Source organism: Planctomyces sp. SH-PL14 (genome assembly GCF_001610835.1).
Lineage (GTDB): Bacteria > Planctomycetota > Planctomycetia > Planctomycetales > Planctomycetaceae > Planctomyces_A.
Map to the genome: position 1 here is coordinate 5,337,110 of NZ_CP011270.1, position 115,343 is coordinate 5,452,452.

The window sequence follows — 115,343 nt, forward strand, 5'->3', positions numbered from 1 at the left end:
ATGATGCTGCGGCCTTCCATGCGGGGGGGCGATTCCACCTTCGCCACGTCCGCCAGCTTCTCGATCATGCTCTTGAGCACTTCGCGGCCCAGGTCGTGGTGCGCGTTCTCGCGGCCACGGAACTGAATCGTCAGCTTGACCTTGTCCTTCTCGGCCAGGAACTCCCGCGCGTGCTTCACCTTGAAGTCGATGTCGTGCTCACCGATCTTCGGACGCAGGCGGATCTCCTTGATCTGCACCTGATGCGTCTTGGTGTTCTTGGCCGACTTCTTCTTCTGTTCGTACTTGAACTTGCCGTAGTCCAGGATCCGGCAGACGGGAGGCCGCTCCGTCGGGGCGACTTCCACGAGATCCAGCCCAGCGTCATAAGCCATTCGCAAAGCATCTACCGTGGGAATCACTCCGACCATGTCGTTGCTCTGATTCACCACGCGCACCGGCGTGATCCGGATCTGTTCATTGATCCGATGTGACGTTTCGATAGCCTGTTCTCCCTCTGTCTGGAAATGGAATTGTCGATACGTCCCCCGCCACACCCGTCCGGTGAGGTGTGCGGTTGACGCAACATGACACTCTCACGGCTTTTATCGTCTTTTTTGAGAAACGTCAACAATTTCTCAGGGACATCGCTCCTGACCCCGGTTTCGGCCGGGACTTCGTCCGGGCTTCCGTTGAACGGAGGAAGCCTGAACGACCCCGTCCGACGAGGCCAAGTTCGCCGCGGAACCGATCAATTCTTCGTGGCCTCCAGCGATTGTCCAGCCCCCTGAATTCCTGAACTTCGTCTCGGGCGGAGTGTCTCGCCTGAGCGGCGTCGACTATGTTCCCGAGACGGCGGCCGGCACTTTCTGCCGATGCTCGCATGTTGCTATCCCGTTTCCCCGTCTCCCTTTACCTCCCTCGCCATCCCCATGAGCCAGCGCACCGCGACGATCCAGCGCAAGACCGCCGAGACCGAGATTTCGCTCAGCCTGACGCTCGACGGGACGGGACAGGTCGACGTCCAGACCGGCGTCGGGTTCTTCGACCACATGCTGACGCTGCTCGGGAAGCATGGCCTCTTCGACCTGACGATTCGGGCGAAAGGCGATCTCGAGGTCGATGCGCACCACACTGTCGAGGACACCGGGATCTGTCTCGGGAAGGCGCTTCTCCAGGCGGTCGGGGACAAGAAGGGGATCAACCGTTACGGCAGCATGACCCTGCCGATGGAGGACACGCTCGTGACGTCGGCGGTCGACCTGAGCGGGCGGTTCTGGTTCATCGACAAGTTCGAGTTCCCGTCGGAGAAGATCGGGGAGTTCGACACGCAGCTTGTGGAGGTCTTCTGGCAGGCGGTGGCGGCGAACGCCCTGATGAACCTGCACGTCGTGCTGCACCATGGCCGCAACAGCCACCACATTTCGGAGGCGATCTTCAAGGCGACTGCTCGGGCTTTGCGGCAGGCGATCACGATCGACCCGCGGCAGACGGGGGTGCCGTCGTCGAAGGGCGTGCTCTGAGGCCGAGAGGGGGAAGAGGAGAGGGGCCACAGATGGACACAGATCAACACAGATAAGGGCAGGAGGGGGCGTCAGGAGCTGTACGCCCTCTGCCTCTGGGTTACTGAGCCGAAGACTCGGGGTCCAGGGGGTACCCCTGGTGGGGAGTGCAGAGGGGCAACGCCCCTTTGCCCGCCGGAGGCTGTCTCGTCGAGAGATGTCTGAAGGAGATCGTGTCCAAACGCGGACACCCTGCCGGATGCCCCCACATCAATCCGCGGGGATTGCAGGGCGAGTGGTGAGTCCGCAATGCCGCTGCCACAAAGCGGTCGTCCGTTGTGTCCCATGGGTCCTCAACGAAAATGCCTCCGGCGGCAAGGGGGCGAGGCCCCCTTGACCCCGGCTGCCGTGGCACGTTGGGTTTGAGCTATGGACGCTGCGCCGGCAAGTGCGGTTTGAGTCAGATCGGTGTCGCCCGGTAGAGCACATGCCGACAGAGTCGGTCGCCAGGCGCGATCGACGGATGGTCAAAGTCGTCCCGCGGGTCGTGCCGCATCCCGATCCGCTCCATGACGCGGCGTGAACGGAGATTGCACATCGCCGTCATCGAGACGACTTCCGGCAGTCGAAGCGGACCGAAGGCGTGGCTCAGGACCGCCCGGGCTCCCTCGGTGGCGAAGCCCTGTCCCCAGCACTCGGCGGCCAGTCGCCAGCCGATCTCGACGCATGGCGTGAAGTGAGCGGTGAACCGCGGAATCGCCAGCCCGATAAAGCCGGCGAAGGGGGTGATCCCCGACACCTCGACGGCCCACAGGCCGAAGCCGTGATCTGCGAAGTGCTGCTGAATGCGGCCCACCATCGCGTCGCTCTCCTCTCGGGAGAGCGGCTTCGGGAAGAACTCCATCACCCGGGGATCGGCGTTCAGGGCGGCAAAGGGCGCGAGATCCTCCGGACGCCACCGCCGCAGCATCAACCGCGGCGTCGTGATCTCGACGTCCGGTGCCGCCCATCCCCTCTCGGATCTGTGTCCATCTGTGTTCATCTGTGGCTAACTCTCTTCCGAAACGCCTCGCCGCGTCACCGTCCCCCAGCTCAGGCCGAACCGGGCGAGATATTTTCGTAGGCGGTCTGCGTCGTTGGGCATGGCTTTCTGTTTCCGCGAGACGGCGAACAGCGTTCGTCCCGCCTCGGAGAGCGAGGAGCACTGGCGGCAGACGCCGATGACCGCGGCAAGCTGGGCCCGGTCGAAGAGGTCGAGGGTCTCGATCTGGTCCGCGGTCAGGACCTCGTCCAGGCAGCCAGCATTCGTGTCGTCGTCCTGGCCTCCCCAGGCGGTTTGAAGCCGGCCAATCTCGTCGTCGACTTCCCGGATTGTCACCCGCCCCTGCTCGGCGAGCGTCGCCATGCGGGTCACGCAGGCGTTGAGGTCGCGAAAGTTGGCGGACCAAAGGGCCGCGGGGGACTCGGCGAAGGCGAGGAACCGGCGGCGGGCCTCCTTGTTGATCGTCACCTTCCGGCCGGTCGCCGAGGCGAAGCGTTCCAGCTCGTAGTCCAGGTTCGGCTCGATGTCTTCGCGGCGGTCCCGCAGGCCGGGGAGGCAAAAGGTCCAGAGGTTGATCCGGGCCAGGAGGTCTTCGCGAAAGGTCCGCTCGCGGACGCAGGCCCGCAGGTCGCGGTTGGTGCCGGCGATGAGCTGGAAGTTGCTGGCGACCTCGGTGTCGGAGCCGACGGGAAGAAACCGCTTCTCCTCGATCGCCCGCAGGAGCATCGCCTGCTCGTCGAGGCCAAGCTCGCCGATCTCGTCCAGAAACAGCAGCCCCTCGTTGGCGGACTGCAGCAAGCCGCGGCGGGCTCCAGCGGAACCGGTGAAGGCCCCCTTGGCGTGTCCGAAGAGGGCCGACATCGCCTGATCGCCCCGGAGTGTGGCGCAGTTCACCTCGACCATCTCGCCGCGGAGTTGCTCGCGCTGCCGCTTGAGCTCGTAGATCCGCCGCGCGAGCTGGGACTTGCCGGCCCCGGTGGGCCCGGTGATGAGGAGCGGGGCGGTGCTCGCGATCGCCACGACCTCGATCTGTTCGATCAGGGCGTTGAACCGCGCATTGCGGGTCTCGATCCCCGACTTGAGGAACGACCGGGCCTCTCGCCGCTCCTGCGAGAACCGTTTCGCGAGGGCGTCGTACTTCGAGAGGTCGAGGTCGATGATCCGGTATCGCCCGCCGCCGATCTGGTTTCGGGGCGGGGGGGAGGTCTGGACGAGCCGGGCCGGGATGTGGCGGGACTCGGCGAGGAGGAACAGGCAGATCTGTTCGACGTGGGTCCCGGTCGTGATGTGGACGAGGTAGTTCTCGTCCTCGACCCGGAACGGGTAGCGGCGGGCGAACTCGTGGAGGCGGCCGAAGACTTCGTCGAAGTCCCACGGGTCGGAGAGCGAGAGCTCGTGGACCTGGACTTTGGTTTCCGGGGCGACGACCGCGATGTCGCCGGCGACGAGGTCGGCCAGCTCCCGGTCGCGGGGGTCGTAGAGGAGCTCGAAGCGGTCGACGAGCAGTTCTTCGTGCTGGCAGAGGCTGACGCTCGGCCGCCAGCGGTGCCAGCGGTCTTCGCCGCGGCCGGAGTCGAGGTTGGTGCCCAGGATTCCGAGGAGGACGTTCCGCATCGGGTGTGTTCGCTGGAGGGTGGTCGAACCGCATACCTGCCGGCACGACGTTGTTTGCTCAAACCCAACGTGCCACGGCCACTGGGGTCAAGGGGGCCTCGCCCCCTTGCCGCCGGAGGCACTTCCATGAGGAACCGTGGGGCACAACGGACTTCCGCTTTGTGGAACCGGCGTTGAGGACTCACCGCTCCCTTTGCACTCCCCGCGGGTTGGTGAGGGGGCATCCGGCACGGCGTCCGCGCTTGGACACGCCCTCCTTCAGACATCTCTCGACGAGACAAGCCTCCGGCGGGCAAGAGGCATTCTGCCCCCTGCACCCCCTGACCAGGGTGCCCCTGGACCCGGTTGGCCAGGCTTGGGGTGAACACCAATCGGCGAATGGAACCATTCCGTGTCGGCCGAGACTTAGGATAACACGTGCGATACGGAAAGATAAACAGGATATCAAAAGATTATTTCCGTTGGCATGGTGAACCGCCGGCCGTATCACCCGCCTGTGCCTCTAATCATGAATTGAAAAGGAGTTACAGAAATCCACCCGTTAGGATTCATCGAATGGCACGCGACGAGCTTTCTCCTGATCCCATCAAACCACAAGCAGTTGTTGTGAGGAGAACCCGATGGCCAGCAAGTCCCTGTTCCAGTCGATTCGCGGAAAACTGCTCCCCAAGACAGACGCCGTCAACGAGACGGGAGCGGCCGCCTACGCCCTCGAGCCGACCCAGGCTCTCGCCCACTTTGCCGCGACCGGCTGCCTGAACGCGACGTTCTACGCCGGAGCCGAAGCACAGCTCGATCAGGTCCTGAAGCTCTGCGAAAAAGTCCCGCCGGAATTCATCGCCCGCGTGGCCCTCTTCGCCCGGAACCGCGGCTACATGAAGGACATGCCGGCCCTGCTGTGCGCCGTCCTCTCCGTGAAGTCGCCCGGCCTCCTGGCGGAGATCTTCGATCGCGTGATCGACTCCCCCAAGATGCTCCGGAACTTCGTCCAGATCATGCGGTCAGGAGCCGTCGGCCGGAAGAGCCTTGGAACGCTCCCCAAGCGGCTCGTTCTTCAATGGCTGGAGAACCGCTCGGACGAGCAACTGTTCACCGGCTCGGTCGGCAACGATCCGTCGCTGGCGGACGTGATCAAGATGGTCCACCCCAAGCCGGCGTCCCCCTCGCGGGCGGCGCTGTACGGATACCTCCTGGGCAAGGACCACGACGCCGAGGCGTTGCCGGACCTCATCCGCGAGTACGAGAAATTCCGGCGGAACACGAACCCCGGCAAGGTGCCGGTGCCGAATGTGCCGTTCCAACTCCTGACCAGCCTCCCCCTCGTGGAGAAGGACTGGAAGGAGATCGCCCGGAACGGCTCGTGGCAGATGACCCGGATGAACCTGAACACGTTTCAGCGACACCGTGTCTTCGCGGATGACGACCTTGTGAAGCTCATCGCCAACCGCCTGCGGAACGAGCGGCTGATCAAGGAGGCGAAGGTTTTCCCCTATCAGCTCATGGCCGCCCACCGGAACATCTGGAGTGAGATCCCCTGGGCGATCAGCGAGGCGCTGCAGGACGCAATGGAGATCGCGATCAGCAACGTGCCGCACCTCCCCGGCAAGGTGTATGTGTTCCCGGACATCTCGGGTTCGATGCACTCGCCGGTGACCGGTCAGCGGGGGAACGGCGGCGGAACGTCGAAGGTCCGGTGCGTGGACGTCGCGGCCCTCGTGGCGGCGGCGATCCTGCGGCGGAACCCCACGGCGGAAGTCATTCCGTTCGAGTCCGACGTCGTGACCTGCAAGCTCAACCCGCGGGACTCGGTGATGACGAACGCCGAGCGGCTGTCGTCGCTCCCCTGCGGGGGAACGAACTGCAGCGCTCCGCTGCGGCACCTCAACGCCCGCAAGGCGAAGGGGGACCTGCTCGTCTACGTTTCGGACAACGAGTCTTGGCTGGACTCGCCGCACTACGGCCGGTTCGGCGGCGGCGCGACCGAGACGGTCCGGGAATGGCAGCAGTTCCAGTCCCGCAGCCCCGGAGCGAAGATGATCTGCATCGACATCCAGCCCTACGCGACCGTGCAGGCCCCCGACCGAACGGCCGGGGACATCACGAACGTAGCGGGCTTCAGTGACCAGGTCTTCCAGCTCATCGCGGACATCGCGACGACCGGACCCGACCGGGAGCACTGGACCCGCCAGATCGAGCAGATGAAGTTGTGAGGGAGTCGTCAGTGATCAGTTTTCAGTTGTCAGTCCGGAGGACTCCCTCTGGCTGACGACTGAGAACTGAAAACTGACAACTCCACCGAATCCACGCCGAATGCCAGTGGGACTACATAACCGTAGTGTTGCGGGTTCGAATCCCGTCACGCTTCGCAAGAGGCGTGTAGCTCAATCCGGTTAGAGCATACGACCCTTGTCTCACGATTCCTTGTCGGTGCGGTTTTCGATCATCGACCACAGACCAACCCACAGAGGCGGGCAACGCGGTTCGAATGCTGTTGGGACTACATTTTCTCAATGTGCGCGTCTCAGCAAACCCCTCGTCGAACCGCGTCTCCGTCCGCACGTGCCATTGAACATCGATCCACATCCGTGAATGCCGTTGGGAGTACATGGTTCCGCCGGTTCAACTCCGGTAACCGCGCAAGCGGCTTCTCTCAGCACCTCTTGTCACGGATGTTTTGAACACGGTTTCCTTTCGAGTCCCTTTCCCCGGAGCGAACATCCCTCGTCACGAATGCAGATGGAACTACATGGTTAAGGACCCGGAAGTCGTGGGTTCGAGTCCCACCGGCTCCACTCTCGTGAGCTGTCGATCGACAGCTCTTCAGGGGCCGTAGCTCAGTGGCCAGAGCGCCGTAAACGTTTCGTCGATCCTCGTCGTGACTGAGGATGTTCGCTCCCGCGAGATAGACTGTCAGCCCAAGCACCTTCGACCCCCAAGCCCCATCCGGAAGGAAAATCCCTCATCACGAATGCGGACGGAACTACATGGTCTCCAAAACCCGAGGTCGTGGGTTCGAATCCCACCGGCTCCACTTTCGAGTTCTCACTCGGAGCCGTAGCTCAGCCTGGTAGAGCGCGAAAACGTTTCGTCAATTCTTGTCGTGATGACGGATCTTCATTCCTCTGATCAAACCCTTCTCAATCATGCTTCCTGAAACCATTGTCCCCACGGGGGACGCAACAGCTCTCCTTCCCACGGGGACGAAAGTTCCGCCCATCACGGTCATCGGCACCGAGGCGATCCGCGGGACCTTTGACGAAAAATGCCTCCAGCAGGCGATCAACTCCCGGCTTGCTCCGGGGGTCACGGATCTGGTCCTCAATCCCGATGCCCACTGCGGCTACGGGGCGCCGGTCGGGTGCGTGCTGGTCTCGCCTTCGCACGTCTATCCGGGGCCGGTCGGTGTCGACATCAAGTGCTCGATGAGCCTCCTGCAGCTCGACCTGCCGGCCGATCAGATCATCGACCGGCCGACCCGGCGGGCGATCATCAACGCCATCTGCGAGCGAACGCCGACCGGCGCCGGACGCGGACAGCGGCACGCCAAGAAGTCCCGCTTCGTCGATGAAACGCTCGGCCGCCAGGCGGTGATCGAAGGAGCCTCGGAGTCGGTCTGCACCCAGCTCGGGATTCCGCCCGAGTGGGCGACCCGCTGCGAGGACTCGTTCCACGTCGGACATGACGGCACGGCGGACGCGCTCGGCCAGCGACTCCAGGGACATCTCGACGGCGGGTTCTTCCGGAACTTCGCCGACAAGATCAACCAGCTCGGCTCGTACGGCGGCGGCAACCACTTCGGCGAGTGCGAAGTGGTCCAGATCGCCGACAACGACCGGGCGCGGACGGCGGCCGAGGTCTTCGGCCTGCGGGACGGGAAGGTCGCGTTCCTGTCGCACTGCGGTTCGCGGGGGATCGGACATAACCTTGCCAGCGGGCAGTTCAAGTCGCTCCAGGCCAAGTTCGAGAACTGGAGCATCCCGCTTCCCGGCGAGGACCGGGAGCTCGTCTACGCCCCGCTCGGCACCCCCGAGGCGGACGCGTACCTGGACGACATGGCCCTCGGGGCGAACTTCGCCACGATCAATCACCTCCTGATCAACGCCCTCGTGCTCGAGGCGTTTCAGGAAGTGATCCCCGGCGTGACGGGGGAGCTGGTGTACTTCATCAGCCACAACATCGCCCGGCAGGAGATCGTCGGGAACCGGCTGTCGTGGGTGCACCGGAAGGGCTCGACGCGGGCCTTCCCGGGCGGCCATCCGGCGCTGAAGGGGACGCTCTACGAGTCGACCGGGCATCCGATCCTGCTGCCCGGGAACCCGCAGGCGGGATCGTGTGTCATGGTGGCGGACGACGGGGCGGCGCTGAGCTGCTACAGCGTGAACCACGGAGCCGGACGGGTCCTGGGGCGCAAGCGGGCGATCCGCGAACTGGACCAGCGAAGCATCGACCAGTCGTTCGACGAGCAGGACATCCTGACGAACTGCCGGACCTATCCAAAGGATGAGGCCCCGGCGGCTTACAAGGATTTCAACGAGGTCCTGCGGTCGGTGAACCAGGCGGGCCTCGCGACCGAAGTCGCGCGGCTCAAGGCCCGGTTCGTCATCAAGGATGGCGACCAGGCGGACGACTGACCGACAGGTTGGGCAGTTGAAGATTAAACACCAAGGCACCAAGGTGGCACCAAGAACACCAAGGATTCTCTTCGGGAAACCTTTGTGGCCTTTGTGCCACCTTGGTGCCTTGGTGTTTAACTTCCTATGGAGGTGATTGATGGGCGCTGAGTTGGTGACGATCGACGGATCCCAGGGGGAAGGGGGCGGGCAGATCCTGCGCTCGACTCTGGCTCTCTCGCTCGTCACGCGGCGGCCCGTCCGGATCGAGAACATCCGCGCCGGTCGGCCCAAGCCCGGTCTGATGCGGCAGCACCTGACCGCGGTGCAGGCGGCGGCGCGGATCGGATCGGCCGAGGTCACCGGCGCGGAGATCGGCTCCAAGGCGCTCACGTTCGTACCGCAGACGGTCACGCCGGGACGCTACACGTTCAGCGTCGGGACGGCGGGGAGCGCGACGCTCGTCCTCCAGACCGTTCTGCCCGCGCTCATGATCGCCGACGGGCCGTCGCAACTGACGCTCGAAGGGGGGACTCACAACCAGTGGGCGCCGACCTTCGAGTTCCTGAAGCACGCCTATCTGCCGATCGTCAGCCGGATGGGGCCGAAGGTGACCGCTGCGCTCGAACGCCACGGCTTTCACCCGGCGGGGGGCGGGCGGTTCCAGGTCGAGATCGAGCCGGTCCCGCGGCTGAAGCCGCTCGATCTTCTCGAACGGGGCGAGCTGAAGAACCGGTCGGCCTCGGCGGTCGTGGCGAACCTTCCCGGGCATATTGGCGACCGCGAGGTGACGACGATCCTGGACCGGCTGAACTGGCCTCCGACGAACAGTCTCGTCGAGGTCGTTCCGGCTCACGGGCCGGGGAACGTCGTCTTTGCGACGCTGGAGTATGAGCACGTCACCGAGGTCTTTACGGGCTTCGGGCGGGTCGGGGCGAGCGCGGAGCATGTCGCGAACGAGGTGGTCCGGGATGTCCGGAACTACCTCCGGAGCGAGACGCCGGTCGGTCATTACCTGGCGGACCAGATCCTGCTGCCGCAGGGGCTCTGTGCGTATCAGTCCCGGCTCGATGGTGAGCCCGGTCGTTCGTCGTTTGCGACGGGACCGCTGACCCGCCACGGCATCACGCACATCGAGATCCTCCGCAAGCTGCTCGATCTGCAGATCACGGTGGAGGACCGTCCCGACCGGGCGCTCCACGTCGTCACGGTCGGTCCGTAGCGCCCCGTCTTCGCGCGCGAGCCTCCGGGGGCCGTGCTGGCCGCGCCCGCGGGACCACCTTGAGGCGGCGGCGTGCACCGGCCTCAGGCGCTACTCTGCCCTTACGGAGCGATGGAGCGCCCAGGTGCACGTCATGCAGCCCAGGAAGGCCAGCAGCAGCCACCAGCCCGGAGGGATGGGCGTTCCCAGGATGAGCAGCCCGGCGAGGGCGAGACCGGCTTGCCCGGCCCAGACCGAGGCGAGGTTCGGCGCCGAACCGTGCGGCTGATCCCGCAGGCGGGCCGCGGAAAGCGGGAGAACGAGCGAGAGCAGGACAACTCCGGCGAGGGTGAAGCTGATCGTCGGGTCCATCGGGCACCTCCACGAGACAACGTTCGAGGCCGTGGCGATTGGGTGTCAACCGGCGGGGACACGAGCCTGCGCTGGAAGCACCGTTCTCTATCAGTCTGACCGGCTCCGCCGCGGACCGTCAAACAGAATCCGGCCGCCCGGCTCCCGCGCTTCGCATTCGTGTCGGTCCTGTTTCAGGAAAACAGCCGCCGTTCGCGCGTGTGCTCGCGGACAGCTTTCGCGAGTTTCCGTCCGGTCATCGACAGCGGGACGTCGTCAATCTCCTGGAGCGTCACCCACCGCAGACCGGAATCGTCGGCGAACGTCGCCGGCTTGGCCGCACTCGCGGCGGTGAAGCAAAGGAGCCGGATCCGATACCGCGTGACGCCGTGGCGGATGTCTGTCAGGTGCGCCCAGTCGCGGCCGGCGAGGCCGACATTCTCCTTCAACCAGTCGCCAAGCGTGCCGATTGCCACCCGGTGCAGGGCGGCGTCCGACGCGGCGCCGCCGGCTTCGAGCGTCACCCGCGGGAAGTCCCACAGGCCGGCCCAGCGCTCCTCCGGGCCGCGGCGGCGGATGAGGACGCGGTCGCCCGACGAGACGACGACGGTCGCATCGATGACGTCGGTGAGTTCGGGCCGTTTGGCCTTCACGGGGATCTCGGCCTGGGTTCCTTCGGCGAAGGCGCGGCAGGAGGTCTTGAGGGGGCAGGCGGGGCAGTCCGGATCGGCGGGGCGGCAGATGGTCGCTCCGAGGTCCATGACGGCGTGGTTGAAGGCGCCGCTCTCATCGCGCGGGAGGATCCGTTCGGCGAAGGTCCAGAGGAGGGTTTGGCCTTCCTTGGAGCGAGGGTCGCCGCGGTAGCCGAGGAGGCGGCTGTAGAGGCGGAGGGTGTTGGCTTCGACGATCGGGGCGCGGGTGTCGTAGGCGAAGGAGGCGATGGCGCCGGCGGTGTAGCGGCCGACACCGGGGAGGGACATCAGGGTTTCGACGTCCTCGGGGAAGGTGCCATTGAAGCGGGTGACGATTTCCTTGGCGGCGCGGTGGAGGTTGCGGGCGCGGCTGTAGTAGCCGAGTCCTTCCCAGAGTCGGAGGACGTCGTCTTCGGGGGCCTGGGCGAGGTCGTGGAGAGTGGGGAGCCGATCGAGGAACCGCGCGAAGTAGGGTTTGACGGCGGCGACGGTGGTTTGCTGGAGCATCGCCTCGCTGATCCAGATGCGGTACGGATCGCGGTTTTCGCGCCAGGGGAGGTCGCGTCCGTGGGTGGCGTACCAGCGGAGGACGGCGGTTCGCAGTCGTCGGAGTCGGGGTGTGTCGAACCAGTCCAGTTCGGTGGGGGGCATGGTGGTCGGCATGATGCTGAAGCAAGGATGTCATTGCCACATCACGCCCCAAAGAACCGGGGTCCAGGGGGCAACCCCTGGTGGGGAGTGCAGAGGGGCAACGCCCCTTTGCCCGCCGGAGGCCTGGCCGTCGAGAGATGTCTGAAGGAGTGCGTGTCCAAGCGCGGACAACGTGCCGGATGCCCCCTCACATCAAGACGCGGGGATTGCAAAGCGAGCGGTGCAGGTTGAGGGAGTCCTCAACGCTGGTCCACAAAAGGGACATCCGTTGTGTCCCAAGGTTCCTCACAGGAGTGCCTCCGGCGGCAAGGGGGTGAGACCCCCTTGACCCCGGTTGCCGTCGCACGTTGGGTTTGAGCTATCGACGCTTTGTCGGCAAGAACGGCTACCGCGGTGGAACCAGCAGCGGCGGCGTTCCCGCACTCGGCACCGGGGACGGAGCGACCGGAATCGGCAACTCCACACCCGATCCATTCGCCGGCGTCGGCTGCGGCTCCGCCGGCGTCGGAACCGGAATCGTCGAACCACCCCGATTGCCCGGCGCCGCAGGCGTCGGCAACGCCGGCACCTGCGGAACCGTCGAAGGCATCGGAGCCGGCGGCAACGGATTGCCGTTGCCCGGCGCAATCCCATTCAACTGCGGCTGCGGCGGCACTGGAACATTCCCCCGCGGCATCACCGGATCCGACAGGTTCCGCGGACCCAGCAGCCCCCCATTGTTGTTCGGAGCCGCCGGAATCGGAGCGGGTGTCGTCGCCGCCGGCACATTCGCCGGAGGATTCAGGAACGCCGTCAGCCCAGGTGTCCCCCCACCAAACTTCGACGCCGCCTCGAGAATCTCCCGGGACCGCGGATCGTTGTCGAGGTGCATCATCACGCCGAGCAGGAAGAGCCGCTTGGCGTCGCGGACGTCATTGTTCGCCCACTGCACCACCGACTCCTTCAGCTGCTCCTTCCCCAGCCGGTTCTCCACACCGAGGACATCGTCGAGCTTCGCCGCCCGCCACGGCAGCCCCGGATCGAGCGCCGCCGCCTCTTCAAAGGTGTTCGCCGCCTCGACCAGCCGCCCCTTCCCGATGAAGGCGATCGCCAGCCGGAAATAGGGATCGGGAATGTCCGGCGCGGCTTCGATCGCCTTCTCATAGGCCTGGGCGGCGTTGGAGTACCGCAACGCCCGCATCTGCTGATCCCCCATATCCTGCAGCCGCAGCGCCCGGAGCTGCGCGTCGGGTGTTGAGGGCTTCACAAGCTGAGGATGCGTCTGGACATTCGGCCGGACGTTCAGTGGATCGCGGCCGATCGTCCGTCCCGCCTGACCGGGATCGGTCATCGCCGGGCTGAACGAGCCCGACGGAGCCGGAGCCCGCTCGATCGTGTTCCCGAACTGCGGATAGACATAAGGAGAGGTGACGCCGTACCCGTACGGAACGCCATAGCCGTACCCGTAGGGGACTCCATACCCGTACCCGCCGTATCCCACCCCTTCCGGGTTGCCGTACTGGTCGATGTAGAGCGGCGGGTAGATCACCGGGCCGCCGTAGGACGGGCCGCTGTAGACCGAGAGCCCCGGACCGTAGAACGAGGAGCTCGCGCCGTAATAGGTCCCGCCGGAGCCGACCGAGAAGCTGAAGCCCGGCCCGTAGCCAAAGCTCCCGCCGTGGTAATGGTTGTGACCGCCAAAGCCGCCGCGTCCGCCGTGGTAGTGATACGGATCGGCCTGTGCGGTCGGACCGGAAAGGGCACCACCGGCCAAGGCCAACGCCAGTGCCACGCGACGCACCGACTTCCAAGCAAAGGACATCATTTCTCTTCACTCCGGGCCCGGCGGCGCGGCGATCGAAAGACCGCCCCACCTTCCTCAATTCCACCCTCGCGGGGGCAGCGAGTCAACTGGGATCAATTTGACTCCGTCGGAAATCCATTGACGTTCGTTGATCGCAGCGGTTTGACCGGGCGCGCGGGCAGGTCTATTCTCGATGTCGGCTTCGGGTCCGGACGTCCCGGTTTCGAGGCCGCCGCCTGGTCCCCCGCCGTTTTTCTACCTGCCTGGGAGCTCCTGCATGCGCCGTCTGACTCAACTGGCCTCCGTGGCCGCCGCTCTGCTGTGCTTCGCCGCCCCCGCCTCCAAGCTTCATGCCGAAGACGTCAAGGTGGGCGACAAGGCCCCGGTCTTCTCCGCCAAGGACGACACGGGCAAGGAATGGAAGTCGGCCGATCACGTCGGCAAGAAGATCGTCGTCGTCTACTTCTACCCGGCCGACTGCACCGGCGGCTGCACCAAGCAGGCGATCGGCTTCACCAAGGACGCCAAGACCCTCGCCGACATGAACGTGGAAGTCGTCGGCGTGAGCGGCGACTCGGTCAGCAACCACCAGCTGTTCAAGAAGAAGGAATCGCTCGGCATCACCCTCCTGGCGGACGAAGACGGCAAAGTGGCGGAGGCCTTCGGCGTCCCGTTCGCTGCTGGTGAGAAGTCGGTCAAGGTGCCGGTCAACGGCAAGGAAGAGACGCTGATCCGCGGCGGCACCGCCCAGCGGTGGACGTTCATCATCGGCAAGGACGGCAAGATCGCCCACAAGAACGACATGGTGAAGGCGGCCGACGACAGCGCGAACGTGATCTCGGTCGTCAAGACGCTGAAGTAGCGGCAGGCGGTCTGCGAGAAGGAATTCCAGGTCGGTCGGTTCCCGGAACCGGCCGACCTTCTTCGTGTTGGGTTTGAGGGTTAAACACCAAGACACCAAGGAAGAAAGCCGCACCACACTAGCCCGAAGCGCAAGCGAGGGAACCCGATTCCGCCCCTCGCTTGCGCTTCGGGCTAGTGTGACGATCTCTTGGTGCCTCCTTTGTGTCTTGGTGTTTCACCCTGTCAGGAACGGAGTGGACAATGGCTTCTCTGCGACAGATGGCGCTGGCCGGTCTCATGGGCTTCGGTCTGGCTTCGCCGGCCTTCGCCGCCGTTGAGCCGGCGGTGCTTCAGGCGGAGGCGGCCCGCGTTCAGGTCGTCAAGGAGATGTGCCCGACCGTCGTCGCCATCTTCGACGCCGGCGCCAAGGGAGGGGGCTCGGGAGTCCTGGTCTCGAACGACGGCTTTGCCGTGACGAACTTCCACGTCGTGGGCGAGCTCGGCGGGTTCATGAAGTGCGGGCTGAACGACGGCAAGGTGTACGACGCCGTCCTCGTCGGGATCGATCCGACCGGCGACGTGGCCCTCATCAAGCTCCTCGGGCGCGACGACTTCCCCGCGGCGAAGATCGGCAACAGCGACGAGCTCCAGCCCGGCGACTGGGCGTGGGTCATCGGCAACCCCTTCCTCCTGGCGACCGACTTCCAGCCGACCGTGACCTACGGGATCGTCAGCGGGACGCACCGCTACCAGTACCCCGCGGGGACGTTCCTCGAATATACGGACTGCATCCAGATCGACGCCTCGATCAACCCCGGCAACTCCGGCGGACCGCTCTTCAACTCCAAGGGGGAACTGGTCGGGATCAACGGCCGCGGGTCGTTCGAGAAGCGGGGGCGGGTCAACGTCGGGGTCGGGTACGCGATCTCGATCAACCAGGTGATGCACTTCATCGACCACCTCAAGAGCGGCCGGGTCGTCGACCACGCCACACTCGGTGCGACCGTCCAGACGAATGCCGAAGGGGACGTGATCATCGCCAACATCCTCGAGCAGTCGGAGGCGTACCGCCGCGGGCTGCGTTCGGGGGATGAGCTCGTGACCTTCGCCGGCCGGCCGATCCGGAGCGTGAACCAGTTCAAGAACATCCTCGGGATCTACCCCAAGGGGTGGCGGCTGCCGATCTCGTACACGCGCGACGGGCAGAAGACCGACACCGTCGTCCGGCTGCGGGCGCTGCACCGCAACGCCGAGCTCAATCCGGCCGGTGAAGAGCCCAAGCCGCCGCAGCCGCCGCAGCCGGATCCGGAGAAGAAGCCGAAGGAGAACCCGCTCGATCCGCATGGCGAGGCGAAGAACCCGCCGCCGGAGAAGTACAAGCACCTCTATGAGGAGAAGGCGGGGTACGCCAACTTCTACTTCAACCGGATCGCCCGCGACCGGCTGATGGCTTCGGTCAAGGGGTGGGGGGAGTACAAAGGGGCGGCGGGTGCGTGGACGTTTGCGGGGAAGCAGAATGGCAAGGTCGACCTGCAGCTCAAGCTGACCGATGCCGCGGTGGGTCTGAAGAGCGGGATGGAGGCGGTCGTGATGCCGCTGAATGTCGATCCGACGGCGGACCCGCCGGGGTCGGGGGGGCTGCTGCTGGCGTTTGCCCATCTGCGGCAGTTGCTGCTCGATCCGGAGGGGTTCACGGAGTTCTATTATCTGGGGAGCGAGCCGTTCGACGGGACGGGGCCGATGGTGGACGTGCTGGTGACGACGCGGGGGCTGACGACGACGCGGTGGTACTTCGCGCGACCGGAGCCGCGGCTGCTCGGCTGGGACACGTCGGTGGAGGAGGATCTCGATGAGTGCGAGATCCGGATTGCCGAGATGGGGACCCTGGCGGCGCGGCAGTTCCCGCGTGCGTTCACGGTGACAAGTGGCGGGAAGCCCTACGCGGAGATCAAGCTGGAATCCGCGGACTGGGGCGGAAAGTGAACAGGGTGCGGGCGGGTCGTTAAACACCAAGGCACCAAGATTTCACCAGGGACACCAAGGACGACAAGTCCTTGCCAGTCCCTCTTTGTGTTCTTTGTGCCTCCTTGGTGTCTTGGTGTTTAACTCCTCATTCCCCAAGGCTCTCCCCGGGCATGCGCTTTATGCGGGCGCGATGCCGTTTCGCACCGCCCGCCTTCAGACTTCAACGAATGTTTCCACAGTACAACAGTTTTTCCAAAAAGCCGTTGCCTCAACGCATCCGTGACGTAGGTTTGCTCACCCTCTCAACCCAAACGCTCCCAGCGGTTCACCCCGGATGTGGTGACCACGAGCGCCCCGCAAGCCGCAGTCCCGGAAGTCTGCGTCCTGCACCGCCGCGGTCCAACTGACAACCACGCCTGTCCCGGGGCGGGAAACCGTCCGTCGAGTTCGCCCGCGCCCTGCGCCTCTCAGCCGGAGACGCCGTGCGCCGCGTGCCGACCGGTTTCCCCCCTGTTTCCTACACACGGTTCTGCGCCCCCGTTCCGCGCTCTCCGTCCGCAACCGCGGCCGGCAGACCGGGACCGGTGCGGAACCCCGACCATTCCGACTCCTGCCGAGGCTTCGATGACGTACAACGGTTCCCTGCTCGTGGTGGATGACGACCGGCATATCTGCGAAGCCATGGCGGACTACCTCCGCAGCCTCGGCCATCGCACCGAAACCGCGATGACCTGCCGCGACGCCATCAGCCGCATCAAGGAATACAACTTCGACGCCGTCGTCTGCGACGTGAACCTCCCGGACGCCGACGGCTTCCAGGTCCTCGAATGGGTCGTGGCCAACAAGCCCGAGACCTCGGTGATCCTGCTCACCGGCTACGGCACCATCGAAAGCGCCGTGGAGTCGATCCGCATCGGAGCCTTCGACTACCTGACGAAGCCCGTCATCGACGACGAACTGAACCTCGCCATCCAGCGGGCCCTCAGCCAGAAGCGGATCGTCGAAGAGAACAAGAAGCTCAAGAAGCAGCTCGACCAGAAGTTCGGGATCTCCAACATCATCGGCCGCGACTACAAGATGGCCAAGATGTTCGACCTGATCGAAAGCGTCGCCGATACCCGGACGACGGTCCTGATCCTCGGTGAAAACGGCACCGGCAAGACCATCACCGCCCGGGCCCTCCACCAGCTCAGCAGCCGCCGCGAGAAGCCCTTCGTGGAAGTTGCCTGCGGAGCCCTCACGGATACCCTCCTCGAGAGCGAATTGTTCGGCCACGTCGCCGGCTCGTTCACCGGGGCCACGCACGACAAGATCGGTAAGTTCCTGCAGGCGGACGGCGGCACGCTGTTCCTCGACGAAATCGGGACCGCCTCGCCGAGCCTCCAGGTGAAGCTCCTCCGCGTCCTCCAGGACCGGGAGTTCGAGGCGGTCGGCGGCAACAAGACCCACAAGGTCGACGTCCGGCTCGTGCTGGCGACGAACGAAAACCTCGAAGAGCGGGTCCGCCGCGGCGAGTTCCGCCAGGACCTGTTCTACCGGATCAACGTCATCTCCGTGACGCAGCCCCCGCTGCGGGAGCGGATCGGCGATATCCCGCTGCTCGTGCAGCACTATGTGCGGCACATCAACGAGCAGACCGGCAAGCAGGTGGAAGGCTTCGACGACCAGTCGATGCAGCTCATGCAGCGGTACCAGTGGCCGGGCAACGTCCGGGAACTGGTGAACGTGGTCGAGCGGGCGATCGTCCTGGCGAAGGACCGCGTCATCACGGCGAATGACCTGCCGGAGTCGTTCCGCCGGGACCTGCAGGAGCCGCGTTACAACGGCCAGCGGATCGGAGCGGGGAACCTCAAGTCGGCCCTCGTGAACCCGGAGCGTCAGATCATCGTCGACGCTCTCGAGGGGAACGGCTGGAACCGTCAGGAGACCGCCCGGATGCTGGGGATCAACCGGACGACGCTCTACAAGAAGATGAAGAAGTTCCAGATCGAATACGAAACCCACGCCCAGCTCACCTGAGCGAAGCGAAAACGGACGTGCATCAGCCTCCGGGGCGAAGGGTTCTCACCCTCGCCCCGGAGGTTTTTTCGTTGAGGAGCGTTCACCGCAACGGGAGGGCGAAGCTCCTGCTGAGCCGCGAAGGTTCCTTCCCGCGTTCCATCGTTCCAGATCGAAGTGCCCTCGGCCGCTGTCACCACCGCCGCGGCTCGGCCGGAGCCTCGCCCTCCCGATCGCCAACCGACGCCACGATCGTTCAACGACGTAGCGCCGCCGCCACGGGCAAACGGCTTGACCGGACCTCCGCATCAAGTGCAGACTGGCGGTGATCCGCAACACAAAGTGGCCGCAGGCAGACGAGGGCGAATCCGATGACGACGATGCAGAAGCACGCGATGGCGCTCGGGTATTTCGCGCTGGCTGTGTTCTGTGTCTCCACCGGCTCGCAGGGCCTGCTGGCCTTTCGAACTCCGCTTCTGTTGGGGGCGGCCCTGTCCCTGGGAGCGGGCTGCGTCTTTCTGGCATCGGCGTGTTACGGGCCGCTCTGTGCCGCGATCGAGTGGCTGACCGGAATGTCCCGGCTCGCCCAGGAACCGCCGGCGAGGCAGAGAGCGAACTCCGCCGAGGGCGCTCGGTAGGGCGTCAGCGGTCGGTCGTCGGGAGCAGCGGTCCGGTATGTTCGGCTTCGCTCAAACGGTCTATCGACTGTCTCTCGTCGGGCTCGTCGTCTGGTCGATGTGGCAATCACTCTGGTGGTGGCTGGAGTCGACCGGGCCGCAGTCGCGGACTCCGCTGGGGATGGCTCACTACTGGACGGCCGAACGAAGGGGCGGTGCCGCGCGTCGGGCCTGTTTCACGGAGACGGGCTGGACAGCCTTTCAACGGTACTGGCGATATCAGATGCTGTTCGCGTGTCTCGTGTTCCTGTTGATGTGCACATGGGACATTCACGTCTGACGAGGTGCGGGCAATGGACTACGTCGTCCGGGTCGAGCAGGCCAGCAGCCTTCCGCTGGCGGTCGTGAAGCGGGTCGCCGGGCCGCGGGACCTCTCGCGGATCGTCCCCGAAGCGTGCGGGATCGTCTGGAACGTCATCAAGTCGCAGCAGGTCCCCGGCGCGGGCCGTCACGTCGCCCTGTATCTCGACGACCAGATCCACCTCGAAATCGGTGTCGAGCTCAAGGCTCCCTTTGCCGGTCACGGCGAGGTGGTCGGCTCCGTCACCCCCGCAGGGACGGTCGCGACGACGACACACTTCGGCCCCTACGGCGGGCTCCACGCGGCCCACGACGCGATCCACCGCTGGTGTGCCGCCCACGGCCACGCGCTCGCCGGTCCCCGCTGGGAGATTTACGGCCACTGGCAGGAGGAGTGGAACAACGATCCGTCGAAGATTCGGACGGACATCTTCTATGTGCTGAAACCGGCCAGCGGCGGTCAATGACCTTTCGGACTTTGCTTGTGACGCCGGACTTTGACAAAGCACTGGACGCCTTTCGGCCCTTTCTTGCTCAGCAGGGATGGCCCGATCGATTGACCTGGGTCTTTCGAGAGGACGTCGCCGCCTTTCGCCGCCGACGTTGGGTCCGGCTCCCGCTGGCCGAGGACAACGAGGACCTGGCGCGAGCCTACTTTCAATACGGTCAGCGGCAGGGCCGAGGAGTCACCCTCGAAGCGTTCTGCGCGGTCGAGGGGATGAGTGCCTGCTTTGTCTGGGTTCCTCAGGACGACCAGGCGGCCTCGTACGCCATGCAGAAACCCCTCGGCCTGAAGTTGCCGGCCTCCTCCGTCGAAGCGGGAGTTGTCCGCTGGGCGGCGCGATGGAAGTGGATCAAATGGTCGACTCGTCTCAGCGGAAACGGGGGGCTGTCTGACCAGCTTCCGTCGCGAGCGGAAGCCCTGGCATGGACCAGCAGCGTGACTGGACTGGCCGCCAGGCGACACGGCAGAGGGCGCTGAGCTTCCGTAGTCCTCTCAGCACGAGGCGAAGGACCACCCCCTTGCCGCCGGAGACGCTTCCGTGAGGAACCGTGGTACGCAACGGGCATCTGCTTTGTGGTACCAACGTTGAGGACGCCCTCAATCCACACCACCTGCTTTGCAATCCCTGTGGGTTGGTGAGGGGGCATCCGGCACGTCGTCCGCGCTTGGACACGTGCTCCTTCAGACATCTCTCGACGGCCAGGCCTCCGGCGGGCAAGGGGGATTCTCCCCCTTGCATCCCCTGACCAGGGTGCCCCTGGACCCGGTTCTTGGGCCTATCTGTGTCCATCTGTGTTCATCTGTGGCCCCCCACTCTCCCTCCTCCGTGTCCTCTGTGCCTCTGTGTTTCATCGCCTCTGCATTTCATCACCTCCGCCGATACCTCACAGCGAACCCGCCTCACCCCACACCGCCGGCGACTGAAACCCCTTCGGCTTCGGTCCGGACTTCGGCGTCACCGCCTCGGCCGCCAGACGGTCGTACGTCTCGCGGAGCTTCCGCACCTGCTCCGGCTGGCTCTCGGCCAGGTTCGTCTTCTCCCCGGGATCCTTCGCAAGATCAAAGAGCTCGACCGTCACCCCCTTCGCGGCGGGTTTGGCCGGCGCGGGAGTGTCCCCCTCTTCGCTATCGGCGATGTCGCCGCCGATCACCAGCTTCCAGTCCCCCACCCGGATCGCCCCGCGGTTCGGAGCAGCGTTGACGACGATCTCGGTCCGCGTCGACTTCGCCCCGCTCGTCAGCACCGGAAGGACGTCCCGGCCGTCGACGGGAAGCGGCTGCGCTTCGGACGCGCCGGCGACCTTCAGCAGCGTCGGGTACCAGTCGGAGATATGGATCGGCGTCTGGACCGAACTCCCCGCCGGAATGTGCCCCGGCCACGCCGCAAAAGCGCACACGCGTACGCCCCCTTCGTAGACGGTCGCCTTGCCGGCGCGGAGCGGACCGTTGCTCGTGATCCGCTTCGGCGCGGGGCCGCCGTTGTCGCTTGAGAACAGGACGAGCGTGTTATCGAGGATCCCCGCGGTCTTGAGCGCCGCCGTGATCTCGCCGACGGCGTCGTCCATCGCCGTGACCATCCCGGCGTAGGTCTGCCGCTGGCCTTTGAACTGCGGATACCGCTTCGAGTACTCCTCGGGAACCTGATACGGGGAGTGAACGCCGTTGAACGGGACATAGAGGAACAGCGGCCGGTTCTTGTCCCGCTCCCGGATCAGGCGGGAGGCTTCGCGGCCGATCAGCTCCGTCGAATACCCCTCGTCGCGGTTGACCTGGTCGTTGCGGTGCCAGTCGAAGCCGCCGTCGCGGATGTGGGTGAAGTAGTCGAGCGCCCCGTTGTAGTGGCCGTACTGGTGCTCGAAGCCCCGCCGCGTCGGAAGGTACTCGGGCTGGAAGTGCCCCAGGTGCCACTTTCCGACGATCGCCGTCTCGTAACCCGCCTCACGGAGGGCGAGCGGCAGCATCCGTTCTTCCAGCGGCAGGCCGTAATTGGCCCACGGGCGGACGACGCCGGTCTGGAATCCGTACCGGAACGGGTACCGGCCGGTCATGAGGGCGGCCCGCGTCGGGGAGCAGACCGGCTGGACGTAGAACTGGTCGAGCGTGGCCCCGGAGGCGGCCAGGGCGTCGAGGTTCGGCGTCCGGATCTCGCTCCCCCGCCAGCCGACGTCGTGCGAGCCGAGGTCGTCCGCCAGGATCACGACGATGTGTGGCTTTTTGCCCGGTGTCTCCGCCCCCTCGAGGCCGGAATTCGGCCCGGGATTGAGGAAAAGCATGGCGATCAGCAGGGCCGGAGCCGGGAATCGAGCGAACATCGGTCACCTCACAGGAACGCGGTCGGTCGCGTCATGTCACCGAAACCCCCGCCGGGAATCAAGCAAAAGACGGGTTCCGGCGGCCGCGGCGGGTGCGTTCCTGTTGTCCCCGATCCGGCCCGGAATGGAAGACGCGACTTGACCCGAGCGGACGGACCCTGTGAAATACTGGTACTGGTTCAAACGGCACGACTTGCGCGAGCAGAGCCAGAGCGAGCGTGGGTCGAGGCGGTGCGGGTTATTCCTCTGAGTTTTCACACTGCGGCCGTTGCGTCCGGCGGCGACGGAAGAAGTGTACCGATCCATGGCCGATCCCTATTCCACTGGCGTTCCCTCCTCCAGTCAGACGGAGAACGGACCGGCCCCGGCGACCAAGGAGCGCACGACCGACCCGTTGCTGGGCGCGCACGACAAGACCGTCACCGGTGAGAAGACCATGCCGCCGCCGGCGAACGCGGTGGCCCAGGTCGGGATCGGCAGCCAGCTCGGTCCGTACCAGCTCCTCGAGAAGCTCGGGGAAGGGGGCTCCGGGGCGGTCTACAAGGCGCTCCACACCAAGCTCGGGATGCTGGTGGCCCTCAAGGTCCTGCCGCACCACATGGTCTCCAAGCCGAGCGCCGTGACGCGGTTCGAGCGGGAGATGATGGCGGTCGGCCGGTTGCGGCACCCGCACATCGTCCAGGCCCTCGACGCCGGGGACATCGGCGGGATTCACTACCTCTCGATGGAATACGTCGAAGGGGAGGACCTCCAGAAGCTCGTGGCCCTCAAGGGGCCGATGTCGTGCGTCAACGCCTGCAAGGCGATCCGGCAGGCGGCCCAGGGACTCGCCGCCGCCCACGAGCTGGGGATCATCCACCGCGACATCAAGCCCTCCAACCTCTTCGTCACCAAGGGGGGGCGGATCAAGATTCTCGACATGGGCCTCGCGCTCCTGTCGGAAGACCAGGAGAGCCAGAAGGAGCTGACCTCGGAGGGGCAGTGCTTCGGGACCGCCGACTACATGGCTCCCGAGCAGTGGGAAGACTCCCACAAGTGCGACGCCCGGACCGACCTCTACGCTCTCGGCTGCACGCTGTTCCGTCTGCTGACCGGCCAGCCGCCGTATGGCGGCGAGGAATACCGGACCTTCATCCGCAAGATGCAGGGTCACTGCCGCGACCCGATTCCGGACCTGTGCGCGATGCGTCCCGACGTCCCGTCCGAGCTGGCGGAGATCTTCCGCCGGCTGGTGGCGAAGCGTCCCGAGGAACGTTTCGCGACGGCCGAGGAACTGGTCGACGCCCTCGCGCCGTACGCCAGTCGCTTTGGTCCCGGAGCGGCGGAATCTCCTCCGCGGGGGCCGGGAGCCGACTCCGCCCACGTGCCGGAGGGGAAGGGGACGATCCGTCCCGTCGGCGTCAGCTCGAACTCCGGCTCGCGTCCCGTGGCCGCGCCGACCGCCTCCGCCGCGATCTCGACGCCGGTCCGCCGTCCCCCCACGCGGCCCGACATGCGTCGCCGCCGTCCGGTCCGTTCCGACGCCACCGTCGTCCCGACGTTGCGGCAGCGGGCGATTCCGGCCCGGGCCCGCGCGGCCCGCTCCGCCGGCGCGGCAAAGGTCAAGTTCGCGATCGCGGGAGCTCTCTTTGCCGGGGCGATCGCGGCCGCGGCGGTCCAGGGGTTTGCGGTCCCGTGGGTTCTCGGGGCCGGGCTGCTGATGGTGGCGGTCATCAAGTTCTGGCTGGAGGGGGATATCTCGCTCTACCCGGCCCTGGAGCGGCGGTTTCCCGCGGCCCATCCGGTCGTGGAGGAGGTGTCGTCCGACGATGTCGACACGGACGACCTCGACGCCGCGTGGGACGCCGGGATGGCGGCCCTGCGGGAGGCGGGGGTCGATTTTCATGGGACGTCGGTCTTCCTGGTAACGGGTCTCCGCGACGAGCGCGCGGCGCGGTCGCTCATGTCGGCCGCGGGTCTCGACTTCGCGGTCGCGGCGACTCCCGGCGAAGAGGCGCCGCTGACGTGGTTCGCCACGGAGAAGGCGGTCTACCTGTGCTTCACCGGTCCCTCGCATGTGGGGATGGCGGCCCGCAACGAAGGGAAGGTCGAAGTTGCGCTGATGGGGTCGGGCGGTGTCGGCGGCCCGCGTCCCGGCACGCAGAGCAAGAACACGGGGACCATGTTCGTCCCCGGGCAGGAGGGCGAGGAGGACGGCGCTGGCGATGGCGTGGCCGCGCAGGCCCTGGCCCCCGCTCCCCAGGCGGGGCGTGAGGGGGGAACTCCGGTGAACTACACCCCCCGCGGAACGATGCAGTGGGCCGGGTCGGAGGACGCCATGGAGGCGCTCCTGGCGTCGGCCCCCAAGGTGGCCCGGCGGATGAGTGCCGAGCAGTTGGCGGAGGTCCGGGTCCGGATGGCGCATGTCTGCCGCAAGCTGCGGGCGGAGCGGGTGCCGACGCGGGCGATCAACGGCGTGATCAGCGTGATCCCGTTCGACCTGCTTCCGGCGAACGCCGCGACGGCGGGCGAGGTGGAGCGGTGCGTGGCGGCCGATCTCAAGACGCTCCGGGACGAGCTGGGGGTCCGCTGTGCGGTGACGGCGCTCGTGAGCGGCATGGAGTCGGACGAGGGGTTCCTGGAGCTGACGCGGCGGCTGGGCCGGGAGGCGGTGAAGATTCACCGGTTCGGGAAGGGGAACGATCTGTGGACGTTCCCCGAGCCCGAGCTGATCGAGGCGGTCGTGCAGCACGCCTGCGGCGGGTTTGAGGACTGGGCGTATCACCTGTTTTCGAGTGACGACGGGCTGGAGGACGCGGGGAATCTGGAGTTGTTCGGTCTCTTGTGCCGGACGCGATCCGAGATTCAGGAGCCGCTGGCGACGGTGCTCTGCGGGGGGTATTCGGATCCGGAGGACAGTGAGCCGATGCCGTTTGCGGGGGTGTATTTTGCGGCGACGGGTCCTGCGGAGAGTGAGCAGGGGTTTGTGAGCAGTGTGTTTGAGAAGGTGCAGGAGCAGGAGGGAGAGGTTCGCTGGACGGAGGGGGCTGAGGAGGAGGAGGGACGTTATCGGTCGTGGCGTTCGGCGACGTTTGGTGTGAACTTGTTGTTGATGGCAGCGATCACGGCGCTGGCGTTTTTGTGGTTTTCGAAGCGATAGAGCTGGGAGTCGCGTTGGCTTGAGCACTGTCCTGGGCCGACGGGTGTTGAATTCTGAACCGGGCGCTGCTGGTCGCACCGGGGCCAGTGAGGGAGGCGGAAGGGGTTCAGGCGGAAGGCGGAAGGTAGAGGGGGGCAACGCAGGATCGTTTGTCCCTGATCGGGTCCAGGGGCACCCTGGTCAGGGGGATGCAAGGGGGCAGAATGCCCCTTTGCCCGCCGGAGGCTTTGGCCTGTCTCGCTCTCTCTGAGGGAGCGCGTGTCCAAACGCGGACGACGTGTCGGATGCTCCCACACCAACCCGCTCCATTTGCAAAGCGAGCGGCGCAGGGTGAAGGAGTCCTCCCGGGCTCAAGTCCGCACCGCGGGCTCCCCGGCGCAAAGGGCCGACCTTCCGCATCCGGCCCGCTCGCTCTCAGCGCGGAGCTTCACCGGCACTCCCCTCATTCGGAACCGCGGCCGCCGACTCCTTCGGTGCGACGGCCCCGCGCTGCGGGCATCTCTCGCGGCCCGGTGCCGCGCATGCAACCGGTCGACCGCCCGGTCGTAAACCGGAACGACGCAGCGGACGAACACCCACGCCAGTCCCTGGAAGAGCATCACCAGAAGCGTAAACACCAGCTCGATCAACATCATGAACAGCGAGGCGAAGAGGCCGATCAACTCGACGATCGCATCCACAGCCCCACCCCCGACCGCCGCTCATGTCTTCGCCCTGATCCCGCCGCCGGCAACACCGCGCTAAATCTCCCGCGCCGGCGCCTTCTCCCGGTCCTTCGGCGCCGGGAGGATCGAATCCGCCGGCCGCGTCCGAGGCGCCGGAGTCGGAGCAGGGGCCGGTGCCGGATCCGCCGCGCCCTTCTCCGCTCCCTTATCCCCACCCTTCTCCACCGGCGGCCCCGGAGCCACACCAGGCGCATCACCCGCCGCCGGAATCACCGGCGCAGCCCCCGCCACCGCCGGACGCACGAGGAATGTCTCGTTGTACGACCGGAACTCAATCGCCCGCCCCGGGAAGTCTGCCACGATCCCCTGAATGTGCGACGAGTACGACTTCCCCTGCCAGTCGACCAGCGCCTTCCCCGTCGACTTGTCCAGCACCCGCAGCTTGATGTCCTGAAAATGCAGGTCGTCCCGGTTCACATTCTGCACGGCGACGAACGGCAGCACCGGCAGATCCCCCGTCCGGTCGATCGGCAGGTTGAACCCCGACACATCCTGCTGCCACGCGATCTTCGGCTCCCGCCGGTCGAGCGCCACGCACGCCCCCGAACAGCGGATGTTCGGCCCCGGCAGATAGGTGTTGGTCAGCATCATCTTCTGATCGACGAACAGATAGATCCGCTCCCGGTCCATCAGGCACTGCAGCTGTCCCGTCCGCCGCCGGATCGGATCGAGCGTCGCGAGCACCTCCTTCACGCTCGCCAGCTCCATCACCCGGCCCGTCTGGAGATTCAGCACCGCCGTCCGCCCGTCGGGCTCCACGACGAAGAACTCCCGCTCGGAGACCGGCACCGCCCACGAGTCGTCGGAGAACTCCTGCTTCCACACCTCGTCCACCTTGCCCGTCGCCAGGTCGACATGCGTCGTCTTGGCGATGCGGAACTTCCGGCTGTCGCTCTTGCCCGTGATCTCGCAGTGGATCAGCCCCCCCTCCACCACCTGCCGCGCCTTGTCGAGCGGGCTGCCGGAATCGAACTTCTTGAGGACCCGCCCGCTCCGGACGTCGAGCAGCACGGGCCGGTCGCTCGAAGAGAAGAGGTACAGCCGGTCCCCGTCGAGATACACCATCGAGTCCTGCCGCGTCCCCCGCCGCTCCCACAGCATCGCCCCGCTCTCGGGGTCGAGGGCCTGGATCGAACGGCGGTCGTAAACCACCGCCGCCTGGTCGGAGACCGCCCCCAGCATCCCGGTCGCCACGCTCATTCGCGAGAGCATCCGCGGCTGGGCAAAGGCGGCGATCTTCTGCATCGAGTACGTCTGCACGAACTGCGGCTGCCGGTAGAACGTCCGGGCCGACCCCCGCAGGTCCGGGATATGGGTCCACAGCGGCTTCTTCTCCAGCAGCGAGAAGGCATGGATCACGCCGTTGTGGACCACGTAGGTCATCGGCCCCCGCAGGACGATCGGACTCTCCTGGCTGTACATCTCCAGCGGAGAGCTGCGAAGCGGCGCGGACCACAGCGTGCGGTTGTCGGTCGTCAGGAGCGCGATCCGCTGGTTCTGCAGGCTCACCTGCAGCAGCTTGTCTTCCAGGAACGCCGGCCGCTCGCCGAAGGGAGGGAGCGCCCGCGACTGCTGCTGGTGCTCGCGAAAGACCCGGACGACCTCATAGTCCCCGGTCCAGACCGGCATCGCTACCGACGACGCGACCGGAATCCGCTCGAGCGCCTTCGCCGCCAGATCCCCGGCCGCCCCGTCGGGCAGCGCCGCCTCGGGGAATCGGACCCGCAGCTCCTCCAAGAGCAGCCGCGCATCCGCCGTCCAGCCCAGCCGTTCGTAGAGGCTCGCCAGCTGCCACGTCGCCAGGGCCGCGACCTCGGGCCGCTCGCTCCGCTGCAGCTGCCGCAGGTGAATGCCGGCGCCGGTCGAGTCGTTCGCCTGCTCCAGAAGCCCCGCCAGCCGCAGGTGCGCGGCGTCGGCGTCCGGATGGAATCCAAAGAGCCGCACGACGCGCCGCAGGGCGGGGACATCGGCCGCCCCCTCGAGCTGCCGCCGGACGTCCGCCTCCTTCCGAGGCTCCCCGTCGAGCTTCTCGTACACCTGCGCCAGCCGGTCGGCGAGCCAGACGTCCTGCCGCGTCGTCTGGTTGCCGTCGACGATCATCTCAGTCCCGGCGGTCGCGACGAGCTTCCGATAGGCCTCCCACGCGCCGACGAACTTTCCCTGGGCGCTCGCCCGGTCGGCATGCAGCCGGACCAGGGCGTCGCGGTCGGTCGCGGTCGAGGCAAACTGCTCCAGCTCCCGTGCCGCCTCCTCATGCGCGGTCAGGTCCCCGGAGGCGAGCGTCCACAGCCCCTCCCAGAGGATGTCGCGGCGTTTGCGGACGAGCTCCGGCTCCTGCGTCTCGACCTTCCGGGCGGCGTCGACCGCGTCCTCGGGCCGCTGCAGCCGCAGGTACAGCTCCGCCAGCCGGAGCGCCGCCAGGGGGCTGGTCTTCGCTTCCTTCTCGAACGTCTCGAGCGGCTGGTCGGGCTCCCACGCCACCAGCTCCTGGGCCGTCACCGAGAAGACCCGGCCACCCAGAGCGAACAGGTTCCCGGGCGCGTCGTCTCCGGCGCGGAGCTTCTGCGTCCGCCGGATCTTCCCGGTCTGGCGGTCGAACTCATGCAGCGCCCCCGACCGCATCGGCTGCAGGAAGGCGGTCTCGGTCAGGAGGCCGCGGCCGCTCGGAACGTCGCCGAGTTCGGGCCAGGGGGTCTCCCAGACGGTCGCGCCGCTCGCCACGTTGATCGCCTTCAGCGACAGGACGTCGGTCACGTAGGCCCGGCCATCGGCGGCTCCCGCCAGGACGAGCGAGTTCCCCTTCGGCCGGGGGGGCCACTTCGGCTTCCCGGTCCGGGCGTCGAGAGCGACCAGGACCGGCTGCTGGCTCCCGGTCTCATCGGGGAGCTCCGAAGGCCCGAACAGGACCGTCCCGTCCATCAGGATCGGCGCGCCGGGATACCACCGGGCATGCAGATCGAGCGGCTGGTTGATGAAGTATCCGTTCCGGGTATTGGGCGTGTTGACGGGGGCGCTGTAGCGGTGCGTCCACAGGAAGCGGTGCTGGACCCGGTCGAGCGCCACCAGCCAGCCGGAGGTCGTCGGACAGACGATGATCCCCTCCCCGACGGCGGGCCAGCAGGGCCAGCCGCGGCGGACCATGTCCCGCGAGATCGTCTGCCCCACTCCCGAGATCTGCTGCGACCAGAGCGGCTCGCCGGTCGAGGCCCGCAGGCAATGGAGCGAGACGGCGTCGTTCGCCTCCCCGATGACGAACAGCTCGTCGCCGTCGACGACCGGCGCCCCGAAGAAGTACGTCCCGGCCAGCGGCGGAGCGAAGACATCCTCGATCTTCCGCCCGCCGATCCGCCACATCCGCCGGCCGGTCTGCAGGTCGTACGCCGCCAGCGAGTTCGACTTCCAGTCCCGCCCGAGGGGGTCGACGACGTCTTCCTGCTGCCAGTAGCCGTAGACGTTCTGCGGCATGAGGGCGATGTCTTCGAGGACGAAGAGCCGCCGTCCGTCGCTGCTGAGCGAGCCATGGACCCCGTCGCGATACAGGACCGAGGTGAGCGGGTGCTGCTCAGGGTTCGCCCCGTCGTAGGCGGGGCTGATGAATCCCTGGATCATCGTCCGCCCCTGCGTCCGGCGGAGCGGTTCCCCCGCCAGCAGGCGCTCCGGCGCGACGTCGCTCTCCAGCCGCCACGACGGTGCGCCGGTCTCGGCGTCAAAGACCGCCACGCCGAACAGCGTCCGGACCGCCACCTTCCCCGCGGCCGCCACGGGGAACAGCGCCGGGAGCGTCGCCTTCTTGCTCTCGATCAGGTCCCACACCAGGGTCTGGACCTGCTCCTCGACGGCATACCGCCGCACGAGGCTCTGCCGCCACCGCGAAAAGAGGAGCGGCGCGTCCGCGGCAAACACCGCTCCGTGGGCCGCCTCGCCGTACGGCATCCGGGTGTCGCGGACGACCGTCGCCCCCCGCGCCCCTCCCGGGGTCATTCCGTCGAGCCAGGCCTGCGGAGTCAACGGCTCGGCACCGGCCACGGCGGGAGTCGCGGCAGCGGGTGCGGCGACCTGAAGGAACGGCCGCAGATCGGGAATCCCCTTCAGCAGCGCCTCCGCGGCCAGGCGATCCCCGCCCATCGCCAGCCGCCGCGCCGCGCGGACCTTCCACTCGGGGGTCTCGGTCCCGGGGGCCTTGGCGGCGATCAGCCGCCGCGTCCAGTGGGCCGAGGCGGCGTAGTCCCCCTGGTCCTCCAGAATCGCGGCAATGTCCTCCGCGGCGGTCATCCCGCCGGGAGTCGCGAAGTACCGGCTCGCCACCCGGACCAGCTCGTCGAAGCTCCCGCTCTCCTGCGCCTTGCCGCGCGCGGTCCGCGCCGGACCGTCGAACCGGTTGCGGTAGTTCCGGAGCCCCTCTTCCGGGAGAGCCAGCGTGATTCGCTCGACCTCTCCGAGGAGCGAGACCCACTGCCCCTGCGGCGTCCGGTACAGCCGGTCCTCGTCCACCTCCAGGAGGAACTCGACGACGTCGATGGCGTCGTCCCACCGCTCGCCGCGGATTAGCGTCTGAAGCTGCCCGACCCGCCGGGAGAGTTCGACATCGCTCGCCGCGCGGGCGTCGAGCCGGTCGCGAGACCCGGACGCGGGGGCCTCATCGGGAATCGTCCCGCCCCGCTTGGCGGGGGGCTTGGCCGCGGGAGGCGGCACGTTCGGTCCGCCGAAGATCCCGCGGAGGATGTTCTGCACCGGATTCGGCTTGGCCGGCTTCTCCGGTTTCTCCGGTTTGGGGGCGGCGGGCTTGTCCGCCATGGGAGCGGGTTTGTCGGCCATCGGCGCCGGCTTCTCCGCCATCGGGGCGGGGGGCTTCTCCTTTTCCTGCGCCGCGGCCGGAGACCCCAGTCCTGCCCCCACCCCGAGCCACACCGCCAGACCGATCCCGATCCACCGCGCCGGCGGAGCGGCCTCACCGGGGTGGCCGCAGGTCCAGATCGCATTACGCCAGAACCGGCACGACAACATCAGGCGGCACTCCGTGGTGGAATCGGCGGACCGTCCGGTGGGCGAACGGTCCAGCGGGACCATGCGGCAGTATATCGCGGGGGAGGGGGAAGGCTTAAGGCTGAAGGCGGAAGGGAGAGCGCCGAAGGGGAGGGGAGAGGGTCCACGAGGGAGACGATCTCGAACCGCGCAGGCTGTCTCGCGCCAACGGCGTGAAACAATCCAGCCTGGGGTAGCCGCCCCAGGTTGGCTCTCGACCTTCCGCCTTCCGTCCGAATCCCTTCCGCCTCCCCCCTCCCTCTCCCTATCATCGCTCGCGGGTCCCCATCGCTCCGTCAGCCGCTCAATCTCCCATGCCCAAGGTCACCTTCGTCACCGAGAAGAACGAAAAGAAGGTCGTCGACGTGCCGGTCGGCGCCAACCTCCGGAAGCAGGCCCGTGAGAACGGGATCCCGCTCGCCTGGCGGGTCCAGGTGACGGCGGGCCAGCAGAATGTCAGCCCTCCGGGACTGCTGGAGAAGTTCGCCGGTCTCGTCGATCCGCTGACCTTCAGCGCCCGGATCGGCCACGAAGACGAGATCCGCCTCGCCAGCCTGTGCACCGTCCAGGGAGACTGCACGGTCAAGACCAGCGCCCCGCTCAACCTGGAAGGCGAAGTCTTCTGGCAGTGAAGCGCTCCGGCCCCAGGGAGCCTCCCGCCGGCCTCGCCGCCCGGCCGCTTCAGAACAGCTCCCGGACGATGTTCCCCTGCGAGAGGGGCATCGGCCGGCCGTCGCTCATGGCGTAGTTCGTCGCCAGCGGGTCGTAGCCGAGGGCGGAGAAGACGGTCGCGTGGATGTCGGCCGGCGTGATCGGACGGGCCTTGGGAGCGGCTCCCGTCTTGTCGGACTCGCCGATCACCTGCCCCCCGCGGATTCCCCCTCCGGCAAGGACCATCGTGTAGCAGTGGGGCCAGTGGTCGCGTCCGCCGTCCTTGTTGATGATCGGCGTCCGGCCGAAGTCCCCCATCCAGATCACGAGCGTGCTGTCGAGGAGCCCCCGCTCGGAGAGGTCGTCGAGCAGTGCCGCGTACGCCTGCTCCATCGGCGGGACGAGGCGGTTCTTGAGCTGCTTGAAGTTGTCCTTGTGCGTGTCCCAGGTGATGCTCGGCCCATTGACGGTCGAGACGAACCGCACCCCCGACTCCACGAGCCGCCGGGCCAGGAGGTGCGACTGCCCCCACGAGTGCTTCCCGTAGCGGGCCCGGACGGCGTCCGGCTCCTTCGTGAGATCGAAGGCGTCCGCCTGGGAGCTCGCGGTGACGAGCGAAATCGCCCGCTCGTGCGCCACCGCCAGGTCGCTCGCCAGCGGCGTGTCGACCGGCCGGCTCTTTCGATCGAGCTCCCCCAGGAGCTGCTGCCGCTCGGCGAACCGGGCGGAGGTCATGTTCTCGGGGAGCCCCATGTTGGGGACCTTGAAGTTCCGCTCGTCCGGATCGGCATTGAGCACGAACGGGTCGAACCGCGAGCCGAGGCAGCCGCCGAACTGGCCCGGCGTGAGATAGACGAAGCTGTCGCAGTGCGGCCGCGGCGTGATGACGTACGGCGGGATCGCTCCCGCGTAGCCGTCCCGCTGGGCGAGCCAGCCGACCAGCGTCCCGAAGCTCGGGAAGTCGGCCCGGCTCGGCGTGATGAGGGTGCTGTCCTGCGGATAGGCCCGGCCGACCGTCGACCAGTACATCCCGGAGTTGTGCGCGCTCTGGCCGTGGTGCAGCGACCGGACGATCGCCAGCTTGTCGGCCCGCTTGGCCATCTGCGGGAGGAGCTCGGAGATCTGGATTCCGGGGACGTTCGTGTCGATCGGCCGGAATTCGCCCCGGACGGCGTCGGGGGCCTCGGGCTTCAGGTCCCACAGGTCGGTGTGGCTGGGGGCCCCGCAGTTGAAGATCATGATGACGGACTTGGCCCGTCCCGCGGTCGCGGCCGGCGCCCCCTGTCCGCTCCGCCCCCACAGCGACAGCGTCGCGGCGGCCGAAGCGGTCAGAAGCTCTCTTCGCGATGCGCGTGCCGCGCCACCAGGGGGGCGGGGGCGTTCTCCAGGCATGTCTGGCTCCGAAGGATCTCGGAAAGGAACCCATCACGGCGCATTGATACGTCCCCTTTTACCGCGATTTTCCGTCCTGACGCAAGGGAGTCTTGCCGCGGGCCGAACGTCCGTGCCGGGGTCGGCAGCACGAAGGCCGCGCATCCCCGGCCGGACCTTGATCTTGGTCCGCCGGACGATCACTCTGGAAACAGCAAATGGCGATTTGAGCATCGCCCAGCCCGCCGGACCCCGCTGGCCCCTCCGCTGGACCCCGCCGGCCACTCCGCCGAACCCCGCCGGCCACTCCGCCGAACCCCGCACCTTCGATTCCCGACCGAGAACCTCCATGACCTCCCGCCCTCTCCGTGGTCTCCCGCTCCTCGCGGCCGCCGTCTGCCTGCTTTCGTCGTCCGTTCTTCTCGCCGGCGGCCCGGTGTACCGCGGGACATGGCAGAGCCAGACGACCGGCCACCACGGCCGGCTGCGGATGCGGGTCCTGGAGACGAGCGGATCGACCTACCGGGTCCGCTTCAGCGGGACGTTCCTGGGGGTGGTCCCCTTCGTCTATTCGACCCCGATGACCGTCACCGGCCGGACCGCGGACGGCGGCGTGACCCTCTACGGCCAGTCCAAGCTGCCGATCTTCGGCGACTTCCGCTCGAACGCCTACATGAACGGCAGCCAGTTCACCGCGACCTACACGTCGGCGAAGGACCGCGGCCAGTTCCTGATGCAGCGGCGGTAGCCCGGGCGGTCCTCGCCCGCCGCCCGGTCATTTCTTCTTCTTGGCCCCGACCAGCATGAAGTCGATCGGCTTGTCGGCGGTCGTCACCTCGCCGATCAGTTCGGAGACGTTCGGGTCGCTGTACCGCGGGGGGAGCGACTCGACCGCCCCGACATCGGCCGCCGACTGTCCCATCGGGATGGGGGAACCGTCTTTCTGCGACATCCGGGAGAGGACGACCTTGTACTTGCCGGGGGGGACCCCTTCGTCGGTCCCGTGCCATTTCAAGGTGTACTTGCCCGATTCATCGGTCGATCCGAAGCCCCCGCTTCCGGCCTTCGCCGTTTCGGGGAGGAACGAGACGGCGGCGAACGTGAGAGGCATTCCGTCCAGCGTGATCGTCCCCGAGACGGAGACCCGGTTCGCCGGAGCGGTCGAGCCCCCTCCGCCGCAGCCCGCCAGCGTCGACAGGAGAGCAATGGCGCAGCCGATGCGGATTCGAGAGGAGACGAGAGACATCATGGGAACAGCGCATCCTTGAAGAATCGAAGCGGAATGAAAACGCTCACACCGCGGTGACCCGGTACAGGTCAGCGGCGGCGTGCGGCAGAGGAGTGGCAAGAATCGTGCTATACCCCCGTGGAAGGGGGGAAGAAGGCCCGCTCGATAGCGTTTCAGAACTCACCGACGGGCTGGCCGTCAGCGATCAGGCCCAGCCGCGTTCGGGTCACCAGATCCATGCTGTCCGTGACGAAGCGGACGGCGCCGTCCCCCAGCAGGATCGTCGCCCCCCCGGCGTGAACACTTCCAGCCGCCCCCCAGTTGGCGAGTTTCGGCGGTTGGTTCGTCATCGGTGGAGTCCACGAGCAGCAGAGCCAGAAGTTGATCGGGTTGGTCTGCGAGAAATTGATCCCGTGACCGACCCACTTCGCGTAGCCCCAAGTCCCGGTGACGCCGTTCCGGACATCCAGCGTGGCCTCACACACGGCGACGCTGTTGCTCAGGCCGTCTGCCGCGTCCCGGATTCTCGCGGAGCTGTTGATCCCGAACATGAACTTGCTCGCCGAAGCGATCGAATCGTAAAGCGTGCATGTGTTCGAATAGTTATTCGTGCTGAAGTCGTAGTTGGTCTTGGCTCCGAACAGGCCCGCCGTTCCTCCGTTGACGATGGAGTAGTCGCCGCTGGTTGTGGATCGGTAATACCGATCTCCGAAGTCCGACGGACAAAGGAAGGCCGGGAGAGAGACGGACACGACGGCGTCGTTCGTACCCGCCGCGGTCCCCTGAATCGTGCCGATGCCTGCGGCCCGCTTATGGTCGCTCGCCGGCAAATCGTGATTGTACTTGTTGTACAGTCCCTGCTGGTCGATGTACGGCAGAAGCATCGTCCAGCCGCGGGTGTTGCGGATCGGGTTGGGGGCGAATCCCACTTCGCATTCGCCGGGATTCACGACGGAGAACGGAAAGATCCCATGGGTCTCATGGTAACTGTGGAGAGCGATGCCGATCTGCTTGAGGTTGTTCTGACACTGCGACCGGCGGGCCGCTTCCCGGGCCTGCTGGACGGCCGGAAGTAGAATTGCCACCAGGACCGCGATGATGGCGATGACGACGAGCAGCTCGATGAGTGTGAAACCTCGCGCACGCCGACGCCGAACACATGCTGTGAACATGAAGAGCAGACTCCGCGCTATGAGTTGGGAAGGGACTGATGTGAAGGGATTTTGATTCTTCACACAAATCTGCATCAGTGTCAACCGATGCGTTGCTGCAAATCGAAGCACCTGAGTGGATCGAGTCGCGGCGAACCCCGAACGCCTAGAGGGGATTGCGTCGTCAAGAAGCACGGACGCCTGGGAGATGAAGGGCCACGAGACCGACCGCGGAGTCCCCTTACGGCACCCACAGGATGGCGATCACGACGAGCACGATCGTCCCCACGACCGCCGTCAGGACGCCGCTCATCCGCTTGCGGCGGAGGTAAAAGATCAACACGAAGCCGGTGATCGAGACGAACACCATCAGCAGCGCGGTAACGTCGATGACCCAGGACCAGACCTCGCCGCTGTCGCGCCCCTTGTGGAGGTCGTTCATGACCGCCATCAGCCCCATGACGGTCTGCGTGGCGTTGTAGGTCCCGGCCGCGCGGTCGATGAAGACGTCCGCGGCGTAACCCGGGCCCTTGAAGAGGACCATGCACTCGTAGTCGTCGATCCGGAACTCGCTCACCGCGCCGCGGAGGCCGTGCTCCTTCCGCAGGTGCTCGACGACTTCCAGCTTCGCAACGGTCTCGTTCGCCGGCGCGGCGCCAGTCTCTGATGCTGCCGGATCGCTCTCCGCCCCCTCCGGCGCCGCCTCCATCGGCCGCGGCGCCACCCACGCCGTCGGCAGGCTCCCCTTCAGCTCCGTGACGGTCTGAACGTCCCCGCCGAACCACGTCGGGTGGTTCAGCGTGATCCCCGTTACGGCAAAGAACATCAGGGCCGCAAAGCCGATCAGCGACACATAGATGTGCAGCCACCGCACGGCCGACGCGAAGCGGTTCGAAAGGCTTCGCGGCGGACGGGGCTTGGGCTGGCTCCCCGTGGAGGGGGTTCCGTTCGGACCGACTTCACTTGGCCGCCGGCTTGGACTCACCTGCGGGGGCACCTGCGGCGGGGACAGCTGCTCGATATTCGTAAGCGGCGGACTCGAATTCGACATTGCCTTTAAGCTTCGTAACCGCGATCGGGTCAGCCCCGAGCGTGAGAGGGTGGCGGATGATCTGGTACGTGCCGTGTTCGCGAGCCGCTTCCAGGTACAGGGTGTACTTGCCGGGCTTGAGCGGTTTCCCGGCGTCGTCGGTCCCGTCAAACACCGCCTTGTATTCGCCAGGACCGCGCGTCGCCCCGGAGATGACGCCAATCAGGTCCGTCTGGTCCGCCAGTTTGCGGGTCCGGTCGTTCCGATACCAGCGAATCAGGTCTCGATGCCACCGCGGCCCGGGCTGCTTGTTGTCGAGAAACAGGAGGGCCGTCTTCACCGGGAACTCGTCGGCGTCCTCCAGCCAGACCGCCACATACGGCCGGCGGTACCCCGGCTCGCTCGGCTTGGCGAGCGTGATATTGACGACCAGCGACAGCAGTTTGCCGTCTGCCGCGTTCTCTTCGCTCTTGGCCTCCTTCGCGTCCCCCTTGGCGTCTTCCGCGGCGACGAACTGCGTCGCCCGGGCACCGAGCCGGAACAGCCCCGGCTGCCCGCGATCATTCCAGCCCGACGACTCCTGCCGCGAACCGTCCGCCAGGACAAGCAGGCACTCCGTCTCCGGCAGCGACTCGATCAGCTTCAGGCTCTCGGCCGGAGGGAGAACATTGCAGATCGTCGCCAGGGCGTCGGCTTCGGCGGAGGTGGGAGCGACGACCGTCGCCCCGGCGATCCCTTCGGCCGGTCGGCCTGTTTTGGGATCGAGGATGTGGGAGTACCAGCGGTCGCCCACCTGGAACCCGCGGCGGTAGTTGCCGCTCGTCGCCAGACCGCCGCCGTGGAGATAGACCGCATCGATCGGCTCGGCATTCACCGCGTCGTTGTGCGGATCCGCGACGGAAACGCGTTCGACGATCGACCCCGCGGCCCGCATGTCGCCGCCGATGCAGACGAGGGCTCCTTGGACCGCCTCCTCGTCCATCGCCCGCAGGCAGGCCCGATCGACGATCAGCCCCTTGGCCAGCGCGTCGAAGTTGAGCGGCACGCTGCCGATCTTCCGGGCCCGGCCCTCGGTCGCGTTAAGCTGCCAGTGCGGCTGCGTCAGGGCGACCGTAGTTTCCTTCAGGACCGCGTCCGACGGCGCGGTTCCCGTCGCCGCGGCGGACCGCCACAGACGGGTCAGGCTCTCGGTCGCCGGCTGGAACGCCCCGCCGCTGGCACGGGTCCACCGCTCGCTCGCCTGGAGGACTTCCAGCAGCTCCGGCGAGATCGCGACCGACTCGCCGCCGCCGCTCCGCTGCCAGCGGCTCAGCTCGCTCGCCGGATCGTAGACGCTCAGGATCCCGGAGAGCCGCTCGATCTCCTTCAGGACAACCGCTTCGGCCCGCTCGGCGGCGGCCGACGAATCGGCATCGACACGGACTTCCAGCGACGTCCCCAGGACACGCTCCCGGTGGAACGTGAACGTCTCGGCCGGGGCACTCGAGGTCCAGACCGCGAGGGCGGTCCCCATCACGCCGGCCGCCCGCAGGCTGGCGACTCGCAGGCGGGGGAACGAAAGGATCGACAGACGAAACCGCATGAAAACTCCAGGGGGCGGAGAGAGACGGTAGGAAGGAAGGGGCCGCCGATGCATCGCCCGAGGCAGGGCGATCAATCGCGGGGAGAGGCAAACGGAGGAACTATCGGGGGGCCGTCGCCGGCGGGGAAGCGGGAGCGGTTCCGGTGGTCCCTTCGCGGGGCGGTCCGTTCCCTTCGCGACTGCCGCCGCCACCACGACGCATCGGTCGTTCGGCGGCTCGGGACTGGAAGTACGCTTCGAGCTCGGAGCGATCGAGCTTGCCGTCCTTGTTCGCATCATGCTCTTCGAGAGCCCGGGCCGCCATCCGCTCGGGGCTGCGGTCGCCGCTGCCGTCGGTCGTGAAGGGGCCGGCCGGGGGGGACTCCGTTGCGGCGGAGGCTTCGATCTCTTCCTTCGTGGCAAACCCATCCTTGTTTGCGTCGGCCCGCTCGATCAGCGGCCGGAACCGTTCGCCGACTTCGTCCTTCGTGAGCTGGCCGTCCCCGTTGCGGTCCATCCGCATCAGGCGGGCGACCAGTTCCGAGCCCGCGCTCCGGGTGTTGCCGCGATCCATACCGCCCGCCGGCTCGACGCCGTAGTCGCGGGATTCCGGTGCGGGATCGAGGAGGGCGATGTGGGCAATCCCTTCCTTCTCGGGATCGAGGCCGTAGAACAGGAGCCGGTCCTGGTACTCGACCATCGTCCGGCTTGCGGCATCGAACGGAAGTTTCTCGAAAGCGACCGTCCAGGCGTTCGACTGCGGATCGAAGGCTTCGACGGAGTCGACCTTCTGGAAGTGCCCGTCGACCTTGGCGAACCCGCCCGAGAGATAGAGCTTGCCGCCGGCAACCGCGAGGCTCGGGAAGACGCGGGCGACCTTGGGCGACGTCCCTTTGGCCCATGCCTTGGCTTCGAAGTCATAGACATCGACCGCGTCGACGATCGTCGACTCTTCGCCGAGTCCGCCGACCGCATAGAATTTTCCGTTCAGGACGGCGGCTCCGAACGAACGCCGCCGTGTTGGAATAGCGGCTTCGGTGACAACCTCAGCTGGCGTCTCGGGCGAGCCGGACCACTTCCAGGTCTCGGCGATCAAGCCGCCGCCGTGTCCGGTCACCTGGCTGCCGCCGAAGATCCAGGCCGCCTCTCCCTGGGAGACGACGGAGAACATCGACCGCGGGCCGGGGAGATGGCCGACTTCATCCGTCCACCCCTTGCTCCGCAGGCGATAGCGGAAGATCGTGTCGGCCGACTGGTACTTCTCACCCGGATTCGCAATTCCCCCCAGGACGTAGATCGACTGGTCGATCCGCTCGCCGGCCAGGAACGCCGCTCCGCTCTGGACTGCCGAGGGCAGCGGAGGAAGTTTTTCGACGGCCCGCGTCGCGAGGTCGAAGCGGTAAGCCTCGTCGACGATCGCTTCCTTCGAGAAATCGTGCGGATTGCGGCTGTTGTTCCCGCCAAAGGCGTAGAGCGAGTTGCCGGTCAGGAACGGGATCTGTCCCTGCACAACCTTCCCGGCGAACGGGACCGGCCACTCGGAGAGCTTCGGAACCGCATGCTTGTCCGCCGCCAGGTCGATCGCCTCGACGGTCGGCACGTAGGCGCTGCGGGAGATCCCGGCGACCGCGAACAGGGTCGAGCCCTCGTCCGCCACCAGCCGCAGGAAGCTCCGCGGATAGAGAAGCCGCTCCTCCGGAACCCACTCCGACTTCCCTTCATCGAGCGTATAGAGGATGCCGTCCGAGCCGGTGTAGCACAGCTTCCCGCCGCAGCCGAACGCCGAGAGGGCGAACGCCGCAAACTGCGACTTCCCCTTCACCGCCGGCCCTTCGGTCCATGTGTCGGTCTTGGGATCGTAAGCGTGGACGAGCGACGTGATCTGGTTCGACTGCGTCATCCCGCCGAGGACCCACACCTTGTGATCGTGGGCCGCGACCGCGAGAGCCCGCTTCACAAACGGCGGCTTGGCAATCGGCTTCCATTCCCCCTTATCGCTGGCGAGGTTATAGACCAGCGCGTCCTCGTGCCACGGGGCCTCCATGACGTTCGTCCCCTGCAGGTTCCACCCGCCGACGACGTACACCTTCCCGTCGACGACCGCCGCATCGAGCGACGACCGGGGCTTCGGCAGCGAAGGGAGATTCGTCCAGCTCTTCGTCTCCGGGTCGAACCGAGAGAACTCATCGAGCGAGTGATAGACCGTCGCTTCCCCCTGCCGGTTGTCGAAGCTCAGCCCGCCGACGCGGTAGATCTTCCCCTCCCAGGCCAGGATCGCCGGGCTCTGCGACGAGTTCTGCATGGGAAGCGTTTCCCAGGCGGCGTCGGGCGTCTTGAGGTTGAGCCGGACAAAGTGCGGCGAGAGGCTGTCCTGCGAGTTCCCCGGAATCCGGCCAACGTGGCCGCCGAAGACGTACAGGTGATCCCCCGCGACCGCGGCCCCGAAGCTCGAGATCCCCTCGGGGAGGTTGGGGAACGGCATCGGCCGCTTGAAGTCCCCCGCGGAGAGCGGCATTGCCGTCAGCAGGAGGAACGTCAGGAGAGTCAATCGAAGCAGCATCGGCAGGGCTCGCGGTTCAACAGACAGAGGGCAGGGGATGGAGCTTGTCAGATTCGATTCCGGGAAACTACGCGCAGTCCGAGTGGACTCCCTGGGCTTCCAGGAGCAGGAGTCGCTGCTGGCAGACGATGACCCGCCGGTAGTCGCCGGCATCGCGGTAGACCTGGATCATCCGCTGCAGGCAGTTCGGACAGCGGATCGACTCGATCTGCGGCGAGGCGAGCCGGCACACAATCCGATAGGCGTCGTCCGAGCGGTCGAACCGCAGCAGGTGCGAGACGAGGCCGATCCGGTAACCGACGTTCTCCGGATCGAGCGCGATCGCCCGGCGGGCCAGCGACTCGGTGTACTCGGGGGGAATCCCGCACCGCGCCGCGTAGTAGCCCATGTCGTAGTAGGCCTGGGCCAGACCGCCGTCGAGCTGCATCGCCTTGCGGGCGGCGTGCATCGCCATCGCCGGCTGGCGGATCGCGTCGAGGCCGGTCGCGACCTGCAGCAGGAGCGGCGCGGTCAGACCCGGATCCTGGAGCAGATTCGCCATCAGGTCGCGGGCGAGGTCGGCTTTGCCGATCCGGATGTAGCCGTGCGTCAGGCAGACCCGCGCGGCGGGGGAGAGCGGAACGAGGAGCGAAGCCCGCTCGATGGCCGAGACCGCCACGGCGACCCGGCCGCGGGCGTAATGAATGAGGCCGGCCAGTTCCCATCCGCGGCCGTCTTCGCGATGGGTCCGCAGATGGAGCTTGAGGAGCCGCAGCGCCTCTTCCAGATCGCCCAGTTCGTAGGCCTCGCGGATCACGTCGTGCGCGGTGGACATGCCCTCTCCCGGGAGTGACGGAGCGATCATCGGCCGGCGGTCTCGCGTCCGCGGCAGGCGGAGCGTACGAGACAGGCGGCGTGTGAAAACGTTCCCCGGAGGTCCATCCCTCCTCCGGGGAACACCTGCGAGGGACGGTGGAGTACGACCGCCGCAGGAGGCTCAAGGAATGTTCGTCGGAGGGGAGCTTTGCAGTTCGACCCTCGTATCGCGTGCGGGAGGCTGGCTGTCCGGAAGCGGCCGGAACTGGCTGGCAACTGAGACTCAATCTCAATGAGGTGGGAGTATGCCGGGGGACGAGGGGCATTGCAAGCCTGCGAACGACCCGCCGCCACAGATTTCAGGTGACCTCAAGTTTCCGCGGCGGGGTCACCGAGGAACGTGCTCGCAATCGATCCGAAGCCTTCGAGGGACAGGCAGCCTCTTCGGCCCGAAGGTCCTGATGGGAACCATCGGTCGAATGCGGCCGGGACCCGACCATCAAGCGTGTCCCGAAAGTCGGTGGAGAGCTCCGAACGCAGCAACAAGGGCGCGCGTTCTTCGAGGTGCCGTCATCGGGAGGGCGAGGCTCCGGCCGAGCCGCGGCGGTGGAGCACGTGCCCGATCGCCCCTTCGCCCCAGCTCGAACGGAGCTTTGATGGCGGAAGCGTCCGTCTCAGACTCCGTCAAGACAAAGGGAACACGTTTACGAACCCTCGCGGCTCAGCAGGAGCTTCGCCCTCCCGGTCCCCGGCGTCGGGCTTCCCCGGCCGACTTTCACGCACACCACCATCGCCGCCATGCCTTCGCGTTTCCTTCCCGCTCTCCGCGTCAGACTCGAACAGAACGATCCCGGAACGCACAATCTCCTTGGATGCGGACGCGGGCCGTCCGCTCCGAGGCCACGCCTCCGATTCGCGGCTCCCTCCTCCCGATGAAAGGCGCCCGATGAACGTCCTGCTCTTCAATGCCGGTTCGAGCAGTCTCAAGTGCAGCCTGATGGCGTCCGGGACCGGGGCGGTCCTCGCTCACGCGGTCGCCGACTGGGCCGGCGCGAAGGACGGCGGGCAGCCCCGCTACACCTTCGGCCGGGGTTCGGACGCACCGACCTCACAGAGCGTCGACTGGCACGGCTACGCCGCCGCCGCAGACGCCTTCCTCCGGGACCTCAGGAAGTCGGGGACGCTCGCGGGCCTCCACGAGATCGGAGCCGCCGGCCACCGGATCGTCCACGGCGGCACCTTCCGCGAGGCGGTCCGGATCACGGCGGACGTCCGCCACCAGATCGAGGACCTGATCGACCTCGCCCCGCTCCACAATCCCCCCGGCCTCGAAACGCTCCGCGCCGCCGAAGCGGCGCTCCCCGGCATCCCGCACATCGCGTCGTTCGACACCGCCTTTCACGCCACGCTCCCGCGGCGGGCCTACACGTATGCGGTCCCGGCCGCCTGGGCGCGGGACTGGGGGATCCGGCGGTTCGGGTTCCACGGCCTGAGCCACGCCTACGCCGCGCGGCGGGCGGCCGAAATGCTCCAGCGGCCGGTCGAGAGCCTCAAACTTGTGACGTGCCACCTCGGCCACGGCTGCTCGGCGGCGGCGGTCGACCGCGGCGCGTGCGTCGACACCACGATGGGCTACACGCCGCTCGACGGGCTGATGATGGGAACCCGCAGCGGCTCGGTCGACCCGGGGGTGCTGGTCTACGTCCAGCGGCATCATGGCCTCTCCCCCCAGCAGGTCGAGACCGCGCTCAATCGCGAGTCGGGCCTCCTCGGCGTCAGCGAGCTCTCGTCCGACATGCGGCGGGTCCTCGAAGCGGCCCACGGAGGGAACGAACCGGCCCGCCTCGCACTCGAAATCTACAGCCACCGGATCCGGCAGGCGATCGGGGCCTTCACGGCCACGATGGGCGGGCTCGACGCGATCGTGTTCACGGGAGGGGTCGGGGAGCACTCCGCCGACATCCGCGAATCGGTCTGCGCGAACCTCGCCTGCCTTGGCCTCGCGCTCGATCCCGTCCGAAATGCGAACGGAGGTCCGGACGCCGACCTCTCCGCCCCCGGCTCCCGCGCGCGGACCCTCGTCATCACCGCCCGCGAAGACCTCTCGATGCTCCTGGACATCGAACGGGTCCTCGGGACCCCCTGACCGCGAACCGAACCGACACGTCTTCGGTTTCCTCTCTGTCCTCTGACTCGCCCGGCGGAATGGACGCACCGACACCCGACCCTGCCGCCGCGCCCGACGCACCATCCCCGGCCCCCGCACCGGCGTCGCGGCTGATCGGCCTCGACGTCGCCCGAGCCGTGGCGATCCTCGGGATGATCGTCGTCCACTTCTGTCTCGTCGCCGCCGCCGACCAGACGACGCCCCCCTGGATGGCCGCCATCCTGCGAGCCCTCGACGGCCGGGCGAGCGCGGTGTTCATCCTGCTGGCCGGAATCGGCGTCACGCTCATGACCCGCGGGGCGGTCCATCGCCAGGACATCGCGCGGCGGAATGAGCTGCAGGTCGTGCTGATCCGACGGGGCATCGCGCTGCTCGTCCTGGGACTGCTCAATCTGACGATCTGGTCGGGCGACATCCTCCGGATCTACGGCGTCTCGCTGATCGTAGTCTCGTGCCTCTTCGATCGGTCCAGTCGAGCGCTTCTCATATGGGCCGCGGCGTTCGCGCTCGCCTTCATCGGTCTCTTCGCCGCCTTCGACTTCAGCCAGAACTGGGACTGGGAGACGATGACGTACCAGCGACTCTGGACCCCCTCCGGCCAACTCCGCAACCTGTTCTACGACGGCTTCCGCAGCGTCTTCCCCTGGACCGGCCTGCTGATCTTCGGAATGTGGCTCGGCCGGCTCGACTTGACGCGGCAGGACATCTGCCGCCGACTCCTCCTCCTCGGCGCCGCAACCGCCGCCGCGGCCGAGGGCCTCTCGTGGAGCCTCCTGCGATGGCTCGCTCCTACGGCGGGCCAGTCTCGTTCCGACGTTCCCGAACTCGCCGCCCCATCCCTTCCCGCGGACGAAGCCCGGGCCCTCTTCGGCACCGACTCCATGCCCGCCCTCCCGCTGTTCCTGCTGGCCGCGGGCGGGACCGCGGTCTCGGTCATCGCCCTCGGTTGCCTCGCCACGAACCGCTGGCCGGGACGGGGCTGGAAGCCGCTCGTCGCCACCGGCCAGATGGCGCTCACGTGGTACATGGCCCACATCCTGCTCGGCCTCGGGGGCCTAGTCGCCTTCAATCAGGTCGGAGCCCACTCTCTGCCCGCCGCCGCGGCGCTCGGAGTCGCGTTCTTCGCAATCGCGGTGCTCGTCTCCACCCTCTGGAACCGGATCGCCCGCCGCGGCCCCCTCGAAATCGCCCTGCGCCGGCTGTCCGAGCCCGAATGATCTCAACCTGCCGAAGCCAGCGCGGCGTCGGCTGTCATCACCCACCCGGTCCCAGCCAACCGGGGGAAAAAGGAAGCGGAGAGACAGGGATTCGAACCCTGGGACACCTTGCGGAGTCTCCGGTTTTCAAGACCGGTGCAATCGGCCGCTCTGCCATCTCTCCGAGCGGGGGCCTGCCGCCGTTGCCGGGGAGGCGGAGTGAGTCTAGTCGTTGGCCGGCGGCCCGCAAACGGTCATGGGGGTCATGCGTTGTCCCGCTCGCTCGAACCACGTCGTTGCCGGCACGACTCGTGCTCGCTCGAACCCGTGTGCCACGGCCGCTGGGGTCAAGGGGCCCAAAGACAACACAGGCCCTCTTGCCGCCGGAGGCACTTCCATGAGGAACCGTGGTCAGCAACGGACGTCCCCTTTGTGGGACCGGCGTTGAGGACTCACTGCTCGCTCCGCAATGCCCGCGGGTTGGTGAGGGGGCATCCGGCGCGTTGTCCGCGCCTGGACACGCACTCCTTCAGACATCTCCCGACGGCCAGGCCTCCGGCGGGCAAGAGGGCGTTGCCCCCTTGCATCCCCCACCAGGGGTGCCCCCTGGACCCCGGTTTTCCCTTGGTCGTTGCATCATCAGATTCGCTAGGCGGTCCCCCGGACAGGCGGTACAGTCGATCGCATGGAGCATTTTGCGGCACCATCGCCTCTTCGCGATGTCGAAGAGCACTTCAGCCAGCTCGTGGCGAGCGTCCAGGACTACGCGCTTTTCCTGCTGGATGAACAGGGGCGCATCCGAACCTGGAACGCGGGAGCCGAGCGGTTCAAGGGCTACACCCGGGACGAGATCCTCGGACGACACTTCTCCTGCTTCTACCCCCCCGAACTGGTCGCCAGCGGATGGCCGGACTTCGAACTGCAGCAGGCCCGGGCCCTCGGCCGGTTCGAAGACGAAGCCTGGCGTCTTCGCAAAGACGGCAGCCGCTTCTGGGCCAACGTCGTCATCACGGCCCTCTACGATGAGAACAAGAACGTCCGCGGCTTCCTCAAGATCACCCGCGACCTGACCGAGCGCAAGGCGGCCGAGGAGGCGCTGCGGCTGAGCGAGCAGCGGTTCCGCCTGCTGGTCGAGCGCGTGAAGGACTACGCGATCTTCATGTTGGATCCGGAGGGACGGGTCGTCAGCTGGAACGAAGGGGCGCAACGGATCAAAGGCTACGCCGCCACCGAGATCATCGGACAGCATTTCTCCCGCTTCTACTCGTCGGAGGACCTGGCCCGCGGCAAGCCCGAGTGGGAACTGGCCGAGGCGATCGCGAGAGGGAGCATCGAGGACGAAGGCTGGCGGGTCCGCAAGGACGGCTCCCTGTTCTGGGCGAACGTCGTCATCACGGCGATCTACGGCGCCGACAACGTGCTCGTCGGCTTCGCCAAGGTGACCCGCGACCTGACGGAGAAGAGGAAGACCGAGGCCCTCGAAGTGGCGGACCGCCAGAAGAACGAGTTCCTGGCGATGCTGGCCCACGAGTTGCGGAACCCCCTGGCCCCGATCAGCAACGGCCTGCAGCTCCTCAAGTTCGCGGGGCTCGACCGGCCCACCCTCGAGGCGACGTCCGAGATGATGGAGCGTCAGCTCCTGCACCTCATCCGGCTGGTCGACGACCTGCTGGACGTCTCGCGGATCGTGACCGGCAAGATGCGGTGCCAGCCGGAAGTCGTCGACCTGGCGGATGTCATCGAGCGGGCCGTCGAAGAGACGCAGCCAGCGGTCGACGCCGGCGGGCATGAGCTGCGGCTCTCGCTTCCGGGGCGGCGGATCTTTGTGGCGGCCGATGTGGTCCGCCTGTCGCAGGTGGTCGGCAATCTCATCGGCAACGCCGCCAAGTATAGCGACCAGCCAAGCCAGATCATGCTGACCGTCGAGCGCGATCGCGAAACGGCGGTGATCCGTATCCAGGACCACGGGATCGGGATCGCGGCGGAACTCCTTCCGCGGATCTTCGACATCTTCACACAGGCGGACAATTCGGAGGCCCGGACGCGGGGCGGACTCGGCATCGGGCTGAGCGTGGTGAAGAAGCTGGTGGAGATGCATGGCGGGACCGTGACCGCCCGGAGCCCGGGCCTGGGGCAGGGGAGCGAGTTCACGATCCGGCTGCCGATGGTGTCGGAAGCGGGGGAGGCCATCCGCCCCGCGCAGAAGCCGGCCAAGCGGACGGGCCAGCCGCGGCGGATTCTTGTTGCGGACGACAATGTCGACTCCGCCCGCACCGCCACGGCGCTGCTGAGCGCCTGGGGGCACGAGGTGCGGACGGTCTTCAACGGGACGGAGGTCCTGGAGACGGCGCGGCACTTTGCTCCCGAGATCGTTCTGCTCGACATCGGGCTGCCGGGGATGAGCGGTTACGAGGTGGTCCGGCGGCTTCGCGAGACCCCCCAGGGGGAGGGGATGGTGCTGGTGGCGGTGACCGGGTACGGGCAGGAGTCGGACCGGCAGCGGGCCTTCGACGCCGGGTTCAACTTCCACCTGACGAAGCCGGCGGATCCGGAGAAGCTGCAGTCGATTCTGGTGGGTGGAGTGGTCTGAGCCGCTGGTCTGTGGAACACCATGTCTGCACAGCCCGAAGCCGGGTCCAGGGGGTCCCCCTGGTGGGGAGTGCAGAGGGGCAACGCCCCTTTGCCCGCCGGAGGCCTGGCCGTCGAGAGATGTCTGAAGGAGCGCGTGTCTAAACGCGGACACCGTGCCGGATGCCCCCTCACCAACCCGCGGAGATCCCAGGGCGAGCGGGGAGTCCTCAACGCGGGTCCCACAAAGGGGACATCCGTTGCTGACCACGGTTCCTCGTGGAAGCGCCTCCGGCGGCAAGGGGGCTTGTGTTGTTTTTTGGTCCCTTGCCCCCAGCGGCCGTGGCACATTGGGTTTGAGCTCACGGCATCGTGCCGGCGTGGAAGCGGCTCAAGCAACCAGGCCAATCCGTCTTCGCGCGCCGCCCGAATCGCTGGCTTTCAATCCCGCGACCGGCCAGCATAGGGAGCCTTCCGTCCCACGGATCTCGACACCAATGCTGGGGAACTCTTCCTCGTCCGAACGGGCGTCGCCCTCCCCCTTCGACTCGGACGTCGCGCAGCTCTACGCCGAAACCGCTCTGGAAGGCGAGCCGGAACGCGCTCCCCTCGCGCTCCAGCTCGCCGCCTCGGACGACCATCTCCCCCACCTCACCGGCGAGATCCGCGACCTCCTCCTCACCCGCCTCAAAGAGGTTGCCCTCCTCGTCACCGTCGGGTGGAGCTTCGTTCTCCTCCTGATCCTGTCCGGGTTCGACGGTCTCCTGAATGCCACCCAGCTCGGCTGGAGCACCGTCGGTGTCATCGCCATCGCGGTCGCCATCTTCACCGGCTGCCGCATCACGATGGGGCTTCGCAACGGTTACTCGCTCGTCGTTCTGCGGTCCTTCGAGGCGGTCTATCTGTGGGGGGCCGTCGCCTGTGCAACCTGGCTTCGGATCGCCGCGGTCCGCGCCTCCCTCGCGACGCAGCCGCTCGACCGTTATCAGGTCCTCTACGCCAGCGCGTTCTCCAACCTGATCTGGATGGCGGTTCTGGTGATCTACGGGATCTTCGCCCCCAACACCTGGCGGCGGCTGCTGACGATCACCGGGATTCTCGTCGGGATCGTCCTGGCAACGGAGCTCGCCGTGTGGCACGACGCCCTCTTCGCGGCCCCGGGGCTGTTCCTCTCGAGCATGATCATCACGGCGATGACGCTCTTCCTGGGGGGCGGGGTGGCGGTTTACGGTTCATTCAAGCTCAGCGCGGCCCATCAGGAGGCGGCCCGCATCCGCAAGCAGCTTCGGGATCTGGGGCGGTACCGGCTGGTCCGGCAGCTCGGGACGGGGGCGATGGGGGAGGTTTATCTCGCCGAGCACGTGCTGCTGCGGCGGCCGTGTGCAGTGAAGGTGATTCGGCCGGACCGGGCGGATGGCGAGAAGCTGGTGGCTCGATTCACCCGCGAGGTGCAGGCGACGGCAGCGCTGACGCATCCCAACACCGTCGAGATCTATGACTACGGGCGGGCGAAGGATGGGACGTTCTATTATGCGATGGAGTATCTGCCGGGGCTGAACCTGGACGAGCTGGTGGAGAAGTACGGGCCGCTGCCTCCCGCGCGAGTGGTGTATCTGTTGCGGCAGGTTTGTGGGGCGCTCCATGAGGCGCACCAGGCGGGGCTGATCCATCGGGACATCAAGCCAGCCAACATCCTGGTCTGCAGTCGGGGTGGGGTTCACGACATCGTGAAGCTTCTCGACTTCGGGCTGGTGCGGGCGGTGCAGGCGAATCCCGGTGAAGGGAAGCTGACGCAGGACGGGGCGATTGCGGGGACGCCGGAGTACATGTCGCCGGAGCAGGCTCAGGGGCAGTTGCAGCTGGATGGGCGGAGCGACATTTATAGCGTGGGGGTGGTGGCGTATTTTCTGCTGACGGGTCGGCCGCCGTTTGAGCGGCCGAATGTGTTGCAGATGCTGTTTGCGCACGTGCATGACGCGGTGCCGCCGCTGCAGAACGGCGCGGTGCCGGGTGAGCTGGAGCGGATTGTGATGCGGTGTCTGGCGAAGGGGCGGGAGGAGCGGTTTCAGGGGGTGCGGGAGGTGGAGGGGGCGTTGGCGGGGTTGCGGCAGGCGGGGGAGTGGGATGCGGAGGCGGCCGCGGAGTGGTGGGGGAAGGAGGAGGGGGTGAGGCGGAGGGCTGAAGGCGGAAGGTAGAGAGCGACGTTCGTCGTTCTGCGCGGAGATTGTGCCCGCCGGCGCAGCGTCCATAGCTCAAACCCATTGTGCGACGGCCGCTGGGGGTCAAGGGGCCAAGAAACAACACAGGCCCCCTTGCCGCCGGAGGCGCTTCGATGAGGAACGTTGGGACACCACGGGCGACCGTTTTGTCGTACCAGCGTTGAGGACTCCCCATTTTAGTGGTGTGCAGCGCTGAGTCCGTTTGGGGCGTGGTCCAAGTAACCCCACCCTTGAAAGGGTGGGCTATTTTCGGCCGTCCCTGGCGGGACTTCTTTGCGTACGCTCCGCTCTCATCACGGTAGAACGGGGCTGCGATCGTCCACGCATGGTGTGGTCCGCGGCGGCGGACCGTGCCCCACCGGCAACGCTGCAGGTTCGTAGAAGCGAGTTGGAGCCGGTGCGGAATGCCAGCCCGAAGGGCTATCCGTTCGTCCAGCCAGGGCCAGCGGCCCTGGTGACACCGACCGACAGTAGCGGCGGCCCAACGGGCAAACCGTTCACCTTGAGGCGAGGACAACGGACGATTGGCGAGTCGGAACCGAATGGCCGGCCCTTCAGGCCTCTTCCCGTTCTATGCCACTCATTCCAGGGCCGGTGGCCCTGGCTGGATGAACGGCTGGCCCGTTGGGCCGGAGAGCCCGGGAGGACTCCTTCACCCCGCACGACTTGCTTTGCAAATGCAGCGGGTTGGTGAGGGGGCATCCGACACGGTGTCCGCGTCTGGACACGCCCTCCTTCAGACATCTCTCGACGACCAGGCCTCCGGCGGGCAAGAGGGCTTCGCCCCCTTGCATCCCCCACCAGGGTGCCCCTGGACCCGGTTCTGACTATTTCGTTTCCGGTGCCGCCGGCGCGGATGTCTTCAACCGATTCTGCACCAGATTCGCCCGGTCCTTATGCACCGCCGTGAACTTCGTCCCGTCCGCCGACAACTCCTCCCGACACAACCCGTCATCCCACACCGCCCCCTGAGCCGTCGACTCCTTCGGCGCACCCAGCTTCTTCTCCAGCGCCGCCTTGAACGCACCCGCCTTGTCCGCCGCCACCGTCATCTCAATCCCATACAGGATCCCGTCAATCACCTGCAGCTCCACACTCTCCGGCGCGACCTCCTCCACCGCAAACTTCGCCCGGTCCGCCTCAGCCACCTTCTGCTTCACGATCCCCGCAGCAGGCGGCTCGCCCGCCGGCTCCAGCGCCAGATTGGCGCCGAACGACTGCAGCGTCGAAATCCCCACCTTCAGCTCGTTCAGCTCGAACGGCAGCAGGTCCGGATCGAGCGCGGGCCCCTGCGAAACCGGCTTCGGCGGCGGCGGAGGCGCATTGACGTTGCACCCGGACCAGGCCAGCGACAGAAACAGCACCGCAAGCGATCGAGACATGAGCGGAATCCCGAAAAGCCAGAAGGGAGACAGGAAAAGCGTTCGCGGCAGTGTGCAGGCCAACCCCGCGCGAGTCAAACGGATCCCCGAGAATCGCAGCCCCGGGATTTCTCCCCCCGGATTGGCCACCGACTCCCCCGGAAGGCCGTTCACACCTTGACAAACGTGTCGCTTACCGGGGAACGTGTCTGTGCCCCAGGATGGGACGGCGTCCGGTTCGCCAAAGTTGAGTCTCACGCTCCTGAAGGCCCCGGCGGACACCGCTCATGACCTCGGTTCTCGCAAAGCTCCCCCCGACGATCTTCCCACCCCTCTCCTCGCACGAGGAGCTGATCGCCGCCCTCCAGGACTGCACCGGCGAGCCGCGGCAGACCGTAATGAACAAGCTCCTGGCCGAGCACGAGTGCGGCGGCGTCCACGTCAAACGCGAGGCCGAGGAGTTCGGACTGACCCCCTACGAGTGGTCCGACCGCCTGATCGAGTTCTACCGCACCACCAAGTCGTTCCTGTACGAGTCCGCCGTCTGGAACCGCAGCCCCCTCAAGCAGACGATCCGGGCCTGGATCGGCGGGTTCCTCCAGCGGGAGAAACGCCTCGACGCCCGCATCCTCCTCTACGGCGACGGGATGGGCTTCGACAGCACCTACTGCGCCCTGCTTGGCGGACGGGTCACCTACTTCGAGCCCTCCGAGGAGTGCGCCGCCTTCGCCCGCAAGGTGTTCGAGCAGAACGGCGTCACCGTCACCCACATTCCCGACCTCAAGGGGCTCAAGGACGGAGAGTTCGACGTCGTGGTCTGCCTGGACGTCCTGGAGCACGTCCCCTCGCCGCCGGACATGATCCAGTCCTTCTCCCGCTGGCTGGCCCCGGGCGGGTTCCTGATCACGCACTCCCCGTACTTCTACCTCGAGCCCTACCACCCGACGCACCTCGCCTCGAACCGCCGCTACGCCGGCGACGACGCGATGTTCAAGACGGCGGGGCTTTATCCGTACGACGGCCGGCTGTTCTGGGACCCGATCGTCCTCAAGAAGGGGACCGGTCCGGACCCCGGGCGGCGGACGGGACAGATCGCCATCGGCAAGCCGCTGCTGCAGTCGGGGCGGTACATCTGGCCGGTGCACAGTCAGGCGGCGCGGATCATGTCCGCGAGCGATTCCCGCTGGGCGCGGGAACTGCGGGCGATGGGGGCTTCCTGAGGCGGAACGAACAGGCGGGAACGGAAGAGGAAAACGAAAAACGGCGGGCAAGGGCCGGCCGGTTTTTTGATCCGTCGTCGGCCGCGCGCGCCCGTCGACACCAAGTCCCTATTCGGCTTTAATACGATGGGCCGTCCAATCGGAGCACCTGCCGGAGACTCCCGTCCTGACGCCCTGACCCGAAGGCAGTCCGAGCAACGAACGAATGGCGAAGACCGATAGTCCACTCCCCCTGAGCATTCAGGGAGTCGAAGCGGTGCAGCGGATCGAAAAAACGCTGCCGCTCGGGGTCGTCACGCGTATCGGCCGGATGCCTTCCTCCGGGTGGGCCATTCCCTGGGACCGGTCGATCTCCCGCGAGCACGCCGACCTGACGTGGAACGGCGAGCGGCTCCTGCTGCAGCTCACGGCCAACGCGCAGAACCCGGCCCTCTACCGCGGTCAGCCCGAGCGGACCCTGAACCTGGCGGCCGGGGACTGGTTCCAGATCGGCCAGACGATCTTCCAGCTCGGGATGCCGGGCGGTCGGCCGGGGGGCGAAGCCGCCGGGGAGTCGACGACCACGTCGATCCGGCTCGGCGATTCCCGCGGCTATTCGATGACGGACCTTCGCAAGGTCCAGTTCCAGAACGCCGCCCGCCAGCTCGAGCTGTTGAGCGACCTGCCGGATGCGATCCGGAACTCGAATACCGACGTCGACCTCTGTCACATGCTTTCGCAGATCCTGCTGAAGGCGATCCCGCATGCCGACGCCGTGACGGTCGCGGGCTATGACATGGCGCACCTGTCCGACGAGTACGAGAACATCAAGAAGTTCCCGGACCCGCTCGTCATGCAGACCGAGACGCGGGACCACTTCGAAGGGCGGTTCCTGCCCAGCCGCCGCATGATCTGGCTCGCTCTGCGGGAAGAGCAGAGCGTGATGCACATCGACACCGGCAAGCAGCAGGACGACCGGTTCACGATGAGCGAAGGGCTGGGGTGGTCCTTCTGCTGCCCGGTCCGCGGGGAGGCGACGCGGGGCTGGTGCATGTATGTCTCGGGGCAGGGGCATACGTCGGGGTCGCTCGTGATCTCGGAGGATGACCTGGCTCCGGACCTGCGGTTCACCGAAGTGGTGGCGCAGTTCATGGGTTCGATCCGGCAGGTCCGGTTGCTGCAGCAGCAGAAGACGCAGCTCAGCACGTTCTTCTCACCCAAGGTCGTCGAGAGCTTGGCGGATCCGCGGCGGGCGGCTCAGTTGCTGATGCCGGCGGAGCGGGAGATCTCGGTTCTGTTCTGCGATGTGCGGGGGTTCTCCTATCGCTCGGAGCAGTTGCAGGGGCGGTTGCCGTACCTGCTGACCTGCGTGACCGAGGCGCTGGGGGTGATGGCGTCCGGGATCCTGGGGGCGGACGGGACGATTGCCGACTTCCAGGGGGACGCGGCGCTGGGGTTCTGGGGGTGGCCGGTGCAGCTCAAGGACGGGCCGTTGCCGGCTTGTCGTGCGGCGCTGGCGATTTACAAGCGGTTTGCGTCGGGGACGAGTGAAGTCGGTGGTTTGCTGGAGGGATTTTCGGTGGGGATCGGCGTGGCGCATGGGCGGGCGCTGGCGGGGCAGATCGGGACGCATTCGCAGGCGAAGGTGGGTGTGTTTGGTCCGGTGGTGAATCAGGGGGCGCGGCTGGAGGGGCTGACGAAGTTTTTCGAGGTGCCGATCTGTATTGATGAGACGACGACCGCGTTTGTGCGGGAGGGGTTGCCGCCGGAGGAGGGTCGGTTGCGAGTGTTGGCGCGGCTGCGTCCGAAGGGGATGAAGATCCCGATTACCGTGTCCGCGCTGTTGCCGCCGCAGGCGGAGATGCCGCATGTGACGGCGAATCTGTTGCAGCGGAGCGAGGTGGCGGTTCAGGCGGTGATTGATGGGCGGTGGGATGCGGCGCGGGCGATTTTGAAGGCGTTTCCGGAGGACGATGCACCGTCGCGGAAGTTGATGGAGATGATGGCGGGTCATGGGAACGAGCCGCCGGCGGATTGGGATGGTGCGTTCACGATGGGGACGAAGTGAGAGGCGGAAGGCTGAAGGCTTAAGGCGGAAGGTAGAGAGGACGGCGGTCGTCTCTTTCGCGAACATCGCGCCCGCCGGCACAGCGCTGATAGCTCAAACCCGACGTGCGACGGCCGCTGGGGTCAAGGGGGCCACGCCCCCTTGCCGCCGGAGGCCTCTTCCATGCGGAACCGTGGGACACAACGGATGTCCGCGTGGTGGAACCAGCGTCGAGGACTCCCTCACATCATACCGCTGGCTTTGGAATCCCCGCGTCTCAGGTGAAGGGGCATCCGGCACGGTGTCCGCGCCTGGACACGCACTCCTTCAGACATCTCCCGACGGCCAGGCCTCCGGCGGGCAAAGGGGATTCTCCCCTCTGCACTCCCTGACCAGGGTGCCCCTGGACCCGATTAGGGCCAAATGATCCTGCGTTGCGCCGCTCGACCTTCCGCCTTCAGCCTGAACCCCTTCCGCCTCCCTCACAGGCCCCTCTGCACCCCCCACCAGGGTGCCCCTGGACCCGGATGAGGGGCGACGCTGACGGGGTTCCGTTCGCGTGCTACCCTTTAACGGCGCCGCCAACATGACGCCGCCAACACGGGCCCCGGGCACTCCATGGCACTGTCCATCGACCAGTTCGTCGATCAGCTGACCACCTCCGGCCTCATCCCGGCCGACGAGATCACCCCCTTCCTCGCCGAACACAAACCGGCCGACGCCGAACAGCTCGCCCGCGCCCTCGTCCGCCAGAAACTCCTCACCGCCTTCCAGGCCCAACAGGTCTACTCCCGCAAAGCCAAGGCCCTCGTCCTCGGCAACTACCTCCTCCTGGACAAACTCGGCCAGGGGGGCATGGGCGCCGTCTACAAAGCGATGCACCGCCGGATGCACCGCGTCGTCGCCCTCAAGGTCCTCGCCCCCAACGTCACCAAGTCGGCCGAAGCCCGCAAACGCTTCCAGCGGGAAGTCGAAGCCGCCGCCCGACTCGACCACGCCAACATCGTCACCGCCTTCGACGCCGACGAAGCGAACGGCACCCACTTCCTCGTCATGTCTTACGTCGAGGGGACCGACCTCTCGGCCCGCGTGAAAACCAAAGGCCCCCTGGCCATCGACCAGGCGGTCCAGTGCACCCTCCAGGCGGCCCGCGGACTCGAGTTCGCCCACAAACAAGGGGTCATCCACCGCGACATCAAGCCCGCCAACCTGCTCCTCGATCAGAACGGGACCGTCAAAGTCCTCGACATGGGCCTGGCCCGCATCGAAGACGAAGCCCACCTCCAGACCGACCTCACGTCGACCGGCGCCGTCATGGGGACCGTCGACTACATGGCCCCCGAACAGGCCCTCAGCACCCGCAACGCCGACGCCCGCAGCGACATCTATTCGCTCGGCATGACCCTCTGGTACCTCCTCGTGGGCCGCGTCGTCTACGAAGGGGACTCCATGATGGCCCGCCTCCTCCAGCACCGCGAAGCCCCCATCCCCTCGCTCAAAGGGACCCGCGGCGAAGTCCCCTTCGCCCTCGACGCGATCTTTCAGCGGATGGCCGCCAAGTCCCCCGCCGAGCGCTACCAGTCGATGACCGAAGTCATCGCCGCCCTCGAAGCCTTCCAGCGCGGCGAAGGGACCCCCGCCCCCGCCCCCAGCCTGCTTCCCGCCAAGTCCCAGGACGCGCTCCTCAACGACTTCCTCCAGGCGGTCGGCGGAGGGGACGCCACGATGGTGCCGGCATCGGGCACGCAGCCGTCCCGCTCGGCCCAGGCCGCCACGGCGGACGTTGTGGACGCCGCCGCCGTCACCCGGACCGCCTCCCAGTCGGACGTTTCGACCGACCCCAAGACCCATGTCACGCTCGCCTCCGAGAAGCGGGCCAAAACGAACCGCAGCAAAGCCTCGTCGACGACCGTCCTGGCCCCTGCCGTTTCCTCGCAGGCCAGGTCGGGCACGTCCCCATCCCGCTCCGCTCCGTGGTGGCAGCAGCGCCCGGTCCAGATCGGCGGCGGTGTCGCCGGGGTCGTCCTTCTGCTCGGAATGATCTTCGCCCTCTCGTCCGGTCGCGCTCCGGAAACCACCGACGCGGCGACGTCCCAGGCCGCGGCCGTCGTCCCCGAAGGCCCGACCGGACCGGTCCCGGCCTCCTCGGGCCCGTCCGCCGCGGACGCGAACAGTGAAGCGTGGGTCGCGGCCGCACTCGCTGCACCGCCGGCCCGGCTCTCGGTCGTCCCGGTCTCGACGTCGGCCGTCTCCGGGCTGACGCTCGACGGCCAGAACACCGGCGTCGACTTCTCGACGTGGAAGTACGACCCGACCCGCCCGCTGACCGTCGACTTCGACATCGAGATCGGTCCGCAGCAGGTCGACCGCGACGCCCCTCTCATCGCTCTCCGCTCCCTCAATTCTCAAGGAGAGCTGTCGTACGTCAAACTCGGCCTGACGGCCTTCGGGATCGGGCCGGTGATCATCGTCGCCGAGAAGGTCCAGAACGAGATCGTCTCGACCCCCTTCCCCCTGACCGGGTTCCAGGGCCGGCGGCTCCGGATCTCCGCGGTCTGGAATGGAGGACGCCGCCGGTTGTTCATCGACGGAGCGGAGCAGCGGGTCAGCGGCGTCGACGGCCGCATGCCGGTCTCCGGCGCGCCGACGAACTCCTCCGTCATCGGCGGTTTCCGGGAAAGCGAAGGGGTCCTGCGGAAGTCATTCGTCGGAACGCTCTACGGCGCCCGTCTCTCCCAGACCGACCGCTCCGCCGACATCCTGCCGGCTGGAGACGAGTGGCCGCTCGACGAGCAGACCGAGATCCTCTTCCGCTGCCGCGAAGGCTCCGGCGTCCTCGTCCACGACATCGCCGGAAAGGCCGACGACGGCAAGATCGTCGGCGGAACCTGGGGCATCACGCACGCGCCGACGCCCCATCCCTCCGAATGCTGGCTCGCTTTCGACGGCCGCTCCTCGGTGGAATGGCCCGACCTCCCCGGTGATGCCGGCTCGCCGCGGACGATCGAGTGCTGGGTCTCGGTCCCGTCGAAGACCATCGAGTCATCGTCCACCCGTCCCCACGTCCTGTGGGGAAGCCGGGACTGGCAGCTCCGCCTCGTCCACGGCGCGTGGCAGCCGATGGCCGGCCCTTCGGCCGGCGCGGCGGGAGGAGCCGGGGCGGCCTGCGGCCCGGCGGTCGCGGACCGGCGGGCCCATGTCGCGGTCCAGTGGGACGGCTCGCGGCGGCGGCTGTTCCTCGACGGCGTCCCCGCGACCCAGAAAGACCTTCCCGAGGCCACGGCCACGGAGTTCCCCCGCGGAATCGGCGGACTGCTGTCGGCCCGCGGACTCGTCGGCGGCTTCGAAGGGGAGATCGACGAAGTCCGGATCTCCTCCGTCCCCCGCTACGACGAACCGTTCCATCCCGAGCCGCGGCTCGAGACCGACGACGACACGCTGGCTCTCTATCACTTCGACGAAGGGATCGGGACCATCGCCCGCGACTCCTCCGGCAACGGCCGGGACGCGACGCTTCGCGGGGCCGTTTGGCGCGGACCGGGTGTCGCCGCCGAACGGGCGCGGGAGGTCTTCGCGAAGGCGGGGGCCGGTCTCGACTTCCAGGGAGACGGATACGTAACGACGCCGGTCCGCTTCGACGGCCAGCCCCCCTGGACGTTCGAAGCGTGGGTCGAGCCGACGCGGATCCCCGTCTCCGCGGAGAACGTCCTCCTGGCGGACATCGATCACGGCGGTGCGCTGCTCCAGATCCACGGCGGAGGCCGGGCGTGGTTCTCCGTTCACGACCCGACCGACTATCGGCCGATGAGCGGGGCCGACGTCCTCTGGCCGCGGCGGCTCGTCCACCTGGCGGGGGTCTACGAAGGGACGATGCTGCGGCTGTACGTCAACGGCCAGCCGGTTAACGCCGGGATACCCTTCACGTCGCCGGCCCGCCCCGGTCCCTTCCCGTTCACGATCGGGGCGAACGAGGACGGCGGGCAGGACGGCGTCCACAAGTTCCGGCAGTTCTTCATCGGGCGGATGTTCGAGCTGCGGATCTCCCGCGCGGCGCGGTACACGACCCCCTTCGAGCCGCAGCCGCGGTTCCAGCCGGATGGCGAGACCGTCGCCCTCTACCACTTCGACGAGGGACAGGGGGAGGTCCTGCGGGACGCCTCTCCGAACGGACACAACGGGACGCTCGTTGGGCCGGTCTGGAGCCGCCGGGGCGCCATCCCGCCGCAGACTCCGACCGACGCCCTGTTCTCGCTGGACTCGGCCTGGTCGATGCCGGAGAACCTCGGGCCGGAGGTCAATTCCAACGGACACGAGGGCTGCCCCTGGCTCTCGACCGACGGACTGCGGCTCTACTTCCACTCCCAGCGCGACATGGCGCAGGACTTCGACCTCGTGATGGCGTCCCGCTCCACGACGGACGGGGCCTTCGGCACGCCGGTGAACCTGGGCGCGCAGGTCAACACCTCATCCACCGAAGAGGGGCCGACGCTCACGGCCGATGAGCTGACCCTCATCTTCTTCTCGCGGCGGCCCGGTTCGCGGGATCACGACCTGTGGCAGTCCGAGCGGACCTCCGTGACGAGGCGGTTCGGCGCACCGGTGAACCTGGGTCCGCCCGTCAATTCCGACGGCTCCGACGTCCACCCCGCTCTCAGTCCGGACGGCCTGACGCTCGTCTACTCGACGATGCGACCCGGCGGGCCGGGGGTCGTGGACCTGCACGTCGCGACCCGCCGGTCGAGGAAGGAGCCGTTCGGCTCACCGGAGATCATCTCCCGCTCCAGCTCCAACGCCCCGGAGCAGTGGAGCCGCTTCACGCCGGACGGGAAGGCGGTGATCTTCTCCTCCCCCCGCGACCTCAGCCGGGCGTACGACCTGTGGGTCACGCGCCAGCAGTCCGACGGGAAGTTCGGCTACCCGGTCCCGCTGCCGGCTCCGCTGAACCGGGCGGGGATGGACGGGTCGCTCATCATCTCCGAGGACGGCCGGAACCTGTTTGTGGAGTCCGCGCGGGCCGGCGGTGTCGGAGGGGGCTGGAACCACGACCTCTGGAGTTCCCGCCGGATCTCGCTGGGCGAAGCCCGGGAGGCGGAGTTCCGCGAGGCGATGCGGGTCGCCCGGCACCGGAAGATCGCCCGGCAGGTGCTGGAGACCGGGAGCCGCGTCGTCGTCCACATCGGAGCCGGGAACGGGAGCACGATCAGTTCGGGAGCGGAGCAGCGGGTGCTGACGAAGGTGCAGGAAATTCCGCGGGTGCCATTCACCATTGTGCGGGTCGATGCGATCGCCAATCCGCGGTTCCGGGATGTCGATCTGGAGCCGCTGCGGGCGATTCCCGAGCTGGAGGATCTGGCGCTGGCCCAGAGCGGCGTGACGGACGAGGGGCTGGCGATTGTCGCGGCCTTGCCGCGGTTGTCGTCGCTCAACATCTCCAACATGCCGGTGACGGACGCGTCTCTCGAGCGGCTGAGCGGGCTCAAGTGGCTGCGGACGCTGCAGCTCGACATGACGTCGGTGACGGCGGAGGGATTGGCGAAGCTGAGTGCTGTTCCTTCGCTGGACTATGTCTCGCTGTTTCGCGTGCCGCTCGATCGGAAGGGGCTGGAGGCGGTGGCCCGGCTGCCGCGGCTGCGGGGGTTGCAGATCCCGGGGACGCCGGTGACCGATGCGGATCTGGAGGTGTTGCGGAACCATCCGACGCTGAACATCCTGGGGATTGGCGAGACGAAGATCACGGGGGCGGGACTTTCGATCGTGAAGACGATTCCCAACCTGACGAACCTGTCGCTCTCCCGTCAGAAGATGGGTGAGGCGGAGCTGCGGCAGCTGGGTGAGCTGAAGGGGCTTCGGGACTTGAATCTGGACGGGGTGCCGGTGAGCGATGCGGTGTTGCGGGAGATTGGTGGTTTGACGGAGCTCAGGAGTCTGATTCTGGCGCGGACGGCGGTGACGGATGCGGGGCTGGAGGTGTTGAAGAAGATGCCGCAGTTGAAGCTGGTGATTTTGAATGGGGTGAAGGTGTCGGCGGAGACGGTGCGAGGTTTGAAGGCCGCGTTGCCGGGCTGCATGATTTACTCCGACCTCCCGCAGTAGCCGCCCGGAACCGGGGTCCAGGGGGCATTCCTGGCGGGGAGTGCAGAGGGGCCTGTGAGGGAGGCGGAAGGGGATCAGGCTGAAGGCGGAAGGTAGAGCGGCGCAACTCAGAATCATTTGGCCCTGATCGGGTCCAGGGGCACCCTGGTCAGGGGATGCAAGGGGGAGAATCCCCCTTGCCCGCCGGAGGCCTGGCCTGTCTCGCTCTCTCTGAAAGAGCGAGGGTCCAAGCGCGGACACCGTGCCGTATGCCCCCTCACCAACCCGCGGGGATTCCAAAACGAGCGTGGAGTCCTCAACGCCGATTTCACAAAGCGGACGCCCGTTGCTTACCACGGTTCCTCATAGAAGTGCCTCCGGCGGCAAGGGGGTTGCCCCCTTGACCCCGGCTGCCGTGGCACGTTGGGTTTGAGCTAGCAACGCTATGCCGGCCACGACGGGATTTGAGCAATCGCCGCAGTGGCCCCGTTGCACTACAACCTGCCGCATGGCCACCGACTCAACATCCATCCCCCCCTCGACACCGACCGAAGGGACACTCTCCCGCTTCTTCCAGCTCAGCGAGCGCAACACCTCCGTCCGCACCGAAGTCCTCGGCGGACTGACGACGTTCGCCACCATGGCCTACATCATCGTCGTCAACCCGGCCATCCTCCAGTTCGCCGGACTCCCCGTCGGCCCCAGCACCGTCGCCACCATCCTGACCGCGGCGTTCGGCTCCATCCTGATGGGGCTCTACGCCAACCGCCCCTTCGCCGTCGCGCCGTACATGGGCGAAAACGCCTTCCTCGCCTTCGGCCTCGCCGCCATGGGGATCGGCTGGGAACTGCGACTAGGGACGGTGTTCGTCGCCGGCCTCCTGTTCCTCGCGATTACACTGCTCAAGATCCGCGGCTGGCTCGCCGACTCGATCTCCACCAGCCTCAAACACAGCTTCGCCGTCGGCATCGGGCTCTTCCTCGCCTTCATCGGCCTCTACCAGACCGGCATCGTGACGAGCTTCCTCGAAGGGATGCCCGTCCCCGCCGGCCCGCTCATTCCAAGACCCGACGTCCCGGTGAAGCTCGGCAACCTCCGCGACACGCGGGTGCTGCTTTCGATCCTGGGCTTCGTCATCACCGTCGCACTTCTCGCCTGGCGGGTCCGCGGCGCGATCCTGCTCGGCATCGCGGCCACGGCGACGGTCGGAGCCTTCGCCGGACTTGCCGAGACCCCCGCGGCGATCGTCGCGCTCCCATTCACCGGCGACTACAGCCTGGCGCCGATCGCCTTCCATCTCGACATCGGCGGCGTCTTCAAGGTCGCCTTCCTCCCGGTCCTCCTGACGCTGTTCCTGATGAGCTTTCTCGACACGCTCGGAACGCTCGTCGGCGTCGGGGCGGCGGCCGGGATGCTCGACGAGAAAGGCCGGCTCCCCGAGATGGAGCGGCCGATGCTCGTCGACGCCGTCACCTGCGTCTTCAGCGCCCTCGTCGGCACCTCGACGAGCGGAGCCTACATCGAGTCAGCCGCCGGCGTCCGCGAAGGAGCTCGGACCGGACTCGCGGCGGTCGTCACGGGGCTGCTGTTCCTCGCATCGCTCTTCTTCATCCCGCTCCTCCAGCCGCTGCAGCAGCTCACCTACGCCTACGGGCCGGCGCTGATCGTGATCGGGATCATGATGATGGGAGCGGTCCGCGGCATCGACTTCGAAGACCTGACCGAAGCGGCCCCCGCGTTCGTCACCATGGCGATGATCGTCTTCACCTACAACATCGGGAACGGCCTGACGGCGGGGCTGATTCTCTATCCGGTCCTCAAGCTCCTGGCCGGCCGCTGGCGGGAGCTGCACCCGGGGGCCATCGTTCTGGGTTTGCTCTGCGGCCTGTACTATGTGTTCGGTCAGCCGCACTGAGGGATCTCGAGGCCGGGCAGAGCCCATCGGCTGGACCGCGTGGCCAGGTTCTGAGTCTTTCTCCGGAGACGTCTCATGCGCTCGACGTTGCTGTGGGCCGGTATCGTTGTGTCTCTCCCGATCTGCCTTGGGGGCTGCGAGGCCGGAGCCCAACTCGAGAACCCCGATCAGCCGAAGACCCTCGGCGCTCCGTGGGTCAACAAGATGGACACCGAGTTCGGAAGCTCGATGACGAGCTCGGACGCAGCCGGGAACCGGGTGTTCTCGGTGAAAAGCAGCACCTTCGGCGGGCTGATCGAACACATCGTCTCCGAATACAACACGCCGGTCGCGATCCGCCCGAAGGCGATGTCCGACTGGAACCTGACCACGGAAGTGAAGGGGAAGAACCAGGAGGAAGTCCTCCAGGACGTGGCGGCCAAGTGCAAGCTGACCCTCGACAAGAACGCCGCCGGCCAGCCGCGCCTCACCCGGCCGGGGGACGAAGCGGGCGAGGAGTTCCTCGTGAAGATCGAGGAGGGGGAGCGGGAGATGGAGACCGAAGAGTAGCCGTCGGTGACTTGGGGGCGGGTTGTTAAACACCAAGACACAAAGAAGGCACGAAGAGCACCAAGGTTGCCCCTCGCGAGAACACGTCTTTGTGTCCTTGGTGCCTCCTTGGTGTCTTGGTGTTTAATCTTCTATCCCTGAATCGCACGCGGAGGTTGCGGTAGAGTGGCGGCTGTCTCAGTTCACGACAGCCCCTGGCCCGCAGACCGATGCCCTACAGCCAGTCCCTCGCCGGCCGCACGCGCGATCTTCTGGCTGGCCGCCGCGACATCGAAGAGAAGCGGATGTTCGGCGGGATCGTGTTCCTGCTGAACGGGAACATGCTCGTCGGGATCTGGAAGGACTCGATCATCGCCCGCCTCGGCGCGGAAGAAGCCGAGGCAGCACTCCAGGAGCCGGACGTCGGCCCCTTCGACATCACAGGCAAGCCGATGAAGAACTGGGTCCTGGTCGGACCGGACGGTGTCGACACCGACGAGCAGCTCCGGTCGTGGATCGACCGGGCCGAGCGGTTCGTCTGGACGTTGCCGGCCAAGTAGCGACCGGATCGCGGCCTGGTACCGTCACAGACGCCTTCCGATCTGTGTTTATCTGTGTGCATCTGTGGCCTTTTTTTAGCCACAGATAAACACAGATGCACACAGATCAGAGGAGGACATCACGCCACGCGCTTCTGCGGGGCCGCATCTCCCTTCGGCCGGTAGAGATGCTCGCGGGTCGGCGGCATCGTCGAATGGCCGCGGGAGATGTGCTTCGTTCCGACCGTCTGGAAGATGCACGCCGAGCCGTCGCCCAGAGCGAGGCCGACGCCGGCGAGATACAGCAGCCAGATCCGGTACCGCTCTTCGCCGATGAACTGGATCGCCTCGTCCTTGCGGGCTTCGAGCCGCTGGGCCCAGTGCTTGCAGGTCATGGCGTAGTGGTCCCGCCAGCCTTCGACGTCGTGGACTTCGAAGCCCGCCGCTTCCATCTTCTCGACCATGTGGCCGAGGTGGTCGAGCTCGCCGCCGGGGAAGATGTACTTCGCCAGGATCCGCTTCTCGGGTGAGACCTTGCGGAAGTGCTTCGCGGTCCGCTTGGCCCGGCGGGTGATCCCATGGCACAGGAACATCCCGCGGTCCGGCAGGAGCTTGCCGACGGTGTCCATGTAGAGCTGCATGTTGTCGATGCCGACGTGCTCCACCATCCCGATGCTGGCGATCTTGTCGAACTGCCGGTCGAGGTGGGCGTAGTCGCGGATCTCCGCCGTGACGCGGCCGGTGAGCCCTTCCCGCTGGATCTTCTCCTGCGTGTACTTGAGCTGCTCGTCCGCCAGCGTGATCCCGTGGGCGATGACGCCGTAGTGCCTGGCCGCGTGGCAGATCAGCCCGCCCCAGCCGCAGCCGATGTCGAGGAACCGCTCGCCCGGCTGGAGCCGGAGCTTGCGGCAGATCATGTCGAGCTTGTCCTGCTGAGCCTGCTCGAGGGAGTTGTTCCAGTCGCGGAAGTAGGCGCAGCTGTAGACCATCTCGGGGTCGAGGAACAGCTTGTAGAAGTCGTTGCTGACGTCGTAGTGGAACTGGATGAAGTCGCGGTTGTCTTCCTGCTTGCGGCTGCGGCCGATCTCGTCTCCCTGGAAGCCGTGGCCGAGTTCGGTCGATTCGCCCTTGGCGAAGACGAACGGGAGGATCGACTTGAAGACGAGTCCCTTGCTGACCTTCTTGGTCCGGTCGCGGGAGTTCTTGGTGCGGAGTTTCGTCAGGAACGTGTGGACGTCCGCCCCTTCGAAGTCGATGTGGCGGCGGGCGTAGTGCCGGAGGAGGTTGTCGGCGGTCGGGCGGCGGAGGAGCGAGGCGATGACGCCGGGGCTCTTGAGGACGACGCACAGTTCGGGATCGGCCTGGGCTCCCATCGGGACGACGCTGCCGTCCCACAGCTTGACCGAAATGGCGGCGTTGAGCTTCTCGGCGAGGTGTTGGAGGAGGGTCTTGATGGCGTCGGTCTGACGCTGGCGGGCCGAGGGCATGGGGCGTCCTTGCGTGCCGGAGGTCGGTTCCAGGCGGTATCTATCGTCCGGATCAGCCTTTGAGGTCAAGACGAGTGTCGGCCGGGACGTTGCGAGGTAGTCTTGTCACCGGGTCCAGGGGCACCCTGGTCAGGGGGTGCAGGGGGCAGAATGCCTCTTGCCCGCCGGAGGCCTGGCCGTCGAGAGATGGCTGAAGGAGGGCGTGTCCAAGCGCGGACGACGTGCCGTATGCCCCCTCACCAATCCGCGGGGATTGCAAAGCCAACGGTGTGATGTGAAAGAGTTCTCAAAGTCGGTGCCACAAAGCGGACGTCCGTTGTGTCCCACGGTTCCTCACAGGAGTGCCTCCGGCGGCAAGGGGGCGTGGCCCCCTTGACCCCTGGCTGCCATGGCACGATGGGTCTGAGCAATGGGAACCGTGCCGGCAAGGACGCGGTTCGAGGATCAGGACGAGATCCGGAGCCGGCCGCGGATGTCTTTTTCGACAGCGTGCCGGTCAGCCCGATCGCCAATGCGAATCGAGCAGGCGGTCTCTTCGGTGGTGAGAGGCTCCAGGGCTTCGAGCTGGCAGTCGAGGATCCGGGTGTCGGCATCCGACGGGTCGTCCCCCGCCCGCTGCCGTTCGGCAATCCGGGCCCGGGCGGTCTCCGGAGAGACCTGGAAGTTGAGGAGGACGAAAGGCACGTTGGCGTCCGCCGCGACCTGTCGCATCCGCTCCCGGTCCTTGTGGCGAAGGTACGTGGCGTCGACGATCGTCGGGAAACCGGCCTGGAGGACATCGCGGGCGGCCGCGGGGAGGAGATCCTCGTAAAGCCGTCGGCTGATCTCGGGGCGATACGGGTCGCCGTCGAGCCGCGTCTTTCCGGGCTGCCCCCAGGTTCCGAAGAGCCGCTTCCGTTCGACGTCCGACCGGATCCGGACCGCACCCAGGTCCTCGCACAGGCTCTGCGTCACGAACGACTTCCCCGTCCCCGAGACGCCGTGGGTCACGATCAGCCCGGTCGGCCGCGGGGCGACGGTCGCCTGGGCAAGCGCGAGATACCGGCGGACGTCATCGTGGTGCGACGCCCGTTCCTCCGCGGACTGCTCCCCCTGCGAGAGCCGCAGCGCCGCGACCTTGGCCCGCACGAGGGCCCGGTAGACGAAGTACCACCGCCAGGTCCCGAGACCCGCGTAGTCCCCCGTCCGCTCCAGCCAGCGGTTGAGAACGCGGTAGGCGGCGTCGGGCCGCTTCCGTTCGGCGAGATCCATGACGAGGAACGCAATCTCGCTGAGGACGTCGACCCACCGCAGCGACGCGTTGAACTCCAGGCAGTCGAAGACCTCGATCCGCCCCTCGCGGAAGACCATGTTCCCCAGATGCAGGTCCCCGTGGCACTCGCGGATCCGTCCGTCGCGCTTCCGCTCCTCGAACAGCGGGCGGAGACGAGCGAACTCGGCGTCGCACCACGCCCGCAGCTCGGCGACACAGCCGGCTGCCTCGGGGACACGGTCGAGAGCCGCGAAGTTGGCGTTCACCGGATCGCGGACGGACGCGAGGTCGCCGAAGCGGTCCTCCGCCCTGGCCGCATCCGCCGCCGCGTGAAAGTCCGCCAGCGTGTCGGCGAGCCGGTCAAAGTCCCCCGGCTGAACTTCGCCCCGCTCCAGGGCGGCGGGCATCAGCCGGTCCTGCGAGAACTGTCGCATCTGGACCGCCCACTCGACCGGCTTCCCCGTCCCGTGCAGCGCGGCCCGCTCCGGCGGCCCGTAGACCGGCCGCACACCGAGGTACAGGTCGGCGGCGAGACGGCGATTGAGCCGGACTTCCTCGTCGCAGAACCGCTGCCGGCGCTCGAGCGTCGTGAAGTTCACAAAACCAAAGTCGACCGGCTTCTTGAGCTTGTAGGCGTACTCCCCGGTCAGCAGGACCCACGAGATATGGGTCTGCAGGAGCTCGATCGACTCGACCGGATGATCGTAGGCCTCGGGCCGTTTCAGGCTCTCGATCATCGCTTCCATGAGAGGACGGCTCGCGGGTTGGCGTGGCTTGGGGGACGGGCTCGGATCGGCCCGGGAGATCGTCGCAAACCCCGCGCCTCGAATCGATGCCGGCGGGACTCTGTCTCCCGGACTTAACCGGGGACGAGGACCGCCGCGCCGTCCAGCTTTCCTTCGCGGAGCGCGGCGAGGGCCTCGTTCGCCTGCGAGAGCGGGAAGGTCGTGGTCGTCGACCGGATCGCCGCCCGGCCCGCGAGGTCCAGGAACTCGCGGCCGTCCTGACGGGTCAGGTTCGCCACCGAACGGATGCCCCGCTCCCCCCACAGCCAACGGTACGGGAAGGTGGGGATGTCGCTCATGTGGATCCCGCCGCACACCACAATGCCCCCTTTCCGCACGACCTGGAGCGCCTGCGGCACGAGCGGGCCGACCGGGGCGAAGATCAGGGCCGCGTCGAGCGGTTCTGGAGGGAGAGCATCGGAGCTGCCGGCCCACTTGGCGCCGAGCGAGCGGGCGAACCGCTGCGAGGACTCGTCGCCGCTGCGGGTGAAGGCGTAGACCTCCCGGCCTTCGAAGACGGCGGCCTGCGTGACGAGGTGGGCCGCGCCGCCGAAGCCGTAGATCCCGACCCGCCGCGGGTCGCCCGCCATCCGCAGCGTGCGGTAGCCGATGAGTCCCGCGCACATCAGCGGCGCGGCGGCGGCGGGGTCGAGCGTTTCGGGGAGCGGGAAGCAGTACCGCGCGTCGGCGACCATTTTCTCGGCGTAGCCGCCATCGAGCTGGTAGCCGGTGAAGCGGGCGAAGTCGCAGAGGTTTTCGCGACCCGCGCGGCAGTCGTCGCATTCGCCGCAGGTCCAGCCGAGCCAGGGGACGCCGACCCGCTGGCCGACCGCGAGTTCGCGGACCTCGGTGCCGAGGGCTTCGACGACGCCGACGACTTCATGCCCGGGGATGATCGGGAGTTTGGGATCGGGGAGTTCGCCGTCGACGACATGCAGGTCGGTCCGGCAGACGCCGCAGGCCAGGACGCGGATGAGGACTTGCCGGGGTTCGGGGGTGGGGGCGGGCCGTTCGGTCAGCCGAAGGGGTTGGCCGGTTGCTTCGAGGACCATTGCGCGCATGATCGACGCCTCCGGTTCCTGATGGGCGAAGAATGGTCGAGCGTCCGCACGCCATTGTGCCGAAAGTCGTCCCCGCCGGCACAGCGTTCATTGCTCAAGCCCGACGTGCGACGGCTGCCGGGGTCAAGGGGGCAACCCCTTGCCGCCGGAGGCGCTTCCTTCGCGGAATCGTGGGACACGACGGATGTCCCCTTTGTGGGATCAGCTATGAGGACTCCCTCAATCCAGACCGCTGGGTTTGCGATCCCCGCGGGTTGGTGAGGGGGGCATACGGTACGGTGTCCGCGCTTGGACACGATCTCCTTCAGACATCTCTCGACGGTCAGCCTCCGGCGGGCAGGGGGTGGCCCCTGCACGCCACCAGGGCATCCGCCCTGGACCCGGTTCTTTGGGTGGCGCCTATGGATTCGCGGCCACATCCGCCTTCGCCGTCACACCCTGACTCTTCGCCAGAACATGCAGCAACGACTTGTTATCCAGAAACGGCTCGCCCCCATAATACGCCCAGATCACCTTCCCCTTCGCATCAATCACAAACGTCCCGTGATCCAGCGACTCCGGCTTCTCCGCCGTCTTCGGCGTGAACACCCCGTACTGTCCCGCCACACCATTGTCGGGATCGGACAACAACGGAAAATCAAACGGCCCATACTCCTTGTACTTCTCCGTCGTATGCTCCGGCGTGTCCGAACTGATGGCGACAATCTCCGCCCCCAGCTCGTGGAACAGCTTCAGGTCCTTGTTCAGCGCGAAGAGCTGCGCGACACAGTGGCTGCACCCGTAACCGTAGTAGAAGACCACCACGACCGGCCCCCGCCCCGTCCACTCGGAGAGCGACCGCGTCTGCCCCGTATGATCCTGCAGCGCAAACGTCGGCGCAGGCTGCTCCAGCAGCTTGTGGAACTGCGTCTCGGCCGGCGCGAAGTCCTTCTCCGCCAGAACCGAAGCCAAGTCATCCGTGATCTGCCGCGACTTCACCGCCGTCAGGTACGCCTCCGCGTCATTGGCAATGTGCCCCGTCGGCAGCAGCCCATAGGTCTGGCAAAGCTGCCGGCACCGCTCCAGCAGACTCAACCGCTCATCCGGCCCGGTCGCCTTCACCTGCGGGATGGCGACGTGATAGACGACCAGCCCGAGGTAAAGAACTCCCACGGTCCCCAGGAACCCAAGGAACAGCTTCTGCCCGAAGGACCGGGGGGGCGGGACGGGATTGTCCGCAGGATTGCGGGACGGCGCTGATGAGGACATGTCGACTCCGTTTCGAAGACTTTTATATTAGTCCGCCGCGGCCTGAGTGTCAGACCCGGCGACAGACGTCCGCTTTCCGAGACCGGCGGTGAGGACTCGGGGCTCGCTTTGCAATCACCGCGGGGTGGTGAGGGGGCATACGGCACCGGGTCCGCGTTTGGACACGTGCTCCTTCAGACATCTCTCAACAGTCAGCCTCCGGCGGGCAAAGGGGCGTTGCCCCTCTGCACTCCCCACCAGGGTGCCCCTGGACCCGGTTCTTTGCTGGGCCTACGCGGCGGCCTCTACCGGACGCGACGGCTCCCCAAGTCCCAGCCAGTCCCGAACTCGCGGAATCCGCCGCAAACACACCCGCTCCAATCCTGCCACCAGCAGCAACGACGCACCAAACAACGGCAACAACGCCGCCAACAAACCAATCAACGTCACCAGCCCCAACGACCACCGCGGACTCAGCAACACCTTCGGAGCACCCAACGCCCCGACATCACGCCGACGCCACCACATCACCACCCCGCTCACACTCAACAAAACCAGCCCCACCGCCGCCAGCAGTCCCAGCAGCTGATTCACCCAACCGAACAACTGCCCCTCATGAGCCGCAATCCCCGTCCCGACCACCCGGTCCACCCAGTGCCGGTCTCGGAAATCCTCCCGGCTCACAATCTCACCCGTCCGTCCATTCACCACCAGATTCACCCGCCGTGGCCGGTTGGCAATCATCGATTTCGCGGTCCAGTTCTCCGAACTGCCCGACGGAGGAGCGATCACGACCGGCGGCGGGAGATCCAGCGGCCGCACCGCCGCCGCCACCACATCGAATCCCGCCAGGTCGACCGGTCGCGACGGACCACCCCCGCGCCCGCCGCGCCCTCCTCCGCCTCCATGCCCGCTGTGCTCACCGCCCCCTCCACCGCCGCTACGACCGGCACCCGATCGATCGCCCCCCACGGTCCAGTCCTGCTGAGCGACCGCCGTCCCGGTCCACTCCCGGACCGACTTGAAATAGGTCCCCCAGAACTTCGCCCACGGCAGCCCCGTGAAGAGGAGAAACAGCGCCAGCGTCGAGATCCAGATCCCGGTCACGCTGTGGATGTCCCGCCAGAAGATCGACCGCCCCTTCCGGAGCCGCGGATACAGCACGCCCCCCAGCCCGCGGGCGTTCCGCGGCCACCACAGGTACAGGCCGGTCAGGATCATGATGATCGTCCACGACGCCGCCAGCTCGACGATGTTTGAGCCGCGGTCTCCCATCAGCAGCTCGCCATGCAGGCGGAAGATCTGACGAAGAAACCGGTCCGCCTCCGGAACGGAGTGCAGGACCGCGCGGGTGTCCGGATGAACGTACACCCGCATCGTCTCGCCGCCGTCCCGCACCAGCACCCGCGGAGCCGCCTGGTCCGTGACCGGAAGCTCGTAGCCGGTCGGGGTTGAGCCCGGAAAGGCCGCGACCGCCGCCGCGACCTGCTCGGAGGGAAGGGCGACGGTGCCGCTCCGCTCGACGTGGTCGTACGGGGCTTCGACCCAGGCGTCGATCTGCGGCTTGAACAGATAAATCGCGCCCGTGATCGACAGGAGGATCACGAACGGCGTGCAAAGCAGGCCGGCGTAAAAATGCCACCGCCACACGGCCCGGTAATCGGGCCACGAGGCGCGGGGCGAGGCGTTCGAATCAGTCATGGTCAGTCGAAAGAAAGTGAGGGCAACAAGATCAAAAGGAGTGCGACTCAACGCCGCGGTTCAGAACTCGCCGATCAGCTCCCGCCCGTCGCGGCTGTGGAGCCCGCGATGGACCGTGACGTCGACGTTCTCTCCCACGAACCGCACCCCTCCGTCGCCGAACATCACCTGCGCTCCGCCAGCGTGATAGCTCCGCGGCCCGAAGAAGCCGGTGAAGTGAATCACGATGTCCGGGACACGGCTGTTCGGGGGCTGAAACCCGTTCGTCATGGTGCTGATCGCACCCGAGTGCGCCCAAGAGGTTCCGCGGCCCCGCAGCGCCGCGCTCGATGCGCCTCGCCAACTCGTGAGCGTTGGCCAGATGTTGGCGAGGTTCGGGTTCGAGATCATCCCCGCTCCGTCGACATACGCCCCCCAGGCTCCGCCCCCTGTCAGTCCCTGTGTGGCGTTCAGCGTCGAGGCGACTCCCGTCGAGCCGTTGAGAGTCATCTGGTACGGATAAGGAGGGAGCGTGCCGGCGGTAAGCGTTGTGTCGTTGCCCGCGCTGCGGACGGTTTCGCTCATGAAGACCGTGTTCGACGCGCCGTCCGTGATGTCTCCCATCCGGACGCCGGAGTTCTCATAGCTCAGGCCGTCGGTCCGCCAGCGGAGGTCATAGCTTACGCTCTTGCCGCTGCCGTAACTGACCATGTAGTTCGTCCCGCTGTAGACCGCTCCTCCGGCGCCGACGTTCTGCGTCGGCGCGGGGTCGCTCGGGCAGAGCAGGACCGCCAGCGGGGTGGCGAAGACCGACGCAAACTTCGGGTTCGGGACGAGGCTGTTGAACGGGCCGGTGAACGCGGGCTCGGCGAAGTCGAGCTGGTTCTGGAGGTTGGCCTGCTCCAGATATGGCAGCAGCCGGGCCTGGGCCGAGAAGCCCTGGGTGTTGGGCCGATAGTTCTGGGCATCGACCATCGGGAAGGCGAAGAAGGTGCTCTCATAGTTGTGGAGCGCCAGCCCCATCTGCCGGAGGTGATTGCCGCACTGGGCGCGGCGGGCCGCCTCGCGGGCCTGCTGGACCGCGGGGAGCAGGATCGCGACCAGAACGGCGATGATGGCGATGACGACGAGCAGCTCGATGAGCGTGAAGCCGCGGCGATGGCGAAGCGGAGCGCAGGGACGCGGACGCTCCCGATCCGGGACACGAGGCATGGTGGACCTCCGGAGGCGATGTCGGGCGGAAGAGGGCGCGGCCGACGAGGAGACGGCGGCCGGGCCACGACAACGGTTCGGAACGGAGACCGCAACGGGCGGTGTTCACCGGCGGCGCATGGTGGCACGCTCACGCCGGATCAACGATTCCGGTCTTGTGGAGAGCGAGCCGCCGAGCCGTGTGAGCGTGCGAGCATGTTCCGCGCGGAACACCTTCCGGATGTCCGCTGCCAGAGGTAGGCAGGGCGAGACATCCGCGCAGCGCGAGCCGGTCCGAACTCAGGCGCACAGAACGCGCCGCGGCGGCGGGACCGGAGGAGGGAGCGTTTCTCCCGAGAACGATTCGGAGCAGGGGATCGAAAGAGGAGTCGTGAGAGTCGGCGGGGCGGTCAGGACGTCGGGTACCACCGGGATGCACACCGGCAGGCCCGCGATCGTTCCGTGTTCTCCGCGGCACTTCTGGGCGGCGATGCCCAGCGTCCAGCGGACGCTGGTTCGCTTCTTGTTCGATTGAGCGCGGACATCGTCGGCCGCGGGAGCGGTCTTTCGAACCGCGTCGCTGGTCGCGACGCCGTGCGAGTGCGAACACTCGCCGCCGTCTTTCGCGCAGCACGACTTTCCGTGGCTCTGGCAGCAGCTGGCCGCAGGCTTCTCCGGGGCGGGCTTCGCGGCCGCGATCGCTTCCGCTTCCTTCTTTGCCGCGGCGATGACGAAGGGGGGGAGCTCGATCCGGTTGGCCTGCGCCCAGGCGACCTTCTCGCTGTTCGTGAAGCAGCAGCAGCCTTTCCAGCACTGGTCCGCCGACGCGCAGCCGCAGGGGCGATCCATGCAAGGGAATGGTTGCGAACGGTCTTTGCCGGCAACGGGGGGGGAAGCGATCGGGAGCGGGACGAGCGCAAGGCAAACGCCAGCGAGAACAGCAAGGGCGATGAGCCGTTGCGTCAGGTGCTGGCCGAACTGGCGAATCAGAGACAGCATTTGAACGGGCGGGAAGCCTTATGCAGGACCCTCAACCACCTCGCTCTCCACGAGGCGGATGCTAGCCGTCCCTGGCCCGTAACGCCAACGCACCGGTGTGTTGGCTGCGATTTCCTGGTTTCGGTATTCCGGTGCACCGCCGCGGCGCGGCGTTACCGAATCTGGCGAGGTCGCATTGTGACCAACAGGGGCACAATGTGCACGCCGTTGAACCGGGTCCAGGGCGGATGCCCTGGTGGCGTGCAGGGGACTGTCTTGTTTTTTGGCCTCCCTGCCCGCCGGAGGCCTAGCCGTCGAGAGATGTCTGAAGGAGTGCGTGTCCAGACGCGGACGATGTGCCGTATGCCCCCTCACCAACCAGCGGGGATTGCAAAGCTAGCGGTGTGATGTGAGGGAGTCCTCAACGCTGGTACCACAAAGGGGATTCCCGTTGCTTACCACGGTTCCTCATCGAAGAAGCCTCCGGCGGCAAGGGGCGAGCCCCTTGACCCCGGTTGCCGTCGAACATCGGGCTTGAGCGAACAGCGCTCAGCCGGCAAGGACGCGATTCGAGGCCGCGGGACAAGACAGGACGTCCCGCGCCATGCAGCCCCTCTCGCTCAGTCGCCTCGCCCGTCACTTCTTCTTCGACAGGTCGAGCGTGCAGTCGTTGTCCGCCGGGACCGGGTCGCCGGTCTTGTCGACCGGATACGTGAAGAGGTACTTCCAGACCTCCTCGTGAATGAACTTCCCCTGGGCGTCCTTCACCGCGGCTCCACCGGGCTGCGAGGCGGAGTGAGCGCGGTTGGCGTCCCCCTTCACGTCTGCATCCGTGATGAGACGGCGGGTGCTGTTGTAAGGAGGCTTGGTCTTGTCGACATTCACGACCGGGCCGAACTCCGCGAGGCCGAGGAGTTGCCACGAGCGGCAGTAGTGGTCCGCGGTCCAGCCGCCGTCGAGGACGTGGGTGAAGCCGAAGAAGCGGTTCTTGGGTGTGGCCGAGGGGAGCGTGTACCACTGTTCGAGCTGGTCGCGCGGGCCGGAGAGCATGATGACGCGGTCGACCTTCTGGTGCAGGGCGAAGCGGGCCGCCGTCGTGGAGCCGTGCGAGATGCCGGCCATGATGACGTCGTCCCACCGCAGGTCCTTGCCGTCCGGGGTGAGGAAGTATTCCCAGCGGCCCTCGGGGTTGTTCTTGGCGAGCCAGTTGACGAACTGGATCGAACGTTCGGCCATGCTGTCCGGGCGGGGGATGTCGATGGCGTCGCTGACGTCTTCGCCGGTCGCCGCTTCGAGGCGGATGCGGCCGAGGTACTTGTCGTCCGGCGGGGGTTCCTTGTTGAGCTTGCTGAACCAGCCGTTGGCGTAGTGGACCTGGATGGCGTGGAGGCCGTAGCTCGAGGTCCGTTCGAAGAGGGCTCCGTTGTGGCCCATGAGCCAGATGACGAGTTTGCCGCGGGGTTTGACCTTGGTGTCGACAGAGGCGTGCTGGACGTCCTGGGGCTTGCCGTCCTTTTCGAAGAGGAAGTTGATATCCGGGTGGGCTTTGGCCCGGGAGTCGATTTCGCTGGCCCGCGCGGTGAGGTCGTAGCGCTTCGGCGCGCGGTCGCGGTAGGTGAGTTTAGGGCGGGAGTCGGCCTCTTCCTTCTTCGCCTTGGTCTGGGCGGAGGCGGGTTGGGTGAGGGCCAGGAGGGCGAGGAGCGTGATGGCTCCTTGCGGGAAGAGACCGAGATTCCAGCGACCGCTCACGACGCACTCCCGTTGAATCGACGATGACGTTGAGTGGTCAGGATAGCCGGGTCGCGTCGTTGAGTCAGGCGAACGGTCGTCCTTGCCGGGCCAGCCGATGTCGGGTGCGTCGAGTCTTCGAAACGCACCATGACCGACGTTCGAAGTCCCGTGCGTTTCGCAAAGCCTCAACGCACCCTACGCGACTCACCGGGTCCAGGGGCACCCTGGTGGGGAGTGCAGAGGGGCAACGCCCCTTTGCCCGCCGGAGGCTGTCTCGTCGGAAGATGTCTGAAGGAGGGCGTGTCCAGGCGCGGACACCATATCGTATGCCCCCTCACCAACACGCGGGAGTTGCAAAGCGAGCGGTGAGGTATGAGGGAGTCCTCAACACGGGGACCACAAGGGGGACATCCGTTGTTGACCACGGTTCCTCACCAGAGATCCAGTAGGGCGCGTTGAGTCTTCGAAACGCACCATGACCGACGCGCGAAGTCCGGTGCGTTTCGCAAAGCCTCAACGCACCCTACGAAACTGGACGCTCAATCCACCAAGACCATCCACCGGACAGCCTGAAAGGCTGAACTCCAACAGGGCTCCCTCACCCTTCATCGCTCGCTCTGGAATCCTCGCGGGTTGGTGAGGGGGCATACGGCATGGCGTCCGCGCTTGGACACGCCCTCCTTCAGACATCTCCCGACGGTCAAGCCTCCGGCGGGCAAGAGGCATTCTGCCCCCTGCACCCCCTGACCAGGGTCCCCCTGGACCCGGCTCTAGGTAAACAACTCCGTTCGCACTGTTCCCCCCGGCGCTACCGGCACCGGACGCTCCTGCGCATCCTTGATCTGCGTCTCCGGATCAATCCCCAACGTATGGTAAATCGTCGCCGCCAGATCCTCCGGACTCACCGGCGGACTCAACGCATACGCCGCACTCGCGTCCGACTCGCCGTAAACAAACCCCCGCTTCATCCCCCCACCCGCCAGCACCGCCGGGAACAACGTCGACCAGTGATCCCGACCCCAGTTCGCATTCGCCCGCGGCGTCCGACCCATCTCACCCATCGCGACAACGAGCGTGTCATCCAGCCGCCCCCGCTCCTCCAGATCCAGAATCAACGACGACAACGCCCCGTCGAGCGCCGGCAGCAGATGGTTCTTCACGTCGGTACTCGAAACATGCGAGTCCCACCCGTAGCCGTCCGGCGAGTCGAAGTGCACGGTCACAAACCGTGACCCCGCCTCGACCAGCCGCCGCGCCAGCAGCGTCGATTGCCCGAACAGGTTCCGCCCATACCGATCCCGCACGGCATCCGACTCACGGCGGATATCGAGCGCCTCCCGCGTCTTCGGCGAAGTCACCATCGAAAGCGCCCGCGCCTGAAACCGGTCATAGCTCTGCAGCGTCCGGTTCTCCTCCAGCTGCCGACGGGCTGTGTCAAACTGGTCCAGCAGCGTGGCCCGCTGCTCCAGCCGGGTGAGCGTCATTCCCTTCCCGCCCGACAGCCCCTGAACCTGATAATCCAGCTCATCGTCGGTGCAGTTCCGCCAGTAAGGATTGTCCTTCGGATCCCGCTTCTCGATCCGCGTCGTCAGCGGGTCATGCCGCCGCCCCAGCCACCCCGCATACTCGCCGGGCCGGATAAGCTGCACGGAGTACTCCTGCAGCCGCCCCAGGAAGTTCGGAGCCACGACATACCGCGGCAGGTCCGGCATCGCCTCCGGATGCCGCTGCTGTTCCAGATGATCGACGACCGAGCCCATCGACGGCCAGTCCTTCGGCGTCGCGTTGAACCCCGCCCCGATCGGAATGTGCCACTTCTGGCCCGTCTGCACGTAATGCCCGCCGCCGCTGTGGTCATTGAAGCCGTGGGACATCGTCCGCACCACGCACAGCCGGTCCGTCACCTCCGCGATCCGCGGGAGATGCTCGCAGATCCGCAGCTCGGGCGTCCGGCTCGTGATCGCCCCGAACGGCCCCCGGATCTTGTCCGGCGCGTCCGGCTTCATGTCGAACGTCTCGAGCTGGCTCGGACCGCCGAACAGAAACAGGAAGATCACCGACTTCGCCCGCGGGACGATCACCTGCGGATGCTCTTCCGCCCGCAGCACAGGATTCAGCCCCAGACCCAGGAGCCCCGCTCCCCCGGCCTGGAGCACCGTTCGCCGGCCCACCGCATCGCGCAGCACTCGAAGCATGACGACCTCGTCACGGACCACATCTTCGCGAACGCATCGACTCTCGTTTATACCGATGTTCGAGGGAAGCGTGAACTGCAAAGCGCGCGAATTTTCAAACGGCGGAGGGGGCATTTTCCGGTCAACAACCGCCCGCCCGCTGCGTACTCTTGCGGAATAAGAGGTCGAGCCGGCGCATTGCTCATGACGGGCGTGCCGGTGGGACGGCGAGACAGGTTTTTCCGGCGTGAGCTGACCGAAAATCCATCCGCGCCTTTGTATCGGATGAAAGTTTTCCGGCTAAACTGAAACGTCCATTCCCGACCGCGCTCACGCAGTCGTTGAGGTGTTCATGAAACGTGTCAGCGTGCTCGCCATTCTGGCGGCGCTCATCGTGGCGATGGGCGGAACGTTCTTCTCGGGGTCCGATGCTGCCGCCCAGTCGCGCGGCCGGGCCAAGCCCAAGGTGAAGTCGGCCAAGGATCAGAAGCCCAAGACCGCGCTCCCGACCGATGTCGAGCGGTCCGACGTCGAGATCGCTCCGGTCGATCCCAAGCTCAGGGAATCGGCCGTCCGCTCGGCCGCCAAGATCGACGAGATCATCGACGAGGCCCTCAAGAAGGCCAAGGTCGAGCCGAACCCGCTGACCAGCGACGAGCAGTTCCTCCGTCGCGCCTACCTCGACATCGCCGGCACGATCCCGACGTCCAAGCAGGCGGAGTCGTTCCTCAAGAGCACCAACCCGAACAAGCGGGCCAACCTCGTCGAGTTTCTGCTGAACCGTCCCGCCTACGCCAGCCAGATGTACAACTGGATGGGGGACATGCTGCGGCTCGTCGACAAGGTCGACTTCTTCACCTACATCCGCCCCTATTCGGACTGGGTCAAGGAATCGCTGCGTGAGAACACGCCGTGGAACGACATGGTCCATGACATGCTGACCGCTGAAGGTCAGGTGTGGGACAACCCGGCCGCCGGCTTCTACGTCCGCGACCAGGGGATGCCGCTCGACAACCTGAACAACTCGATCCGCATTTTCCTGGGGACCCGCATCGGCTGCGCCCAGTGCCACGACCACCCGTTCGACCGCTGGACCCAGAAGGAGTTCTACCAGCTGGCGGCGTTCGTGGGGGGGATCCAGTACGGCGTGAACCCGCCGGCGATGAACAAGATCAACAACAAGGAAGTCAACGAGGCGGCCGGCTCGCCGGAGTCGATGGAAGCCCGCCTGGGGCGGTACATCGTCACCGCCAACCGCAAGGGGGTCCTGGAGAATCCCAAGCGGCAGCTGACCTTCCCGAAGGACTACCAGTACAGCGACGCCAAGCCGGGTCAGGTCGCCTCCCCGGCCGTGCTGTGGGGCAAGACGACCGCCTCGGTCGCCCCGGAGAACCGCCGGACGGTTTACGCCGACTGGGTTACCTCGGACGACAATCCCCGCTTTGCGATGACGATGGCCAACCGGCTGTGGGCCAAGGCGATGGGCTACGGCCTGATCGAGCCGATGGACGACATGAAGGACGACACCGTCGCTTCGATCCCGGCCCTGATGGACTTCCTCTCCAACGAGCTCAAGCGGGTCAAGTACGACCTCAAGGAGTTCCAGCGGATCATCTACCTGACGAAGGCCTACCAGCGGCAGGTGTCGTACGACGGCGTCGATCCGACGAAGCCGTACCTGTTCCCCGGCCCGGTGCTGCGGCGGATGACCGCCGAGCAGGTGTGGGACTCGCTCCTGACGCTGTCGATCGCGAATCCGGACAACATCCTCCGTCCCAGCGACAGCGAGTATGTGACGACGATCACGCTCGATCCGAAGACCTCGATCACCGAGATCCTGGACAAGGCCCGGCAGCTTGATGCCGTGACCAAGAAGGAGAACGAAGAGCGGCGGAAGCGGCTCTACAAGGGTGAAGAACTGCTGCGGGCGTCCGAGCTGCCGCAGCCCCTTCCCGAGCGGCATCTCCTCCGGCAGTTTGGCCAGAGCGACCGCGGCCAGATCAACGAGAGCCACACCGACGGGACCGTCCCGCAGCTCCTGACGATGTTCAACGGCTCGGCGACGCACATGATGCTCGAGAAGGGTTCGGTGATCTTCAACGAGGTCATCGCCGAGCCGTCGACCGACAAGCAGATCGACCGCGTCTTCCTGTGCCTCCTCTCCCGCAAGCCGACGAAGGCCGAGAAGGCCGCCGCCGCGGCGGAGATCAGCAAGGCCGGACCGGCCGGGATCGGGAACGTCATCTGGGCGCTCCTGAACACCCGCGAGTTCCTGTTCGTTCCCTGAACACCCGTGAGTTCCCGCTCGTTCCCTGAACGAGACGGTGCCTGAATCCGGAGCGCGGCCTTCACCGGCCGCGTTCCCCATCGAATCGCAGTTCCCCTGACATCATCGAGAGCGCCTCCTCGCCGCTCCCGCTTCGCAATCCAGCCCACGAGTCTCCCATGTCGAACCCATTCCTCCGTCTCGACGAATTGAGCCGCCGGCAGATGGTGCAGGCCCTGGCCAAGTCCTGCCTGGGCGTGACCCTGATGCCGCTGGCCTTCCAGCAGGTGTTTGCCGCCGACGCCAAGAAAGCCCCGCAGAAGCTCTCCGGCGGCAAGCCGGCCAAGCACGTCATCTACCTGTACATGCAGGGGGCGATGTCGCAGCTCGACACCTTCGATCCCAAGCCCGGCACCAAGGTCCAGGGGGAGACGAAGCCGATCGCGACCGCGCTCTCGGGCGTGCAGTTCGCCGAGTACCTGCCGAACCTCGCCAAGCAGGCCAAGAAGCTGGCGGTGATCCGGTCGATGACGACCACGACCGCCGACCACACGCAGGCCCGGTACCTCGCCAACACGAGCTTCAAGCCGATCGCCTCGATCGCCCATCCGGGCTTCGGCTCGTGGGTCCACAAGGAACTCGGCGGTCTGCACAAGGACCTGCCGGTCGCGGTGCAGATCGGCGGCGGGGTCGGTCCCGGTTACCTGGGGGCCAAGTACGCTCCGGTTCCCGTGGGTGACCCGGCGCTCGGCCTGCAGAACACGAAGTCTCCGGCGTACATGACGGACGACACCTTCGATAAGCGGATGCAGCTCTCCGGGGTCTTTGACCAGAACTTCCGCAAGAAGGCGGAGAAGAACCCGAAGGTGACCGGGTACGACGACCTGTACCGGGACGCGATCAGCCTCTTGCGGTCGGAGGACCTGAAGGCGTTCGACATCACGCAGGAGAAGGACGAGCAGAAGAAGGCGTACGGCGACACCAAGTTCGGCAAGGGGTGTCTCCTGGCCCGCCGGCTGGTGCAGAGCGGCGTGCGGTATGTGGAAGTCTCGTTCGGTTCGTGGGACCACCACTACGAGCTGTGGGACAAGATCCCGAACATGGCGGGCGAGCTGGACCGCGTCGCTTCGGCTCTGCTGACGGACCTTGAGCAGCAGGGGCTGCTGAAGGACACCGTGGTTGTGATCGGGACGGAGTTCGGCCGGCAGCCGGACATCAACATCAACACCGGCCGCGACCATCATCCGGCGGTTTACTCGTGCGTGCTGGCGGGTGGTCCGGTGAAGGGTGGGCAGGTGTACGGGAAGAGTGATGAGAAGGCGTTCCGGGTCGATACCGATGGGGTGTCGCCGGAGGACTTCAATGCCACGCTCGCGGTGGCGGTGGGGATTGATCCGGACAAGGAGATCCACTCGCCAGACGGCCGCCCGTTCACGCTGGGCAATCATGGCAAGGCGTTGACGAAGGTGGTTTGAGCGAACGCAGAGTTCCAAAACGAAAGCGGGGCACGACAAATCGTGCCCCGCTTTTTTTATGTTCGAACCGCGTCCTCGCCGGCACGGCTCCGCTACGTCAAACCCATTGTGCGACGGCCGCTGGGGTCAAGGGGGTCTCACCCCCTTGCCGCCGGAGGCACTTCCATGAGGAACCGTGGTCAGCAACGGACGTCCATTTTGTGGAACCGGTGTTGAGGACTCGCCGCTCGTGTCGTAATCCCCGTGGGTTGGTGAGGGGGCATACGGCACGGTGTCCGCGTTTGGACACTCGCTCTTTCAGTGAGATCGAGACGAGACGGGCCTCCGGCGGGCAAAGGGGCGTTGCCCCTCTGCACTCCCCACCAGGGTGCCCCTGGACCCGGCTCTATCGCGCCGAACCCACCGCCACCACTTCCTCCTCCAGCGGCAACCGCAACGCTTCCGTGAACCGATCGAACGAGTTCGCATCACACGTCAGGAAGATAATCTCCGCCACCTCGTGATCCGAAAACTCCTTCCGCAACCCCGCCACATCCGCATCGACCACCGTATGCGGAGCCGACGTCAGCTTGCGGGCAAACGCAAACACCGCCTTCTCCTTCGGCGAGAACGCCCCCTCATCCCCCCCGACCGCAAACAGCCGATCATCCGCCACACCCATCGCATTCAGCCGCGCCCGGGCATGCGCCGCCGCATACCACGCCCGGTCCTCACGAGCACAAACCCACCCGATCAGCGCCTTGAGGTTCGCATCCAGCCGACCATCCCGGGCCAGCGCCTGCCGATGCTTCCACAACCGAAGAGCCGACGGAGCCGAGTACGCGGAAGCCCGCACCCAGTTCGGCGGCAACACGCCCGGTGTATCCGCCGCGATGGCCGCCTGGCCCGCATCCGCCGTGGGGAGCTTCACAGTCGGCGTCCGGCCACGGCAGGCGGCCATCGCAGCTTCAGCTTCGGAACGAGATTCCCACGCCGGCCGCGGGACATAGTCGATCGGAGCCACCTTCGTCTCGACGGAGGTGAACGCCTCCGAAGTCGGCGTGTCGAGCTGGCTCGGCTCATCCCCGCCGAACGACCGGTCCTGCGGAATCCCCGTCGACGCCGTCCAGCGGTTCGTCGAGTTGTTCCCGCAGATCGTCTGCAGCACGTCGACGATCTGCTCGTCGGAGTAGTGCGCCTTGAGCGCCGCCACATCGGCCGGCGTCACCAGGTGCGGCGTCAGCGTCAGCTTGCGGGTGAACGCCATCGCGGCCTGCTCGGCGGCAGGGAACTCGCTCCAGCGGGAATCGAGCGAGGCGATCTGGTCCTCCGTCATCCCCGCCCGGCGGAGCTTCAGCTCCTGATGCCCCAGGCAGTACTGGCAGTCATTTGTCCGCGAGACGATCCAGAAGAGACGCGTCTTGAACCCGAAGTCCGGCGCTGCCGCCATCTGGCCCAGCGAGGACGACCCGCCCCCGCGGTTGTTCCCTGCGCCCGAGCTTCCACCCGTCCCGCGTCCACTGCCGCTTCCGCCCGTCGACGAGCGCGAGGCCAGCCACGATTCGGGAAGGTAGAGCGACCGCAGCCGGCCGTTGTTGACCGAGCGGACCCCGGCCGCAATGTCCTCGGCGCTCAGCGAGGGGAGCGGCAGGCGGGCTTCGCGCTGCTTCAGGCCTTCGATCCGCTTCTTCATTTCCGGCCGGGTCCGCGCGGGAGCGGGCGCGGCGGGGGAGTCATCGGCCCGCAGTCCGGCCGCGGAGCCAAACAGGGCGAGCGAAAGGGCCACCTTGATCGAGAGTCGCATGACGGGTCGCCTGAGAAAGAGAAGGAAAGGATATGGGCGTGGAGAAACCGCCGGGCGGTCACCCCGGGAAAGGTTATTCACGGAAAACGGACACCGCGGGGGAGGTCCCGACGACGTAGGTCACGTCGGTCTTGGTCTCCTTCCCCTTGGGCTTCTTGAGCGTGAGGCGGGTGGGGATATGGAGGTTCGTGCCGTCGCTCCGTTCGTCGGGAAGCACTTCATAGGCCACGAGCTCCGCGCCCCCTTCCCAGTCCTCGTCGCGGGCGATGATCGCCGGCAGCAGGTCCTTGACTGTCTTTCCCGCTTTCCAGGCGTCGAGGAACTCGGTGCAGCTCTTGCGGGCCAGCTCCGGATCGAGCGACAGATTCCGGGCGGAATGTCCGCAGCCGGAACCGGCCAGCACCGCCAGCAGGAGGAAGCCGAAGCCGCGACGCGACACCAGGGAAGGACGGGAACTCACGAACATGGCTCGCTGCGGAAGAAGGGAGATTCAAATCTCGTAACGGACGACTGATTTCTGACGGCTGCCAACTCCCTCAGAACTCGCCGATCCGCTCCTTGCCGTTGCGGGTCCCCAGGGCCCGCCAGATGCTCAGATCGACGCTGTTCCCGGCAAAGCGGACCGAGCCGTCACACAGGAGCAGGTTGACCCCGCCCGTGTGGCGGCTGTTGGCGGTCGTGGCGATCCGGCTGGGCGGGTACATGCAGGAGCGGTCGTTCGGCGTCAGGATGTGGTAGTAGTAGGTCGTCGTGTGGTCCGGAGAGAGCCACGGCGCGCCGCCGTTCGACTTCCCCTGCTTGCTCATGTCCGCCACGTTCACGGCGTGGCACTGGTCGCGGGCCTCGTCCGGCGTATTGGGGTAGGTTCCCGGCTGGAAGGTGTCGCTCTCCGGCGTGCTGACGGTGTTGCTGCCGTCACCCAGCATCCGCTCCGACATGAGGGCCGTGTTGGTCGTCCCGTCGATGATGTCGGCGATGCGGATGAAGCTGTCCTGGTACATCACGCCGTCGGGCATCGGCAGGCCGTAGTTCGTGCTGCCGACGGTCGTTCCCGGCAGGCCGTTCATGACCGTCGTTCCGGTGTTCGTGTAGTAGTTGTTCCGGCCGCCGGCCGCCGCCGGGAGCCCGTCGGTGTCGGAGGGGCAGCGGAACATCTGGATCGTCAGGTCGTACGCGAACTTGTTGTTGGCGTGCGTGGAGACGACGTTGAAGTCGATCCGGTTGTAGACGGCGGTCTGGTCCATGTGGGGCAGGATGCGGGCCTGCCCGGACAGACTGACGTTCGAGTTCTTCGACATGGGGAAGCCCCCCATGGTCTCGTGGTAGTTGTGCAGGGCGATGCCGAGCTGCTTGAGGTTGTTGCGGCACTGATTGGCCCGGGCCGCCTCGCGGGCCTGCTGGACGGCGGGCAGGAGGATGGCGACGAGGACGGCGATGATGGCGATGACGACCAGCAGCTCGATGAGGGTAAAGCCACGGCGTTTCATGACGGCTCCAGACGGCGGAAAGACGGGAGTACGAATCGAATGAAAATGGACGAAGAGGTGTGGCGGAGCGGAACCGGGGAGCGATCCCCGCGAACGGGTGGCAGCGGACGTTTCTGCCGGGCGGGTGGTTCGGAACCGCCCCTCCGCGGGCTCTCTTCCGCCACGAAAGAGACACCGCGCGAAGGGGCGACATTCCCGAAAGCGCAACAGGCAGCGAGGCTCAGAGTCACCGGGGGGAGGAGCGAGAAATCGCGGCGGCGCGGTCCGGCGGAAGCCGCTGGTGGGCGGCTCAATCCGAGGTGGCCGGGGCAGAGCCTTGCGGCGGACCTTCGGACTTCAGCGGGGACGTGCGCAGCGGCCGGCCCGGTTCTCGATGGAGATCGGTGGCCGGACTTCCTCCTGGGAGGCGGAATCAGCCTTGCGGCGGGCGGAGGATGCCGTCGATCAGCGTGACGGCGCGAAGCAGGTGTTCGATTTCACAGCCCAGGCTCGTCGCGGTGGACGGGCTGACCGGGTCGGAGGGAGCGATGATGAGGTCGCCGACGGGCGCCGGCTGGACGGACCGCGGCGCCGGGGTGGGGGCGGGGGCTTCCGAGCAGTGCGGGCCGGAGCACTTCGGCGGAATCGGCGATTGCGGGGCGGCGTCAGGGCCGGCGGGCAGCGTCGATCCGAGCAGCCCGAATTCGGGCTGGAGCATGGCGGCGTGGTCCCAGTTGTGGGGGAGGTTGCCGCAGCGGGCCCAGGCGGAATCGGCCGTCAGGAAACAGAGCATCCCCACCAGGACCGCGAGGGCGGCTGGAATCTTCGACGGGCGAAGTGAGGGGGATTGAAGCATGAAGACCGGCTGAAGTGTTCGTGCAACGTACCCGCGAAGTGAGAGCAATGCAAGAAGTGAGTTTGGGAATGAAGATCGTCCGTGGCATACGGAAATCTAAAGCGCAACCCGTTCACCGGGTCCAGGGGCACCCTGGTGGGGGAGTGCAGAGGGGCGAGGGAGGCGGAAGGGGTTCAGGCTGAAGGCGGAAGGTAGAGCGGCGCGACTCTGGATCGTTTGGCCCTGTTCGGGTCCAGGGGGACCCTGGTCAGGGGATGCAAGGGGGAGAATCCCCCTTGCCCGCCGGAGGCCGTCTCGTCTCGATCTCTCTGAAAGAGCGAGGGTCCAATCGCGGACGACGTGTCGTATGCCCCCTCACCAACCCGCGGCGCCTTCAGGGGCGAGCGGTGATCCTCAACGCCGGTTCCACAAAGCGGACGTCCGTGGCGTCCCACGGTTCCTCATGGAAGCGCCTCCGGCGGCAAGGGGGTGAGACCCCCTTGACCCCGGCTGCCGTTGCACATTGGGTTTGAGCTATCAGCGTCGTGTCGGCAACAACGGCGTTACTTGACCTCGGCCGCCGCACCCGGCGGAAGCGCCACCTGGCTGTGGTGCCGCAAATACGCCACCAGATCCCGAATCTGATCCGCCGTCAACGTCTGCAACTGCCCCTCCGGCATCGGCGACAGATCCGTCGGCCGACTCTCCTCGATGTCGGTCTTGTCGATCGTCACCTTCTCCGTCAGCGTCTGCAGCGTGATCGTCTTCTCCGTCTGCTGCGTAATGACCCCGTTCAGCACCCGGCCGTCGACGAGGACAACAATCGTCATCCGGAAGTCCTTGTTCACCACCGCGCTCGGATCGATCACGTTCTCCAGGATGTAATCGAGGTTGCTCCGGTTCGACCCTGTCAGGTCCGGCCCGATCGTCTGCCCCTCCCCATACAGCTTGTGACACTTGAGGCACGTGTTCCGGAAGACCAGCCGCCCGTTCGAAAGGTCCGCCTTCGCCAGAACCTCATCGGACAACCGCCCCTTCAGCTCCGCCATCAGCGCCCGCTTCTCAGCCGACGAGTCCCGAAGCTGCCCCCACACCTCCGTCGTCCGCGCACTGAGGGCCGAATCCCCCAGGCTGTGAATCTGCCGGACATGGAACGACGTCAGATCCTCCCGCGGAATTTTCCCCTCGGCGATCGCTTCCAGCAGCGGCCGGGCAAAGGCCGCACGGGAAACGAGGATTGACATGATCTGCGGCCGCTCCGGAGCCCGGAACCCGCGGTATGCCTTCACGAGCTGCTCGCCGATCTTGGGATCGTCAAACAGCGCCAGCCCCTTGGCGGCGGAAACATTGATGACCCGCTCGCCGACAAGCTGCTGGCAGATGTCGCGGAGATCCGGTGGACGGCTCTCGATGAGCGTCGCCACCGCCGCCTGCCGCGCGGCCATCGGCGCGGCCTTGTCGAGGGCAATCCGCTTCACCTCATCTAGCGCCCGCCCATCGCCGAACAGCACGTTCAGGTCCCGCGCCATCGCGACGAGCTTTTCGTCCGATGACGTTTCGAGCAGCGGCAGGATCGTCTTCCAGCTCGCCGGCATCTTCGCCTTCCGCCACCCGCGGAGTCCGTCGCTGAGTCCCGTCACGATGTCCCGCCGATAGTCCTCGGACTGCGTGGCAGCGAACGTCAGGAGCTCGCTGAGCGGCGCGGGAGTGCGGTCGATCTCCTCGGCAAGACGGCGGGCGATGAACGTCCGCGTGGTCGGCCACTGGCAGGCCTTCGCCACCGGCACGAGCGCCGCGGGATCGACGTCCGCCACCGGAATCAGTCCGTACCAGACGAGCAGCGGCAGGTCGTGGTCGTCCCGATCCTCCGGATGGGAGACGAGCGCCTGCGCCAGCGGAGCCCGCAGGCCAACCGGCAGCCGCTGGAGAGTCGAAGCGAGCGTCAGCCGCACCAGCCCCGAAGGATCGGTTTGCGCCACCCGCGTCAGGAGCGGGGCGACCGCTTCCGCCGCGTGCGAGATCGTGGCGGTCGCGCCCGGGTCGTAGGGGACCGGCCCCAGCGGCCCGTCGAGCGGGAACGGATCGGTCAGCATCCGGACCGCCTGCGTCCGGATCGCTTCATCGGTGTGAGCGAGACACTCGCCCAGGAACGGAGCGTCGAGCGCCCCGATGTTGAACAGCGTCAGGAACGACCGCATCCGCAGCACGCGGTCCTCGGACCGGGCCACCGTCCGCATCAGCTCCGTGGCGGCGTCGGCCAGCGGCTGTGTCGCCGCCCGCCGCTCCGCCAGGATCAGCCGGGCCTGCCGGACGTACCACTCGTTCGGCGAGCCATGCAGGGCCACGAGATCGGTGTCGCTCAACCGATGAAGGTCAAACGCCGCGGGGGCCTTCGGACTGCCGTAAACGATCTTGTAGATCCGTCCGCTCGTGCGATGGACGCCGTTCCGCTCGTGACACTCGCCCGTATCGCTCCAGTCGATGATGTACACCCCGCCGTCCGGCCCATACGACAGATCGAGCGCCCGGTACCAGGGATCGTCGCTGAGAAGAAAATCCTTCGCATGCCGGCCCACGAATCCGCCGCCGTGCCGCTCCAGCCGCTCGGTGTTCACGCGGCGGCCGTGGAGGTTGATCGTGTACAGGAGACCGCGATGCTCGGCCGGCCAGTTGTCGCCGAGATAAATCATGGCGCCGGAGTGAGCGTGTCCGCCGCCGAGGTCGTTCGCCGCGCCGTCGCGGGAGTTCTGCCATCCCTTGCCGGTGTCGTAGTGAAAGTGATCGGCGTGATGGCTCATCAGGTCATAGACCCGCGGGTTCGGATCGAGCGTCCCGTTCCGCAGGAAGTGCCCGCCGACAACGTTGTAGAACAGGTGCCCGGTGACGGTGTTGGTATAGAAGAGTTCCCCCAGGGCATCCCAGTCGTGCCCCCAGGGATTCGTCGTCCCGGTGCAGAGTGTCTCATACGTCTTGCGGATCGGGTGGTACCGCCACATCCCGCCCCGCAGCGGAACCCGCCGCGCGTCGGGCGTTCCCGGCGGACCGATCTCTCCGGGACACGACCCGCCGCAGCGTCCGTAGAGCCATCCGTCGGGACCGAACCGCAGCCCGTTCGCAAAGTTGTGATAGCTCTCGCTGAAGACGTTGAATCCGTCGAGGACGGTCTGCGGCGGTCCGTCCGGCACGTCATCCCGGTCGGCGTCGGGGATGAACATCAGCCGCGGCGGGCACATGACCCACACGCCGCCGTGGCCGACTTCGACGCTCGTCAGGATCTGGAGGTTGTCGACGAACACCTTCCGCGAGTCGAACCGCCCGTCGCCGTTCGTGTCCTCAAAGATCAGGACCCGGTCCCGCAGCCCCAGGTCAAAGCGGGTCTGGCCGTCGGCATAGGTGTAGTTCTCGGCAATCCACAGCCGCCCCCGCGCGTCCCACGTCATCCCGATCGGGTTCTGAACATCGGGCTCCGCGGCAAACAGCGTCGCCCGGAACCCCTCCGGAAGCCGCAGCCGCTTGACCGCCTCCTCGGGCGGCGTCGCGGCCGCCTTGGCATCGTCGAGCGTGTTGAACGGCTGCGGAAAGTCGTCCGCCGCCGCGGCAGCCGCGCAGGCCGAAACGACGGCGATCATCAGGAGGAGAGCGGGAAAGCGCATGCGTCACTCACACCAGATTGTCAGGGTTCGCCAAGGTGACAGAATTCCGGCGGCGATACCACCGACTGCGATCGTGCCGGACCGCCCGGAGAACCCGTGATGGCATTTCGACAAGCGAAATCGGATTCACACCGCGAACAGAAGACGTGGAACGAGTGGATTGAGAAGAATCGGGCTGCCCTGGTTGCGATGGGACTTCCTCCCGAGGTGATGGTCGACGCCAGCTGCTGGTCTGACTTCCTCGAGAACGGTCACCTGCACTGGCACCCGTCGAGCGGTTTCGACTTTCATCAGCTGACCCATCATCAGCTGGTTCTCCTGCGAGACTTCCTCGAAAAGGACGCCTTGAAAGATCGAGCTCCCACACTGCTCAGGTGGCTGCGTACTCGAAATCTGGGACAGAGCTGACAAGGATGCGACTTCGTCCCGATCTTGCGTCCGATGGTCCCGTACGCATTGAGTCACCTAAATCAGCCCGAGACGCCAATGGATGCGCTGACAAAGGAAATCCTCCTGCGGTCCTTTCAGCATGGTTTTAGTCCCGATTTGACAGCCAGCCTGATCGACGAGTCTCGGGTCAACGAACACATCACCGGAGTACACGACACTACGGAAGCCGAAGCATCTGATCGCATTCGGATGATGATCGAAGGTGGCCTCATAGGCATTGTGACAACGGAACTTGCAGACCGGGTTTGGCGGGAGATCGACGAGTGTGGTGACTCGCTGGAAAGCCTCTCCCGAAGAGTGCCGGGTGTCGGCGGAATAATGCCGACCGGAATGGGGCAGCAGATTCTCAGAGGCTTGGTCCCTCGAAACTGGCATTGCTCCCACGAAACGGATTCCGCGACCGGGTTCCGGTACTACTGGCAACTGGAGTACGCCGATCGGGAGCAGTGCTGTCCATTTAGCGAGGACTTCTTCCAAGCACCGAACGCACGTTATCGCGACTGCGAGACGAGAGGTTGCCGTGTGACGGCCTGCGGCCCTTGGTGGTCAACCTGGTGGTGGCGACATCCCACGGGCTATCTGATTCTGTGCAAGAGCCACCAAGACCATACTTGACGAACCGTCACCCACTTTGCGGCGCTGATTGATTACCTCAATCTGTCATTCAACGCGCCAAGCCGCCACACTGCCGCTTTTGCCCGGGAAATAGCGTCCACGTCGAGTCATGTTCGGTCTCCTCAACATCAACAAACCCCTCCGTCTCACTTCCCGCGACGTCGTCAACCGCGTCTGCAAACGGGTGCATCCGATCAAGGTCGGACATGCCGGGACCCTCGACCCGCTGGCCAGCGGAGTGCTCGTCGTGTGCGTCGGACACGCGACGCGGCTCGTGTCGTACATCCAGGACGAGAGCAAGACCTACATCGGGACCTTCGTCTTTGGGAAACGGAGCGAGACCGAGGACTGTGAAGGGGTTGTGGAGGACGTGCCTGTCGGGCACATCCCGCGCGAGGAGCTGGAGGCGATCCTGCCGCGGTTCACGGGGCGGATTCGTCAGCGGCCGTCGCAGTTCTCCGCGATTCGTGTCGGGGGGCAGCGAGCTTATGAGCGGGCGAGGAAGGGGCAGGTGGTGGAGGTCCCGGAGCGGGATGTGGAGATTCATGCGCTCCGCTGCGTGGAGTACGACTTTCCCACGTTTCGGCTGGAGGTCGAGTGCGGGTCAGGGACCTATATGCGGTCGCTGGGGCGGGATATCGGGCTGGCTCTCGGGACCCATGCGCTGATGGTGGGCCTGGAGCGGACGCGGATCGGGGACTTTCGGATCGACGACGCGCTGTCGATCGAGGATTTGAGTGCGGACGTGATTGCGGCGCATCTCCGCTCGCCGCTGGAGGCTCTGGGGCGGTTTCCGCAGGTGATGCTGAGTTCACACGATGTGGCTCAGTTGCGGATGGGGCGGTGCCTGCGGCATGACTGTCTGCTCTACGCGCCTCCCGGTGAGGTTGTGGGGGTTCATGCGGGCGAAGCGGTGTCGCTGCTGCGGGTCCACAACAACCAGCTCGTGCCGGTCATGGTCTTCTGACGTGACACCGTTCATGCCGGCGCAACGTGGATAGCTCAAACCCAACGTGCGACGGCAGCCGGGGTCAAGGGGGCAACCCCTTGCCGCCGGAGGCGCTTCTGTGAGGAACCGTGGGACACAACGGACGTTCCCTTTGTGGAACCGGCGTTGAGGATCACCGCTCGCCCCTGAAGGCGCCGCGGGTTGGTGAGGGGGCATACAGCACGTTGTCCGCGTTTGGACACGGCGCGCTTCAGACATCTCTCGACGGCCAGGCCTCCGGCGGGCAAAGGGGATTCTCCCCTCTGCACTCCCTGACCAGGGTGCCCCTGGACCCGGTGAGGGCCAATGATCCTGAGTTGCGCCGCTCTACCTTCCGCCTTCAGCCTGAACCCCTTCCGCCTCCCTCACTGCGGCACGGGCGCCGCCTGCGACTTGATCAACGCAATCAAATCCGCAATGTCCTGCGGAGTCACCGTCTTCTCCAAACCCACCGGCATCAACGACACCCCGTTCGCCTTCAACACATCGATTTCAGCGCGAGGAATCGCCTCTTCTTTCCCCTCCGCCATCCGCAACGTCACCGCGTCCGCCGTGTCCGCCGCGATCAACCCGTTCAGCACCCGCCCCGCATCCGTGATCACGGTATACGACTGGTAAATCGCCTGCGCCTCCCGGTTCGGATCCAGAATCGCAATCAGCAGATCTTCAGGCGACTTGTTCACCACCGAAACCAGCTGCGGACCCACATTGGCCCCCTCGTTCCCGACCTTGTGGCACGTCACGCAGTGCTTCGTAAACGCCAGCTTCCCCCGCGCGACATCCCCCGCCAGCTCCAGCGCCGGCCGGTAACTCTCAATCACCTTCTGCCGGTCCTGATTCGGCATCCCGAACACCGCCGCCGCCTGCTTCCGAATCCCCTCATTGGGATGCGACAACAGCGTCTGCCGCGAAGTCGGATCCACCTCACCCGGCGAAATCCCCCCGCCACCCACCGCGGTCAGCAGCGCCGTAATCCGCTCGTTCCGCTTCAGCAGCGTCGTCATCGTCACCGTCCGCAAGTGCGGCCCCATCTGCGGCCAAACCGCCAGCAGCGGCGCGGAGAGGTCCGCGTTGAGCCCCCCCACCGTCGTGATTGCCGCGGCCTGCAGCTCCGGCGGCGTCTGCGGCGACAGCAGCTTTTCAAGCAGCCCCGCAAACCGATCCGCCGGCAGCGTCGCCACGATCGGCATCACAGCCAGCCGTCCCTTCAAGGGAGCAGCCGAGTCGGTCGCCCGCCCCTCGGCAGCCGTCCACGCCGTTTCGATCATCGCCTTCGCCGGAGCCGCAAGCTTCGGCGAACCGATGAGGCCCGCCAGCGACTTGCCCGAGCTCTCCAGCCGCCCGCCCAAGGTCGCGATCATCCCGCTCCGCGCCGGGGAATCGGGGAGCGACGCAATCCGGTTAAGGATTTGCAGCACCCCTTCCTCCGTCGCCGCCGCACGGGCCAGAAGCCGCCGCCGCCACGTAGAATCCTGGTCCCCCTTCGCCAGCAGTTCGTCGAGAAGCGGCAGAGCCCGGGTCCCGATCGAGCTCGTCAGCATCTCAAGCACGTCGGAGTTGAGCCCCGATCGGGTCGCCAGCGCCGTGAGAGCCTTGAGCGACTCCGGCGAATCGATCTCGCCGAGGGCGTAAGCGACAGCGAACTCGACACGGACGTTGTCCTCGCTCGCGAGTGCGAGGATCGGACCCGCGAGGGCCGGCATCGCCTTCAGTCGCGGCGCGGCGAGCCACACGGCCCGCTCGCGAATGTGCGGATCGCGATCCGCCAGAGCGGCCAGCATGTCCGCCTCGTCAATCGCATCGAGACCGTCCAGAACCGCCAGCGCGTGCAGCCGTCCCAGCGGTGTCGCCCCTTCGCGGACCAGCTTTCGAGCGGGCTCGATGGCCGCCTTGTCCTGCCGTTCCCAGAGCAGCCGCTGGGCGGTCTCCCGCTCCCAGCCGTTCGTCGAGTTGAGGCTCGCAACCAACTCCACGGTGGTCTTCGTCGCCAGGACCGGGAACGGCCGGTGCTTCCAGCCCGGCGGCGTCAGCCGGTAGATCCGCCCCTTGTCGTCGCCGCTCTCCAGGTTCAGGAACGCCTTGATGTCATCCGGGATCGCGATCGGGTGCTCGATCGTCTCGCGGTACATGTCGAGGACGTACAGGCACCCGTCCGGCCCGTTGACGAAGTTCGTCGGACGGAACCACGTGTCGGTCGAGGTGATGAACTCGACCCCCTCATCCGCCCGCTTGGCCAGGAAGCTCGCGCCGTTCTCGCCGACGGTCTTGCGGTGGATCAGGTTTCCGCCGACGTCGCCGATAAAGGCGTTGCCGAAGAACTCCGGCGGATAGGCGTCGCCGCGGTAGATCGTGACGCCGGTGGCCGACGTGAAGAAGCCGGTTGCGACGAGCTCGGTCTCCGAGACCCGTTTGCGGAACGCCGGATCGGCCGCCCGGCGGCGGGTGCGGACGACGCGCCACGGCTCGGCCGGGCTCGTCCGGAAGACCGGCGCGGCGGCGCCGTCGGCGGCGACGGAGCGGATCGGCGGGGCGGTGATCCCGGAGTCCTTCCGGTCGAGCGCCTGGCGGGGATAGACGATGTGCTGGATGTGGTTGCTGTTGTTGCAGACGAACCGGTTCCCCCAGTCGTCATACGAGTGGCCGAACTGCTGGCCGCCGGTGACGCGGGTCAGCTCGTTCGTCTTCGGGTTGAGGGCCCAGTCGCTCGCCCGCAGCGGACCGACGTCCTTGCCCTCCATGTGCAGGCTGCTCTGGGCGGTCCCGCCGCTGGCGGTGATCCGGTTGTCGAGCCCCCACTTCATGTTGTTCGCCAGCCCCTGCACGTTGTAACGGCTGAACCCCTCGATGATTTCTTTGCGCTCGTCGGCGACGCCGTCGCCGTTCGTGTCCTTGAAGTAGTACAGCTTGTCCGGCGCGAGGGCGAAGACCCCGTCGTCGTAGCAGCAGACACTGACCACCCAGCTCATCTTGTCGGCGTAGACGGTGCTCTTGTCGAAGATCCCGTCGCCATCGGTGTCCTCCAGCCGGCGGACCTGGCAGGCGTTCTTCTTGCCGAGCGGCATCGGCTGCATCTCGCGGACTTCTTCCGAGTACGGATAGCCCAGCATCTCGGCCACATACTGCCGGCCGTAAGCGTCGAAGCAGGCATCGACCGGATCGAGGACGTCCGGCTCATGCGCGACGAGCTGCAGCGAGAACCCGTGCTGGACCTTGAACGTCTTCTGAACGTCGGCGATCTCCACCGGCGGCAGCCGCTTCATTTCCTCGGCGAGCGAAGGGGGCGCCGCGGGATCGGCAGGGGCCGCAGCCATCGGAGCCGCCGCGGGTGCGGGAGCTGGCGTCGTTGCCGGAGCAGCGGGAGCCGCCGCGACGGCAGTCGGAGGCGTCTGGGCCGGTGCGGGAGAGGGGGCCGTCGAGAGGACGAGGGCGCCGGTGAAGAGACCGAGGGCCAATGCGGCGAACGGAACCGCCAGTGCGGGCGCGGCAGCGGAGCGAGACGACATATTCAGATCCAGCAGGTTGGCAGCGTGACCACAGGAGCGCGTGCGATCAAACAGCTGAATTCAGGCGGGCGAAGGGGAGGGCGGTGGTAGGGAGTTCAGAGCTTGTCGACGGAGGGATCCTGGGGCTTCACATCGGGGCAAAAAAACGGACGACGCGCAAGCATCGTCCGATCCAAAGTACCGTCCGCCGCCAGCGGTTCAACTCACCGACCCCTGACGACGATTGACTGACGACTCTCAGTGCTTCGTCAGCAGGCCGCGGCGGCGGCGTTCGCTGTACGCCTGAAGGCCGTCTTCGATGATCGGAATGCTCGGGGCGGAGTCCAGGATCTCGTCGACCTCGACCGCCTTCCCTTCGAGCTGCTTGTAGTCCTGGAAGAACCGCCGCAGCATGGCGAGGCGGTGGTAGGGAAGCTCGCTCGCTTCCCGGAACGAGGCGTACTCGGGGTCGTGCGTGGCGACGGCGAGGATCTTGTGGTCCTTCTTGTCGTTGTCGATCATGGTCATCAGGCCGATCGTACGGGCCTGGACCAGCGTCAGCGGGGCGACCGGCTCCTGGCAGAGAACGAGGACGTCGAGCGGGTCGTCGTCTTCGGCGAAGGTCTGCGGGATGAAGCCGTAGTTCGCCGGGTAGTAGACGGCGGAGTAGAGGATGCGGTCGACTTTCAGCAGGCCGGTCTGCTTGTCGAGCTCGTACTTGACGCTCGAGCCCATGGGGATCTCGATGACCGTCGTGAACTCACGCGGCAGGTTTTCACCCGGGGTCACATCATGCCAGGGATGCATTGCGGCTCTTTGGTAGGAAGAGGGTCCAAGCGCTGTCCCGGCACGATAGTAGGCCCGCGACACGAGTCGCAAGGGACTCCTCGCCGAGCCGCACCACGGGAGGGCGAAGCTCCCGCGAAGTTGCGGACCACGGGAGGGCGACGCTCCTGCGGAGCCGCAGACGTTGCCGGGCTTCCACTCTCGACACGGCCGAACCTCCGTCTCCGCTTCGGTTGCAGCCGGTCCGGTTGGAATCGAAGACGCGGGGACGGTTCGCGGCTCAGCAGGAGCTTCGCCCTCCCAAGGTCCCGGCTCGCGCCAATTCCGGAGACGGGACCTTCGGGCCGGACGATTACCGTCGCCGTCCACGGGAGCGATCGGACGGCGGAGGCTCGTGGGAGCGCCGCCAGACTTCGCTGAGCAGGATTCCGCAGGCGACCGAGACGTTGAGGCTCTCGACGACGCCCGTTCCGGGGATCTGGAGGAGCTGGTCCGCCAGGGCCTCGATCGGGGGGGACATTCCCTCCCCCTCGCTCCCCAGGACGACCACGATCCGCCGGCCGAGCGGCGCGCCGTAGACCGCATCGCCGTGGTGGCTCGACGTCGCGACGATCCGGAAGCCGAACTCCTTGAGCCGCTCCAGGTCCCCGACCGGGTCGGTGAGGCCGTAGACCGGCACGAACTCCGCTCCCCCTTCGGCGACGCGGACCGCGGCGGGGGAGAGGGGCGGGAGGTCACCCTTGGCCCCCAGGATCGCGCTGACTCCGAAGTGGGAGGCGATCCGCAGGATGGAGCCGAGGTTGTGCGGGTTCTGGACGCCGTCGAGGTAGAGGAACGGGCCGGAGAGCCGCTTCTCTTCCAGCCACCGCATCATGTCGCCGGTCGACCAGCGGCGGTATTCGCGGGCCAGGATCGCGATCCCCTCGTGGTGGATCGAGCCGGTGATCCGTTCGAGGTTGTCGTCTTCGACGACCTGAAAACCCTTGCGCTCCTGGACACAGTAGTCGAGGAGGGCGGAGAAGTGCCGTCGGCGATCCTCCGTAATATAGACGCGGATGACGTCCTTGGGCCGGCGGGCGAAGAGGGCCTCGCAGGCCCGCACGCCGTGGTACTTTTCCTCGGTCTCGCCGACGTGGCGGTCGCGTTCGCGGGCCGGCCCTTTTGCTGGCAGTCCCTTGGCTGGCAGCCGTTTCGGTGGCGGTCCTTGCGGCGGCGGCCCCTGGGAAGCTCCTTTGGCCGGCGGTCCCTGGGAGGGTCCCTTCGATGGGGGCCCTTTGGGGGGACGAGGACCGGCGCCGGGAGTGAAGCCGGGGCGGGGACCGCGGTCGGGGCGGGGGCCGCGATCGGAGGGGCGGGACGGTTTGCGGGGGGGCTTCATCGAAGGTGCGGAGTGGGACGGGAGGCGACGTTCGGGGTCGCCAATGTCGGGCAGCTTACGGTTCCCGGCAGCGGATCACCACGTCCGCGTAGCGATGGAATCAAACCGCATCCTTGCCGGCACGACGTGGCTACCTCAAACCCAACGTGCGACGGCCGCTGGGGTCAAGGGGGCCTCGCCCCCTTGCCGCCGGAGGCGCTTCCATGAGGAACCGTGGGACACAACGGATGTCCCCTTTGTGGACCCGGCGTTGAGAGGTCCTCGCTCGCCTTGCAATCCCTACGGGTTGGTGAGGGGCATACAGCACGTTGTCCGCGTTTGGACACGGCGCGCTTCAGACATCTCTCGACGGCCAGGCCTCCGGCGGGCAAAGGGGCGTTGCCCCCTTGCATCCCCCACCAGGGTGCCCCTGGACCCGGATGGGGTGGTGGGAGTTCTAGTTTTCTTGCGGCAGGCCCTTCCAAAGCCGGATCGTGCCATCCGCCGCCGCGCTTGCCAACCTCGTCCCATCCGGACTGCAAACGACACTCGTCACCGAATCCGTGTGCCCCAACAACCGGACCACCGGCTCACCCGTCTCGGCATTCCACAAGATCACCTGCCGATCGTTCGCCCCCGAGACAAGCCACTTCCCATCGGGACTGAAGGCAACACTCTCCACCGGCGCCTGATGCCGCGTCAGCTCCATCACAACCTTCCCGGCCGCCACATCCCAAAGACGGATCGTCCGCGAGTCGCCGCTGCTGGCCAGCCGCTTACCGTCCGGAGCAAAGGCCAGCGTCCAGACGGGGCCCGTCTGACCCACCAGACTCCCGCGAGTCGAAGGCTTTGGCATGATCGCGTACAGCCCGATCGGCGAGTCTTCACCCCCGCTCGCCAGACTCATGCCGTCGCGGCTCGCGGCGAGGACTTTGACCTGGCTGCGGTGAATGACCAGGGAGGCCCGCAGTGCGGAGGTGGCCGGATCGCTCAACAGGACGGCACCGATCGGCATCCCGAAGGCCAGCAACCGCCCCTCGTCGCACCAGGCCAGGCAGCGGATCGGTCCGTTGCGACCTTCGAAAACGATCCGCTCGAGTCCCATCTCAACGTTCCACGTCCGCACGATCCCGTCATCGCCCGCGCTGGCCAGCATCCCGGCGCCGTTGAACTGGACGGCACGGACCGGGCCGTGGTGTTCCTTGAACGTCCGCAGCGATTCGCCCGTCGTCCCATCCCAGACCTGCACAAGCCCCCGGCCATTGCCGCTCGCCAGCCGTTTCCCGTCCGGGTGGAAGGCGATGCTCAGAAACGCGGACGACGACTCAAACGTCGCCGTCGCCGCCTTCGCCCCCAAATCCCACAACCAGATCATCCCATCCCGGCGCGTCACCGCCTGCGGGTGTCCCTCGGGATCAAACTCGACCCGCAGGACCGGCGCGGCGGCGACGGAGGTGGCTCGTTCCTGCCCGGAGTCGACCTCCCACAGCCGCAGCGATCCCCGATCCCCCCCGGCGAAAAGCTGTGCCCCGTCCGGGCTGAATGCGAGCGTCGTGACGGCGTCCGGCAGCGCGGGGAGTTCACGGATCTTCTCGCCGGTCGCCGCATTCCAGATCCGCACGACCTTGTCCTCACCCCCCGCGGCGACGCGCGTCCCGTCGGGATTCCAGGCGACCGTGTTCACGAAGCTCTTCGCCCCTTCGAGTCGGCGGGCGATCATGCTCTTCTCAAGATCCCAGATCAGGACGGCATGGTCGTCCCCGCCGCTCGCGAGCTGCTTTCCATCGGGGCGGAACGCGAGGCACGACACCGCTTCTTCATGGCGCGAAAGCGTGGAGCGCTCCCGGCCGGCGGCAACATCCCACAGCCGGATCGTGCCGTCGTCGCGCCCCTCCGCCAGGACAGTTCCGTCCGGCGAGAAGGCAACGGTGTTCACGCCGATCCCGTTTCCCTGGAGGACGTGCGTCGACTCCTTCGTCGCGACGTCCCACAGCCGGACGGTCCCATCGCCGCTGCCACTCGCGATCGTCCGGCCATCGGGCGAGACCGCAACGCTGTTGACCGTATGCGTATGCCCGGCAAGCGTGACAGTGTTCCGCCCGGTAGCGACATCCCACAGCCGGACCGTGCGATCGAATCCGCCGCTGACGAGCCACTTCCGGTCGCCGCTCCGCGCGACGCAGAAGACTTCGGACGTGTGCCCCTCGGTCCGGATCACCCGCTCCAGGGTGACCTCCGGCGCCTGCCCAGTAGCGACATTGCCCAGCAGCACGACCGCGGCCAGCCCGCAGACGGCGAGCATCGAAAGGAACCGCACCGGGCACCCGAACGGGGACGAAGGGCCGGGACCGAGGCTGGTCGTCGCGCCGGCGGCATCGTCCTCCGCGACGGTCAAGATTTGAGGAACTCCATCCCGTACTTGGCGGAGAGGCTGACCGCCTTGGCGATCCACGCTTCCTGCTCCGCGGCGGTCATCGGCGGCGCGGGGGCGGTCCGGCTGGCGACCGGCGTCCCGGTTTCGAGGAAGAACTCTTCGAGGCCCGCGGGGGAACAGAGGCAGAGCATGCGGGCCGGTTGGTCCGAGACGTTGCGGAACGTGTGCGGTGCGCTGGACGGGACGTTGGCGGTGTCGCCGGCGCGGAGCGTCGCCTTCTCGCCGCGGAAGGTGACTTCGATCTCCCCTTCGAGGATCCGGAACATCTCCTCGAAGTCGTGCCGGTGCGGCGGCGGCCCCCCGCCGGGTGGGACGTACATATCGACCAGACAGTACTGCCCGCCGGTGTCGGCCCCGGTGACGAGGATCGTATAGGTGTCCCCGGCGATGGCGACGTGCGGGTGGCGGGCCTCATCGGCGCGAACGACCGTCAGGGTCCGGTCGGTCGAGTCTGGCCGCATGGCGGATGGTGACATCGGAGCGTGTTCGGTCATGGCAGAAGGTTCTCGCTGTTGGGCAACGGATTCGGTTTTGTCTCTGGAATGCATTCCTTGGCTCGAACCACGTCCTTGCCGGCGCGGCTATGCCACCTCAGACCCAATGTGCGACGGCAGCCTGGGGTCAAGGGGGCCACGCCCCCTTGCCGCCGGAGGCATTTTCTATGAGGAACCGTGGGACACAACGGATGTCCCCTTTCTGGTACCAGCGATGAGGACTCCCTCACATCACACCGCTGGCTTTGCAATCCCCGCGGGTTAGGTGAGGGGGCATCCGGCACGGTGTCCGCGCTTGGACGCGATCTCCTTCAGACAGTGTCCGACGAGACAAGCCTCCGGCGGGCAAGGGGGATTCTCCCCCCTGCACCCCCTGACCAGGGTGCCCCTGGACCCGGTGATTGGGCCGGTGAAGTTGGGGGTATTGACTCGTCCTGTGATTCAAACATCCCGGATCAGCCGATCTTCAACGACTGCCGAAGCGTCCCCATCGTCGCCTTTTGCCGCTGCTGAACGAACTCACGGGCCGCCTGGACGCGGGCCGCAGCAAGCGCCGGATCCTTCGCGATCCCAAGGACAGTCGGAACGATCCGCGCCACCTCGTCCTCCTTATCCATATCGAACAGCCAGTCCTCCAGGCCGATATCCCGCCACATGAACCCCTTGCTTGTCTGTTCGCTGAACCGGCAGACGACCGCCGGGACGCCGTTCCCGATGCACATGATCGGAGAATGCATCTCCAGGCCGAACAGCCCCGCCGAGCGGACGTAGGTGCTGAGGGCCTCGTCGGTCAGCCAGTAAGTCGAGCGGTGGACCACCCGCTTGCGGACATCCTCCGGCAGCGGATCGAAAAGCATCTCCTTCGCCACGTCCATCTGGCTCTGGTCCTCGGGGCAGAGGAGGACCTTCATGTCGGTGTTGCGGACCACCTCGATGATCGCCTGCCGCAGCGGGGCATGGTCATGTTCCTTCAGCGACGTGCTGTGGGCAAAGCGGCGGACGTCCTCTTCGGTCTGCTTGCGGTTGTGGATCTTCCAATACGGCGTGTAGCGGAGCCGCGGGATGCAGCAGAGGAATTTTCCGCGCGCGAGGTCGTGCTCCTTCAGGAACTTTTCGGCGGCGTCGTCGTTCCGGAGGTCGACCGCAAAGGCTCCGTCGGGACCGAACTCCATCACCGGGCAGGTGACGCCGTTGTCCTTCGCGAACTGGAGCGAGACGGTGTCCCGGAAGAAGGCGAACCGGGCCGCGGTCAGGAGGCCGCGAAGCTCGTCGGTCATCGCCCCGATCGTGATGCCATAGACGCCGTACGGTTTGCCGGTCTTGGCCTTCCACTCGGCGACTTGCTTCTGTCCCACGAGCGACGGCCCCGAGCCGTGGAGGAGGAAGTCGCACTCGTCGAAGGCGCGGGCCACCGTCTCCTTGTCGAGCGCGAAGCGGACCTTGGGGAACCGCCGGCGGAGCATCGCCTCGACCCCGTTGCCGACGTTGCCGGGCCAGAGGGTCACCTCCGCCTCGGGGAGGTGGTCCTCCAGGAGCCGCAGCACGCCCGGCGTGTGGGCGATGTCGCCGATGTTGACCGTCTGCCAGCTGGACCGCAGGAGGATCCGGGGCGGACGACCGTCAGCAGCGGCGGCCGTGGTGGCCCGAAGCGAAGCCGCAAGCGTGGCCGCGAGGCCGGCCGAGAGAAACTGCCGGCGGTTGAGCGAGGCGAGTGGAGACATATTGGGTGACCGAATGCGCGAGGTCGGGGCGCAGCTTCATCGCCGGCTGCGCACCTCGCAGAGTATTCGAATCGCCCGAGCCCGTTAAGCGGGTTCCGCGCCCGGCTTTTCGGCGGACGGTCCCGCCTTGATCGCCTGACAGAGCTCCTCGCGGACGATGTTCATATCCCGCGGAGCGTCGATCCCGATCTTCACTGTGTTGGGACCGATCCGGACCACCGTGATCGCGATGTCTTCGCCGATCAGGATCCGCTCACCAGCCTTGCGTGACAACACCAGCATGGCCAACCCCTTTCCTTGACGGGGAGTGCCGCACTCGGCTCGAGGACCAGAAAACCATTTCTGAGGGCTAAAGCGCCCGGAAAACTCGAACCGCTGGGCACCATCCTGACGCAATCGGGAAGCAATACAAGGGGCAGACCCAATCCAACCCGCATGAATCAATCTGACTGCGTTATCAAAAGGATAACGGCACGCCCCCGCAACGCCAGCCCAATCCGGCGCAATTTCCAGCGGCCAATTTTCCAACAGCCCAAAACTTGAGCAGTGGCGATCGGTGCCTGCTTTTTGAGCAGCTGGCGGCGACTGGAACTGGTTTAGCTGCACTTGGTGTGCAGGTGTCGGTGGTCCGTCCGGCAGTTTGTGCCTGCTGGGCCCCTGTTCCATCGGCTATCCTGTTTCCCATGCCCCAGGAACAACCTTTCCGCCCGAATTACCGGCGCGTCTGGCTGACGTGTCTGAAGAATTCCTTTGCGCGCGAACTGTCGTTCCGCGGGAACTTTCTGATCGAGCTGTTCACGAACGCGTTCTGGATCACGTCGCAGGTGCTGCTGTTCGAGATCATCTACGCGAAGACGCCGGGTGTGGCGGGGTGGACGCGGGAGCAGTACATGGGGTTTATGGGGACGGGGCTGTTGATCAATGCCCTGGTCGAGTTCTTCTTCATGCCCAACTGCGCGAACTTCAGCGAGCTGGTGCGGACGGGGAATCTGGACTTCCTGCTGCTGAAGCCGATCGACACGCAGTTTCTGGTGTCGCTGCAGTCGGTGGATCTGGGGGTGATCTCGGAGATTGCGGGGGCGGCGTTGCTGTTGGGGTATTCCGTGATTTACTCGGCGGGGTCGATCACGCTGATGCAGGTGGTGCTGTATCTGTTGCTGGTGGCGGTGGCGGTGGCGTTTTACTACAGCCTGATGATTGCGCTGGCGAGTACGGCGATCTGGCTGGGTCGGAACCAGACGGTGTATGAGTTCTGGTTCTACATCACGGTGTTTGGTCGGTATCCGTCGAACATTTACCGGCAGCGTCCGCTGGGTGAGGTGATCTGGTTCGGGTTCTCGTTCATTGTTCCGATTCTGGTTGTGGTGACGGTTCCGGCGCAGGTGCTTCTGGGGAAGGTGTTGGAGCCGAATCGGTGGATTCTGGTGGTGGCGCCGTTGGCTGCGGTGGCGGGTTTGTTTTTGTCGAGGCGCGTGTTCAACACGGCGCTGGCGAGTTATCGCAGCGCGAGCAGTTAAACCGCGCGTTACTGGCGGCTCCAAGATCCGGGGTCCAGGGGGGCACCCCTGGTGGGGGATGCAAGGGGGCAACGCCCCTTTGCCCGCCGGAGGCCCGTCTCGTAGGGGATTTTCTGAAGGAGCACTTGTCCAAGCGCGGACGCCGTGCCGGATGCCCCCCACACCAACCCGCTCTGATTCCAGGCCGAGCTGTGCAGGGAAACCGGGTTCTCATCGCAGGCATCTTCTCGTTGGAGTTCATGCTTCGGCGTGCCCCGCTGGCGTCGTCCGCTCGAAGACCACCCGGTAGGCAGCCTGAAGCATGAGCTCCAGCGCCGCCCCCCTTCTTCAACACCGGCCGCCGCCAGGAAGTCCCGCCAGGGACGGCCGAAAATAGCCCACCCTTTCAAGGGTGGGTCTCAGGTCCCGTTCGCCGGCGCAGTCCCGTCAGGGACGAAAGAACTCCTCTCCGCGGAACCACGACGCAGCGCGGCACACAAATAAGAGGAGCACTCCCTGGCGCGACAACGCTTGCTCTGCACTCAAGGCGGGTTGATGTGGGGCATCCGGCACGGCGTCCGCGCTTGGACACTCACTCCTTCAGGCATCTCTCGACGGCCAGGCCTCCGGCGGGCAAAGGGGCCTTGCCCCTCTGCACTCCCGACCAGGGGATCCCTGGACCCGGTTGGCTGACAACGATAGCGCCCGCCTCCCCATCGCTGGGCAGAACACTCCCCCATCTGCCAAGATGCCCCTCCACTTCCCCCGGACCAGCTCGTTCTCGCTCCGATCGAGGTCTGACATGCGAATCATCGCCGCACTCGCGCTCCTCCTCTCGCTCCTCCCCGCCCCCCTCCCGGCCGAATGGAAACCGGCCGACTCACCACTAATGACCCGCTGGGCCAAAGACGTCCGCCCCGGCGCCGTCCTCCCCGAATACCCCCGCCCCCAACTCCGCCGCGACGCCTGGCAAAACCTCAACGGACTCTGGGACTACGCCATCACCGACCGGAAAGCCGGCCTCCCCACCCAATGGGACGGCCAGATCCTCGTCCCCTTCGCCATCGAGTCCGCTCTCTCCGGCGTCAAAAAACGCCTCGAACCCAACCAGGCCCTCTGGTACCACCGCACCTTCACTCTCCCCCAGACCGACGCCTGGAAAGACCGCTCCATCCAGCTCCACTTCGGCGCCGTCGACTGGGAATGCGACGTCTACCTCAACGGCCAGCGCGTCGGCGGCCCCGACGCCCACCCCCACCGCGGCGGCTTCGACCCCTTCACCCTCCGCCTCGACGGCCCCGGCGCCACCCTCAACCGCACAGGCGAAAACCACCTCGCCGTCCGCGTCTACGACCCCAGCGACGACGCCCCTCAGCCCCGCGGCAAACAGGTCCGCAAGCCCGAAGGGATCTGGTACACCCCCGTCTCCGGCATCTGGCAGACCGTCTGGCTCGAACCGGTCCCGGAAACCTACATCCGCGGCGTCAAGTTCACCCCGGACCTCGACGAGATGGCCATCTCGGTCCAGCTCGACGTCGTGAACCCCAAGCCCGGCATGAAAGCGGGGATCTTCGTCCGCAGCCTCCCCAACGGAGTCTCCGGGGTCTTCGCCAAGTCGTGGCACATGGAGCTCGACAAGCCCTTCGTCATTGAGTGCTCCAAGTTCAGCGGCAAGTTCGGTCAGCCGGACCCCAAGGATCTCAAACCGCACCTCTGGAGCCCCGACCACCCGCACCTGATCGACGTCCTGGTCGGACTGGTCGAAGACCCCAAGGCGGACCTCGGAGGCTTTGGGAAGGATTGGACGGCCAAGCTCGACGTCCCCGGCGAGGACAAGAACGTCCCTGCCGTCGCCCTCGTCGACTCCGTCCAGAGCTACACCGCCCTCCGCAAAACCGCGGTCCAGAAGGACGAGCGGGGGATCAACCGGATGTTTCTCAACAACGAGCCGGTCTTCCAGTTCGGCCCGCTCGACCAAGGATGGTGGCCGGACGGGCTCTACACCGCCCCGACCGACGAGGCCCTCAAGTTCGACATCGAGGCGACGAAGGAACTGGGCTTCAACATGGCCCGCAAGCACGTGAAGGTCGAGCCGGACCGCTGGTACTACTGGTGCGACAAGCTTGGCCTCCTCGTCTGGCAGGACATGCCCAGCGGCGACCGCAACATCAACCCAAACGAGCCGGACCACCAGCGGACCGCGGAGTCCGAGGCGATCTACCGCCGCGAGTGGGAGGCGATCATGAAAGCCCTCCACAACCACCCGTCGATCGTCGTGTGGGTCCCGTTCAACGAAGGCTGGGGCCAGTTCAAGACGAACGAGATCCTGGAGTGGACGAAGAAGCAGGACCCCTCGCGCGTCGTCGACGGCCCCAGCGGCTGGGCCGACCGGGGCGAAGGGGACATGCATGACATGCACCACTATCCCGGCCCGTCGATGTTCCCGGTCAGCGAGAAGCGGGCCACCGTCCTCGGCGAGTTCGGCGGCCTCGGCCTCCCGGTCGAAGGGCACACCTGGCTCCAGAAGGGGAACTGGGGCTACCGCTCCTTCGAGAACAAGGAAGCCCTGACGGCGGAGTACGACCAGTTCATCGCCCAGCTCCCGATCCTGATCGGCGAAGGTCTGGCGGCGGCGGTCTACACCCAGACGACCGACGTCGAGATCGAGGTCAACGGCCTGCTCACCTACGACCGTGCCATCTACAAGATGGACCCCAAGCACGTCGCCGAGACGAACCGCGCCGTCTACGCCCCCCCGCCGCGGGTCAGCACGCTCGTCCCGACCTCCGAGGAGAAGCCGCAGGAGTGGTCCTTCACCACGGACAAGCCGGCCGACGGCTGGGAAGCGGCCGACTTCAACGCGTCCGGATGGAAGAAGGGCCCCGGAGGCTTCGGGGCTCTCAACCCGCCGGGCTCGAAAGTCCGCACGACATGGGACACGAAGGAGATCTGGGCCCGTCGTGAGTTCGATCTCCCGGCCGCGGAGGTGGAGAACCTCTGGCTCCGGATCCATCACGACGAAGACACGGAGATCTATCTCAACGGCAAGAAGATCGGGGAGACCCACGGCTACACGACGCGCTACATCCAGATCCCCGCGATCGCCGGCAGCGGCAAATCGCTCCGGCCGGGCCGCAACGTCCTGGCAGTCCACTGCCGCCAGACGGGAGGCGGCCAGTACATCGACGTCGGGCTCCTGGACGTCCGGAAGGAAAGTCCGGCCCGCTAGGAAAATCCTCCCGCCGGCGGATCGAATCGGGAGATTGTGTTTGACCCCGTGAAATCCAGCGCTGATACTCCGAAGACCCCTTCAATGCGTTCGTCTCCACTCGCGCTCAGACGAGTGACGAAGTTGCAGCCGGTTCCGGCCTTCCGTCTGGAGTTCTCCACATGCTTAAGCCCCGTCGTGGAATTTCGTCGCGCGGATTCACCCTGATTGAGCTGCTGGTGGTCATTGCGATCATCGCGGTTCTCGTGGCGATCCTGCTTCCCGCCGTCCAGCAGGCCCGCGAAGCGGCCCGCGTGTCGCAGTGCAAGAACAGCCTCAAACAATGGGGCGTGGCACTGCACAACTACCATGAGACGCACGGGATCTTCCCGCCCGCTCTGCTGAACTCCGGCCGCTACAACAACACGGCCTTCTATACCAATGGAAACCGCGTCCTGAACACGACCGGATGGACCTTCCTCCTGCCGTTCGTCGATCAGGGGGCTATGTACAACAAGTACGACTTCAACGTCTGCTCGAGCGTCTCCTCTCCGTATTCCCTCCCGGTGGCAGGAACCGACACGACGAACGTCGCGGTGATCAACACGAATCTCCCGCTGCTCAACTGCCCGTCCCATCCCTCGGGAGGGCAGGAGGTCACTGCGGCGGCCGGCACGGTCACCGACTTCTATTCCCGCAATCGCGCCCGCCGATCGAGCTACGCGTTCTCCTCGGGAACGTTCACCGACTACGACGCTCCCTTCGAATCGACGATCGGGGACATCCGCCGGGGAGCCTTCGGCAATAACGGCGCGGCCCGGATCCGGGATATCCCGGATGGGACGAGCAATACGCTCGCCATCGCCGAATCCTGGAGCGGCGACGATTACAAGACCTCTTCCAGCTACGGCCCCTGGGGCCTTGATGGGACGCATACCTGCTGCCACGCGCGGATTCCCGGCGGCTCGTCGACCGCGCTGACGTCCGCGACCGTCGCCGCCTACACCGCCGACTGGTCGATCAACGCCGCCTATATCGGCGATGCCAGGGGACGGCAGTACGCGTGGGGGATGGGAAGCGGCCACGCCGGCGGGGCCAACATGCTCATGGCGGACGGAGCGGTCGTCTTCATGTCGGAGAGCATGGACTATCTCAACCTCTCGCGGCTGGCCTACATCAAAGACGGCGCCTCGGTGGATCCTCTCTGACGGATGGTGATCGGCCCGGACTCGATCAGGGTCCGGATTGTCGCCGCCTGATCCCGAACCGGGGCCCGCGCCTCCTTCGGGATCGGGCGCGTCGCCGCTCGGCGCATCCGGCCGTTGCGTGTCGGCCTGATCGTTCGCCTCGTCTCCCCTCTGCGATCGATTCCAACTCCGCTTTTCCAGGACAGTCTTTATGCCGTTGCTGCCATCGCCGCGTTGTGGCCGGGGGGCCGTTTCCGTCACGGCGCTCCGCCTCGTGCCTCGTGCTCTTGTAGTCGTGGCACTCGTGATGAGCGGGTGCGGAGGGAGCAAGAAGCCGGACCGGGGAACCGTCCCGGTATCGGGGACCATCACCTACCAGGGAAAGCCCCTCCCGGACGCCAGCATCTACTTCTTCTCCGACAAGTTCTCCGCCTACGGCAAAACGGACGCGGAAGGAAAGTACCGCATTGCCCAGGGAGCGATCCCCGGGGAAAACAAGGTCTTCGTCTCCAAGATCACGGGAGATGCGAAAGCGATTCCCAACCAGATCGCCGACGACCCAGGGCAGGTCGCGGCCGCGAACGCCGCCACGATGAACGACCCCAATCGCCCCAGGAAGGTCCCCCGGGGCGAGCTCCTCCCCCCGGAAATGAGCGATCCGGAGCGAACTCAGCTGACGTTCAAGGTTCCCGCGGAGGGGACCGAGATGGCCAACTTCAGCTTCTGACCTCGTCCGCTCATCGCTGCAGCGACGCCCTCTCCCCTTGACCGGCGCAGCTCGCCCGTAACTGGCCCGCGGATCGGACGCGCCTCATACTGGGCGACGGGTCCAGAGGAGCGCGCCATGAGACGACGGGCAGTGGGGCTGATGGTGGGAACATGGGGGGCGCTGTGCGCCGGGTTCGTGCCGGCTCAGGGCCAGCCCTCTCAACCCCCGGTCGCGGCCGAGACCCGCGCGCCGGACGCCGCCGCCGCGGTGCCGTGGACGACGCGGTACGCTCCCCCTTCCGACCAGGTGAAAGAACTCCAGCAGATCGTCTCCTGGAATTTTCAGGAGCAGTCGTTGGAAGAGGTGGCGAAGGCGATCGGGGAGAAGACCGGCCTTACCGTCGTCATTGCCCCGGCTGTCGCCGCTTCGGGGCTCGCTCCTGAGGAGTTTGTTGGCGGCGGATTCTTCTTCAGCGGTGGAACGGGAAAGCCGCGTGATCCGAACCAACCGCTCAAGGAGACGGTGACGTCCCGCGTGGACGAAGTCCCTCTCTGGTCCGCGCTCTGCGCCCTCGTGACCGACGCCCACTATGGAGAGGACATCGCCTGGGAGTACCGGGACGGCGTGATCACGCTGAGTGTCGCCTGGGCCTCGGAGGAGCACCGCCGCCCCCGGCACTACGATCTCGCGCCTCTCGTCGATCGAAAGGTGGATCTCACCCGGCTCAAGCGGATCCTGGAGCGGTCCATCGTGGGACCGTGGGACTTTGAGGAACCCGGAACCTCGAATTCCTCTGTGATCGGCCGGACGCTCGTCGTGAATGCGTCGCAGAGAACGCAGCGCGAAATCGAGTCTCTGCTGGCGGGACTGCTCCGGCCGGAGGCGTCGGAAGTCATCCTCAACGAGCCCCCGCAGAACGAACGGATCCGCGCGGCGCTCGCCCGCCCGTTCACCGCCAATTTCCGCGGAGCCACGCTCCAGGAGGTCGCGGCGGAGATCGAGCGGCAGATGTCGATCCCGGTCAGCGTCCACCGCAACTGCGAGCCGGTCCTCCCTGGCGATCCCGTGCCGCGGATCACTCTCCAGCTGCGGGGCAAGCCGCTCAGCCGCTTCCTGGAACTCATGCAGGCGACGACGACCGGCCTCGACGAAGACATCGATGTTTTTCCCGACAGCGGCCGCCTCCTGTTCAAGAGGAGTACACTCAAGTTCGCGTTACTCGAGCCCCGGCTCTACGACCTCCGGGACTTCGAACGGGCGGGGCAGACGGAGGCCCTGGTGGAATCGATGCAACTGCTCGTCTATGGCCCCTGGGACGTGGACGAGCCGGGGACGGGAACACTGGCGATGCTTTCCCCGGACCAGCTCCTTGTCCGACAATCGCACGCGACACACGTGCGGGTCGCCGAATTCCTCCGGAGCCAGCGGGCCCTTCTGAGCCGCAATCCCACCACCGGCCGACGGATCGAGACCCGGGCCTACTTCGTCAAAGCGTCCGACGCCGAAGCGCTGCGAGGACTGATCGTCGGAACCGTGGCCCCGGGCACCTGGGGCGCCGGTGGCCCGGGGACGCTCAGGGGGTTCCCCATTCCTCGCGGAAAGTTCCATCCCTACTTTGGCGAGTCGCTCTTTGGCCTGGGCTGTTGCTCGAAGGACCCGTACGTCCCACCCCCCAAGGAGCCCGAGCCGAACCCGGCCAAGCCGGTCGAAGAACTAATTCCCAAGGCCTTCAAGAACACCACGGCGGACCACTACGGGCACGAGGAGAACGCGCTGCGAGCCCGCGCGGCCCTGCTGGGGGCCGAGACGCTGCCGCACACCGTCCTTGTCGTTCGCCATGAGTACGATGTCCACCGCCAGATCGACATGCGGATCACGCAGTTTTTCGTCGATCGTCCGTATGAGATCTGCCTCGGCCTCGCATCCCAGTACTCCTACCTGATGGACGACGTCGAACTGCCGCCGGCCGAATCCAGGCCGCAGTGAGCCCGTTCGCCGGGCGGCGGTGTTAATTGAGTCGAGCGTTGCCGGTTCCGAGTCGTCGTGAACCCGGGGAGGTAGCGGAATCCGATGATCGACGACGAGCGACCTGCAGAGGACGACCGCGGTTTCTTCCGCGTTCTGATCGGCGATGGGCGGCCGCTCATCACGCTGACGGGGTTGTGCCTCGCGCTCTCGGGAGCCTTTGCGATCTTCCAGTCGGCGACCGGGCACTTCCTGCCGCACGACATTTCGTTTCTGCGGATGTCGGCAGAGGAGCTGTGCGGGATCAATGAGTGCCGGATCGTTCACTTCATGTTCCATGACCGGGTCAGCTTCGGCGGGTCGCTGATTGCGATCGCTGCGCTCTACCTGTGGCTGGCCGCCTTCCCGCTGGCGGCGGGGGAGGCGTGGGCGTGGTGGGCGCTCGCGGCGAGCGGGTTGACGGGATTCGGGAGCTTTCTGACGTATCTCGGGTACGGCTATCTCGACACCTGGCACGGCGCGGCGACGCTCTGCCTTCTGCCGTGTTTTGCCGGGGGGCTGCGGCTCTCGCGGCGACTTGTGACGGAGCACGCGGGTGAGACCGGACGCGAGGTCTCGCTGCGGTCGTTTCCGTGGCTGGCCCCGGAGCCGCGGTGGTTCTCGACCGCCGGCTTCGGACGGCTGGCCCTGGCGGCGACGGCGGTTGGGATGATCGGCGGCGGGCTGACGATCCAGACGATCGGGATGACGCAGGTTTTCGTGGAGACTGATCTCGTCTACATGGGGCTGAGTCGCCAGACGCTGGCCGCGATCAATCCGCAGCTCATTCCGCTCATCGCGCATGACCGGGCGGGCTTTGGCGGCGGTGTGGCGACGGCGGGGCTGTTGTTCCTTGCGAGTGTCTGGTGTGCCCCGATGACCCGCTCGCTCTGGCAGGCGCTCATGACGGCGGGGCTTGTCGGTTGGATGACGGCGATCGGCGTTCATCCCGCGATTGGTTACAACGACGCGTGGCATCTGGCTCCGGCGGTTGGTGGAGCGAGTCTTTTTCTGTTGGGGATGCTTTGTGCGTGGGATGGTCTTGGCAGCTCTGCGCGAGACGCCGACCTCACGCCAGAACCGCGTACTTACAGCTGAACGTCGTGCGCCTCGTTGGCCTCACCGGGTCCAGGGGCACCCTGGTCAGGGAGTGCAGAGGGGAGAATCCCCTTTGCCCGCCGGAGGCCTGGCCTGGATCGCTCTCTCTGAAGGAACGCGTGTCCAAGCGCGGACAACGTGCCGTATGCCCCCTCACCAACCCGCGGGGATTGCAAAGCCAGCGGTGTATTTTGAGGGAGTCCTCAACACTGGTCCCACAAAGGGAGCGTCCGTTGTGTCCCACGGTTCCTCATGGAAGCGCCTCCGGCGGCAAGGGGGCGAGGCCCCCTTGACCCCGGCGGCCGTCGCACGTTGGGTTTGAGCTAACGACGCTGTGCCGGCAAGGACGGTGTTACAACCCCGTCAGCGTCCCCGTCGAATCCGCAAACGCCTCCACCTCCACACCCATCTTCTGCACCAGCGTCAACAACACATTCGACATCGGCGGATGCTTTTCCACATCAAACGCCAGATGCCGCCCATGCGTTAGCCCCAGCTTCTGCCCTCCAGCCACCAGCAACGGCAGATTCTTCGGCGAGTGCTCGCCCCCCTTACCCGAGTTCATCCCGCTCCCATAAAGGACCATCGTCCGATCCAGCATCGCCCCATCCCCTTCCTCCGTCGAACGAAGCATCCCCAGAAACCGCCCCAGCCGCGACAAGTGAAACTTGTCGATCACAGCGAGCTTCGACAGCATCCCGGCATCGCCCCCGTGGTGCGAAAGCTCATGGTGGTTCTCCCCACCGCCGCCATACCCCCCCGCCTCGCGGGACCATTCAAAGGTAATGACCCGCGTCGTGTCCGTGATGAACGCCAGATAGGCCAGCTCCAGCATCACATCAATCCACATCGGCCGGTCATGCGCGTTCCCCGGCTGACTCGAAAGCTGCAACCCCGTCTCCGGCACCTCCGCCTTCGGCCGGTCGATCCACGACTGCAGCCGCTCCACCTGCTTCTCGGTCTCCCGGACACTCGAAAGGTACTCGTCCATCTTCCTCCGGTCGCCCGTCCCCAGCCGCCGATCGAGCGTCTGGGCATCGGCCGCAATGTCATCCAGGATCGACCGCCGCTCGGCATACCGCTTCATCGTCGCCGCCCGGTCCCCCGCCGACTCCGCCACAAACAGCCGCTCGAACAACCGCCGCGGCGAGTTCTCCGTCGGCAGCGGCGTCCCGTTGATGTCGAACGACAGCGTATGACTATGCCCCGCCGCCCCCGTCCCCGACATATCGCCCAGCTGCAGCGACGGGTACCGCGTCTCCCGCCCATGCTTCGCGGCAGCGAGCTGATCGGCTGACAACGTGTTGGTGTAGTCCGCCCCCGGCTTGCTCTTGAGGTGCGCCGCGGTCAGCCACGTATCGGCCCCGCTGTGCCCCCCTTCGGAGTGCGGATGCCCCAGCCCCGAGAGCACCGAAAACTCGCCGCGGTGCTCCTTCAGGGCTTCGAGCGTCGGCGAAAGCGTGTATCCCGTCCCGGCGTCCTGCGGCACCCATTCGACGATGTTGACCCCGTTGGGGACATAACAGCAGATCATCCGCGGATGGCTGAGGTTCGACTTCTCCCACGACTTGAACGTCGACGGAGCCGCCAGCGCATGCGGCAGCATGGCGTCGAGAAACGGCAGCGCCACCGCAGCCCCGGCAGCGCGGAGCAGATGTCGACGGGAGAGAGCGGGGCGGCGGATATGGAACATGGTGGGGGGGGGGCTAGGGGCTGGGGACGAGGTCTAGGGAAAGAGAGGAGGGAGAGCTGTGTCTGATCCCTCGTCTCTAGACCCTAGTCCCTCGTCCGTCTTCACTTCCTCGTGAACGGCTCACTCTGCACGATGAACTGAATCAGCGCACCGAGCGCATACTTGTTCTGCTTCAGGTTCCCGACGGCCGCCTGGACTGTCGGCTGGTCCGCCAGGCCGAGTTCGCGGCCGCAGGCGTAGGTCAAAAGCTTGGACGACAGGCAGCCGAGGAACTGGTCCTCGCGCTTCAGCATCGCGGCCTGGAGTCCCGCCACGCCGCGGATCTCCTCGCCGTCGGGCATTTTGGATGAGGCGTCGATCACCGGGTCATCCCGGCCGACCCGTCCCTTGTAGCCGAACCCTTCCTGCGAGCGCCATTCGCCCGCCGCGTTGAAGTTTTCGAGGGCGAACCCGAGCGGGTCGATCTTGTTGTGGCAGCGGGCGCACTGCGGCAGCTCGCGGTGAATCTCCAGTCGCTTGCGAACCGTCGCCTTGTCGATCCCCGGCACCTTGGGAGCGATCTCGCCCGCGTTCGCCACCGGCAGTCCGGGGTCGGTCCCGAGGAGCGTCTTGAGGATCCACGTGCCCCGCTTTACGGGCGAGGTCCGGGTCCCGTTCGAGGTCGTGGTCAGGATCGAGGCCTGCGTCACGATCCCGCCCCGCTCGACTCCCTTCGGAACGGCCACGCGGCGGAACTCGTCCCCGCGGACATCCGGGATGTCGTAGAACCGGGCCAGCCGCTCGTTGATCGTCACAAAGTCCGAACGGATCATCTGCCGCACGTCGAGGTCGTGCCGGAGGAACTCCGCAAAGTACGCCTCCGACTCGCCGACGATCGACGTCTCCAGGTGCCGGTCGTACTGCGGGTAGAGGTCGGCGGCGGGCGGGTTCGCTCCCACGTCCCGCAGCCCCAGCCACTGCCCGGCAAAGTTCGTCACCAAGGCGTCCGACCGGGAATCGGCGAGCATCCGGTCGACCTGCTTCCGGCGGACCGCGGGGTTCTTGAGCTGCCCCTTTTCGGCGAGCGACAGCAGTTCTTCGTCCGGCATGCTCGACCACAGGAAGTACGACAGCCGCGACGCCAGCTCGACATCGCTGAGCGACTCGGCCGTCGGTGCCGCAGCCTTTGCCGTGGAGGCCACTTTGTCGATGCGCGGCGTCTCGACGAGGTAGAGAAAGTGCGGCGACGTCAGCACCGCAACGAGCGGGAGCTTGATGGCCTCGACGAAAGCTTTCTCCTTCCGCGCCGCCGCGAACAGCTTGAGCTTCGCATCGACTTCGGAGGGGGCGACCGGCCGGCGGAACGCGCGACGCATGAACTTCGTCAGGACCTCGCGGGCGTACTCGGTCTCGTTCGACTTCTGTTTCGGCGAGGGGAAGAGGATCGCGGTGTGCGACGTCGGGGGCCACGCGTCGTAGAGCGGCCCCTCGATCTCGAACCATCCGAGCAGCAGTTCCGGCCGGGCAAAGGAGTCGTGCCCCTGCATCCAGAAGTTTTCCAGGACGCGCGGGAGGGCATAGGCGTACTCGAAGCCGATCCCGGCCGACTCGGTCGTCATCCGCGTCCGGTACTCGTAGACCTTGGGAGCATCGGCCGGGGCGTCGACGTCGAACTCCGCGATCGTCCGGGGCTGGGAGCCGAGCTGCACGTTCAGCTTCACCCGCGGTGGGCCGTAGTCGTACATCCGGTCGGCGCGGAAGTGGGCCAGGTCGTTGTCGTACGCCTCCTGCGTCCACCGCTTCCCCTTGGGGTTCTTGGCGTCCTGCTCGTCGCGACGGTGGGCCAGCATCTTCTCCGCCGCGGCGACGACCGCGTCGCGTTTCGGCACGCGGCCGGCGGCCTGGAGGCGGATGACGTAGGTCCCCGCGGTCGGGACGCGGAAGTCACGGGCCCCGACCCCCTTGTCCCACGAGTTGTGATGGACGACGACCCAGTCCTCTTCCTGCTGGTTGTTGCCGCCGTTGACGAGGGGGTTGTTCCGTTCATCGAGCCGTTTGCGAGTGCGGTCGGCGGGACCGACGCGGGGCTCGAACCGCCAGCGGATCGACTTCGGCTGGTCCCCTTCGACGAGGGCCCGGTCGAGGATCTGCTGGGCGGCGGCGAGAGTCATCTCGACGTGCAGGGGGGAGACCGTGAGGGCTCCGCCGTTGTTGTCGAAGCCTCCGGCGGGTGGGTCCTGAGGGAATCCGGAGACGTCGAAGTCGATGCCGATGAGGTCGCGGATCGTATTGTGGTATTCGTTGCGGTTGAGTCGGCGGAGGACGGCGCGGTTCTCGCGGGCGACCAGTTCGGCGCGGACGGTCTGCTGGGTGATCCAGTCGACGACGGCCGCCACCTGCTGCGGGGTGGGCTGCTTCTCGTCCTCGGGGGGCATTTCGTGGGAGTTGAGGACGTTGACGATCTCGCGCCAGCGGTTGCGGGTGGCGGGGTCGGTGAAGTTGTTGGGGAGGCGGTCGGCCGCGACGGAGAAGTTCCCTTCGAGCTTTGTTCCGGCGTGGCACTTTGTGCAGTGGGTCTTGAAGAACGGGGCGACGACGGTGTCGTAGCCGCGGGTGTCGGCGGTCCAGGCCGGCGGTAGGCTGGCGGTCTTGTCCTGGGCGCGGGCGCGATTCGATCCGGGGAGCGCGCCGAGCGCAGCCAGACACACAAGAAGCAGAGTGCGGAACGCGGAGCGCATGAGCGGCCGATGCGGCGAAGGAGGTCGGGAACCCGAGTCTGGATCATACGGTCGAGTGCTATCAAGACGCCACAGGCCCGCGTCCTCGCCGGCACGACGTCCATAGCTCAAACCCAACGTGCTACGGCAGCCGGGGTCAAGGGGGCAACCCCTTGCCGCCGGAGGCACTCCTGTGAGGAACCGTGGGACACAACGGACATCCGCTTTGTGGCACCGGCGTTGAGGACTCCCTCAACCTACACCGCTCGCTTTGCACTCCCCGCGGGTTGGTGAGGGGGGCATACGGCACGCTGTCCGCGCTTGGACACTTACTCCTTCAGACATCTCTCGACGAGAGGGCCTCCGGCGGGCAAAGGGGCGTTGCCCCCTTGCATCCCCCACCAGGGGTACCCCCTGGACCCCAGTGAAACGGCCTCTTATCTGTGTCCATCTGTGTTCATCTGTGGCTAACTCCCTCCATAGACCCGTCACCTCTCGCTAGATATAGTCAACTTGTCTTGACTTCTCCACCGCGTCAAAGGGTCAACGCATGCGGACGCTCTCCCGCTTCGCTCTCTCGGCCGGCCTCACACTCGCCTGCCTCTGGCCAACCACCCACCTCCTCTTCGGCCAGGACCCCGCCGCCATCGCTCCCAACGAACCGGCCACCCTCAAAGCCGAACCCGAGACCGAAGAGAAAACCCTCGCCCGCAAACGACTCGAACTCCAGGCCCAACGCATCGGCACGATGAAAGTCGCCTGGAAAGAAGCCGATGACGACCTCCCCACCCAGTTCGAAACCACCCCCATCT

General features: G+C 66.5%; 76 protein-coding genes and 1 tRNA gene (2 of these 77 running past the window's edge). 36 read left to right on the forward strand and 41 right to left on the reverse strand.

Translation table 11 applies throughout. The annotated features are described in order from the left end of the window. Positions 1–536, reverse strand: partial view of a translation initiation factor IF-3 gene (gene infC, locus VT03_RS20330; RefSeq protein ID WP_255378404.1) — the 5' portion only. Its footprint begins 22 nt before the window's first position; 536 of the gene's 558 nt are visible here — the first part of the coding sequence; its start codon is at positions 534–536; its stop codon lies off the left edge, out of view. 375 nt (positions 537–911) lie between these two features. On the opposite strand from infC, the gene hisB reads away from it, so the two are divergent. Continuing rightward, on the forward strand, positions 912–1,502 hold the full coding sequence (hisB, locus tag VT03_RS20335) for an imidazoleglycerol-phosphate dehydratase HisB (protein ID WP_075094683.1): 591 nt from the start codon (positions 912–914) through the stop codon (positions 1,500–1,502). Between the two features lie 439 nt (positions 1,503–1,941). Here the strand turns inward: hisB and VT03_RS20340 are convergent, their stop codons facing one another. Together VT03_RS20340 and rtcR are read right to left on the reverse strand one after the other, a co-directional pair. Further along, positions 1,942–2,523, reverse strand: a complete 582-nt coding sequence (locus tag VT03_RS20340; protein ID WP_156514645.1) for a GNAT family N-acetyltransferase — start codon at positions 2,521–2,523, stop codon at positions 1,942–1,944. A 6-nt stretch (positions 2,524–2,529) separates the two neighbouring features. Further along, the gene (gene rtcR, locus VT03_RS20345; protein WP_075094684.1) at positions 2,530–4,137 is read right to left on the reverse strand and encodes an RNA repair transcriptional activator RtcR; all 1,608 of its coding nucleotides are present in this window, start codon (positions 4,135–4,137) and stop codon (positions 2,530–2,532) included. A 620-nt stretch (positions 4,138–4,757) separates the two neighbouring features. Between rtcR and VT03_RS20350 the strand changes: the two genes are divergently transcribed. The 3 genes from VT03_RS20350 to rtcA all read left to right on the forward strand — a co-directional run bounded on the left by VT03_RS20350 (position 4,758) and on the right by rtcA (position 9,969). After that, the gene (locus VT03_RS20350; RefSeq protein ID WP_075094685.1) at positions 4,758–6,347 is read left to right on the forward strand and encodes a vWA domain-containing protein; all 1,590 of its coding nucleotides are present in this window, start codon (positions 4,758–4,760) and stop codon (positions 6,345–6,347) included. Between the two features lie 933 nt (positions 6,348–7,280). Next, positions 7,281–8,768, forward strand: coding sequence for an RtcB family protein (locus VT03_RS20355; RefSeq protein ID WP_075094686.1), 1,488 nt, complete (start codon positions 7,281–7,283; stop codon positions 8,766–8,768). A 151-nt stretch (positions 8,769–8,919) separates the two neighbouring features. Beyond that, positions 8,920–9,969 (forward strand): RNA 3'-terminal phosphate cyclase, encoded by a 1,050-nt coding sequence (rtcA, locus tag VT03_RS20360; protein WP_075097209.1) that lies wholly within the window; start codon positions 8,920–8,922, stop codon positions 9,967–9,969. A 90-nt stretch (positions 9,970–10,059) separates the two neighbouring features. Here the strand turns inward: rtcA and VT03_RS20365 are convergent, their stop codons facing one another. The 3 genes from VT03_RS20365 to VT03_RS34295 all read right to left on the reverse strand — a co-directional run bounded on the left by VT03_RS20365 (position 10,060) and on the right by VT03_RS34295 (position 13,446). After that, entirely contained in the window at positions 10,060–10,320 is a 261-nt protein-coding gene (locus VT03_RS20365; protein ID WP_075094687.1) for a hypothetical protein, read from the reverse strand. 173 nt (positions 10,321–10,493) lie between these two features. Further along, positions 10,494–11,654: an A/G-specific adenine glycosylase gene (mutY, locus tag VT03_RS20370; RefSeq protein WP_231870485.1), complete on the reverse strand. Its 1,161-nt coding sequence runs from the start codon at positions 11,652–11,654 to the stop codon at positions 10,494–10,496. A 373-nt stretch (positions 11,655–12,027) separates the two neighbouring features. Further along, a complete protein-coding gene (locus VT03_RS34295) occupies positions 12,028–13,446 on the reverse strand; it encodes a tetratricopeptide repeat protein (RefSeq protein ID WP_075094688.1) in 1,419 nt (472 codons plus the stop codon). Between the two features lie 256 nt (positions 13,447–13,702). Between VT03_RS34295 and VT03_RS20380 the strand changes: the two genes are divergently transcribed. The 7 genes from VT03_RS20380 to VT03_RS20410 all read left to right on the forward strand — a co-directional run bounded on the left by VT03_RS20380 (position 13,703) and on the right by VT03_RS20410 (position 20,190). Continuing rightward, positions 13,703–14,287 carry a peroxiredoxin gene (locus tag VT03_RS20380; protein WP_082846382.1) on the forward strand — a complete coding sequence of 195 codons (585 nt, stop codon included), beginning with the start codon at positions 13,703–13,705 and terminating at the stop codon, positions 14,285–14,287. 242 nt (positions 14,288–14,529) lie between these two features. Beyond that, positions 14,530–16,251 carry a S1C family serine protease gene (locus VT03_RS20385; RefSeq protein WP_231870486.1) on the forward strand — a complete coding sequence of 574 codons (1,722 nt, stop codon included), beginning with the start codon at positions 14,530–14,532 and terminating at the stop codon, positions 16,249–16,251. A 606-nt stretch (positions 16,252–16,857) separates the two neighbouring features. Continuing rightward, positions 16,858–18,252, forward strand: coding sequence for a sigma-54-dependent transcriptional regulator (locus VT03_RS20390; RefSeq protein WP_075094689.1), 1,395 nt, complete (start codon positions 16,858–16,860; stop codon positions 18,250–18,252). 350 nt (positions 18,253–18,602) lie between these two features. Then, complete coding sequence (locus VT03_RS20395; RefSeq protein ID WP_075094690.1) at positions 18,603–18,869, forward strand: hypothetical protein; 267 nt, start codon at positions 18,603–18,605, stop codon at positions 18,867–18,869. 37 nt (positions 18,870–18,906) lie between these two features. Then, entirely contained in the window at positions 18,907–19,188 is a 282-nt protein-coding gene (locus tag VT03_RS20400) for a hypothetical protein (protein WP_075094691.1), read from the forward strand. Between the two features lie 13 nt (positions 19,189–19,201). Next, on the forward strand, positions 19,202–19,675 hold the full coding sequence (locus tag VT03_RS20405) for a GyrI-like domain-containing protein (protein ID WP_075094692.1): 474 nt from the start codon (positions 19,202–19,204) through the stop codon (positions 19,673–19,675). 89 nt (positions 19,676–19,764) lie between these two features. Continuing rightward, positions 19,765–20,190: a hypothetical protein gene (locus VT03_RS20410; protein WP_156514646.1), complete on the forward strand. Its 426-nt coding sequence runs from the start codon at positions 19,765–19,767 to the stop codon at positions 20,188–20,190. A 407-nt stretch (positions 20,191–20,597) separates the two neighbouring features. On the opposite strand, the gene VT03_RS20415 is transcribed toward VT03_RS20410, so the two are convergent. Beyond that, complete coding sequence (locus VT03_RS20415) at positions 20,598–22,025, reverse strand: arylsulfatase B (RefSeq protein WP_082846383.1); 1,428 nt, start codon at positions 22,023–22,025, stop codon at positions 20,598–20,600. Positions 22,026–22,329: 304 nt separating this feature from the next. Here VT03_RS20415 and VT03_RS20420 point away from each other — a divergent pair, with 304 nt between their 5' ends. After that, complete coding sequence (locus tag VT03_RS20420) at positions 22,330–25,164, forward strand: protein kinase domain-containing protein (RefSeq protein ID WP_156514647.1); 2,835 nt, start codon at positions 22,330–22,332, stop codon at positions 25,162–25,164. A 350-nt stretch (positions 25,165–25,514) separates the two neighbouring features. Here VT03_RS20420 and VT03_RS20425 read toward each other — a convergent pair whose 3' ends face one another. Both VT03_RS20425 and VT03_RS20430 read right to left on the reverse strand, forming a co-directional pair. Further along, on the reverse strand, positions 25,515–25,844 hold the full coding sequence (locus VT03_RS20425) for a hypothetical protein (RefSeq protein ID WP_075094695.1): 330 nt from the start codon (positions 25,842–25,844) through the stop codon (positions 25,515–25,517). Positions 25,845–25,904: 60 nt separating this feature from the next. Continuing rightward, the gene (locus tag VT03_RS20430; protein ID WP_156514648.1) at positions 25,905–30,893 is read right to left on the reverse strand and encodes a PQQ-binding-like beta-propeller repeat protein; all 4,989 of its coding nucleotides are present in this window, start codon (positions 30,891–30,893) and stop codon (positions 25,905–25,907) included. Between the two features lie 332 nt (positions 30,894–31,225). Here VT03_RS20430 and VT03_RS20435 point away from each other — a divergent pair, with 332 nt between their 5' ends. Next, entirely contained in the window at positions 31,226–31,543 is a 318-nt protein-coding gene (locus tag VT03_RS20435) for a (2Fe-2S)-binding protein (RefSeq protein WP_075094697.1), read from the forward strand. Positions 31,544–31,592: 49 nt separating this feature from the next. On the opposite strand, the gene VT03_RS20440 is transcribed toward VT03_RS20435, so the two are convergent. Further along, entirely contained in the window at positions 31,593–32,954 is a 1,362-nt protein-coding gene (locus tag VT03_RS20440) for a DUF1501 domain-containing protein (protein WP_075094698.1), read from the reverse strand. A gap of 328 nt (positions 32,955–33,282) precedes the next feature. On the opposite strand from VT03_RS20440, the gene VT03_RS20445 reads away from it, so the two are divergent. Beyond that, positions 33,283–33,681, forward strand: coding sequence for a hypothetical protein (locus VT03_RS20445; protein WP_075094699.1), 399 nt, complete (start codon positions 33,283–33,285; stop codon positions 33,679–33,681). Positions 33,682–33,708: 27 nt separating this feature from the next. On the opposite strand, the gene VT03_RS20450 is transcribed toward VT03_RS20445, so the two are convergent. From VT03_RS20450 to VT03_RS20475, 6 genes are all read right to left on the reverse strand, one after another. Continuing rightward, the gene (locus VT03_RS20450) at positions 33,709–34,182 is read right to left on the reverse strand and encodes a carboxypeptidase-like regulatory domain-containing protein (RefSeq protein ID WP_156514649.1); all 474 of its coding nucleotides are present in this window, start codon (positions 34,180–34,182) and stop codon (positions 33,709–33,711) included. Positions 34,183–34,334: 152 nt separating this feature from the next. Continuing rightward, positions 34,335–35,333 (reverse strand): DUF1559 domain-containing protein, encoded by a 999-nt coding sequence (locus VT03_RS20455; RefSeq protein ID WP_075094700.1) that lies wholly within the window; start codon positions 35,331–35,333, stop codon positions 34,335–34,337. Between the two features lie 220 nt (positions 35,334–35,553). Further along, positions 35,554–36,186, reverse strand: a complete 633-nt coding sequence (locus tag VT03_RS20460; protein WP_075094701.1) for a PepSY-associated TM helix domain-containing protein — start codon at positions 36,184–36,186, stop codon at positions 35,554–35,556. Positions 36,187–36,271: 85 nt separating this feature from the next. Next, complete coding sequence (locus VT03_RS20465) at positions 36,272–37,924, reverse strand: DUF2271 domain-containing protein (RefSeq protein ID WP_075094702.1); 1,653 nt, start codon at positions 37,922–37,924, stop codon at positions 36,272–36,274. Between the two features lie 100 nt (positions 37,925–38,024). Next, positions 38,025–40,463 (reverse strand): kelch repeat-containing protein, encoded by a 2,439-nt coding sequence (locus tag VT03_RS20470; protein WP_075094703.1) that lies wholly within the window; start codon positions 40,461–40,463, stop codon positions 38,025–38,027. 67 nt (positions 40,464–40,530) lie between these two features. Further along, on the reverse strand, positions 40,531–41,277 hold the full coding sequence (locus tag VT03_RS20475) for a hypothetical protein (RefSeq protein WP_156514651.1): 747 nt from the start codon (positions 41,275–41,277) through the stop codon (positions 40,531–40,533). A 927-nt stretch (positions 41,278–42,204) separates the two neighbouring features. Here VT03_RS20475 and VT03_RS20480 point away from each other — a divergent pair. Together VT03_RS20480 and VT03_RS20485 are read left to right on the forward strand one after the other, a co-directional pair. After that, positions 42,205–43,404, forward strand: a complete 1,200-nt coding sequence (locus VT03_RS20480) for an acetate/propionate family kinase (protein WP_075094705.1) — start codon at positions 42,205–42,207, stop codon at positions 43,402–43,404. Positions 43,405–43,463: 59 nt separating this feature from the next. Beyond that, positions 43,464–44,642: a DUF418 domain-containing protein gene (locus VT03_RS20485; protein WP_075094706.1), complete on the forward strand. Its 1,179-nt coding sequence runs from the start codon at positions 43,464–43,466 to the stop codon at positions 44,640–44,642. Between the two features lie 76 nt (positions 44,643–44,718). On the opposite strand, the gene VT03_RS20490 is transcribed toward VT03_RS20485, so the two are convergent. Next, positions 44,719–44,805, reverse strand: a tRNA-Ser gene (locus tag VT03_RS20490). 501 nt (positions 44,806–45,306) lie between these two features. Here VT03_RS20490 and VT03_RS20495 point away from each other — a divergent pair. Together VT03_RS20495 and VT03_RS20500 are read left to right on the forward strand one after the other, a co-directional pair. Next, entirely contained in the window at positions 45,307–47,211 is a 1,905-nt protein-coding gene (locus VT03_RS20495) for a PAS domain S-box protein (RefSeq protein ID WP_075094707.1), read from the forward strand. A 475-nt stretch (positions 47,212–47,686) separates the two neighbouring features. After that, positions 47,687–49,384 carry a serine/threonine-protein kinase gene (locus tag VT03_RS20500; RefSeq protein WP_075094708.1) on the forward strand — a complete coding sequence of 566 codons (1,698 nt, stop codon included), beginning with the start codon at positions 47,687–47,689 and terminating at the stop codon, positions 49,382–49,384. Positions 49,385–50,235: 851 nt separating this feature from the next. On the opposite strand, the gene VT03_RS20505 is transcribed toward VT03_RS20500, so the two are convergent. Next, on the reverse strand, positions 50,236–50,790 hold the full coding sequence (locus tag VT03_RS20505; RefSeq protein WP_075094709.1) for a hypothetical protein: 555 nt from the start codon (positions 50,788–50,790) through the stop codon (positions 50,236–50,238). 266 nt (positions 50,791–51,056) lie between these two features. On the opposite strand from VT03_RS20505, the gene VT03_RS20510 reads away from it, so the two are divergent. The 6 genes from VT03_RS20510 (at position 51,057) to VT03_RS20535 (ending at position 63,090) form a co-directional block, all read left to right on the forward strand. Further along, a complete protein-coding gene (locus tag VT03_RS20510) occupies positions 51,057–51,989 on the forward strand; it encodes a class I SAM-dependent methyltransferase (RefSeq protein WP_075094710.1) in 933 nt (310 codons plus the stop codon). Positions 51,990–52,194: 205 nt separating this feature from the next. Continuing rightward, on the forward strand, positions 52,195–54,036 hold the full coding sequence (locus VT03_RS20515) for an adenylate/guanylate cyclase domain-containing protein (protein ID WP_075094711.1): 1,842 nt from the start codon (positions 52,195–52,197) through the stop codon (positions 54,034–54,036). A gap of 597 nt (positions 54,037–54,633) precedes the next feature. Beyond that, positions 54,634–60,108: a protein kinase domain-containing protein gene (locus VT03_RS20520; protein ID WP_075094712.1), complete on the forward strand. Its 5,475-nt coding sequence runs from the start codon at positions 54,634–54,636 to the stop codon at positions 60,106–60,108. 487 nt (positions 60,109–60,595) lie between these two features. After that, positions 60,596–62,002, forward strand: coding sequence for an NCS2 family permease (locus VT03_RS20525; RefSeq protein WP_075094713.1), 1,407 nt, complete (start codon positions 60,596–60,598; stop codon positions 62,000–62,002). Positions 62,003–62,077: 75 nt separating this feature from the next. After that, positions 62,078–62,551, forward strand: a complete 474-nt coding sequence (locus VT03_RS20530) for a hypothetical protein (protein ID WP_075094714.1) — start codon at positions 62,078–62,080, stop codon at positions 62,549–62,551. A gap of 209 nt (positions 62,552–62,760) precedes the next feature. Continuing rightward, positions 62,761–63,090 (forward strand): TfoX/Sxy family protein, encoded by a 330-nt coding sequence (locus VT03_RS20535; protein ID WP_075094715.1) that lies wholly within the window; start codon positions 62,761–62,763, stop codon positions 63,088–63,090. A gap of 119 nt (positions 63,091–63,209) precedes the next feature. Here VT03_RS20535 and VT03_RS20540 read toward each other — a convergent pair whose 3' ends face one another. The 9 genes from VT03_RS20540 to VT03_RS20580 all read right to left on the reverse strand — a co-directional run bounded on the left by VT03_RS20540 (position 63,210) and on the right by VT03_RS20580 (position 76,656). Continuing rightward, complete coding sequence (locus tag VT03_RS20540; protein WP_075094716.1) at positions 63,210–64,556, reverse strand: class I SAM-dependent methyltransferase; 1,347 nt, start codon at positions 64,554–64,556, stop codon at positions 63,210–63,212. 444 nt (positions 64,557–65,000) lie between these two features. Further along, on the reverse strand, positions 65,001–66,554 hold the full coding sequence (locus VT03_RS20545; RefSeq protein WP_075094717.1) for an AAA family ATPase: 1,554 nt from the start codon (positions 66,552–66,554) through the stop codon (positions 65,001–65,003). Positions 66,555–66,667: 113 nt separating this feature from the next. Then, complete coding sequence (locus VT03_RS20550; RefSeq protein ID WP_075094718.1) at positions 66,668–67,654, reverse strand: zinc-dependent alcohol dehydrogenase family protein; 987 nt, start codon at positions 67,652–67,654, stop codon at positions 66,668–66,670. A 399-nt stretch (positions 67,655–68,053) separates the two neighbouring features. Beyond that, positions 68,054–68,902 carry a peroxiredoxin family protein gene (locus VT03_RS20555; protein ID WP_075094719.1) on the reverse strand — a complete coding sequence of 283 codons (849 nt, stop codon included), beginning with the start codon at positions 68,900–68,902 and terminating at the stop codon, positions 68,054–68,056. Between the two features lie 270 nt (positions 68,903–69,172). Beyond that, positions 69,173–70,582: a PepSY-associated TM helix domain-containing protein gene (locus VT03_RS20560; RefSeq protein ID WP_075094720.1), complete on the reverse strand. Its 1,410-nt coding sequence runs from the start codon at positions 70,580–70,582 to the stop codon at positions 69,173–69,175. 60 nt (positions 70,583–70,642) lie between these two features. After that, on the reverse strand, positions 70,643–71,773 hold the full coding sequence (locus VT03_RS20565) for a DUF1559 domain-containing protein (RefSeq protein WP_075094721.1): 1,131 nt from the start codon (positions 71,771–71,773) through the stop codon (positions 70,643–70,645). Between the two features lie 279 nt (positions 71,774–72,052). Beyond that, positions 72,053–72,601, reverse strand: coding sequence for a hypothetical protein (locus tag VT03_RS20570; protein ID WP_075094722.1), 549 nt, complete (start codon positions 72,599–72,601; stop codon positions 72,053–72,055). Between the two features lie 765 nt (positions 72,602–73,366). After that, complete coding sequence (locus VT03_RS20575; RefSeq protein WP_075094723.1) at positions 73,367–74,479, reverse strand: alpha/beta fold hydrolase; 1,113 nt, start codon at positions 74,477–74,479, stop codon at positions 73,367–73,369. A 752-nt stretch (positions 74,480–75,231) separates the two neighbouring features. Next, complete coding sequence (locus tag VT03_RS20580) at positions 75,232–76,656, reverse strand: DUF1501 domain-containing protein (protein ID WP_075097215.1); 1,425 nt, start codon at positions 76,654–76,656, stop codon at positions 75,232–75,234. 331 nt (positions 76,657–76,987) lie between these two features. On the opposite strand from VT03_RS20580, the gene VT03_RS20585 reads away from it, so the two are divergent. Both VT03_RS20585 and VT03_RS20590 read left to right on the forward strand, forming a co-directional pair. After that, positions 76,988–78,922 (forward strand): DUF1549 domain-containing protein, encoded by a 1,935-nt coding sequence (locus VT03_RS20585; protein WP_075097216.1) that lies wholly within the window; start codon positions 76,988–76,990, stop codon positions 78,920–78,922. 158 nt (positions 78,923–79,080) lie between these two features. Beyond that, positions 79,081–80,376: a DUF1501 domain-containing protein gene (locus VT03_RS20590; RefSeq protein WP_075094724.1), complete on the forward strand. Its 1,296-nt coding sequence runs from the start codon at positions 79,081–79,083 to the stop codon at positions 80,374–80,376. Positions 80,377–80,761: 385 nt separating this feature from the next. On the opposite strand, the gene VT03_RS20595 is transcribed toward VT03_RS20590, so the two are convergent. The 5 genes from VT03_RS20595 to VT03_RS20615 all read right to left on the reverse strand — a co-directional run bounded on the left by VT03_RS20595 (position 80,762) and on the right by VT03_RS20615 (position 88,113). Next, positions 80,762–82,159 (reverse strand): carboxymuconolactone decarboxylase family protein, encoded by a 1,398-nt coding sequence (locus tag VT03_RS20595; protein ID WP_075094725.1) that lies wholly within the window; start codon positions 82,157–82,159, stop codon positions 80,762–80,764. A 73-nt stretch (positions 82,160–82,232) separates the two neighbouring features. Then, entirely contained in the window at positions 82,233–82,619 is a 387-nt protein-coding gene (locus VT03_RS20600; RefSeq protein WP_156514652.1) for a hypothetical protein, read from the reverse strand. Positions 82,620–82,695: 76 nt separating this feature from the next. Beyond that, positions 82,696–83,646 (reverse strand): DUF1559 domain-containing protein, encoded by a 951-nt coding sequence (locus VT03_RS20605; RefSeq protein WP_075094727.1) that lies wholly within the window; start codon positions 83,644–83,646, stop codon positions 82,696–82,698. 412 nt (positions 83,647–84,058) lie between these two features. Further along, on the reverse strand, positions 84,059–84,481 hold the full coding sequence (locus VT03_RS20610; protein ID WP_156514653.1) for a hypothetical protein: 423 nt from the start codon (positions 84,479–84,481) through the stop codon (positions 84,059–84,061). 542 nt (positions 84,482–85,023) lie between these two features. Further along, a complete protein-coding gene (locus VT03_RS20615) occupies positions 85,024–88,113 on the reverse strand; it encodes a PVC-type heme-binding CxxCH protein (RefSeq protein WP_075094729.1) in 3,090 nt (1,029 codons plus the stop codon). A gap of 99 nt (positions 88,114–88,212) precedes the next feature. On the opposite strand from VT03_RS20615, the gene VT03_RS34300 reads away from it, so the two are divergent. From VT03_RS34300 to truB, 3 genes are all read left to right on the forward strand, one after another. Continuing rightward, complete coding sequence (locus tag VT03_RS34300; protein ID WP_075094730.1) at positions 88,213–88,521, forward strand: hypothetical protein; 309 nt, start codon at positions 88,213–88,215, stop codon at positions 88,519–88,521. Positions 88,522–88,599: 78 nt separating this feature from the next. Next, a complete protein-coding gene (locus VT03_RS20625) occupies positions 88,600–89,178 on the forward strand; it encodes a hypothetical protein (protein WP_075094731.1) in 579 nt (192 codons plus the stop codon). A gap of 109 nt (positions 89,179–89,287) precedes the next feature. Further along, on the forward strand, positions 89,288–90,145 hold the full coding sequence (truB, locus tag VT03_RS20630; protein WP_075094732.1) for a tRNA pseudouridine(55) synthase TruB: 858 nt from the start codon (positions 89,288–89,290) through the stop codon (positions 90,143–90,145). A gap of 386 nt (positions 90,146–90,531) precedes the next feature. Here the strand turns inward: truB and VT03_RS20635 are convergent, their stop codons facing one another. The 7 genes from VT03_RS20635 to csrA form a co-directional block, all read right to left on the reverse strand. Further along, positions 90,532–93,669, reverse strand: a complete 3,138-nt coding sequence (locus VT03_RS20635; protein ID WP_156514654.1) for a PVC-type heme-binding CxxCH protein — start codon at positions 93,667–93,669, stop codon at positions 90,532–90,534. Positions 93,670–93,906: 237 nt separating this feature from the next. Continuing rightward, complete coding sequence (locus tag VT03_RS20640; protein ID WP_075094734.1) at positions 93,907–94,455, reverse strand: inorganic diphosphatase; 549 nt, start codon at positions 94,453–94,455, stop codon at positions 93,907–93,909. Between the two features lie 331 nt (positions 94,456–94,786). Beyond that, complete coding sequence (locus tag VT03_RS20645; protein ID WP_197489025.1) at positions 94,787–95,536, reverse strand: TrmH family RNA methyltransferase; 750 nt, start codon at positions 95,534–95,536, stop codon at positions 94,787–94,789. Positions 95,537–96,248: 712 nt separating this feature from the next. After that, on the reverse strand, positions 96,249–98,186 hold the full coding sequence (locus VT03_RS20650; protein ID WP_075094735.1) for a WD40 repeat domain-containing protein: 1,938 nt from the start codon (positions 98,184–98,186) through the stop codon (positions 96,249–96,251). Then, positions 98,183–98,719: a cupin domain-containing protein gene (locus tag VT03_RS20655; protein ID WP_197489026.1), complete on the reverse strand. Its 537-nt coding sequence runs from the start codon at positions 98,717–98,719 to the stop codon at positions 98,183–98,185. The genes VT03_RS20650 and VT03_RS20655 overlap by 4 nt, the downstream gene beginning before the upstream one ends. Before the next feature lie 455 nt (positions 98,720–99,174). Then, positions 99,175–100,440, reverse strand: a complete 1,266-nt coding sequence (locus tag VT03_RS20660; protein WP_075094737.1) for a polysaccharide pyruvyl transferase family protein — start codon at positions 100,438–100,440, stop codon at positions 99,175–99,177. Between the two features lie 84 nt (positions 100,441–100,524). Next, positions 100,525–100,722 (reverse strand): carbon storage regulator CsrA, encoded by a 198-nt coding sequence (gene csrA, locus VT03_RS20665; protein ID WP_075094738.1) that lies wholly within the window; start codon positions 100,720–100,722, stop codon positions 100,525–100,527. 401 nt (positions 100,723–101,123) lie between these two features. Between csrA and VT03_RS20670 the strand changes: the two genes are divergently transcribed. The 6 genes from VT03_RS20670 (at position 101,124) to VT03_RS20695 (ending at position 110,142) form a co-directional block, all read left to right on the forward strand. Beyond that, positions 101,124–101,957: an ABC transporter permease gene (locus tag VT03_RS20670; RefSeq protein ID WP_075094739.1), complete on the forward strand. Its 834-nt coding sequence runs from the start codon at positions 101,124–101,126 to the stop codon at positions 101,955–101,957. 781 nt (positions 101,958–102,738) lie between these two features. Next, complete coding sequence (locus VT03_RS20675) at positions 102,739–105,165, forward strand: glycoside hydrolase family 2 protein (RefSeq protein ID WP_082846390.1); 2,427 nt, start codon at positions 102,739–102,741, stop codon at positions 105,163–105,165. A 161-nt stretch (positions 105,166–105,326) separates the two neighbouring features. Continuing rightward, positions 105,327–106,352 (forward strand): DUF1559 domain-containing protein, encoded by a 1,026-nt coding sequence (locus tag VT03_RS20680; RefSeq protein WP_075094741.1) that lies wholly within the window; start codon positions 105,327–105,329, stop codon positions 106,350–106,352. A 286-nt stretch (positions 106,353–106,638) separates the two neighbouring features. Then, complete coding sequence (locus VT03_RS20685) at positions 106,639–107,058, forward strand: carboxypeptidase-like regulatory domain-containing protein (RefSeq protein ID WP_075094742.1); 420 nt, start codon at positions 106,639–106,641, stop codon at positions 107,056–107,058. Positions 107,059–107,175: 117 nt separating this feature from the next. Then, a complete protein-coding gene (locus VT03_RS20690; RefSeq protein ID WP_156514655.1) occupies positions 107,176–109,026 on the forward strand; it encodes a hypothetical protein in 1,851 nt (616 codons plus the stop codon). Between the two features lie 84 nt (positions 109,027–109,110). Further along, positions 109,111–110,142, forward strand: a complete 1,032-nt coding sequence (locus VT03_RS20695; protein ID WP_075094744.1) for a hypothetical protein — start codon at positions 109,111–109,113, stop codon at positions 110,140–110,142. A gap of 352 nt (positions 110,143–110,494) precedes the next feature. On the opposite strand, the gene VT03_RS20700 is transcribed toward VT03_RS20695, so the two are convergent. Beyond that, on the reverse strand, positions 110,495–111,772 hold the full coding sequence (locus VT03_RS20700; protein WP_231870487.1) for a DUF1552 domain-containing protein: 1,278 nt from the start codon (positions 111,770–111,772) through the stop codon (positions 110,495–110,497). Between the two features lie 164 nt (positions 111,773–111,936). Further along, on the reverse strand, positions 111,937–114,552 hold the full coding sequence (locus tag VT03_RS20705; protein WP_075094746.1) for a DUF1592 domain-containing protein: 2,616 nt from the start codon (positions 114,550–114,552) through the stop codon (positions 111,937–111,939). A gap of 529 nt (positions 114,553–115,081) precedes the next feature. On the opposite strand from VT03_RS20705, the gene VT03_RS20710 reads away from it, so the two are divergent. Continuing rightward, positions 115,082–115,343, forward strand: partial view of a hypothetical protein gene (locus tag VT03_RS20710; RefSeq protein WP_075094747.1) — the 5' portion only. Its footprint extends 647 nt past the window's final position; the window shows 262 of its 909 coding nt (coding positions 1–262); its start codon is at positions 115,082–115,084; the stop codon falls past the right edge of the window.

What these genes read in the sequence shown, in the direction of transcription:
- VT03_RS20440 (WP_075094698.1), bottom strand. Translation starts at nt 32,954, where the DNA reads ATGCCTGGAGAACGCCCCCGCCCCCCTGGTGGCGCGGCACGCGCATCG.
- VT03_RS20690 (WP_156514655.1), top strand. Translation starts at nt 107,176, where the DNA reads ATGAGACGACGGGCAGTGGGGCTGATGGTGGGAACATGGGGGGCGCTG.
- VT03_RS20535 (WP_075094715.1), top strand. Translation starts at nt 62,761, where the DNA reads ATGCCCTACAGCCAGTCCCTCGCCGGCCGCACGCGCGATCTTCTGGCT.
- VT03_RS20395 (WP_075094690.1), top strand. Translation starts at nt 18,603, where the DNA reads ATGACGACGATGCAGAAGCACGCGATGGCGCTCGGGTATTTCGCGCTG.
- rtcR (WP_075094684.1), bottom strand. Translation starts at nt 4,137, where the DNA reads ATGCGGAACGTCCTCCTCGGAATCCTGGGCACCAACCTCGACTCCGGC.
- VT03_RS20590 (WP_075094724.1), top strand. Translation starts at nt 79,081, where the DNA reads ATGTCGAACCCATTCCTCCGTCTCGACGAATTGAGCCGCCGGCAGATG.
- VT03_RS20355 (WP_075094686.1), top strand. Translation starts at nt 7,281, where the DNA reads ATGCTTCCTGAAACCATTGTCCCCACGGGGGACGCAACAGCTCTCCTT.
- VT03_RS20515 (WP_075094711.1), top strand. Translation starts at nt 52,195, where the DNA reads ATGGCGAAGACCGATAGTCCACTCCCCCTGAGCATTCAGGGAGTCGAA.
- VT03_RS20545 (WP_075094717.1), bottom strand. Translation starts at nt 66,554, where the DNA reads ATGGAAGCGATGATCGAGAGCCTGAAACGGCCCGAGGCCTACGATCAT.
- VT03_RS20530 (WP_075094714.1), top strand. Translation starts at nt 62,078, where the DNA reads ATGCGCTCGACGTTGCTGTGGGCCGGTATCGTTGTGTCTCTCCCGATC.
- mutY (WP_231870485.1), bottom strand. Translation starts at nt 11,654, where the DNA reads ATGCCGACCACCATGCCCCCCACCGAACTGGACTGGTTCGACACACCC.
- VT03_RS20610 (WP_156514653.1), bottom strand. Translation starts at nt 84,481, where the DNA reads ATGCTTCAATCCCCCTCACTTCGCCCGTCGAAGATTCCAGCCGCCCTC.
- VT03_RS20670 (WP_075094739.1), top strand. Translation starts at nt 101,124, where the DNA reads ATGCCCCAGGAACAACCTTTCCGCCCGAATTACCGGCGCGTCTGGCTG.
- hisB (WP_075094683.1), top strand. Translation starts at nt 912, where the DNA reads ATGAGCCAGCGCACCGCGACGATCCAGCGCAAGACCGCCGAGACCGAG.
- csrA (WP_075094738.1), bottom strand. Translation starts at nt 100,722, where the DNA reads ATGCTGGTGTTGTCACGCAAGGCTGGTGAGCGGATCCTGATCGGCGAA.
- VT03_RS20595 (WP_075094725.1), bottom strand. Translation starts at nt 82,159, where the DNA reads ATGCGACTCTCGATCAAGGTGGCCCTTTCGCTCGCCCTGTTTGGCTCC.
- VT03_RS20695 (WP_075094744.1), top strand. Translation starts at nt 109,111, where the DNA reads ATGATCGACGACGAGCGACCTGCAGAGGACGACCGCGGTTTCTTCCGC.
- VT03_RS20390 (WP_075094689.1), top strand. Translation starts at nt 16,858, where the DNA reads ATGACGTACAACGGTTCCCTGCTCGTGGTGGATGACGACCGGCATATC.
- VT03_RS20565 (WP_075094721.1), bottom strand. Translation starts at nt 71,773, where the DNA reads ATGCCTCGTGTCCCGGATCGGGAGCGTCCGCGTCCCTGCGCTCCGCTT.
- VT03_RS20520 (WP_075094712.1), top strand. Translation starts at nt 54,634, where the DNA reads ATGGCACTGTCCATCGACCAGTTCGTCGATCAGCTGACCACCTCCGGC.
- VT03_RS20340 (WP_156514645.1), bottom strand. Translation starts at nt 2,523, where the DNA reads ATGAACACAGATGGACACAGATCCGAGAGGGGATGGGCGGCACCGGAC.
- VT03_RS20435 (WP_075094697.1), top strand. Translation starts at nt 31,226, where the DNA reads ATGCCCAAGGTCACCTTCGTCACCGAGAAGAACGAAAAGAAGGTCGTC.
- VT03_RS20540 (WP_075094716.1), bottom strand. Translation starts at nt 64,556, where the DNA reads ATGCCCTCGGCCCGCCAGCGTCAGACCGACGCCATCAAGACCCTCCTC.
- VT03_RS20685 (WP_075094742.1), top strand. Translation starts at nt 106,639, where the DNA reads ATGAGCGGGTGCGGAGGGAGCAAGAAGCCGGACCGGGGAACCGTCCCG.
- VT03_RS20635 (WP_156514654.1), bottom strand. Translation starts at nt 93,669, where the DNA reads ATGTCGTCTCGCTCCGCTGCCGCGCCCGCACTGGCGGTTCCGTTCGCC.
- VT03_RS20470 (WP_075094703.1), bottom strand. Translation starts at nt 40,463, where the DNA reads ATGCTGCTTCGATTGACTCTCCTGACGTTCCTCCTGCTGACGGCAATG.
- VT03_RS20400 (WP_075094691.1), top strand. Translation starts at nt 18,907, where the DNA reads ATGTTCGGCTTCGCTCAAACGGTCTATCGACTGTCTCTCGTCGGGCTC.
- VT03_RS20365 (WP_075094687.1), bottom strand. Translation starts at nt 10,320, where the DNA reads ATGGACCCGACGATCAGCTTCACCCTCGCCGGAGTTGTCCTGCTCTCG.
- VT03_RS34300 (WP_075094730.1), top strand. Translation starts at nt 88,213, where the DNA reads ATGGCATTTCGACAAGCGAAATCGGATTCACACCGCGAACAGAAGACG.
- VT03_RS20380 (WP_082846382.1), top strand. Translation starts at nt 13,703, where the DNA reads ATGCGCCGTCTGACTCAACTGGCCTCCGTGGCCGCCGCTCTGCTGTGC.
- VT03_RS20570 (WP_075094722.1), bottom strand. Translation starts at nt 72,601, where the DNA reads ATGGATCGCCCCTGCGGCTGCGCGTCGGCGGACCAGTGCTGGAAAGGC.
- VT03_RS20555 (WP_075094719.1), bottom strand. Translation starts at nt 68,902, where the DNA reads ATGTCCTCATCAGCGCCGTCCCGCAATCCTGCGGACAATCCCGTCCCG.
- truB (WP_075094732.1), top strand. Translation starts at nt 89,288, where the DNA reads ATGTTCGGTCTCCTCAACATCAACAAACCCCTCCGTCTCACTTCCCGC.
- VT03_RS20580 (WP_075097215.1), bottom strand. Translation starts at nt 76,656, where the DNA reads ATGCTTCGAGTGCTGCGCGATGCGGTGGGCCGGCGAACGGTGCTCCAG.
- VT03_RS20705 (WP_075094746.1), bottom strand. Translation starts at nt 114,552, where the DNA reads ATGCGCTCCGCGTTCCGCACTCTGCTTCTTGTGTGTCTGGCTGCGCTC.
- VT03_RS20485 (WP_075094706.1), top strand. Translation starts at nt 43,464, where the DNA reads ATGGACGCACCGACACCCGACCCTGCCGCCGCGCCCGACGCACCATCC.
- VT03_RS20500 (WP_075094708.1), top strand. Translation starts at nt 47,687, where the DNA reads ATGCTGGGGAACTCTTCCTCGTCCGAACGGGCGTCGCCCTCCCCCTTC.
- VT03_RS20455 (WP_075094700.1), bottom strand. Translation starts at nt 35,333, where the DNA reads ATGTTCACAGCATGTGTTCGGCGTCGGCGTGCGCGAGGTTTCACACTC.
- VT03_RS20505 (WP_075094709.1), bottom strand. Translation starts at nt 50,790, where the DNA reads ATGTCTCGATCGCTTGCGGTGCTGTTTCTGTCGCTGGCCTGGTCCGGG.
- VT03_RS20510 (WP_075094710.1), top strand. Translation starts at nt 51,057, where the DNA reads ATGACCTCGGTTCTCGCAAAGCTCCCCCCGACGATCTTCCCACCCCTC.
- VT03_RS20675 (WP_082846390.1), top strand. Translation starts at nt 102,739, where the DNA reads ATGCGAATCATCGCCGCACTCGCGCTCCTCCTCTCGCTCCTCCCCGCC.
- VT03_RS20560 (WP_075094720.1), bottom strand. Translation starts at nt 70,582, where the DNA reads ATGACTGATTCGAACGCCTCGCCCCGCGCCTCGTGGCCCGATTACCGG.
- VT03_RS20680 (WP_075094741.1), top strand. Translation starts at nt 105,327, where the DNA reads ATGCTTAAGCCCCGTCGTGGAATTTCGTCGCGCGGATTCACCCTGATT.
- VT03_RS20615 (WP_075094729.1), bottom strand. Translation starts at nt 88,113, where the DNA reads ATGCGCTTTCCCGCTCTCCTCCTGATGATCGCCGTCGTTTCGGCCTGC.
- VT03_RS20350 (WP_075094685.1), top strand. Translation starts at nt 4,758, where the DNA reads ATGGCCAGCAAGTCCCTGTTCCAGTCGATTCGCGGAAAACTGCTCCCC.
- VT03_RS20640 (WP_075094734.1), bottom strand. Translation starts at nt 94,455, where the DNA reads ATGCATCCCTGGCATGATGTGACCCCGGGTGAAAACCTGCCGCGTGAG.
- VT03_RS20430 (WP_156514648.1), bottom strand. Translation starts at nt 30,893, where the DNA reads ATGTTGTCGTGCCGGTTCTGGCGTAATGCGATCTGGACCTGCGGCCAC.
- VT03_RS20495 (WP_075094707.1), top strand. Translation starts at nt 45,307, where the DNA reads ATGGAGCATTTTGCGGCACCATCGCCTCTTCGCGATGTCGAAGAGCAC.
- VT03_RS20445 (WP_075094699.1), top strand. Translation starts at nt 33,283, where the DNA reads ATGACCTCCCGCCCTCTCCGTGGTCTCCCGCTCCTCGCGGCCGCCGTC.
- VT03_RS20415 (WP_082846383.1), bottom strand. Translation starts at nt 22,025, where the DNA reads ATGTTCGCTCGATTCCCGGCTCCGGCCCTGCTGATCGCCATGCTTTTC.
- VT03_RS20585 (WP_075097216.1), top strand. Translation starts at nt 76,988, where the DNA reads ATGAAACGTGTCAGCGTGCTCGCCATTCTGGCGGCGCTCATCGTGGCG.
- VT03_RS20475 (WP_156514651.1), bottom strand. Translation starts at nt 41,277, where the DNA reads ATGTCCACCGCGCACGACGTGATCCGCGAGGCCTACGAACTGGGCGAT.
- VT03_RS20420 (WP_156514647.1), top strand. Translation starts at nt 22,330, where the DNA reads ATGGCCGATCCCTATTCCACTGGCGTTCCCTCCTCCAGTCAGACGGAG.
- VT03_RS20625 (WP_075094731.1), top strand. Translation starts at nt 88,600, where the DNA reads ATGGATGCGCTGACAAAGGAAATCCTCCTGCGGTCCTTTCAGCATGGT.
- VT03_RS20385 (WP_231870486.1), top strand. Translation starts at nt 14,530, where the DNA reads ATGGCTTCTCTGCGACAGATGGCGCTGGCCGGTCTCATGGGCTTCGGT.
- VT03_RS20405 (WP_075094692.1), top strand. Translation starts at nt 19,202, where the DNA reads ATGGACTACGTCGTCCGGGTCGAGCAGGCCAGCAGCCTTCCGCTGGCG.
- VT03_RS20525 (WP_075094713.1), top strand. Translation starts at nt 60,596, where the DNA reads ATGGCCACCGACTCAACATCCATCCCCCCCTCGACACCGACCGAAGGG.
- VT03_RS20660 (WP_075094737.1), bottom strand. Translation starts at nt 100,440, where the DNA reads ATGTCTCCACTCGCCTCGCTCAACCGCCGGCAGTTTCTCTCGGCCGGC.
- VT03_RS20605 (WP_075094727.1), bottom strand. Translation starts at nt 83,646, where the DNA reads ATGAAACGCCGTGGCTTTACCCTCATCGAGCTGCTGGTCGTCATCGCC.
- VT03_RS20655 (WP_197489026.1), bottom strand. Translation starts at nt 98,719, where the DNA reads ATGACCGAACACGCTCCGATGTCACCATCCGCCATGCGGCCAGACTCG.
- VT03_RS20450 (WP_156514649.1), bottom strand. Translation starts at nt 34,182, where the DNA reads ATGATGTCTCTCGTCTCCTCTCGAATCCGCATCGGCTGCGCCATTGCT.
- VT03_RS20480 (WP_075094705.1), top strand. Translation starts at nt 42,205, where the DNA reads ATGAACGTCCTGCTCTTCAATGCCGGTTCGAGCAGTCTCAAGTGCAGC.
- VT03_RS34295 (WP_075094688.1), bottom strand. Translation starts at nt 13,446, where the DNA reads ATGATGTCCTTTGCTTGGAAGTCGGTGCGTCGCGTGGCACTGGCGTTG.
- VT03_RS20550 (WP_075094718.1), bottom strand. Translation starts at nt 67,654, where the DNA reads ATGCGCGCAATGGTCCTCGAAGCAACCGGCCAACCCCTTCGGCTGACC.
- VT03_RS20465 (WP_075094702.1), bottom strand. Translation starts at nt 37,924, where the DNA reads ATGCGGTTTCGTCTGTCGATCCTTTCGTTCCCCCGCCTGCGAGTCGCC.